The 110,861-nt window shown below is 67.8% G+C and carries 107 protein-coding genes, 1 tRNA gene and 1 pseudogene (2 of these 109 cut by a window edge); 62 read left to right on the top strand and 47 right to left on the bottom strand.

The features are described 5' to 3' along the window. The 5 genes from ACQY46_RS02120 to ACQY46_RS02100 all read left to right on the top strand — a co-directional run. Window positions 1-336, top strand: the 3' end of a protein-coding gene (locus ACQY46_RS02120; protein ID WP_428698673.1) for a rhomboid family intramembrane serine protease. It extends 357 nt beyond the left edge of the window; the window shows 336 of its 693 coding nt (coding positions 358-693); its start codon lies beyond the left edge, outside the window; the stop codon is at window positions 334-336. Window positions 337-537: 201 nt separating this feature from the next. Then, the gene (locus tag ACQY46_RS02115; RefSeq protein ID WP_428698672.1) at window positions 538-1,287 is read left to right on the top strand and encodes an electron transfer flavoprotein subunit beta/FixA family protein; all 750 of its coding nucleotides are present in this window, start codon (window positions 538-540) and stop codon (window positions 1,285-1,287) included. Between the two features lie 25 nt (window positions 1,288-1,312). After that, window positions 1,313-2,254 carry an electron transfer flavoprotein subunit alpha/FixB family protein gene (locus ACQY46_RS02110; protein WP_428698671.1) on the top strand — a complete coding sequence of 314 codons (942 nt, stop codon included), beginning with the start codon at window positions 1,313-1,315 and terminating at the stop codon, window positions 2,252-2,254. 215 nt (window positions 2,255-2,469) lie between these two features. Then, window positions 2,470-3,351, top strand: coding sequence for a 3-hydroxybutyryl-CoA dehydrogenase (locus tag ACQY46_RS02105; RefSeq protein ID WP_428698670.1), 882 nt, complete (start codon window positions 2,470-2,472; stop codon window positions 3,349-3,351). A 94-nt stretch (window positions 3,352-3,445) separates the two neighbouring features. Continuing rightward, on the top strand, window positions 3,446-3,643 hold the full coding sequence (locus ACQY46_RS02100) for a hypothetical protein (RefSeq protein ID WP_428698669.1): 198 nt from the start codon (window positions 3,446-3,448) through the stop codon (window positions 3,641-3,643). A gap of 66 nt (window positions 3,644-3,709) precedes the next feature. Here the strand turns inward: ACQY46_RS02100 and tlpA are convergent, their stop codons facing one another. Beyond that, on the bottom strand, window positions 3,710-4,390 hold the full coding sequence (tlpA, locus tag ACQY46_RS02095; protein WP_428698668.1) for a thiol:disulfide interchange protein TlpA: 681 nt from the start codon (window positions 4,388-4,390) through the stop codon (window positions 3,710-3,712). 43 nt (window positions 4,391-4,433) lie between these two features. On the opposite strand from tlpA, the gene argH reads away from it, so the two are divergent. The 4 genes from argH to ACQY46_RS02075 all read left to right on the top strand — a co-directional run bounded on the left by argH (window position 4,434) and on the right by ACQY46_RS02075 (window position 10,344). Then, window positions 4,434-5,831, top strand: coding sequence for an argininosuccinate lyase (gene argH, locus ACQY46_RS02090; protein ID WP_428698667.1), 1,398 nt, complete (start codon window positions 4,434-4,436; stop codon window positions 5,829-5,831). Between the two features lie 164 nt (window positions 5,832-5,995). Continuing rightward, a complete protein-coding gene (gene lptM / locus ACQY46_RS02085; protein WP_428698666.1) occupies window positions 5,996-6,208 on the top strand; it encodes an LPS translocon maturation chaperone LptM in 213 nt (70 codons plus the stop codon). A gap of 143 nt (window positions 6,209-6,351) precedes the next feature. Then, a complete protein-coding gene (gene lysA, locus ACQY46_RS02080) occupies window positions 6,352-7,626 on the top strand; it encodes a diaminopimelate decarboxylase (RefSeq protein ID WP_428698665.1) in 1,275 nt (424 codons plus the stop codon). A 105-nt stretch (window positions 7,627-7,731) separates the two neighbouring features. Next, window positions 7,732-10,344 (top strand): TIGR02302 family protein, encoded by a 2,613-nt coding sequence (locus tag ACQY46_RS02075; RefSeq protein ID WP_428698664.1) that lies wholly within the window; start codon window positions 7,732-7,734, stop codon window positions 10,342-10,344. Between the two features lie 182 nt (window positions 10,345-10,526). On the opposite strand, the gene ACQY46_RS02070 is transcribed toward ACQY46_RS02075, so the two are convergent. Genes ACQY46_RS02070 through ACQY46_RS02060 form a run of 3 tightly spaced genes read right to left on the bottom strand, consistent with a single transcriptional unit; the run spans window position 10,527 to window position 12,476 of the window. Then, entirely contained in the window at window positions 10,527-10,925 is a 399-nt protein-coding gene (locus tag ACQY46_RS02070; protein ID WP_428698663.1) for a response regulator, read from the bottom strand. 14 nt (window positions 10,926-10,939) lie between these two features. Beyond that, window positions 10,940-11,494 (bottom strand): hypoxanthine phosphoribosyltransferase, encoded by a 555-nt coding sequence (hpt, locus tag ACQY46_RS02065; RefSeq protein ID WP_428698662.1) that lies wholly within the window; start codon window positions 11,492-11,494, stop codon window positions 10,940-10,942. Further along, window positions 11,487-12,476 (bottom strand): MJ0042-type zinc finger domain-containing protein, encoded by a 990-nt coding sequence (locus ACQY46_RS02060; RefSeq protein WP_428698661.1) that lies wholly within the window; start codon window positions 12,474-12,476, stop codon window positions 11,487-11,489. Before ACQY46_RS02060 ends, hpt begins: the two co-directional genes overlap by 8 nt. Before the next feature lie 246 nt (window positions 12,477-12,722). Between ACQY46_RS02060 and ftsE the strand changes: the two genes are divergently transcribed. Both ftsE and ACQY46_RS02050 read left to right on the top strand, forming a co-directional pair. After that, window positions 12,723-13,382: a cell division ATP-binding protein FtsE gene (gene ftsE, locus ACQY46_RS02055; RefSeq protein ID WP_428698660.1), complete on the top strand. Its 660-nt coding sequence runs from the start codon at window positions 12,723-12,725 to the stop codon at window positions 13,380-13,382. Further along, window positions 13,375-14,469, top strand: a complete 1,095-nt coding sequence (locus tag ACQY46_RS02050) for a cell division protein FtsX (protein WP_428698659.1) — start codon at window positions 13,375-13,377, stop codon at window positions 14,467-14,469. The genes ftsE and ACQY46_RS02050 overlap by 8 nt, the downstream gene beginning before the upstream one ends. A gap of 151 nt (window positions 14,470-14,620) precedes the next feature. On the opposite strand, the gene rplS is transcribed toward ACQY46_RS02050, so the two are convergent. Together rplS and trmD are read right to left on the bottom strand one after the other, a co-directional pair. Continuing rightward, window positions 14,621-15,094 carry a 50S ribosomal protein L19 gene (gene rplS / locus ACQY46_RS02045; protein ID WP_428698658.1) on the bottom strand — a complete coding sequence of 158 codons (474 nt, stop codon included), beginning with the start codon at window positions 15,092-15,094 and terminating at the stop codon, window positions 14,621-14,623. A gap of 300 nt (window positions 15,095-15,394) precedes the next feature. Then, complete coding sequence (gene trmD, locus ACQY46_RS02040) at window positions 15,395-16,102, bottom strand: tRNA (guanosine(37)-N1)-methyltransferase TrmD (RefSeq protein WP_428698657.1); 708 nt, start codon at window positions 16,100-16,102, stop codon at window positions 15,395-15,397. An 88-nt stretch (window positions 16,103-16,190) separates the two neighbouring features. On the opposite strand from trmD, the gene ACQY46_RS02035 reads away from it, so the two are divergent. Next, complete coding sequence (locus ACQY46_RS02035) at window positions 16,191-16,742, top strand: hypothetical protein (RefSeq protein ID WP_428698656.1); 552 nt, start codon at window positions 16,191-16,193, stop codon at window positions 16,740-16,742. Here ACQY46_RS02035 and rimM read toward each other — a convergent pair. The 4 genes from rimM to ffh all read right to left on the bottom strand — a co-directional run bounded on the left by rimM (window position 16,706) and on the right by ffh (window position 19,673). Next, window positions 16,706-17,239: a ribosome maturation factor RimM gene (rimM, locus tag ACQY46_RS02030; RefSeq protein WP_428698655.1), complete on the bottom strand. Its 534-nt coding sequence runs from the start codon at window positions 17,237-17,239 to the stop codon at window positions 16,706-16,708. The two genes, ACQY46_RS02035 and rimM, sit on opposite strands and share 37 nt — an antisense overlap. 140 nt (window positions 17,240-17,379) lie before the next feature. Next, window positions 17,380-17,790, bottom strand: coding sequence for a 30S ribosomal protein S16 (gene rpsP, locus ACQY46_RS02025; RefSeq protein ID WP_428698654.1), 411 nt, complete (start codon window positions 17,788-17,790; stop codon window positions 17,380-17,382). A gap of 30 nt (window positions 17,791-17,820) precedes the next feature. Beyond that, window positions 17,821-18,093 (bottom strand): chorismate mutase, encoded by a 273-nt coding sequence (locus ACQY46_RS02020; RefSeq protein ID WP_428700387.1) that lies wholly within the window; start codon window positions 18,091-18,093, stop codon window positions 17,821-17,823. Window positions 18,094-18,134: 41 nt separating this feature from the next. Further along, window positions 18,135-19,673 (bottom strand): signal recognition particle protein, encoded by a 1,539-nt coding sequence (gene ffh, locus ACQY46_RS02015; RefSeq protein WP_428698653.1) that lies wholly within the window; start codon window positions 19,671-19,673, stop codon window positions 18,135-18,137. A 434-nt stretch (window positions 19,674-20,107) separates the two neighbouring features. Here ffh and ACQY46_RS02010 point away from each other — a divergent pair, with 434 nt between their 5' ends. Beyond that, the gene (locus tag ACQY46_RS02010; RefSeq protein WP_428698652.1) at window positions 20,108-21,550 is read left to right on the top strand and encodes a TrkH family potassium uptake protein; all 1,443 of its coding nucleotides are present in this window, start codon (window positions 20,108-20,110) and stop codon (window positions 21,548-21,550) included. Window positions 21,551-21,564: 14 nt separating this feature from the next. Here the strand turns inward: ACQY46_RS02010 and ACQY46_RS02005 are convergent, their stop codons facing one another. After that, entirely contained in the window at window positions 21,565-22,278 is a 714-nt protein-coding gene (locus tag ACQY46_RS02005) for a YggS family pyridoxal phosphate-dependent enzyme (protein ID WP_428698651.1), read from the bottom strand. A 196-nt stretch (window positions 22,279-22,474) separates the two neighbouring features. On the opposite strand from ACQY46_RS02005, the gene leuS reads away from it, so the two are divergent. The 3 genes from leuS to holA are packed head-to-tail and all read left to right on the top strand — an operon-like array spanning window position 22,475 to window position 26,702. Continuing rightward, window positions 22,475-25,096 (top strand): leucine--tRNA ligase, encoded by a 2,622-nt coding sequence (gene leuS / locus ACQY46_RS02000; protein WP_428698650.1) that lies wholly within the window; start codon window positions 22,475-22,477, stop codon window positions 25,094-25,096. Further along, window positions 25,083-25,655 (top strand): LPS assembly lipoprotein LptE, encoded by a 573-nt coding sequence (gene lptE / locus ACQY46_RS01995; RefSeq protein WP_428698649.1) that lies wholly within the window; start codon window positions 25,083-25,085, stop codon window positions 25,653-25,655. Before leuS ends, lptE begins: the two co-directional genes overlap by 14 nt. 3 nt (window positions 25,656-25,658) lie before the next feature. Beyond that, window positions 25,659-26,702: a DNA polymerase III subunit delta gene (holA, locus tag ACQY46_RS01990; protein ID WP_428698648.1), complete on the top strand. Its 1,044-nt coding sequence runs from the start codon at window positions 25,659-25,661 to the stop codon at window positions 26,700-26,702. A gap of 26 nt (window positions 26,703-26,728) precedes the next feature. Here holA and ACQY46_RS01985 read toward each other — a convergent pair whose 3' ends face one another. Continuing rightward, entirely contained in the window at window positions 26,729-27,280 is a 552-nt protein-coding gene (locus ACQY46_RS01985) for an RNA methyltransferase (protein ID WP_428698647.1), read from the bottom strand. 150 nt (window positions 27,281-27,430) lie between these two features. Between ACQY46_RS01985 and ACQY46_RS01980 the strand changes: the two genes are divergently transcribed. Further along, entirely contained in the window at window positions 27,431-28,405 is a 975-nt protein-coding gene (locus ACQY46_RS01980; protein WP_428698646.1) for an NADPH:quinone oxidoreductase family protein, read from the top strand. Between the two features lie 41 nt (window positions 28,406-28,446). Here ACQY46_RS01980 and ACQY46_RS01975 read toward each other — a convergent pair whose 3' ends face one another. Then, entirely contained in the window at window positions 28,447-29,250 is an 804-nt protein-coding gene (locus ACQY46_RS01975; RefSeq protein WP_428698645.1) for an exodeoxyribonuclease III, read from the bottom strand. 279 nt (window positions 29,251-29,529) lie between these two features. Here ACQY46_RS01975 and lysM point away from each other — a divergent pair, with 279 nt between their 5' ends. Continuing rightward, window positions 29,530-29,967, top strand: a complete 438-nt coding sequence (gene lysM / locus ACQY46_RS01970) for a peptidoglycan-binding protein LysM (protein WP_428698644.1) — start codon at window positions 29,530-29,532, stop codon at window positions 29,965-29,967. Window positions 29,968-30,124: 157 nt separating this feature from the next. Next, a complete protein-coding gene (locus ACQY46_RS01965) occupies window positions 30,125-30,847 on the top strand; it encodes a glycoside hydrolase family 25 protein (protein ID WP_428698643.1) in 723 nt (240 codons plus the stop codon). Between the two features lie 504 nt (window positions 30,848-31,351). Here ACQY46_RS01965 and ACQY46_RS01960 read toward each other — a convergent pair. Continuing rightward, the gene (locus ACQY46_RS01960) at window positions 31,352-33,397 is read right to left on the bottom strand and encodes a methylmalonyl-CoA mutase family protein (protein WP_428698642.1); all 2,046 of its coding nucleotides are present in this window, start codon (window positions 33,395-33,397) and stop codon (window positions 31,352-31,354) included. Between the two features lie 370 nt (window positions 33,398-33,767). Between ACQY46_RS01960 and ccrA the strand changes: the two genes are divergently transcribed. From ccrA to ACQY46_RS01945, 3 genes are all read left to right on the top strand, one after another. Then, a complete protein-coding gene (gene ccrA, locus ACQY46_RS01955) occupies window positions 33,768-35,063 on the top strand; it encodes a crotonyl-CoA carboxylase/reductase (RefSeq protein ID WP_428698641.1) in 1,296 nt (431 codons plus the stop codon). Between the two features lie 219 nt (window positions 35,064-35,282). Continuing rightward, window positions 35,283-35,801, top strand: a complete 519-nt coding sequence (locus ACQY46_RS01950) for a CAP domain-containing protein (protein ID WP_428698640.1) — start codon at window positions 35,283-35,285, stop codon at window positions 35,799-35,801. Window positions 35,802-35,812: 11 nt separating this feature from the next. Beyond that, on the top strand, window positions 35,813-37,441 hold the full coding sequence (locus ACQY46_RS01945; RefSeq protein WP_428698639.1) for an acyl-CoA synthetase: 1,629 nt from the start codon (window positions 35,813-35,815) through the stop codon (window positions 37,439-37,441). Here ACQY46_RS01945 and uraH read toward each other — a convergent pair. Then, entirely contained in the window at window positions 37,438-37,845 is a 408-nt protein-coding gene (uraH, locus tag ACQY46_RS01940; protein ID WP_428698638.1) for a hydroxyisourate hydrolase, read from the bottom strand. The genes ACQY46_RS01945 and uraH overlap by 4 nt on opposite strands. 213 nt (window positions 37,846-38,058) lie before the next feature. Between uraH and uraD the strand changes: the two are divergent. The 3 genes and pseudogenes from uraD to ACQY46_RS01925 all read left to right on the top strand — a co-directional run. Further along, window positions 38,059-38,559 (top strand): annotated as a pseudogene (uraD, locus tag ACQY46_RS01935) (2-oxo-4-hydroxy-4-carboxy-5-ureidoimidazoline decarboxylase); the annotation flags it as partial. Between the two features lie 60 nt (window positions 38,560-38,619). Beyond that, complete coding sequence (gene alc / locus ACQY46_RS01930; RefSeq protein WP_428698637.1) at window positions 38,620-39,633, top strand: allantoicase; 1,014 nt, start codon at window positions 38,620-38,622, stop codon at window positions 39,631-39,633. A gap of 151 nt (window positions 39,634-39,784) precedes the next feature. Beyond that, window positions 39,785-41,182 carry a uracil-xanthine permease family protein gene (locus tag ACQY46_RS01925; protein WP_428698636.1) on the top strand — a complete coding sequence of 466 codons (1,398 nt, stop codon included), beginning with the start codon at window positions 39,785-39,787 and terminating at the stop codon, window positions 41,180-41,182. 722 nt (window positions 41,183-41,904) lie between these two features. On the opposite strand, the gene asnB is transcribed toward ACQY46_RS01925, so the two are convergent. The 3 genes from asnB to ACQY46_RS01910 form a co-directional block, all read right to left on the bottom strand. After that, window positions 41,905-43,863 carry an asparagine synthase (glutamine-hydrolyzing) gene (gene asnB / locus ACQY46_RS01920; RefSeq protein WP_428698635.1) on the bottom strand — a complete coding sequence of 653 codons (1,959 nt, stop codon included), beginning with the start codon at window positions 43,861-43,863 and terminating at the stop codon, window positions 41,905-41,907. A 176-nt stretch (window positions 43,864-44,039) separates the two neighbouring features. Continuing rightward, on the bottom strand, window positions 44,040-44,789 hold the full coding sequence (locus ACQY46_RS01915; protein ID WP_428698634.1) for a glutamine amidotransferase: 750 nt from the start codon (window positions 44,787-44,789) through the stop codon (window positions 44,040-44,042). Window positions 44,790-44,838: 49 nt separating this feature from the next. Further along, window positions 44,839-45,330: a TerB family tellurite resistance protein gene (locus ACQY46_RS01910; protein WP_428698633.1), complete on the bottom strand. Its 492-nt coding sequence runs from the start codon at window positions 45,328-45,330 to the stop codon at window positions 44,839-44,841. Between the two features lie 150 nt (window positions 45,331-45,480). On the opposite strand from ACQY46_RS01910, the gene ACQY46_RS01905 reads away from it, so the two are divergent. After that, window positions 45,481-48,492, top strand: a complete 3,012-nt coding sequence (locus ACQY46_RS01905) for an AsmA family protein (RefSeq protein WP_428698632.1) — start codon at window positions 45,481-45,483, stop codon at window positions 48,490-48,492. A gap of 112 nt (window positions 48,493-48,604) precedes the next feature. Here the strand turns inward: ACQY46_RS01905 and ACQY46_RS01900 are convergent, their stop codons facing one another. Next, entirely contained in the window at window positions 48,605-49,492 is an 888-nt protein-coding gene (locus ACQY46_RS01900) for an alpha/beta fold hydrolase (protein ID WP_428698631.1), read from the bottom strand. A 162-nt stretch (window positions 49,493-49,654) separates the two neighbouring features. Here ACQY46_RS01900 and ACQY46_RS01895 point away from each other — a divergent pair, with 162 nt between their 5' ends. Then, window positions 49,655-50,026: a winged helix-turn-helix transcriptional regulator gene (locus ACQY46_RS01895; RefSeq protein WP_428698630.1), complete on the top strand. Its 372-nt coding sequence runs from the start codon at window positions 49,655-49,657 to the stop codon at window positions 50,024-50,026. Window positions 50,027-50,050: 24 nt separating this feature from the next. Here ACQY46_RS01895 and ACQY46_RS01890 read toward each other — a convergent pair whose 3' ends face one another. Both ACQY46_RS01890 and ACQY46_RS01885 read right to left on the bottom strand, forming a co-directional pair. Further along, on the bottom strand, window positions 50,051-51,673 hold the full coding sequence (locus ACQY46_RS01890) for a CHAD domain-containing protein (protein ID WP_428698629.1): 1,623 nt from the start codon (window positions 51,671-51,673) through the stop codon (window positions 50,051-50,053). Between the two features lie 81 nt (window positions 51,674-51,754). After that, window positions 51,755-52,255, bottom strand: coding sequence for a hypothetical protein (locus ACQY46_RS01885; RefSeq protein ID WP_428698627.1), 501 nt, complete (start codon window positions 52,253-52,255; stop codon window positions 51,755-51,757). A 175-nt stretch (window positions 52,256-52,430) separates the two neighbouring features. Between ACQY46_RS01885 and ACQY46_RS01880 the strand changes: the two genes are divergently transcribed. Next, complete coding sequence (locus tag ACQY46_RS01880) at window positions 52,431-52,940, top strand: hypothetical protein (RefSeq protein WP_428698626.1); 510 nt, start codon at window positions 52,431-52,433, stop codon at window positions 52,938-52,940. 24 nt (window positions 52,941-52,964) lie between these two features. On the opposite strand, the gene ACQY46_RS01875 is transcribed toward ACQY46_RS01880, so the two are convergent. Next, complete coding sequence (locus ACQY46_RS01875; protein WP_428698625.1) at window positions 52,965-53,696, bottom strand: class II aldolase/adducin family protein; 732 nt, start codon at window positions 53,694-53,696, stop codon at window positions 52,965-52,967. 80 nt (window positions 53,697-53,776) lie between these two features. Next, a tRNA-Leu gene (locus ACQY46_RS01870) sits at window positions 53,777-53,863 on the bottom strand. A 139-nt stretch (window positions 53,864-54,002) separates the two neighbouring features. Here ACQY46_RS01870 and ACQY46_RS01865 point away from each other — a divergent pair. The 4 genes from ACQY46_RS01865 to ACQY46_RS01850 are packed head-to-tail and all read left to right on the top strand — an operon-like array spanning window position 54,003 to window position 55,906. Beyond that, window positions 54,003-54,581, top strand: a complete 579-nt coding sequence (locus ACQY46_RS01865; protein ID WP_417769324.1) for a YqaA family protein — start codon at window positions 54,003-54,005, stop codon at window positions 54,579-54,581. Window positions 54,582-54,594: 13 nt separating this feature from the next. Further along, window positions 54,595-55,158 (top strand): disulfide bond formation protein B, encoded by a 564-nt coding sequence (locus ACQY46_RS01860; RefSeq protein WP_428698624.1) that lies wholly within the window; start codon window positions 54,595-54,597, stop codon window positions 55,156-55,158. Further along, window positions 55,155-55,436 (top strand): hypothetical protein, encoded by a 282-nt coding sequence (locus ACQY46_RS01855; protein WP_428698623.1) that lies wholly within the window; start codon window positions 55,155-55,157, stop codon window positions 55,434-55,436. The genes ACQY46_RS01860 and ACQY46_RS01855 overlap by 4 nt, the downstream gene beginning before the upstream one ends. Window positions 55,437-55,453: 17 nt before the next feature. Continuing rightward, on the top strand, window positions 55,454-55,906 hold the full coding sequence (locus ACQY46_RS01850; protein WP_428698622.1) for a metallopeptidase family protein: 453 nt from the start codon (window positions 55,454-55,456) through the stop codon (window positions 55,904-55,906). An 81-nt stretch (window positions 55,907-55,987) separates the two neighbouring features. On the opposite strand, the gene ACQY46_RS01845 is transcribed toward ACQY46_RS01850, so the two are convergent. Together ACQY46_RS01845 and ACQY46_RS01840 are read right to left on the bottom strand one after the other, a co-directional pair. Continuing rightward, a complete protein-coding gene (locus ACQY46_RS01845) occupies window positions 55,988-57,175 on the bottom strand; it encodes an NAD(P)/FAD-dependent oxidoreductase (RefSeq protein ID WP_428698621.1) in 1,188 nt (395 codons plus the stop codon). Between the two features lie 185 nt (window positions 57,176-57,360). Beyond that, window positions 57,361-59,295, bottom strand: coding sequence for a methyl-accepting chemotaxis protein (locus tag ACQY46_RS01840; protein WP_428698620.1), 1,935 nt, complete (start codon window positions 59,293-59,295; stop codon window positions 57,361-57,363). Window positions 59,296-59,530: 235 nt separating this feature from the next. Here ACQY46_RS01840 and ACQY46_RS01835 point away from each other — a divergent pair, with 235 nt between their 5' ends. Beyond that, a complete protein-coding gene (locus ACQY46_RS01835) occupies window positions 59,531-60,424 on the top strand; it encodes a DMT family transporter (RefSeq protein ID WP_428698619.1) in 894 nt (297 codons plus the stop codon). Window positions 60,425-60,447: 23 nt separating this feature from the next. Here ACQY46_RS01835 and ACQY46_RS01830 read toward each other — a convergent pair whose 3' ends face one another. Continuing rightward, window positions 60,448-61,308 (bottom strand): YihY/virulence factor BrkB family protein, encoded by an 861-nt coding sequence (locus tag ACQY46_RS01830; protein ID WP_428698618.1) that lies wholly within the window; start codon window positions 61,306-61,308, stop codon window positions 60,448-60,450. A 225-nt stretch (window positions 61,309-61,533) separates the two neighbouring features. On the opposite strand from ACQY46_RS01830, the gene ACQY46_RS01825 reads away from it, so the two are divergent. After that, window positions 61,534-63,219, top strand: coding sequence for an acyl-CoA dehydrogenase family protein (locus ACQY46_RS01825; RefSeq protein ID WP_428698617.1), 1,686 nt, complete (start codon window positions 61,534-61,536; stop codon window positions 63,217-63,219). 4 nt (window positions 63,220-63,223) lie between these two features. Here ACQY46_RS01825 and ACQY46_RS01820 read toward each other — a convergent pair whose 3' ends face one another. From ACQY46_RS01820 to ACQY46_RS01795, 6 genes are all read right to left on the bottom strand, one after another. Beyond that, window positions 63,224-63,649, bottom strand: a complete 426-nt coding sequence (locus ACQY46_RS01820; RefSeq protein ID WP_428698616.1) for a type II toxin-antitoxin system MqsA family antitoxin — start codon at window positions 63,647-63,649, stop codon at window positions 63,224-63,226. Window position 63,650: 1 nt separating this feature from the next. Next, window positions 63,651-63,956: a type II toxin-antitoxin system MqsR family toxin gene (locus ACQY46_RS01815; RefSeq protein WP_428698615.1), complete on the bottom strand. Its 306-nt coding sequence runs from the start codon at window positions 63,954-63,956 to the stop codon at window positions 63,651-63,653. 132 nt (window positions 63,957-64,088) lie between these two features. After that, window positions 64,089-65,408 (bottom strand): TRAP transporter large permease, encoded by a 1,320-nt coding sequence (locus ACQY46_RS01810; protein WP_428698614.1) that lies wholly within the window; start codon window positions 65,406-65,408, stop codon window positions 64,089-64,091. Between the two features lie 15 nt (window positions 65,409-65,423). Then, window positions 65,424-65,885, bottom strand: a complete 462-nt coding sequence (locus ACQY46_RS01805) for a TRAP transporter small permease (protein WP_428698612.1) — start codon at window positions 65,883-65,885, stop codon at window positions 65,424-65,426. A gap of 52 nt (window positions 65,886-65,937) precedes the next feature. After that, window positions 65,938-66,972: a TRAP transporter substrate-binding protein gene (locus tag ACQY46_RS01800; RefSeq protein ID WP_428698611.1), complete on the bottom strand. Its 1,035-nt coding sequence runs from the start codon at window positions 66,970-66,972 to the stop codon at window positions 65,938-65,940. Between the two features lie 161 nt (window positions 66,973-67,133). Further along, the gene (locus ACQY46_RS01795; protein WP_428698610.1) at window positions 67,134-67,763 is read right to left on the bottom strand and encodes a TetR/AcrR family transcriptional regulator; all 630 of its coding nucleotides are present in this window, start codon (window positions 67,761-67,763) and stop codon (window positions 67,134-67,136) included. Between the two features lie 127 nt (window positions 67,764-67,890). On the opposite strand from ACQY46_RS01795, the gene ACQY46_RS01790 reads away from it, so the two are divergent. After that, entirely contained in the window at window positions 67,891-68,469 is a 579-nt protein-coding gene (locus ACQY46_RS01790; protein ID WP_428698609.1) for an NAD(P)H-dependent oxidoreductase, read from the top strand. Between the two features lie 3 nt (window positions 68,470-68,472). On the opposite strand, the gene ACQY46_RS01785 is transcribed toward ACQY46_RS01790, so the two are convergent. After that, entirely contained in the window at window positions 68,473-68,994 is a 522-nt protein-coding gene (locus ACQY46_RS01785) for an N-acetyltransferase family protein (RefSeq protein WP_428698608.1), read from the bottom strand. Window positions 68,995-69,592: 598 nt separating this feature from the next. Here ACQY46_RS01785 and ACQY46_RS01780 point away from each other — a divergent pair. Then, a complete protein-coding gene (locus ACQY46_RS01780; protein WP_428698607.1) occupies window positions 69,593-69,991 on the top strand; it encodes a DUF2794 domain-containing protein in 399 nt (132 codons plus the stop codon). 162 nt (window positions 69,992-70,153) lie between these two features. Here ACQY46_RS01780 and ACQY46_RS01775 read toward each other — a convergent pair whose 3' ends face one another. The 4 genes from ACQY46_RS01775 to ACQY46_RS01760 form a co-directional block, all read right to left on the bottom strand. Continuing rightward, a complete protein-coding gene (locus tag ACQY46_RS01775) occupies window positions 70,154-70,939 on the bottom strand; it encodes a Bax inhibitor-1/YccA family protein (protein WP_428698606.1) in 786 nt (261 codons plus the stop codon). A 246-nt stretch (window positions 70,940-71,185) separates the two neighbouring features. Next, complete coding sequence (locus ACQY46_RS01770; protein ID WP_428698605.1) at window positions 71,186-71,965, bottom strand: hypothetical protein; 780 nt, start codon at window positions 71,963-71,965, stop codon at window positions 71,186-71,188. Between the two features lie 193 nt (window positions 71,966-72,158). Then, window positions 72,159-74,741: an ABC transporter permease gene (locus ACQY46_RS01765; protein WP_428698604.1), complete on the bottom strand. Its 2,583-nt coding sequence runs from the start codon at window positions 74,739-74,741 to the stop codon at window positions 72,159-72,161. A 2-nt stretch (window positions 74,742-74,743) separates the two neighbouring features. Next, the gene (locus ACQY46_RS01760) at window positions 74,744-75,472 is read right to left on the bottom strand and encodes an ABC transporter ATP-binding protein (protein ID WP_428698603.1); all 729 of its coding nucleotides are present in this window, start codon (window positions 75,470-75,472) and stop codon (window positions 74,744-74,746) included. Between the two features lie 81 nt (window positions 75,473-75,553). Between ACQY46_RS01760 and ACQY46_RS01755 the strand changes: the two genes are divergently transcribed. The 4 genes from ACQY46_RS01755 to ppa all read left to right on the top strand — a co-directional run bounded on the left by ACQY46_RS01755 (window position 75,554) and on the right by ppa (window position 78,904). Next, complete coding sequence (locus ACQY46_RS01755) at window positions 75,554-76,228, top strand: arylesterase (protein ID WP_428698602.1); 675 nt, start codon at window positions 75,554-75,556, stop codon at window positions 76,226-76,228. 153 nt (window positions 76,229-76,381) lie between these two features. Beyond that, window positions 76,382-77,434 (top strand): aldo/keto reductase, encoded by a 1,053-nt coding sequence (locus tag ACQY46_RS01750; RefSeq protein ID WP_428698601.1) that lies wholly within the window; start codon window positions 76,382-76,384, stop codon window positions 77,432-77,434. A 181-nt stretch (window positions 77,435-77,615) separates the two neighbouring features. Then, window positions 77,616-78,209: an RNA 2',3'-cyclic phosphodiesterase gene (thpR, locus tag ACQY46_RS01745; RefSeq protein WP_428698600.1), complete on the top strand. Its 594-nt coding sequence runs from the start codon at window positions 77,616-77,618 to the stop codon at window positions 78,207-78,209. Between the two features lie 158 nt (window positions 78,210-78,367). Further along, the gene (gene ppa, locus ACQY46_RS01740; protein ID WP_428698599.1) at window positions 78,368-78,904 is read left to right on the top strand and encodes an inorganic diphosphatase; all 537 of its coding nucleotides are present in this window, start codon (window positions 78,368-78,370) and stop codon (window positions 78,902-78,904) included. Window positions 78,905-78,984: 80 nt separating this feature from the next. On the opposite strand, the gene ACQY46_RS01735 is transcribed toward ppa, so the two are convergent. After that, entirely contained in the window at window positions 78,985-79,758 is a 774-nt protein-coding gene (locus tag ACQY46_RS01735) for an alpha/beta fold hydrolase (protein ID WP_428698598.1), read from the bottom strand. Between the two features lie 242 nt (window positions 79,759-80,000). Here ACQY46_RS01735 and ACQY46_RS01730 point away from each other — a divergent pair, with 242 nt between their 5' ends. Further along, complete coding sequence (locus tag ACQY46_RS01730; RefSeq protein ID WP_428698597.1) at window positions 80,001-80,948, top strand: sugar kinase; 948 nt, start codon at window positions 80,001-80,003, stop codon at window positions 80,946-80,948. A 78-nt stretch (window positions 80,949-81,026) separates the two neighbouring features. Next, window positions 81,027-81,644, top strand: coding sequence for a L,D-transpeptidase (locus ACQY46_RS01725; protein WP_428698596.1), 618 nt, complete (start codon window positions 81,027-81,029; stop codon window positions 81,642-81,644). 120 nt (window positions 81,645-81,764) lie between these two features. Here the strand turns inward: ACQY46_RS01725 and ACQY46_RS01720 are convergent, their stop codons facing one another. Further along, window positions 81,765-82,949 carry an adenylate/guanylate cyclase domain-containing protein gene (locus tag ACQY46_RS01720; protein ID WP_428698595.1) on the bottom strand — a complete coding sequence of 395 codons (1,185 nt, stop codon included), beginning with the start codon at window positions 82,947-82,949 and terminating at the stop codon, window positions 81,765-81,767. Window positions 82,950-83,055: 106 nt separating this feature from the next. After that, window positions 83,056-85,836: a preprotein translocase subunit SecA gene (secA, locus tag ACQY46_RS01715; RefSeq protein WP_428698594.1), complete on the bottom strand. Its 2,781-nt coding sequence runs from the start codon at window positions 85,834-85,836 to the stop codon at window positions 83,056-83,058. 326 nt (window positions 85,837-86,162) lie between these two features. Here secA and ACQY46_RS01710 point away from each other — a divergent pair, with 326 nt between their 5' ends. Beyond that, window positions 86,163-87,071 carry a peptidylprolyl isomerase gene (locus ACQY46_RS01710; protein ID WP_428698593.1) on the top strand — a complete coding sequence of 303 codons (909 nt, stop codon included), beginning with the start codon at window positions 86,163-86,165 and terminating at the stop codon, window positions 87,069-87,071. A gap of 15 nt (window positions 87,072-87,086) precedes the next feature. Here ACQY46_RS01710 and ACQY46_RS01705 read toward each other — a convergent pair whose 3' ends face one another. Beyond that, window positions 87,087-87,719, bottom strand: coding sequence for a TetR/AcrR family transcriptional regulator (locus ACQY46_RS01705; protein WP_428698592.1), 633 nt, complete (start codon window positions 87,717-87,719; stop codon window positions 87,087-87,089). A 238-nt stretch (window positions 87,720-87,957) separates the two neighbouring features. Between ACQY46_RS01705 and ACQY46_RS01700 the strand changes: the two genes are divergently transcribed. The 5 genes from ACQY46_RS01700 to ACQY46_RS01680 all read left to right on the top strand — a co-directional run bounded on the left by ACQY46_RS01700 (window position 87,958) and on the right by ACQY46_RS01680 (window position 91,216). Continuing rightward, window positions 87,958-88,260: a hypothetical protein gene (locus ACQY46_RS01700; RefSeq protein ID WP_428698591.1), complete on the top strand. Its 303-nt coding sequence runs from the start codon at window positions 87,958-87,960 to the stop codon at window positions 88,258-88,260. 74 nt (window positions 88,261-88,334) lie between these two features. Then, window positions 88,335-89,567, top strand: coding sequence for a bifunctional glutamate N-acetyltransferase/amino-acid acetyltransferase ArgJ (gene argJ, locus ACQY46_RS01695; RefSeq protein WP_428698590.1), 1,233 nt, complete (start codon window positions 88,335-88,337; stop codon window positions 89,565-89,567). 56 nt (window positions 89,568-89,623) lie between these two features. Beyond that, the gene (locus ACQY46_RS01690; RefSeq protein ID WP_428698589.1) at window positions 89,624-90,475 is read left to right on the top strand and encodes a GNAT family N-acetyltransferase; all 852 of its coding nucleotides are present in this window, start codon (window positions 89,624-89,626) and stop codon (window positions 90,473-90,475) included. A gap of 72 nt (window positions 90,476-90,547) precedes the next feature. Continuing rightward, window positions 90,548-90,946, top strand: coding sequence for an 8-oxo-dGTP diphosphatase MutT (mutT, locus tag ACQY46_RS01685; protein ID WP_306030956.1), 399 nt, complete (start codon window positions 90,548-90,550; stop codon window positions 90,944-90,946). 75 nt (window positions 90,947-91,021) lie between these two features. Then, on the top strand, window positions 91,022-91,216 hold the full coding sequence (locus ACQY46_RS01680; protein ID WP_428698588.1) for a Flp family type IVb pilin: 195 nt from the start codon (window positions 91,022-91,024) through the stop codon (window positions 91,214-91,216). A gap of 22 nt (window positions 91,217-91,238) precedes the next feature. Here ACQY46_RS01680 and ACQY46_RS01675 read toward each other — a convergent pair whose 3' ends face one another. Both ACQY46_RS01675 and ACQY46_RS01670 read right to left on the bottom strand, forming a co-directional pair. Continuing rightward, a complete protein-coding gene (locus tag ACQY46_RS01675; protein WP_428698587.1) occupies window positions 91,239-92,168 on the bottom strand; it encodes a class I SAM-dependent methyltransferase in 930 nt (309 codons plus the stop codon). Between the two features lie 99 nt (window positions 92,169-92,267). Beyond that, window positions 92,268-92,900: a glutathione S-transferase family protein gene (locus ACQY46_RS01670; protein WP_428698586.1), complete on the bottom strand. Its 633-nt coding sequence runs from the start codon at window positions 92,898-92,900 to the stop codon at window positions 92,268-92,270. A gap of 223 nt (window positions 92,901-93,123) precedes the next feature. Here ACQY46_RS01670 and ACQY46_RS01665 point away from each other — a divergent pair, with 223 nt between their 5' ends. From ACQY46_RS01665 to ACQY46_RS01645, 5 genes are all read left to right on the top strand, one after another. Then, window positions 93,124-93,786: a winged helix-turn-helix transcriptional regulator gene (locus ACQY46_RS01665; protein ID WP_428698585.1), complete on the top strand. Its 663-nt coding sequence runs from the start codon at window positions 93,124-93,126 to the stop codon at window positions 93,784-93,786. 108 nt (window positions 93,787-93,894) lie between these two features. Next, complete coding sequence (locus ACQY46_RS01660; protein WP_428698584.1) at window positions 93,895-94,734, top strand: ComF family protein; 840 nt, start codon at window positions 93,895-93,897, stop codon at window positions 94,732-94,734. Between the two features lie 122 nt (window positions 94,735-94,856). Next, window positions 94,857-95,123, top strand: a complete 267-nt coding sequence (gene grxC / locus ACQY46_RS01655; protein ID WP_428698583.1) for a glutaredoxin 3 — start codon at window positions 94,857-94,859, stop codon at window positions 95,121-95,123. A gap of 33 nt (window positions 95,124-95,156) precedes the next feature. Next, window positions 95,157-96,011, top strand: coding sequence for a carbon-nitrogen hydrolase family protein (locus ACQY46_RS01650; RefSeq protein ID WP_428698582.1), 855 nt, complete (start codon window positions 95,157-95,159; stop codon window positions 96,009-96,011). Continuing rightward, window positions 96,008-96,556 carry a DUF1178 family protein gene (locus tag ACQY46_RS01645; RefSeq protein ID WP_428698581.1) on the top strand — a complete coding sequence of 183 codons (549 nt, stop codon included), beginning with the start codon at window positions 96,008-96,010 and terminating at the stop codon, window positions 96,554-96,556. The genes ACQY46_RS01650 and ACQY46_RS01645 overlap by 4 nt, the downstream gene beginning before the upstream one ends. Here the strand turns inward: ACQY46_RS01645 and ACQY46_RS01640 are convergent. Further along, window positions 96,519-97,025, bottom strand: a complete 507-nt coding sequence (locus ACQY46_RS01640) for a MarR family winged helix-turn-helix transcriptional regulator (protein ID WP_428698580.1) — start codon at window positions 97,023-97,025, stop codon at window positions 96,519-96,521. The two genes, ACQY46_RS01645 and ACQY46_RS01640, sit on opposite strands and share 38 nt — an antisense overlap. Window positions 97,026-97,128: 103 nt before the next feature. Between ACQY46_RS01640 and ACQY46_RS01635 the strand changes: the two genes are divergently transcribed. The 3 genes from ACQY46_RS01635 (at window position 97,129) to ACQY46_RS01625 (ending at window position 98,504) form a co-directional block, all read left to right on the top strand. Then, window positions 97,129-97,554 carry a VOC family protein gene (locus tag ACQY46_RS01635; protein WP_428698579.1) on the top strand — a complete coding sequence of 142 codons (426 nt, stop codon included), beginning with the start codon at window positions 97,129-97,131 and terminating at the stop codon, window positions 97,552-97,554. A 41-nt stretch (window positions 97,555-97,595) separates the two neighbouring features. After that, on the top strand, window positions 97,596-97,958 hold the full coding sequence (locus ACQY46_RS01630; protein ID WP_428698578.1) for a DUF1428 domain-containing protein: 363 nt from the start codon (window positions 97,596-97,598) through the stop codon (window positions 97,956-97,958). Window positions 97,959-98,030: 72 nt separating this feature from the next. Beyond that, window positions 98,031-98,504, top strand: coding sequence for a VOC family protein (locus tag ACQY46_RS01625; protein WP_428698577.1), 474 nt, complete (start codon window positions 98,031-98,033; stop codon window positions 98,502-98,504). On the opposite strand, the gene ACQY46_RS01620 is transcribed toward ACQY46_RS01625, so the two are convergent. Together ACQY46_RS01620 and ubiG are read right to left on the bottom strand one after the other, a co-directional pair. Further along, window positions 98,501-99,196 (bottom strand): alpha/beta fold hydrolase, encoded by a 696-nt coding sequence (locus ACQY46_RS01620; protein ID WP_428698576.1) that lies wholly within the window; start codon window positions 99,194-99,196, stop codon window positions 98,501-98,503. The two genes, ACQY46_RS01625 and ACQY46_RS01620, sit on opposite strands and share 4 nt — an antisense overlap. Window positions 99,197-99,210: 14 nt before the next feature. Beyond that, the gene (gene ubiG, locus ACQY46_RS01615) at window positions 99,211-99,903 is read right to left on the bottom strand and encodes a bifunctional 2-polyprenyl-6-hydroxyphenol methylase/3-demethylubiquinol 3-O-methyltransferase UbiG (RefSeq protein ID WP_428700386.1); all 693 of its coding nucleotides are present in this window, start codon (window positions 99,901-99,903) and stop codon (window positions 99,211-99,213) included. 241 nt (window positions 99,904-100,144) lie between these two features. Here ubiG and ACQY46_RS01610 point away from each other — a divergent pair, with 241 nt between their 5' ends. From ACQY46_RS01610 to clpB, 6 genes are all read left to right on the top strand, one after another. Further along, on the top strand, window positions 100,145-101,395 hold the full coding sequence (locus tag ACQY46_RS01610) for an aspartate kinase (RefSeq protein ID WP_428698575.1): 1,251 nt from the start codon (window positions 100,145-100,147) through the stop codon (window positions 101,393-101,395). A 91-nt stretch (window positions 101,396-101,486) separates the two neighbouring features. Next, window positions 101,487-103,754, top strand: a complete 2,268-nt coding sequence (gene ptsP, locus ACQY46_RS01605; protein ID WP_428698574.1) for a phosphoenolpyruvate--protein phosphotransferase — start codon at window positions 101,487-101,489, stop codon at window positions 103,752-103,754. Between the two features lie 98 nt (window positions 103,755-103,852). Further along, window positions 103,853-104,926, top strand: coding sequence for a peptide chain release factor 1 (prfA, locus tag ACQY46_RS01600; protein WP_428698573.1), 1,074 nt, complete (start codon window positions 103,853-103,855; stop codon window positions 104,924-104,926). Window positions 104,927-104,943: 17 nt separating this feature from the next. Beyond that, a complete protein-coding gene (gene prmC, locus ACQY46_RS01595) occupies window positions 104,944-105,816 on the top strand; it encodes a peptide chain release factor N(5)-glutamine methyltransferase (RefSeq protein ID WP_428698572.1) in 873 nt (290 codons plus the stop codon). 409 nt (window positions 105,817-106,225) lie between these two features. Then, entirely contained in the window at window positions 106,226-107,065 is an 840-nt protein-coding gene (locus tag ACQY46_RS01590) for a DUF4167 domain-containing protein (RefSeq protein WP_428698571.1), read from the top strand. Between the two features lie 319 nt (window positions 107,066-107,384). Continuing rightward, window positions 107,385-109,985 (top strand): ATP-dependent chaperone ClpB, encoded by a 2,601-nt coding sequence (clpB, locus tag ACQY46_RS01585; RefSeq protein WP_428698570.1) that lies wholly within the window; start codon window positions 107,385-107,387, stop codon window positions 109,983-109,985. A gap of 113 nt (window positions 109,986-110,098) precedes the next feature. On the opposite strand, the gene ACQY46_RS01580 is transcribed toward clpB, so the two are convergent. Next, a protein-coding gene (locus tag ACQY46_RS01580; protein ID WP_428698569.1) for a M23 family metallopeptidase crosses the window boundary here: on the bottom strand, window positions 110,099-110,861 show its 3' end. Its footprint extends 1,304 nt past the window's final position; the window shows 763 of its 2,067 coding nt (coding positions 1,305-2,067); the start codon falls outside the window, past its right edge; it ends in the stop codon at window positions 110,099-110,101.

The following is a 110,861-nucleotide window of genomic DNA, read 5'->3' as shown; positions in this document are numbered from 1 at the left end:
TGCGCCGCCGCCGCGGGCTACGGACATGCCTTGACCGAGCCTGTATCGACGGCGCCGCTGATCGGCGCGTCGGGGGCGGTGGCCGGCGTGATCGGTGCCTATCTGGTGCTGCACCCGAAGGTGCGGGTGTGGGTTCTGGCCTTCGGCCGGCTGCCGTTGCGCCTTCCAGCCGCCTGGGTTCTCAGCGCCTGGATCGCCTTCCAGCTGGCGATGGCCTTCGGTTTCGGCGACACGCAGGTTGCCTGGTGGGCGCATGTCGCCGGTGCGCTCGCCGGCGCGTTGCTGGTCGTGCCGATGCGGCGGCGCGGCGTGCCGCTGTTCGACCGGGGGGTATAGGGCAAGCCCCTACGTGCCGGTTTCGCGACGCCCGGGTGACCTTACGTGGCGTTGACAGTCCCGGAGTGCATCAGTACGGTCCCGGCCCGACGAACGAAACCGGCGGATTTCAGCGGTTATCGGGTGTCCTGACACGATGCGGATACACAAGACGACCGGCGGCGCACAACGTGGCTGCTTGAGCGGGAGGTTGAAAAACCCATGAAGATCCTTGTCCCCGTGAAGCGGGTGATCGACTACAACGTCAAGGTGCGCGTCAAGGCGGACGGGTCGGGCGTTGACCTTGCCAACGTCAAGATGTCGATGAACCCGTTCGACGAGATTGCCGTCGAGGAGGCGATCCGTCTGCGCGAGGCCGGCAAGGCGGAAGAAATCATCGTCGTCTCGGTCGGCCCGCAGCAGGCGCAGGAGACGCTGCGCACGGGCCTTGCCATGGGCGCCGACCGCGGCATCCTGATCAAGACCGATGCGACCACCGAGCCTCTCGCCGTCGCCAAGATCCTGAAGAAGATCGTCGAGGAAGAGGCCCCCGGCCTCGTCATCCTCGGCAAGCAGGCGATCGACGACGACTGCAACCAGACCGGCCAGATGCTCGCCGCGCTGCTCGGCTGGGCCCAGGGCACCTTCGCCTCCAATGTCGATCTCGGCGAGGGGACGGTTGACGTCACCCGCGAGGTCGATGGCGGATTGCAGACGATCAAGCTGAAGATGCCGGCGGTGGTGACCACGGACCTGCGCCTCAACGAGCCGCGCTACGCGTCGCTTCCCAACATCATGAAGGCGAAGAAGAAGCCGATCGACGAGAAGTCGCCCGAGGATTACGGCGTCGACGTCGCGCCGCGCCTCGAGGTGCTCAAGACGGTGGAGCCGCCGGCACGCCAGGCCGGTGTCAAGGTGGCCGATGTCGCCGAACTGATCGCCAAGCTCAAGAACGAAGCCGGCGTCCTTTGATCGGACCGACAGGGAGAACGACACGATGACCATCCTTCTTGTTGCCGAACACAGCAACGACGCGATCAGTGATGCAACCCACAAGGCAATGACCGCGGCTGTCGCCATGGGCGGCGATGTCCATGTGCTGGTGGCCGGCAACGGCTGCCGCGCGGCGGCCGAACAGGCGGCGAAGATTTCCGGCGCGGCCAAGGTGCTTCTGGCCGAGGGCGAGGGCCTTGCCCAGCAGCTTGCCGAGCCGATGGCGGATCTCGTCCTGTCGCTCGCCGAGGGCTATGACGCGATCGTCGCGCCGGCCACGGCGAACGGCAAGAACATCCTGCCGCGCGTTGCGGCCCTGCTCGACGTGATGCAGCTTTCCGACGTGACCGCCGTCATCGACGGGTCGACCTTCGAGCGGCCGATCTATGCCGGCAACGCGATGCAGACGGTGAAGTCGAACGACGCCAAGAAGGTCGTGACGGTGCGCACGTCGACCTTCGCGGCCGCCGAGGAGGGCGGCTCCGCCCCGATCGAGGACGTCGCCGCCACCACGTCCGACCTGTCCAGCTTCGTCGGCCAGGAACTGTCCAAGTCGGACCGTCCGGAGCTGACCTCGGCCAAGGTGATCATCTCCGGCGGCCGGGCCCTCGGCTCCAAGGAGAAGTTCGAGGAGGTGATGCTGCCGGTCGCCGATGCGCTCGGCGCCGCCGTCGGCGCCTCGCGCGCCGCCGTCGACGCGGGTTATGCCCCGAACGACTGGCAGGTCGGCCAGACCGGCAAGGTGGTCGCTCCCGATCTCTACATCGCCTGCGGCATTTCCGGCGCGATCCAGCATCTCGCCGGCATGAAGGACAGCAAGGTGATCGTGGCGATCAACAAGGACGAGGAAGCACCGATCTTCCAGGTCGCCGACTACGGGCTGGTGGCGGATCTCTTCGAGGTCCTGCCGGAGTTCAAGGCAGCCGTCGAGGCGGCCAAGGGCTGAGCCTTCCGGTCCCCGGCGGACCGGGTGTGAAACTCCGGGAGGGCCTGCCCTGTGGCGGGCCCTCCTGCGTTGGGCGCGGCGCCTGGCGCCCCGCGACCGCGGACGGCCGAAAAAGCGTCCGCGGGTTCTTGCGGTAGGCCCGCGAAGTTGCGATGAATAGCCCCTCACTTCCCCATGGCGCGCACCGGCGCGCCGTAACGAAATCGGAACGGACGATGGTGGTCGATATCAAGAAGGTCGGTGTGATCGGCTCGGGCCAGATGGGCAGCGGGATCGCTCATGTCTGTGCGGTTGCCGGCTTCGACGTCGCGCTCAGCGACATCTCCCGCGACCGGATCCAGTCGGGCCTCGCCTCGATCAACGGCAACATGGCCCGCCAGGTCCTGAAGGGCCAGATCACCGAGGAAGAGCGCGCCACGGCGCTCAGTCGCATCGTCGCCGCCGACAGCATGGACGAGCTCGCAGATGTCGATCTGGTGATCGAGTCCGCGGTCGAGAACGAGCAGATCAAGCGCAAGATCTTCGCCCAGCTCTGCCCGCTGCTGAAGCCGGAGGCGATCCTCGCCACCAACACTTCGTCGATCTCGATCACGCGCCTTGCGGCGACGACCGATCGTCCCGAGCGGTTCATCGGCATTCATTTCATGAACCCGGTGCCGCTGATGGAGCTGGTCGAACTGGTGCGCGGCATCGCCACCGAGGACGAGACCTTCGAGGCGGCCAAGAAGTTCACGCGCACGCTCGGCAAGACCATCGCGGTTGCCGAGGACTTCCCCGCCTTCATGGTCAACCGCATCCTGCTGCCGATGATCAACGAGGCGATCTACACGCTCTACGAGGGCGTCGGTTCGGTCGAGGCGATCGACACGGCGATGAAGCTCGGCGCCAACCACCCGATGGGGCCGCTGCAGCTGGCCGATTTCATCGGCCTCGACACCTGCCTGTCGATCATGCAGGTGCTCTACGAAGGCCTTGCCGACACCAAGTACCGGCCGTGCCCGCTGCTGGTGAAATATGTCGAGGCGGGCTGGCTGGGTCGCAAGACGCAGCGCGGCTTCTACGACTATCGCGGCGAGGTTCCGGTCCCCACCCGCTGAGCGGGTGGCGCGCAAGGAAGGCTTAACCCTGTCTTAACGTTGCCGGTGGCAAGGTCCGGGTCCTGATGCCCCTGACCAGCCACCGGAGCCGTTCATGTCCAGTGTCGCCGCCGCAATGGTCGGTTTTGCCCAAAGCCAGACCCAGACATCCCTCGCCACGACGTTCATGAAGCAGAACGCCAGCGCGGAAGCAGGCATCGCCGCCCTTCTGGAAGAGAACGCGCAAAGCGCGACGGCCGCCGCAAAGGCGCCGCCCGCCGGTCTCGGCGGGGCTGTCGACATCACGGTCTGAGCGGCCGGCGCGGTTTCCTGCGTCGACCCTGACTTCGACTCAGACTTCGCTCCGGCCCCGGCCTGTCTATTTCTTTCCGTCTTCCATTGCGGCACGCCCCTTTTCCATCGCAGCGCGAATGAGCGCCAGCGCATCGGGCGAATCCCATTCGGCCGGTCCCATCAGCGCGCCGATCTCGCAGCCCTCGCCGTCGACCAGTAGCGTGGTCGGCAGGCCCGGCGCGCGGCCGTAGGACCGCACCTTGTGGAAGATGCCCATCGTCGGGTCGGAATAGAAGGCAAGGCTCGCCACGCCGATCTCCGAAAGGAAGGCCTTCGGCTTGTCCGGGCTGCCCTGGTCGACGCTGACCGTAACCACCTCGAAATCCTCGTCGCCGAGTTCCGCCTGCAGCCGGTCGAGCGCCGGCATCTCCTTGCGGCAGGGCGCGCACCACGTGGCCCACAGGTTGAGCAGCACCGTGCGCCCGCGGAAATCGGCAAGCGTCATCTGGCTGCCGTCGGGCGCCAGAAAGGCGAGATCCGAGAGGGATTGCGCCTTGGTCGCCGGCAGGAAGGCGGCGACCTCGCCTTGTGCGGCGGCGCCGATCGAGGCGGCACGCGCAAGCGCGCCCGAGCAGGCGCCGGCCTCCTGCCGGTTGCCATCTGCCCCGCCGATCACGTATATCCCGGCCAGTCCCGCCAGAAGGGCCGCGGCGGCCAGCCCGAAAAGCACCGGGCCGCGTCGACGTGGCTGCGTTTCGTTGGTCATAGATCCATCATCCGTCCGTTGAGGGCGCCAGAAAGGCACGTTCATGAGCAATCGCATGTGGGGAGGCCGGTTTGCCGAAGGGCCGGACGCCATCATGGAGGAGATCAACGCCTCCATCGATTACGATCGCAAGCTCTACCGGCAGGATATAGAGGGTTCCAAGGCTCATGTCCGCATGCTGGCGGCGCGCGAAATTGTCGCCGCCGACGATGCCGAGAAGATCGCTCACGGTCTAGACACGATCCGGTCAGAGATCGAGGCGGGCGAGTTCACGTTCTCCCGGGCGCTCGAGGACATCCACATGAACGTGGAATCGCGCCTGGCCGAGCTGATCGGGCCGACCGCCGGCCGGCTGCACACCGCGCGGTCGCGCAATGATCAGGTGGCGACCGATTTCCGCATCTGGGTGCGCGACACGCTGGACACGCTCGAGGCCCAGTTCACCGACCTGATCCGGGCGCTCGCCGAGCGGGCCGAGGAGCATGCCGGTGACGTGATGCCCGGCTTCACCCACCTGCAATCGGCCCAGCCGGTGACCTTCGGCCATCACCTGATGGCCTATGTCGAGATGTTCGCCCGCGACCGCTCGCGCATGCGCGATGCCCGCAAGCGGATGAACGAATGCCCGCTCGGCTCGGCGGCGCTTGCCGGCACCTCCTTCCCGATCGACCGCGAGATGACGGCGGCGGCGCTCGGCTTCGACCGGCCGACGGCGAATTCGCTCGATGCCGTGTCCGACCGCGATTTCATCATCGAGGCGCTCGGTGCGGCCTCCATCGCGTCGATGCACCTGTCGCGGCTGGCCGAGGAGATCGTCATCTGGTGCTCCGCCCAGTTCGGCTTCGTTACCCTGTCGGACAAGTTCTCGACCGGCTCCTCTATCATGCCGCAGAAGAAGAACCCGGACGCGGCCGAGCTTGTCCGCGCCAAGACGGGCCGCATCTACGGCTCGCTGACGGCACTTCTGGTGATGATGAAGGGCCTGCCGCTCGCCTATTCCAAGGACATGCAGGAAGACAAGGAGCAGGCGTTCGACGGGTTGCCGAGCCTCTCGCTGGCGCTTGCCGCGATGACCGGCATGGTGCGCGACCTGACGCCCAACACCAAGGCGATGAAGGCGGCGGCCGGGTCGGGCTACTCCACCGCGACGGACCTTGCCGACTGGCTGGTGCGGGTGCTCGGCATGCCGTTCCGCGAGGCGCATCACGTCACCGGACGGGCGGTCGCCGTTGCGGTCGAGAAGGGCGTCGTATTGCACAAGCTGCCGCTTGCCGAGCTGCAGGCGATCGAGCCGCGCATCACGCAGGACATCTTCACGGTGCTTTCGGTCGACAAGTCGGTGCGCTCGCGCACCAGCTATGGCGGAACGTCGCCGGTCAATGTGCGCAAGCAGGCGCGGCGCTGGCTGAAGGCACTCGAGCGCGAGGCCGCGCGCGACTGACGATAGGCAAATGGCGATACGCGACTGACGATGCGTGCCGTGCCGCCGCGCCGAAAGGGTTGCGGCGGGCCTCGCCGCATGCGAGGAAACGGCAAGGGGCCGCGTGGGCAATCGCGCGTGCCCGGGCTGGCGAGACCGGACTGGCGAGAGGAGTTCCGCTGAACATGGCGAAGGGTGTCATCTCCCCGTTTCTGCGCGGCGGCGTGCTTGTGGCTGTCGTGCTGGCGCTTGCTGTCGGCGCCTGCGGCCGGCGCGGGGCGCTCGACCGGCCCGATGCCGTCGATCCGGCGGTCAAGGGCGGCAGCTATCGCACGCCGGATGCGGAGCCCGCGCCGGCGAAACCGGATCGCCCCTTCGTTCTCGACGCCATCATCTGACATCGGCCACCATCTGACATCTGACATCGGGCACGGGCCGGTGGCGCGGCGTATCGCGCGAACCGGTCCATTCGTTCCTCCCCGGTTCCGGCAACGCCCCCCGCGGCGCAGCGCCGGCCGGGCTCCTAGCCGGGACCACGACCTTGCATCACTTTCATTATGTCGACGACCGGCTGAGGGCCGAGGATGTACCGGTTGAACGGATCGCGGCCGAGGTCGGAACGCCGTTCTACTGCTATTCGACGGCGACGCTCGAGCGGCACTACCGGGTGTTCAAGGAGGCGTTCGCGGGCATCCCGACGCTGGTCTGCTACGCGATGAAGGCCAATTCCAACCAGGCGGTGCTGGCAACGCTGGCGCGGCTCGGCGCGGGCATGGACGTCGTCTCGGAGGGCGAGCTGCGCCGCGCCCGGGCAGCTGGCGTTCCCGGCGAGCGGATCATGTTCTCCGGCGTCGGCAAGACGGCGGGAGAGCAGGCCTTCGCCCTCGACCAGGATATTTTGTGCTTCAACGTGGAAAGCGAACCGGAACTTGTGCAGCTTTCGCAGGTGGCAAGCGGCAAGGGGCGGACCGCCCGGGTCTCGGTGCGCATCAACCCGGATGTCGATGCCCGCACCCACGCGAAGATCGCGACAGGCAAGGCGGAGAACAAGTTCGGCATTCCCTGGGAGCGCGCCCGCGAGGTCTACGCGCTGGCCGCCAGCCTGCCGGGCATCGAGGTCTCCGGCATCGACATGCATATCGGCTCGCAGATCACCGAGCTTGAGCCGTTCGACGCCGCCTTCTCGCGTCTTGGCGGGCTGATCGCCGCTTTGCGCGGTGACGGCCATGCGATCGACCATGTCGATCTCGGCGGCGGGCTCGGCATTCCCTACCAGGACAACAACGAGCCGCCCCCGCATCCCGACGCCTATGCGCAGGTGGTTCGCAAGCATGTCGAGAACCTTGATTGCACGGTGATTTTCGAACCGGGGCGGATGATCGCCGGCAATGCGGGCATTCTTGTCACGCAGGTCCTCTACGTGAAGGAAGGCGCCGCCAAGACCTTCGTCGTCGTCGATGCCGCGATGAACGACCTGATCCGGCCGACGCTTTACGATGCCTATCACGAGATCCGACCGGTGCTGCGTCCGGGTCCGGAGCATCCGCGCATGCATGCCGATATCGTCGGGCCGGTCTGCGAAACGGGCGACTATCTCGGCCAGGACCGGGACATCCCGGCGGTCGCCGCCGGCGACCTGCTCGCCGTGCATTCCGCCGGCGCCTATGGAGCGGTGCAGGCCGGCAGCTACAACAGCCGCCTTCTGGTGCCGGAGGTGCTGGTCAATGGCGACCGCTATGCCGTGGTCCGGCCGCGTCCGAGCTACGAGGACCTGATTTCCGCCGACCGCCTGCCGGACTGGCTCACCGACGAGTGAGCCTCCGGCGAACGGCGTCTGCCCTTGCCAAAGTGGTCGAAACGCCCCACCCTACCTGTTCGGGGGCAGTTTGACCGGACGGGCCGGGCCGCGGAGGCAGGACAGGTGAACGACGCGACGACACCGGAGGGTGCGGGCCGCTCCCCCGGCAGCGCTCCCCATGAGGCGCGAGAGGACGAGGCGCGGGCGCAGCATGCGACCTTGCCGCAGGGCTCCTATCGCCGGCTCGAACGCGCGGTGGTGGAAACCCGCCTCGCCATTCTCTGGGAGCGGATCTGGCCGCCGCTGCACAATGTCCTGATCGTCGTGGCGCTCTATGTCGGCCTGTCCTGGGCCGGCCTGTGGACGCTGCTGCCGGTCTTGCTTTCCTCCCTTGTCGCGCTCGCCTTCCTGGCTGTCGCCTGCCGCCTTTGCTGGCCGCTCGTGGCGGTGCGGTTGCCCTCGCGCGCTGCGGCGCTGGCGCGCATCGAACGGGTGTCCGGACTGAGCCATCGGCCGCTCGCAGCCCTCGACGACGCGCTCTTCGACGCTGGCGACACACCGGCAACCCGCGCCTTGTGGGAGCTGCACCGGCGCCGGGCGCGTACGGCGCTTGCATCGGTGAGAACCGATGCACCGAGCCCGCAGGCCTTCCGCCGCGATCCCTTCGCGCTGCGCGTCCTGGCGGCGATGCTCCTGCTTGTCGGATATTTCGTTGCCGACGGCGTGCACCTGCAGCGCCTGTCGCCGATGTCCGGCGCGGGCGGCGAGGCGGTCGCCGCGCCGCTGCGGATCGATGCCTGGATCACGCCCCCCGTCTATACCGGCCGCGCGCCGCTGTTCCTGACGGGCGAGGCGGCGGAGCTGCGCGATCCCGCCCAGGCGCTGAGCGTGCCGGAGGGCAGCGAATTGATCGTGCGGGCGCAAGGGGTTCCCGATCTCGGCGTGCAGCTTGTCAGCGACGGCGCGGCGACCGACCTTGTTGCCGAGGCGGGCACGGCGGACAGTTCGGGGAACCTGCGCAGCCGGCTGGAGACATCGGCGACGCTTGAGATCCGCAATGGCGAGGATCTGGTCAACAGCTGGCGGATCGCGATCGAAGCCGATGATGCGCCGACGATCCGCCTGCTGAACGACCCGGAGGAGCAGCTCAGCGGCGCGGTGAAATTCACCTATCTGGTGGAGGACGATCACGGGGTGGTCTCGGCCAAGGCGGATATCAGCCCCGTCCAGGTGAAGGGGCTCGACAGCAACCGGGCGGCGCGCCCTCTGGTCGAGGCGCCGGGCTTTCCCCTGTCGCTGGCCGGCGGCGAGCGCAAGACCGGGGCGGGCGAGACCATCCGCGACCTGACCAGTCATCCCTGGGCCGGTTCCAAGGTCGACCTTGTGCTCAGCGCCGGCGACCATGCAGGGCAGACCGGCCGTTCCGAGCCGCACCGCTTCACGTTGCCCCAGCGGCGCTTTGCCAAGCCCCTTGCCCGGGCCATCGTCGAGCAGCGCCGCGACCTGGCGCTTGATGCCAATGCGCAGGTGCGGGTGCTCGACGCGTTCGACGCGCTGATGCTGGCGCCCGAAACCTTCATCGACAATGCCCGGACCTATCTCGGCATGCATTTCGCGCGTGGCCAGCTGGTCGCGGCGCAGGACGACGAGCAGCTGCGTGCGGTGGTCGATCTCCTGTGGGAGCTGGCGCTGAACATCGAGGATGGCGACCTCTCGATGGCGGAGCGGGCCCTGCGCGATGCGCAGGAGGCGCTGCGCAAGGCGCTTGAGGAGGGGGCTTCCGACGAGGAGATCGCCCGGCTGACGGAGGAGCTTCGCAAGGCGCTGGGCGACTACATGCAGGCGCTGGCAGAGCAGATGCGGCAGAACCCGCAGGCGATGCAGCCGATGGACCCCAACGCGCAGAATCTGCGGCCCCAGGACCTCGACGAAATGCTCTCGCGCATCGAGGAGCTGGCGAAGAACGGTTCGCGGGATGCCGCGCGCGAGCTTCTGGCGCAGATGCAGCGGATGCTGGAGAACCTGCAGGCCGGCCGGCCGCAGCAGATGCCGGATGGCATGACCCAGGAGATGATGCAGGCGCTGAACGAGCTCGGCCAGATGATCCAGCGGCAGCAGGAGCTGATGGACCAGACCAACCGGCTCGACCAGCAGCGCAACGGAGAGCAGGGAGAGCAGGGCGAGCAAGGCGAGCCGGGCGGCTCGCAGGGCCGGCAGCAGCAGGGCGGGCAGATGACGCCCGAGCAGCTGGCCGAGGCCCTGCGCCAGCTGCAGGAAGGGCAGGGCGAACTCGGACAGCGGCTGCAGGAGCTGATGGACCAGCTGGCGCGCAACGGCGTTCCGCAAAACGACCAGCTCGGCCGCGCGGGCGAGGAGATGGGCAATGCCCGCGACAGTCTTGGCCAGGGCCAGTCGGGAGAGGCCGTCGGCCAGCAGGGCAATGCGCTCGACGCGCTCAGGCAGGGGGCGCAGGGGCTTGCCGAGCAGATGCTCGGGCAGGGGCAGGGCGAAGGGCCGGGCATGGCCGGACGCCAGGGCAATCCCATGGACGAGGACCCGCTCGGACGTCCGCGCCGCACGGAAGGCCCCGACTTCGGCGAGCGGGTGCGCGTGCCGGACGAGATCGACGTGCAGCGGGCCCGCCGCATTCTCGAGGAGCTGCGCCGCCGCTTCTCCGACCCGAGCCGGCCGATGATCGAGCTGGATTATCTGGAGCGGCTTCTGCGTCGCTACTGATGCGGGGTGCGCGCGGGCCGCGCAGCGGCCGGGCACGGAAAAGCAAAACCCGGCCTGTGCGAAGGCCGGGTTTTGACGACAGATGCAAAGATCAGCCGGAAGACCGCCGCGCCGGGTCCTGACAGCTCACACCCCGTGCCCTCGCGCCGGTATCGGGCCGGCGGGGAACAGGGCGGTGGCCGTCAGGCGTAGCGGCGTCGGGTTTCCTCGCGGCAGATGCCGAGCAGCGCATCGCTGACGGCCCTGCGGATCTCGGCCAGCGAGAAGGGCTTGGTGACGACATCGTGGATCAGCGCGTCGAGCCCGTTGGCGCGCTCGCGCTGGTCGGCAAAGCCCGTCATCAGCAGGATCGGCACTTTCGGATAGTCCCGCGCGGCGATCAGGGCGAAGGCGATGCCGTCCATGACGGGCATCTTGATATCCGACAGGATGAGGTCGAAGGCCCCCTTTTCCCGGACGAGCGTTTCCGCGGCCGCGGCGCCATCCTCCTGGGCGACCACCGTGTGGCCGTCCAGTTCCAGGGCGCGCTTGACGAAGCTGCGAACCGCCTCATCGTCCTCGGCAATCAGAATATGGGCCATGTCCCACTCCGTTTTCAAACGTTCGCCGGTTCCGGCGCATCCTGGACGACGTAGCCGATATACGGGAGCTGGCGCCATTTGTGGCCCATGTCCATCCCGTATCCGACCACGAACTTGTCCGGACAGTCGAATCCGACATAGTCCGCCGAAATGGCGGATTTGCGGCGCATCGGCTTGTCGAGCAAGGCCGCGATGCGCACCGATCCTGCGCCGCGCTCAGTGAGTCGGTCTCGTGCGAAAGCTAACGTTCTGCCACTTTCCAGTATGTCATCCACGAGAATCACATCCCGTCCCGCGACATCGCTCTCCACATCGCGCAGGACCCGGATTTCCCTTGACTCCGTGCCGGAGCCGTAGCTGGACAGATGGATGAACTCCATCTCCGGGCGCAGGCCGACCCTGTGCATGGCGCGCACCAGGTCGGCGGCGAACATGAAGCTGCCCTTCAGCACCGCGACGACAAGCAGGCGCTGCGGGCTCGACCCAGCGATTTCGCGGGCGATCTCCCCGACCCTTGCGGCAATCGCCTCTTCGTCGATCAGGGTGCGGATTTCGGCGTCGTCACTCATTCACTCTGGCCTGCTGTTCTCCGCGCTCGACAAAGCGCACCTGGATGTCGGCCGCCGGGTCGGGCGGGGCCGACAGGCGGGTTCGGAACCGTGTCGTGCCACCGACATCGAGCCGGCGCAAGCGCGGCTCCATGATCCAGGCATAGATTTCCTGGGCGTCCTCGCTGCGCAGTGCCAGCCTGACCGCCGGTACATGCATCGGCTGACGGCTGATATTCTCGATCGTGCCCTCGATCACGAGAACGATGGTGCCGTCCTCGATCTCGCGGAAGGTGCGCAGGTCGCGGAATTCCAGGCCGCGCAGGTTCACGTCGAGCCCGGCCAGCGTGAAAAGGCCGGCGAGGTCGGGCATCCGCGCCACGATCGGCGTGCGGAACGTCACCGCGAAGGCGCAAAGCGCGATTGCGCCGAAAAACATCATCGCGCCAACGACCCGTTGCGGACGGACGCGTCGCGCCCGCTGGCCGACCTGGTCGACGATCCGCCTCAGCACCGGCTCGGGCGGCTTGGTCTTCACCTGGATCTTGGGTTTGCGGGCCAGGCTTTCAATGTCGACAGGGGTTTTCTTGGTCTCGGCCTCGCGCTCGTCCGCCGCCGCGTCGAAGGGCATCAGGTCCTGGCCGAAAGTCTCGTCGGCGTCCTGCGTGTCGGTGTCTTCCGCGTCGCCGCCCGCGCCTGCATCCGCGTCCTCGCCGCCATCCTCATCCATTGCCTCGTCGCCGGCAAAACCGTCAAGGTCGTCGTCGCCGGCGGTCGCCATGGCGCCAACGGCCTGGGTGGCGAGAACCTCGACCTCCGCCTCGGCTTCGGTTTCGACTTCAGCTTCGTCGGGGACTTCGGTCTCGATGGACGTTGTGTCCGGCTCGGCGCTGGCGTGCCAGCGCGTGCCGCAGCGGGCGCATTTCACGCTACGCCCGTCCGGCCCCAGCGCGGCGGCGCTGACCCGGTAGGCAGTCGAACAGTCCGGGCAGGTTATCATCATTGTGGAAGAGGCCTCGTCTTGCCCACAAAACCTCCGGCTTGGCGTGGCATGCTTGCCGCCATGGATACCGGACCGGGAAAGGGTCAAGTATTGGCCATGGTCCGTAAACATGCTGCAAACGGCGGCGCGTTTCCCGCGTCGCCGACCGCACACGGATCGTCACGACCTCATCACGCCCCGATATCGTTAATGAAGCGTTAATGGCGAGGCGATAGTGTCGGGACAATGTGTTAACGAGAGGTTGCCGTGATCCGATTCGAAAATGTCGGTCTGCGCTACGGCATGGGCCCGGAGGTCCTGCGCGACCTGACCTTCGAGATCAGGCCGCAGTCCTTCCAGTTCCTGACCGGCCCGTCGGGCGCGGGCAAGACCAGCCTGATGCGTCTTCTGTTCCTGTCGCTGGCGCCGACGCGCGGGCTCATCCGCGCCTTCGGCAAGGACACGTCGGCCCTGAAGAAGAGCCAGATCCCAGCCTTGCGCCGGCGGATCGGCATCGTCTTCCAGGATTTCCGCCTGCTGGACCACCTGACCACCTACGAGAATGTCGCGCTGCCGCTCAGGGTCGTCGGCCAGGAGGAAAGCCAGTATCGTTCCGACGTGGTGGAACTGCTCAAGTGGGTGGGCCTTGGCGAGCGCATGCATGTGCTGCCGCCGGTTCTGTCGGGCGGCGAGAAACAGCGCGCGGCCATCGCCCGGGCGCTGATCACCCGGCCCGAAATGCTGCTTGCCGACGAGCCGACGGGCAATGTCGATCCGCCGCTGGCGCGCCGGCTGCTGCGGCTGTTCATCGAGCTCAACCGGCTGGGGACCTCGGTGGTCATCGCGACGCATGATCTTGCCCTGATGGACCAGGTCGACGCGCGGCGCATGGAACTCGGCGAAGGACGGTTGCATATCCATGACTGACGGCAGGAGCGGCAAGGATCGCCCGGCGCGGCCGAGCGGAGGCGCGAAGCAGGGTCCGCGCCCGCAGCGCGAGGGGCGTGGCGGCAGGCCGGGAGCCGGCGCCGGAAGCGGCAAGGCGGGCGGTGCCGGCAGCGCCATGCGGGCACGGCTGCGCGGCAAGGCGAAGGCGCGCGGCGGGATGTCGGGCCTGCGCTCGCCGGCGCCGATCGTGCCCTCGCAGGCGGTCGCCGGGCGCGCGCTGACATTTGTCGTCGCGATCATGAGCTTCCTTGCCTGCCTCACCGTCGGCGGCGTCGCCATCATCCACGAGGCGGCGAACGCCTGGTCGAACGACCTGCAGCGCGAGGTGACGATCCAGATCCGCCCGGCCGAGGGCGTCGACATGCTGCGCGAGATCGAGAAGGCGATCGCGGCGGCGCGGGAGCAGCCGGGGATCGGTGCCGTGCGGGCGCTGTCGGACGAGGAAACCCGCGGCCTGCTTCAGCCCTGGCTGGGCGAGGGACTGGATCTTGCGACCCTGCCCGTGCCGCGCCTGATCCAGGTCGAGATCGACGAGCCGTCGCGGTTCGAACTCGGCGACCTGCGCGCGGCGGTTTCCGCCGTGGTGCGCGGCGCCAGCATCGACGATCACGGATCGTGGACGGACCGGCTCGCGGCGATGGCCGGCGCCGTTGTCTTCGGCGGCCTGGCGATCCTGTCGCTGGTGCTGGGGTCGATGGTGCTGTCGGTGGTCTTCGCCACCCGCGCCGCGATGGCGGGCAACCGGGACGTCGTGGAGGTGCTGCATTTCGTCGGCGCCGAGGACAGTTTCGTCGCCCGCGAATTCCAGCGACACTTCCTGCTGCTCGGCCTGCAGGGCGGCCTTGCCGGAGGGGTGGGCGCCTGCCTCGTCTTCGTCGTGCTCGGCTTTCTCGCCGACGACCGCACCGGCCTGCAGGGGCTTGCCCGGGCGATGGACATGTTCGGCGGCGTGTCGGTCGGCGTTGCCGGCTATCTCGGCGTGCTGGCGGTGATCTTCCTGGTCACGGTGCTGACCGCGGCAACCTCGCGCCTTGCCGTGCGCGCCCATCTGCGCCGGATCGAATAGGCGCCGGCCGGTTGGCTCCTGGCCGCAACTCCTGCCATGAAACAGAAAACAGGCAGCTTCGAAACGAAAACGGCCCCGGACGCGATGTCCGGGGCCGTTTTCGTTGATCCTGATACCTTCCGGCGCTGCCGTGCGGCCGCGCCTGCAAGGCTTATTCGGCGGAGGACGCCTCGGCGGCGGCCTTGGCCTCGGCGCGCTCGGCTTCCTTGGCTGCCTTGACGGCCGCCAGGTCCGACTTGATCTCGTCGTTCAGGCGACGGGCGCGAACATTGGTGGCCTCGACGATACGGGCCGACTTGCCGCGACGCGTGCGCAGATAGTAGAGCTTGGCGCGACGGACCTTGCCGCGGCGGATCACGTCGACGCCTTCCAGCATCGGCGAGTAGACCGGGAACACACGCTCCACGCCTTCGCCATAGGAGATCTTGCGGACGGTGAAGCTCTCGTTGATGCCGCCGCCGGCGCGGGCGATGCACACGCCTTCATAGGCCTGCGTACGGGTCCGGTTGCCTTCCGTCACGCGCACGTTGACGCGGATCGTGTCGCCGGGAGAGAAGCTCGGCAGCTTGCGCGCGGCTTCGATCTTCGCCATTTCTTCGGCGTTCAGCTGTTCGATGATGTTCATGGCACTGCCTTTTTGGTTCGTGTCGGTCAGAGCGTCCGCTAACGGTCGAGCCGCAGGGGCGAATTCACCGCGTTTTTGGCCAGTCCGGAACTTGCGTCCGGTGGTGGAAATCCGGTTCGCGCACCGGTGTCGCCCGTCCGTTTTCCCGCTCCGCCCGGAAGGGCATGTGGCACGTTTGTGCAAAGGAAAAACGGCACGCGGCGCCAGTTCGGCACCCGAGTGGCCGCTGCATAGCGCAAGCGGCCAGGTTTGTCATGCCCTTTTCGCGTCGAAACGCCCGATTTTGCGCGTATCCGGCGCTCAGGCGTCGTCCTCCCCGGCGAGGTGGCGCTGCCACAGGTCGGGGCGCCGTTCCCTTGTCAGCTCCTCGGCCTCTTCGCGGCGCCAGCGGTCGATGCGGGCATGGTCGCCGGAGGTCAGGATCCCGGGGATCGACAACCCCTCGAATTCCCGCGGGCGGGTGTAGTGCGGATGTTCCAGGAGACCGGTCTCGAAGCTTTCGAACGCGCCGCTTTCGGCATTGCCCATGACGCCGGGCAGCAGCCGCACGACGGCATCGAGCAGCACCATGGCGGCGAGCTCGCCGCCGGACAGGACATAGTCGCCGACCGACACCTCTTCCAGGTTCCGCGTCTCGATCACCCGCTGGTCGACGCCTTCGAAGCGGCCGCAGACGATGACGGCGCCGGGCCCGCCGGCAAGCTCGCGCACGCGGGCCTGGTCGAGCGGGCGTCCGCGCGGGCTCATCAGAAGTCGCGGGCGCGTGTCGCCCTCGGGCGTGGCCGCGTCGATGGCGCTTGCCAGGATGTCGGCGCGCAGCACCATGCCTGCGCCGCCGCCGGCGGGCGTGTCGTCGACCGAGCGATGCCTGTCCGTGGCGTGGTCGCGGATCTGGCGGGTCTCGAGCGACCAGTCGCCGCGCTCCAGCGCCCGTCCGGCGAGCGAGGCGCCGAGCGGCCCGGGGAACATGTCCGGATAGAGGCTGAGAATGGTGGCGGCAAAGCTCATGGCAGGTCCGGTCCTGGATGGCGGCGGGGCGCGCGGCTCGGCGTTCGCCGCAATCCTTGATTAACGGTTTGCCTTCTAGAAAGGACGTATGTCACCGAAACCCTCCATGCCCGGCCCCCTGTCGCGAGTGGCCGAAGCGCTGCGCCAGACCGTGGAGCGGCACTATCTCGACCTGTCTTTCAGCCGGGTCGCGCCGCTGGCCCTGCTGCTTGCCTATGGCATTGCCGTCGGCCTGGTGTTCAACACGGGCATCGATCACCCCTGGGACAAGCTGCAGCATCTGGTGTTCTTCGGGCTGCTGACCCTGGCGATCCATGCGTTCTTCTGCTGCCGGCTGCGTATTTCCGCCGGCGTCGCCAGCCTTGCCGGCATCGGCGGGGAGGCGGTCCAGGCCCTGACGCCGCATCATCATGCCTCGCTCGGCGATGTTGCCGCCAACACGATCGGTGTCGCGCTGGTCGTCGCCGCCATCGTGCTGATCCGATCCGAAACGCGCGCGGCGCTTGCCGAGCGAGCGATCGAGGGCGACGACTTCCTGTCCTCGCCCCAGTCTTTGCCCCAGTCTTCGCCCTTGTCCGTCCCTGTTTCCGTCTCCGGGCGGGATCAGGCCCCGGCCTCGCCAGGCTCCTCGTCGGCGTGATCCTCCGGCGGCACGATCGTGACCTCGCCTGAGGCGAGGTCGATCCGGGGCACGGCCTCGCGGGTGAAGGGCACATAAAAGGACGACGCTCCGGCGGGGCGGATCTCGACCAAGGTGCCGGCGCCGAAATCGGGCACTGCCACGATCGTTCCCAGCAGCGCGCCGTCGCTTGCCACAGCCTTCAGGCCGAGCAGGTCGGCGTGGTAAAACTCGTCCTCGTCGTCGAGTTCGGGAAGCGCCGCGCGGGCGACATAAAGGTCCGTTCCGTTCAGCGCCTCGGCAGCGTTGCGGTCGTTCACGCCCTCGAACTTCGTCACCACCATCGACTTCTGCAGCCTGGCGGAGGCAACGGTCAGTTCGCGCTTGCCGTCCGCCGTCTGCAGCGGGCCGTAATCGGCGAAGGACAGGGGATCGTCGCCGAAGGGCTTGACCCGGACCTCGCCGCGAATGCCGTGGGCGGCGCCGATACGGGCGATGAGGATGCGATCTGTCGTCACGCGCGACCTCCTGGCGTTTTGCCTTGCCCGCCCCCGCAGTATCGGCGGCTGCAAAGCAATGCGGGACCCGCGCGGTTCGCGCGGGTCCCTGTCAGTCACTCAACCCGGGCGTCGCCCGGAGGCATTCCACCGATGCCGGCTTACTCGGCCGAAGCTTCCTCGGCGGGAGCCTCGGCACCGGCGGAAGCTGCCTCGGCGGCAGCGGCGGCGGCGTCCTCGGCAGCCTGCTTCTTCTCGGCGAGACGCTCCTTGGCCTTCTGGCCCGGCTCGGCCTTGTTCGGGTTGCTGCGGGCTTCGCGGGTCATCAGGCCGGCGGCGTCGAGGAAGCGCAGGACGCGGTCGCTCGGCTTGGCGCCGTGGCCGAGCCAATGCTGGATGCGCTCGGCATCGAGCACGACGCGGTCGGCATTGTCCTTCGGCAGCATCGGGTTATAGCTGCCGACCTTCTCGACGAAGCGGCCGTCGCGCGGCGAGCGCACGTCGGCAACGACGATCCGGTAGAACGGACGCTTCTTGGCGCCGCCGCGGGCAAGACGAATTTTCAAGGCCATGTCTAAGGTCTCCTGTAGTGCGCGCCGCGTTCAGCGGCGAATGGCTTCATGGTGGCGGATCACTTCCCTGACGATGAAGTTCAGGAACTTTTCCGCGAAATCGGGATCAAGGTTTGCGTCCCTGGCAAGTGCGCGCAGGCGCGCGATCTGCCGTTCCTCGCGCGCCGGATCGGCGGGCGGAAGATCGTGTTGGGCCTTCAGCACACCGACTTTCTGGGTGCACTTGAACCGTTCGGCGAGCATGTGGACCAGCGCCGCGTCGATATTGTCGATGGAGCCGCGCAGGCGGACGAGTTCGTCCATCGCGGCCGAGGCCGGGTCGAGGATCTGGTCGGCGCTGTCGGTCACTTCTTTTTCCCCCGTCCCATGCCCGGCATGCCGCCGAGACCCGGAAGGCGGGGGCCGCCCAGTCCGCCCAGGCCGCCCGGCAGGCCCGGCATCTGGCCCGGAAGGCCCCCCGGGAGGTTGCCGGGCAACTGACCCGACTGGGCCATGCGCTCGAGTTCCTTCGGGTCGATGTTCGGCATGCCGCCACCGGCGCCGGGCATGCCGAGGCCGCCCATCATCTTGCCGAGCATGCCCTTGCCCTTGCCCATCTGCTTCATCATGTCGGCCATCTGCCGGTGCATCTTGAGCAGCTTGTTGACGTCGGCGACATCGACGCCGGATCCGCCGGCGATGCGCTTCTTGCGGCTGGCCTTGAGCAGGTCGGGCTTGCGCCGTTCCTGGGGGGTCATCGACTGGATGATGGCGACCTGGCGCTTGATCACCCTGTCGTCGATATTGGCGCCGTCGAGCTGCTTCTTGAGCTTGCCGACGCCGGGCATCATGCCCATGATTCCGGACATGCCGCCGAGCTTTTCCATCTGGCGGAGCTGTTCGGCCAGATCCTCTAGGTCGAAATTGCCCTTCTGCATGCGGGCGGCCATCCTGGCCGCCTTCTCCTGGTCGATCTCGCGGGCGGCCTTCTCGACCAGCGAGACGATGTCGCCCATGCCGAGAATGCGGTCGGCGATGCGCGAGGGATGGAATTCCTCGAGCGCGTCCGCCTTTTCGCCGGTGCCCACCAGCTTGACCGGCTTGCCGGTGACCGCGCGCATCGACAGGGCGGCGCCGCCGCGCCCGTCGCCGTCCATGCGGGTCAGCACGATGCCGGTGATGCCGACGCGCTCGTCGAAGGAGGTGGCGAGGTTGACCGCGTCCTGGCCGGTGAGACTGTCGGCGACGAGCAGGATCTCGTGCGGCGTCGCCGCCGCCCTGATCTCGGCCATCTCGATCATCAGGGGCTCGTCGATATGGGTGCGGCCGGCGGTGTCGAGCATCACCACGTCGTAGCCGCCGAGCCGTGCCGCGGTCATCGCGCGGCCGGCGATCTGCACCGGCGTCTGGCCGGCGACGATCGGCAGCGTGTCGATGCCGGTCTGCTCGCCGAGCACCTTGAGCTGTTCCTGGGCGGCCGGGCGACGGGTGTCGAGCGAGGCCATCAGGACCTTGCGCTTGTCGTTCTTCGTCAGGCGCAGGGCGATCTTGCCGGTCGATGTCGTCTTGCCCGAGCCCTGCAGGCCGACCATCATGATGGCGACCGGGGCGGGGGCGTTGAGGTCGATCGGTTCCGCTTCGCTGCCGAGCATCTCGACGAGCTGGTCGTGAACGATCTTGACGACCTGCTGGCCGGGGGTGACCGACTTCAGCACTTCCTGGCCGACGGCGCGGTTGCGCACCTTGTCGGTGAAGGACTTGACGACGGGAAGCGCCACGTCGGCCTCGATCAGGGCCCGGCGCACCTCGCGCAGCGCTTCGGAGACGTCAGCCTCCGACAGCGCGCCGCGCCGCGTCAGCTTGTCGAGAATGCCGCTGAGGCGATCTGACAGACTTTCGAACATGCCGTGGTCCCTTGATCCCTGGACACCGCCGCCATGGCGATGCCGTTTCCCCTGAAATGGTGCCGAAACACGATCGCGCAAAGCGGTTTTGCACCCGAGGGCGCAACGCGCTGTCGGGTGTGAACCTCCGGGATCTCTTTACACCTTTACGGGTCCCGGTCGGCGGATGGTCGTCTCGTAACTCTTTCGGAGTTGCCAGCGGCATAGTCGAAAACGGTGCACAAAGTCAAGGATCGCCCGCCGGCTTTCGCCGGATGCGCGCGGCGGGAAACCCTGTCCGGCATATCCGGCTCTTGAAATCGACGGCAAAAGGGAGAAGATGCGGCCTCCGGCAAGCCGGCCGCGCCCTTGCGAAGGCCCGTGGCGGCGCGGGCGTCCTCCGCCCCCTTCCCGACAAGGGACATTCCAACACGCCGGTACCAGGACGCCGTGACATGGACCTTCGAGCCGTTGCGCTGCCGATCGGCCGCCTGCTGATCCTGATCTCGCTGTTCATGACCATTCCCGCCGCCGCCGACCTGATGGCCGGCAATCCGGACTGGATCGTCTTTCTCGCCTCGGCCCTTGTCACGGGATGCATCGGCTGTGTCGCGACCGCCGCTTTCCTGCGCTCCGCCAACCGGTTCAACACGCGCGAGACGCTTGTCTTCGTCAATGCCGCCTGGATCGTCTTCGGGCTGGCCGGCGCGTTGCCGCTATGGCTGAGCGGGTTGAAGATCTCCTTCGTCGATGCCGTGTTCGAGGCGATCTCGGGCCTGACGACGACCGGTGCGACGGTGCTGACCGGGCTCGACGCGATGCCGCCCGGCATCCTGCTGTGGCGCTCGCTGCTGCAATGGATCGGCGGCATCGGCATCGTCGTCCTCGGCATCTGGCTGCTGCCGGGCCTGAGGACCGGCGGCTCGCAGCTCTTCTCGATCGAATCCTCGGAGACCTCGTCCAAGCCCTATGGCCGCTTCGAACCCTTCATGGTGCGGCTGCTGCTGCTTTACGGGGTGCTGACCTGTGCCAGCACGTTGCTCTACTATCTTGCCGGGATGACCTTCTTCCAGGCGGTGAACCACTCCCTCACCACGGTCTCGACCGGCGGTTTCTCGACCTCCGACGGTTCGCTCGGGCAGTTCGACGATCTTGCGATCTACTGGATCGCCATCGTCTTCATGCTGCTGTCGAGCCTGCCCTTCCTGTTTCTCATCACCCTGGTCGAACGCCGGGTCTGGCGCGATGCCCAGCAGGTCTTCTTCTTCCTGCGCCTCGTCATCGCCTTCAGCCTGTGCGCCTTTGTCGCGCTGCACCTGCACGACACGGGCATGCCCTTCCGCCACCTCACCCTTTCGGTGTTCCACGTCGTCTCGGTGGTGACGACGACCGGCTATGCGGCCGATGACTACCTGCAATGGGGCAACCTGGCGATCGTCCTGTTCTTCCTGCTGACGTTCCTGGGCGGTTGCAGCGGCTCGACCTCCGGCGGCTTCAAGGCCTTCCGGATGCTGCTGCTGATCTCCTATATCCGCGTGCTCTTGAAGGGCATGGTGCGGCCGCACCGGGTGGCGGAGGCACGCTATGGCGGTACGGCGGTGAGCGCCTCGGTGATCGAGGGCGTGCTGATCTTCGCCCTGCTCTACACGATGACCTTCGTCGTCTTCGCGCTCGTCTATGCGCTCGCCGGTCTCGACATCGAGACGGCGCTGAGTGCCTCGATCACCGCGCTTGCCAATGTCGGCCCCGGCGTCGGCGACATCATCGGCCCGTCCGGCACGTTCCAGTCGCTGCCCGAGCTGGTGAAGGCGCTGCTTTCCGTGCAGATGGTGCTTGGCCGGCTGGAGATCCTGGCGGGGATCATCCTGCTGACCCCGGACTTCTGGAGCGAGCGCTAGGATCAGGAGCAGGTTCAGGGACGCGGTCGGGAGCCGAAGATCGCCGAGCCGACGCGCACATGGGTGGCGCCGAGGCGGATGGCGCTTTCGAAATCCGCGGACATGCCCATCGACAGACCGGCAAGACCGTTGCGCGCGGCAATCTTCGCCAGCAGCGCGAAATGCGGGGCGGGCGTGTCCTCGGCCGGGGGAATGCACATCAGGCCGGCAACGTCGAGGCCGAGCTCGCCCCGGCAGAAGGCGATGAAATCGTCGGCCTCGCCCGGCGCGATGCCGGCCTTTTGCGGCTCCTCGCCGGTGTTCACCTGGACGAAGAAGCGCAGCGCGCGATCCTGGGCCTGGCATTCGCTCGCCAGCGCCCGGGCGATCTTCTCCCGGTCGAGCGTGTGGATAACGTCGAACAGCGCCACCGCGTCCTTCGCCTTGTTGGATTGCAGCGGCCCGATCAGGTGCAGTTCGACATCGGGGAACGCGGCGCGCAGCTCCGGCCACTTGCCCTGCGCCTCCTGCACGCGGTTCTCGCCGAAGACACGCTGGCCGGCATCGAGCACGGGGCGGATCTCGCCGGCGTCGAAGGTCTTGGAGACAGCGACAAGGGTGGTCGCGCCGACAGGCCGGCCGGCGGCCTTCCCGGTCCGGGCCATCGTCTCGCGGATATCGGCAAGGCGCGCGGCGGCATCGCTTTGGTTCGCCGCCGCCGGGGAGGGGGCGTTGTCGGTCGCGGACATGGGGTTCCTCGGGGGCTTCTGCTGCGGTCCTTCCCGATAGCCTTTTCCCGGGCGCGGGGGCAAGGGGGCCATGAGGTCCCCCGGTCGGTGGCAATGGGGCGGGCGGGATGCCTTGCAGGTTGACCGCAAGGCGGATTTCTGGTGACAGTCGCGCCACGTTATTCCTGCAATGGTCACGAGAAAAGCAATCACAATCATGGCGACGGAGCGCTACAACGCCCGCGAGGCGGAAAGCCGCTGGCAGAAGGTCTGGGACGAGACGGACGTCTTTGCGACACGCAACGAGGACCCGCGTCCGAAATACTATGTGCTCGAGATGTTTCCCTATCCTTCGGGCCGCATCCACATGGGCCACGTGCGCAACTACGCGATGGGCGACGTCGTCGCGCGCTACAAGCGTGCCCGTGGCTTCAACGTGCTGCACCCGATGGGCTGGGACGCCTTCGGCATGCCGGCGGAAAACGCGGCCATGCAGAACAAGGTGCATCCGCGCGACTGGACCTACCAGAACATCGCGACGATGCGCGGCCAGCTGAAGATCATGGGCCTGTCGCTCGACTGGGCGCGCGAGTTCGCGACCTGCGACGTCGAGTATTACACCCAGCAGCAGCACCTGTTCCTCGACTTCCTGCAGGCGGGCCTCGCCTACCGCAAGAACTCCAAGGTCAACTGGGATCCGGTCGACATGACCGTGCTCGCCAACGAGCAGGTCATCGACGGTCGCGGCTGGCGCTCCGGCGCGCCGGTCGAGCAGCGCGAGCTGACCCAGTGGTTCTTCAAGATCTCCGACTGGTCGGAGGAGCTGCTCACCGCCATCGACACGCTCGACCGCTGGCCGGACAAGGTCCGGCTGATGCAGAAGAACTGGATCGGCCGGTCCGAGGGCCTGCGCGTGCGCTTTGCCTTCTCCACCCCGGCACCGACCGGCGACACGGCGCTGGAGATCTTCACGACGCGGCCCGACACGCTGTTCGGCGCCTCCTTCATGGGCTTGTCGCCGGATCACCCGATCTCGCTGAAGCTGGCCGAGAGCAATCCGAAGCTTGCCGCCTTCATCGAGGAGTGCCGGCGCAAGGGCACCTCGGCGGAAGCCATCGAGACGGCCGAAAAGGTCGGCGTCGACACCGGCCTGACCGTGACGCATCCGCTCGATCCCTCGATCACGCTGCCGGTCTACGTCGCGAACTTCATCCTGATGGACTACGGCACGGGCGCGATCTTCGCCTGTCCGGCCCATGACCAGCGCGATCTCGACTTCGCCCGCAAGTACCATCTGCCGGTGCGCCCGGTGGTGCTGCCGGCGGGTGCCGATCCGGAGACGTTCGAGATCCGCGACGAGGCCTACACGGACGACGGCACGATCTACAATTCTGACTTCATGAACGGATTGCCGATCGCGGACGCCAAGGAAGCGGTCGCGGCGCGGCTCGAGGCGGCGATGCTCGACGGCCGTCCGCAGGCCGAGCGGCAGGTCAACTACCGCCTGCGCGACTGGGGCATCTCGCGCCAGCGCTACTGGGGCTGCCCGATCCCGGTCATTCATTGCGAGGATTGCGGCGTGGTGCCGGTGCCGGTTGCCGACCTGCCCGTGCAGTTGCCCGACGACATCGATTTCGACAAGCCGGGCAATCCGCTCGACCGTCATCCGACCTGGCGCAACGTCGCCTGCCCGGCTTGCGGGAAACCGGCGCGGCGCGAGACCGACACGATGGACACGTTCGTCGATTCGTCCTGGTATTTCGCCCGCTTCACCGACCCGAAGGCAGCGACGCCGACCGACAAGGCCGTGGCCGATGCCTGGCTGCCGGTCGACCAGTATATCGGCGGCATCGAGCACGCGATCCTGCACCTGCTCTATTCGCGCTTCTTCGCAAGGGCGATGAACGTCACCGGCCATCTGGGCGTCAAGGAGCCGTTCCGGGGCCTGTTCACGCAAGGCATGGTGACGCACGAGACCTACAAGGCGCCGGGCGGCGGCTGGGCGTCGCCGGCGGAAGTGCGCATCGAGGGCGACGGCGAGACGCGCAAGGCCTTCCTGCTGGAGGGCGGCGCGGAGGTCGCGATCGGCTCGATCGAGAAGATGTCGAAGTCGAAGAAGAACACGGTCGACCCGACCGATATCATCGAGACCTACGGCGCCGACACGGCGCGCTGGTTCATGCTCTCCGACAGCCCGCCGGAGCGCGACGTGCAGTGGACCGAGGACGGCGTGCAGGGCGCCTGGCGCTTCATGCAGCGCGTCTGGCGGCTTGTCGGGGACATCGCCGACGGCGTGCCGGAGACGGCCCGGCCGAACGCGTTCGGCGATCAGGCGACGGCGCTGCGCCGGGCAACGCACAAGGCCTGCGCGACCGTCTCCGCCGACATCGAGGGGCTTTCCTTCAACCGCGCGGTGGCCCGCATCTACGAGCTGGTCAACACGCTCTCCAAGGCGCAGCAGGCCGATTTGCAGGCCGGCGCCGAGGGCGAGGACATGCGCTTCGCCCTGCGCGAGGGCATCGGCTACCTGGTGCAGATGATGGCGCCGATGGCACCGCATCTGGCCGAGGAATGCTGGACGGTGCTTGGCCGCGAGGGCCTGCTTGCCACCGCGCCCTGGCCGGAGGTCGAGGAAGACCTTCTGGTCGAGGCGACCGTGACCCTGCCGGTGCAGGTCAACGGCAAGAAGCGGGCCGACCTGACGATCGCACGCGAGGCTTCCAAAGAAGAGGTGGAAGCGGCTACGCTCCAGCTCGAGGCCGTGCTGCGCGCGCTGGACGGCAAGCCTGCCCGCAAGATCATCGTTGTGCCGCAAAGGATCGTGAATGTCGTCGCCTGATCATCCGACATCGCAGCCCGCCACGCGGCGCGCGCTTCTCGTTCTCGCGCTCGGCGCGGCGCTTGCCGCCGGCGCCTGCCAGGTCCGCCCGCTCTACGGCTCGCTCGGCGGGCCGGCCGGCACGTCTCCCGTCGCGGAGCAATTCGCGGCGATCGACATCGACACGGTCGAGGCCTCCTCGACGGAGACTCTCGAGCGTGTCGGCCAGGTGCTGCGCAACGAACTGATCTTCGGATTCCGGCGGGGCCGCGAGGCGGCGCCGCCGCGCTACCGGCTGAAGATCATCATCGACCGGCCCTTGAACGAGGTCGGCGTCGAACGGCTCGCGGATGTCCCCTCCGCCTATTCGGTGACGGTCAATGCGAGCTATGTGCTCAGCGAGATCGGCACCGGACGGACGGTGACCACCGGTCGCGCCTTCGGTTCGGCCTCCTTCGACTTCTCCAGCCAGCGCTTCGCCAACCTGCGCGCCGAGCGCGATGCCGAGGATCGGGCGGCGAAGGTCGTGGCCGGCAACATCCAGACGCGCCTGGCCGGCTTCTTCGCCTCGCAAGGCTGAGCCATGGTCGCGCTGAAGGCCGGCGAGGTCGACCGTTTCATCGCCGAACCGCCGGCCGGCGTGGCCTTGGTGCTGGTTTTCGGACCGGATACCGGCCTTGTGTCGGAGCGGGCCCGCATGCTGGTCGACAAGGCGTCGGGCGGCGTCGACGATCCCTTCTCGCTTGTGCGCCTCGATGCCGCCGATGTGGTTTCAGATCCGGCCCGGCTGATCGACGAGGCCTCGACGGTGCCGCTGTTCGGCGGCCGCCGCGTTGTCTGGCTGCGCGACGGGGCGGGCAAGAACCTTTCGCCGGCCGTCGATCCCCTGTTCGGCGAGGTCCGGGCCGAAAACGCGCTGGTGGTGATCGAGGCGGGCGACCTGAAGAAGGGCGTCGGCCTGCGCAAGAAGTTCGAGAACGACCGCTCGGCGGTTGCCATCGCCTGCTATGCGGACGAGGCGCGCGACCTGGAGCGGGTCATCGACGCGGAGCTGCGCGAGGCGGAGCTGAGCATCACGCGCGAGGCCCGGCAGGTGCTGATGGGGCTGCTCGGCGCCGACCGGCTGGCGAGCCGCGGCGAGGTGCGCAAGCTCTGCCTTTACGCGCTCGGGCGGGAGCGGATCGAGGCGGCCGATGTCGAGGCGGTGATCGGCGATGCCTCCGCCTTTGCCGTCGACGAACTGATCGATGCCGCCGCGCTCGGCGACCTGGCAACGCTCGATCACGGGCTGGAGCGGCTCGAGGCCGGCGGCCAGCGCGCCGACATGATCGCTTCCGCCGCCCTGCGCCACTTCCAGTTCCTTGCCCGGGCAAGGGCGGAGGCCGATCGCGGCCTGTCGGCGGCGCGGGTGATCGAGCAGGCCCGACCGCCGGTCTTCTACAAGCGCCGCGACGCGGTCATCCGCCAGGTGTCGCTGTGGTCGGGCGAGGATCTCGCCAGGGCCGGGGAGCGGCTCGGCGGCGCGGTCGCCTCGGCGCGCAAGTCGCCGGCGCTGGCCACCGCCCTTGTCGGCGACGTGCTGCTGACGCTGGGGCGCGTCGCGCGTTCCCGCCAGCAGCGCCGCTGACCGGACGGTCCCCCTCAGCCGCCGTTTCAGTTCTCGTTTCCGGGAACCTTGCGTCCCGTGCGCATGATCGGGCCGCCATGCTTGTGCGCCGGGCGCGGCGTTTTCGGGCCGCCGGCGGTGAGCGGGCGCTCGGCATACTGGCCGTGCACCCGGTGCCGGTCGTAGAGCACGATGGCGCCGGCGACCGCGATGTTCAGGCAGAACTTGGTCGGGATCTTGATGATATGGGCGCAGGCCGCCTGCATCTCCGCCGAGAGCGAGCCGCGCTCGGGGCCGAGCACATAGGCCGCCTGCAGCGGATGCATGAAGCTCGACAGGTCGACGGCATCGTCGGTCAGCTCGACGCCGACCAGCTGGCAGCCCTGCGGCAGGTCCATTTCCGGGATGGCGCCCCAGTGAAACAGCGGCAGGTGGCCGGTGCTCTTGGAGGTGTCGGAGGGCGGCGCCTTGCGGATGCGGCTGTCGGCGTCGACGGTGAAGAAGAAGCTGGCGCCGAAGGCGTGGGCGGAACGCATCAGGTTGCCGAGGTTCATCGGCTTGGAAATGCCTTCCGCGCCAACGGCGAAGTAACCGCGCATATGGGTGTCCTTGTGATCGGTCCCGGTCCGTCCGGGTGTCCGGACATAGCGGCCCCCGCTGCACCTGACAAGATTGCAACCCCTGTTCGTCTTTCACGCAGGTCCCGGCCGTGCTAACCGGAAGACGGGGAAAAGTGGGGGAACGAATACGTGAAAGCCGTCTTGTGCGAACGTCTCGGTGGGCCCGAGAGCCTTGTCCTGCGCGATATCGAGATGCCAGGGCCCGGACCGGGCGAGGTGCTTGTCCGGGTCGCGGCGGCGGCGCTCAATTTCTTCGACACGCTGATCATTGAGGGCAAGTACCAGTTCCGCCCCGAGCTGCCGTTCTCTCCGGGGGCGGAGTTCGCCGGCCAGGTGATGTCCGTCGGCGAGGGGGTGGAGCTGTTCGAGCCGGGCGACCGGGTGATGGGCTATGTCCGCTGGGGCGCGGTGCGCGAGGCGGTGATCGCCACCGAGGACGATCTCGTGCTCCTGCCGGACGGGGTGTCGGAGGATGTGGCGGCCGGGCTGACCGTTACCTACGGAACGGCGCTGCATGCGTTTCGCGACCGGGCGCGACTTGAAGGCGGCGAGAGCGTTGCCGTGCTCGGCGCCTCGGGCGGCGTCGGGCTTGCGGCCGTCGAGGTCGCCAGGGCCATGGGTGCGCGGGTCATCGCCTGTGCCTCCAGCGCCGAGAAGCTGGAACTGGCCCGCGCCCACGGCGCCGACGAACTGGTCAACTACACCGAAGAGGACCTCAAGACCCGGTTGAAGGCGCTCACCGACGGCTGCGGCGTCGACGTGGTCTACGATCCGGTCGGCGGGGCCTACGCGGAGGCGGCCCTGCGCGCCACCGGCTGGCGCGGGCGTTACCTCGTCGTCGGTTTTGCCGCCGGCGAGATTCCGAGACTGCCGCTCAACCTCGTCATGCTGAAGGGGTGCGACGTGCTCGGCGTGTTCTGGGGCGATGCCATCATCCGCGAGCCGGAAAACCACCGGGACAACATGGCGCAGCTGCTTGCCTGGGTGGCGGAGGGGCGCATCGTGCCGCATGTACACGCGCTCTACCCGATCGCCGAGACGGCGCGGGCCTTGCGCGAACTCTCCGACCGCAGGGCGAAGGGCAAGGTCATCATCCGCCCGTAAGGGCGAATGACGGCCCGTTCCTCGCTTCCGGTTTCCCGGGCTCAGGCTTCCAGGCGGATCATCACCGGCGCGTGGTCGGACGGCTGCGTCCAGCCGCGGGCATCGCGCAGCACCTGCATCGAGACGGTCTGGCCGGCGAGCGCCGGGCTCGTCCACACATGGTCGAGACGGCGGCCCTTGTCGGCGGCCGACCAGTCCTTGGCCCGGTAACTCCACCAGGTGTAGAGCTTTTCCTCCGCCGGCACGAACTGGCGCATCACGTCTGTCAGGCCGGCGGCGCCGCGCACCGCTTCCAGCTTCTCGCATTCGATCGGCGTGTGGCTGACGATCTTCAGGAGCTGCTTGTGCGACCACACGTCGTGCTCGTAGGGCGCGACATTGAGGTCGCCGACAATGATGCTGTCGCCGGAAAGCGCCGAGAACCGCTCGCCCATCTCGTCGAGAAAGGCGAGCTTGTGAGCGAACTTGTCGTTGATCTCCGGGTCCGGCTCGTCGCCGCCGGCCGGTACATAGAAATTCTGCAGCGTGAAGCGGCCGCCGCCGAAGGCGATGCCGGTCGAAAGGTGGCGGCTGTCGCCCTTGGCGCAATAGTCGATCCGCTCCTCGTCGAGGAAGGGGCGGCGGGAGATCGTCGCGACCCCGTGATAGCCCTTCTGGCCCTTGATCGCGATGTGCTCGTAGCCGAGCTTGCGGAAGGCGGCGAGCGGGAAATTGCCGTCGGCGCACTTGGTTTCCTGCAGGCAGATGACGTCCGGCGCGTGGTCGAGGATCAGCTTCTCGACGATCGGCAGGCGCAGGCGCACCGAGTTGATGTTCCAGGTGGCGATCGTCAGGCGGTCGGTCATGGGCAGGTCCCGGAAAGAGGCGCGAGAAGGAAACGGTTGCCGTCTGATTGCCAGTTGCGCGGCCCGCTTGCAAGGCCGGCGGCGGCCCATGCGTGGCCCGTGCGCCCGTCTTGCGAGCGTTGCGGCGGATATCTGTGTTCCCCGTCACATGATTTGGCGCTTGCGGGCTGTATTGACTGCGGTCGACACTGGTTGTCGAACGGCGCGGGAGATTCCGCGCTTGACGGTTGAAGGCGCGGGGTCCCCCGCGCCATGGCAGGACAGAAGGGGAATCGTCAGATGGGCTTTTTTGATTTCGTGAAGGATGCGGGCAAGTCGCTTTGGGGCAGTGACGAGCCGGAGGCGGATGCCGCCGCCGCGATCGAGAAGGAAGTGGCGGCACTCGGCCTCGACGGCGACGTCAAGGTCCAGGTCTCCGGCGACACGGTGAAGATCGCCGGCGCCGCGCCGACGCAGGAAGCGCGCGAGAAACTCATCCTGGCCGCCGGCAACGTGCTCGGCATCGCCAAGGTCGAGGAGGAGATCGCGGTCTCCGAGGCAGCTCCCGAAGCCGGCTTCCACACGGTGGCAAAGGGCGACACGCTTTGGGCGGTCTCCAAGAAGGCCTATGGCGACGGCTCCAAGTACATGGCGATCTTCGAGGCCAACAAGCCGATGCTGTCGGACCCGGACAAGATCTATCCGGGCCAGGTGCTGCGCATCCCGGCGCTCGGCTGAGGCGTTTAGCCTGTTCCGATCACGATTTCGTGAGGCCGCGTCGAAAGACGCGGCCTCATCCCATTTCCGCTGCCCTCGATTGGTAAGCGATTCCTTAATTCTTTGGCCATAAGGTCCGACCCCGGTTGGAAGGGGGCTTTGGACCGAAGAGAGAGCGATGTTTGCGCGCGTGTTGTCCGCTATCTGCATGATGTTCGTCGCCGCCTGCGCGGCTTTCGATTTTCCGGATCCGACGCCGGAGGATTTCGCCATCCATGGCATCGATATTTCCCGCTACCAGGGGGACATCGACTGGAACCGGGTGAAGCGGGCGGGCACGGAATTCGCCTGGATCAAGGCGACCGAGGGCGGCGACTATGTCGACCCGAAATTCATGGACAACTGGCTCTTGGCCAAGGCTGCCGGCGTGCCGCGCGGCGCCTATCACTTCTATTATTTCTGCCGGCCGGTGGAAGAGCAGATCTCCTGGTTCATCCAGAACGTGCCGGTCGACCCGCAGGCGCTGCCGCCGGTGCTCGACATGGAGTGGAACGCCCACTCCAGGACCTGCCGCGAGCGGCCGCCGCGCAACCAGGTGATCGCCGACATGCGCAAGTTCCTGGAAGCGGTCGAGGCGCATTACGGCAAGCGGCCGGTGATCTATTCCTCCGTCGATTTCCACCGCGACCGGCTGGTCGATGCCAAGCACCGCTACGATTTCTGGCTGCGCTCGGTGGCAAGCCACCCGGACCGGAAATACGAGAAGCGCAAGAACTGGGTGTTCTGGCAGTACACGGCGACGGGCCGCGTCGACGGGGTCGAGGGCAATATCGACCGCAACGTCTTCTTCGGCACCCGCTCGCAGTGGCGCCAGTGGCTCAGGGGCGATCTGACGAAGTAGGTCTGGGCGGACTTGATCGCTGGACTATCATGGATATTTCCATGCAACTCTTGAAATGATTCGTAGACGATCCCACGTCATAAGTTGCAGGCTAGGCGTCTGCATGCGTTTGCGTTTCCGCCGGATAATACGGCTAGGTGTTATTTGTGATGGGAGACTAATGAGATGGATCCACCTTAGATCGTAAATTGCGCGTATGTCGATGTGCATATATAACCTAGGAGGTTATTATGATGGATCGTCGACGTGCTGCTTTTTTATTTTACCCATATGGGTTAGTAAAAAGCAGCGCTGAGAGACACGCTCCGGATGCTGCTTTCTATCAAGCAGCATCCGGAGGAAGGCAGAATGAAAAACAGATACAGGTTTTGGGATTACTTGAGGATAGTGCATGTTGTCCTCGTAATCGGACGCTTATTGTACAATGCAGTGCGATCTATAAGTAATTACTAGAAAATAAGGCGGTCAATCTTGAGATTGATCGCCTTATTTGCTGTTTCATCCTCACGCGGCCGCTGCCGCCCGCGCGCCGACGATCTCCACCACTTCCGTCATGATGTCGGTGAGCTGGAAGTTCTTCGGCGTGTAGACGGCGGCTACCCCCATCGCCCGCAAACTGGCGGCGTCTTCTTCCGGGATGATGCCGCCGACGACCAGCGGGATGTCGTCGATGCCGGACGCGCGCAGCCGGTCCATCACGTCGCGCACCAGGGCAAGGTGCGAGCCGGACAGGATCGACAGGCCGATGACGTGGACGTCCTCCTCCAGCGCGGCGTTGACGATCTGTGCCGGGGTCAGGCGGATGCCCTCGTAGACCACTTCCATGCCGCAGTCGCGGGCGCGCACGGCGATCTGCTCGGCGCCGTTGGAATGGCCGTCGAGGCCTGGCTTGCCGACAAGGAATTTCAGCCGCCGGCCGAGTTTCGCCGACACGCTTTCCACCGCCGCGCGCACCGGGGCAAGGTCCTGCGCATCGGCGAGCGCCGCCTTGCCGACGCCGGTCGGCGCCCGGTATTCGCCGAACACCTCGCGCAGCGCCGCGCCCCACTCGCCGGTGGTGACGCCGGCCCTGGCCGCCGCAATCGAGGGCTCCATGATGTTGGTGCCCTCGCTCGCCGCCCGCTTCAGCGCGGCGATGGCCTCCGTCACGGCGCCCTCGTCGCGCGCCTCGCGCCAGGCCTTGAGCGCCGCGACCGCCTCCGCCTCGACATGTTCGGGCACGGTGAGGATGCCGCCATCCTCGCCGCCGGCGAGCGGCGAGGGCTCGCTCTCGGTGAAGCGGTTGACGCCGACCACCACCTGCTCGCCCGCCTCGATGGCGGCAAGGCGGGCGGCGTTCGAGGCGACCAGCGCCTGTTTCATGTAGCTCGATTCCACCGCCGCGATCGCCCCGCCCATCTCCTCGATGCGGGCAAGCTCGGCGCGGGCCTCGTCCTTGAGCGCCTCGACCTTCTCGCCGATCACCGAGGAGCCGTCGAAAATGTCGCCGAATTCGAGCAGGTCGGTCTCATAGGCGAGGATCTGCTGGACGCGCAGCGACCATTGCTGGTCGAAGGGGCGCGGCAGGCCGAGCGCCTCGTTCCAGGCGGGAAGCTGCACCGCCCTTGCGCGGGCGTTCTTCGACAGCACCACGGCCAGCGCCTCGATGAGGATGCGGTAGACGTTGTTTTCCGGCTGCTGCTCGGTCAGCCCGAGCGAGTTGACCTGCACGCCGTAGCGGAAGCGGCGGTAGCGCTCGTCTTCGACCCCGTAGCGGGAAAGGCAGATCTCGTCCCACAGCTCGGCGAAGGCGCGCATCTTGCAGATCTCGGTGATGAAGCGCATGCCGGCATTGACGAAGAAGGAGATGCGGCCGACCGCCTGGGGGAAGTCGTCGGCGGGAATGGCGCCGGAAGCCTTGACCTCGTCGAGGATGGCGATGGCGGTGGCGAGCGCGAAGGACAGTTCCTGCACCGGCGTCGCGCCGGCCTCCTGCAGGTGGTAGGAGCAGACGTTCATCGGGTTCCATTTCGGCATGGCGCCGTAGGTCCAGGCGATGACGTCGCGGGTGAGGCGCAGCGAGGGCGCGGGCGGGAACACATAGGTGCCGCGCGACAGGTATTCCTTGACGATGTCGTTCTGCGTCGTGCCGGAAAGCAGCGTCCGGTCGGCGCCCTGCTCGTCGGCGGCGGCCACATAGAGCGCCAGCAGCCAGGGGGCGGTGGCGTTGATCGTCATCGAGGTGTTCATCTTCTCCAGCGGGATCTCGGCAAACAGCGCCCGCATGTCGCCGAGATGGGCGATCGGCACGCCAACCTTGCCGACCTCGCCACGCGCCAGCGCGTGGTCCGGGTCGTAGCCGGTCTGGGTCGGCAGGTCGAAGGCGACCGAAAGGCCGGTCTGGCCCTTGGCGAGATTGTTCCGGTAGAGGCGGTTTGAATCGCGCGCGCTCGAGTGGCCGGCATAGGTGCGGAAGATCCACGGCTTGTCGCGCCGGATCGTGCCTGCAGCCGGTGCCGTTTCGGCTTCCGGGGTGATCTTCGTGGGGGTGGGGGTGGTTTTTTCGCCCATGGAACACTCCTCGCGCCGTCGTGCCCGTTGCGGCGGCCTCAAGGCGCCGCAGGGCCGGGCATCTTGCTGATTTTTCTCGGCTCCCCGTTTCCCGCCGGTGAGCCGTCCTCCCGAAAATACGCCGCCTGGGGCGCTCGCATACGCACTATTTCTTGGTGCAATGCAAAAACACTCTTGGGCAAATGCGCCAATTAAGCAATAGTCCAATAGCGTAACGCCTGTTTTTCGCACGATAGTTTCGTGAGCGGGCGCATCGGACGGCTTTGGCATGATGCGTTGCAGCATGAAGAGTGACGAGAGACGGCGTTGCGAACGGGATGCGCGGTCACCGCATCCGGGACGGTTTCATAAAACGGGAGGACATGCTGGAATGGGCAATGCTCAGCAGGCAAACGACAATCGCGAGGCGGAGGATCGTCCGGTGAAGGACCTTTACGAGATCGGCGAGATCCCGCCGCTCGGCCATGTGCCGAAGTCCATGTATGCCTGGACCATCCGGGCCGACCGGCACGGGCCGCCGGAAGAGGCGATGAAGCTCGAGGTGGTGCCCACCTGGGAGCTCGACAGCAACGAGGTGCTGGTGCTGGTGATGGCCGCCGGCGTCAACTACAACGGCATCTGGGCCGGCCTCGGCGAGCCGATCTCCGTGTTCAAGGTGCACGACACGCCCTATCACATCGCCGGATCGGATGCCTCGGGCATCGTCTGGGCGGTGGGCTCCAAAGTGAAGCGCTGGAAGGTCGGCGACGAGGTCGTCATCCATTGCAACCAGGACGATGGCGACGACGAGGAGTGCAATGGCGGCGATCCGATGTTCTCCTCGTCCCAGCGGATCTGGGGCTACGAGACGCCGGACGGGTCGTTCTCGCAGTTCTGCCGGGTGCAGTCGCAGCAGCTGATGCCGCGTCCGCAGCACCTGACATGGGAAGAAAGCGCCTGCTACACGCTGACGCTGGCGACCGCCTACCGGATGCTGTTCGGCCATTCGCCGCACCAGCTGCGCCCGGGCCAGAACGTGCTCGTGTGGGGCGCGTCCGGCGGTCTCGGCGTGTTCGGCATCCAGCTGGCGGCAGCGGCCGGGGCCAACGCCATCGGCGTTATCTCCGACGAGGACAAGCGCGACTACGTGCTCTCGCTCGGCGCCAGGGGGGTGATCAACCGCAAGGACTTCAACTGCTGGGGCCAGATGCCGACGGTCAACTCGCCCGAGTATAACGACTGGCTGAAGGAGGCACGGCGCTTCGGCAAGGCGGTCTGGGAGATCACCGGCAAGGGCAACGATGTCGACATGGTGTTCGAGCATCCGGGCGAGGCGACCTTCCCGGTCTCCTGCCTGGTGGTCAAGCGCGGCGGCATGGTGGTGTTCTGCGCCGGCACGACCGGTTTCAACCTGACCTTCGACGCCCGCTATGTCTGGATGCGGCAGAAGCGCATCCAGGGCTCGCATTTCGCCCATCTGAAGCAGGCGTCCGAGGCCAACAAGGCGGTGATGGACCGGCGCATCGACCCGTGCATGAGCGAGGTCTTTCCCTGGGAGGACATTCCGCGCGCCCATACCAAGATGTGGAAGAACCAGCATGCGCCGGGCAACATGGCGGTGCTGGTCAACGCACCGTCGACGGGCCTCAGGACCTTCGAGGACGTGCTGGCGGCGGGCGCGAAGTAGCGCCCCCTCGCAAAACGCCCCGCAACAGGCTTCGCCCGGCCGCGTCGGCCGCCGGGCGAAAGCTTGCCGTCAACGCTTTTTCAATCGCGACGGCTTAAGGGATAGGGCGCGCGGCCGCGACGCGGGCCGCGCGCCGGATACCCGGCCGGAAGATGCCGGTGCGCGGTCCGGCCTCCCTTTTTCCTCGCCCCGCGGCGTGCGGGGCATTATGAGGGCATCATGACCTCTCGTTTCCCTCTTGCCTGTCTCGCCCTGACCGGGCTGCTCGTGGCCGCCTGCATGCCCGAGAGCACTGTCGTGCCGCCCTACTACAAGGACATGGCGCGGGTCGACGCCGCCGTTGACGCGCCCTCCGCGCAGCAGATGATTTCCAGCTATCGCCAGTCGAACGGCGCAGGGCCGCTGACCGTCGATCCGGCCTTGATGCGCGCGGCGCAGGCGCAGGCCGACGCCATGGCCCGGGCCGGCGACGTCAAGGCGTCGCTTTCCACCGGAAACCGTCTCGCCACCCGTCTGGGCGCGGTCGGCGAGACCAACACCTATGCGGTGGAGAATGTCAGCGCCGGCTACCGGACGCTGGCCGAGGCCTTTTCCGGCTGGCGCGATTCGCCCAAGCACAACGCCGTCATGCTCGACGGCAAGGCGACCCGGATGGGCATCGCCACGGCCTATGCCTCGGGCTCCAGGCACAAGGTGTTCTGGTCGCTGGTGCTGGCCGCCCCGCCCACGGCCCGCTGAGGGCCGGCGACGTGCTTCAGCCTGCGGCGTCCTTTTCCGAGCTGACCGACCGCTTCCGCTGGCAGGTGCCTGACACCTGCAACATTGCGGAGATCGCCTGCGGCCGTTTCGCCGCGCGCGAGCCGGAGCGGATCGCCTTGCTGCACCGGCGCGAGGACGGCGAGACGGAGCGCTGGAGCTACGGCGCGCTGCAGGCCGCCTCCGGCCGCTTCGCCAACGCGCTGGCGGCAAGGGGCGTTGCCCGGGGCGAGCGGGTGGCGCTGCTCTTGCCGCAGGCGCCCGAAACGCTGATCGCGCATCTTGCCATCTACCGGCTGGGCGCCATCGCCGTGCCGCTCGCCAGCCTCTTCGGCGCCGAGGCGCTGCGCTACCGGCTGGAGCATTCGGGTGCGGCGGCGATCGTCACCGACGCGGCCGGGCTTGCCAAGATCGAGGCGCTGGGCGATGCGCTTCCGGAGCTGCGCCTGCGCATCGTCACGGGCGCTGTGTCGGGCGTGCTGCCCGAAGGCACGTTCGGCTTTGACGCGCTCCTTGCCGCGGCCCGCGAGGAGTTCGAGACGCTGGCGACCGGCCCCGACGATCCGGCGCTGATGATCTACACCTCCGGCACCACCGGCCAGCCGAAGGGCGCGCTGCATGGCCACCGGGTGCTGCCCGGCCACATGCCCGGCATCCAGATGTCGCAGGATTTCATGTCGCAGCCGGGCGACATCCTGTGGACGCCGGCCGACTGGGCCTGGGCGGGCGGGCTGCTCAACGCGCTGTTTCCCGCTCTCAGCCTCGGCGTGCCGGTGGTCTCCCACCGCTTCGAGAAGTTCGATCCCGAGCAGGCCTTCGCCCTGATGCGGGACCACGGCGTGCGCAACGCCTTCATCCCGCCGACGGCGCTGAAGATGATGCGCGCGGTGGCGCGGCCGCGCGAGCGCTTCGCGCTTGTGCTGCGCAGCCTCGGTTCGGCCGGCGAGGCGCTCGGCCGCGAGGCCTATGACTGGACGCGGGACGAACTGGGGATCACGGTCAACGAGTTCTATGGCCAGACCGAGTGCAACGCCGTCATCGGCTCCTGCGCCGCCATCGGCGTCAGCCGGGCGGGGGCCATCGGCAAAGTCGTTCCGGGCCACGATGTGGCGGTGATCGCCGATGACGGCGCGGTGCTTGCCGCCGGCGAACAGGGCCAGATCGCCGTGCGCCGTCCCGACCCGGTGATGTTCCTCGGCTACTGGAACGATCCTGCCGCGAGCGAGGCGAAGTTCATCGGCGACTGGATGACGACGGGCGACCAGGGCGTCATCGACGAGGACGGCTATGTCCATTTCATCGGCCGCGACGACGACATCATCACTTCGGCGGGCTACCGGATCGGGCCGAGCGAGATCGAGGACTGCCTGCTTGCCCATCCGGCGGTGCGGCTGGCTGCCGCCGTCGGCAAGCCGGACGCGCTTCGCACCGAGATCGTCAAGGCGTTCATCGTGCCGGCCGACGGCGTCACGCCGGACGAGGCGCTGGCCGGCGAGATCCGCGACCATGTGCGGACCCGGCTTTCGGCGCATGAATATCCGCGCGAGATCGCCTTTGTCGACGCGCTGCCGATGACGACGACCGGCAAGGTCATCCGCCGGCTGTTGCGCGAAGAGGGCTAGCTGCCGCGATAGGTGGAGTAGCCGAAGGGCGACAGAAGCAGCGGCACATGCAGGTGCGACTTGTCCCCGTTTGCCCCGGAAAATGCGAAACGGACCGGAATTTCGCGCAAAAAAAAGTCCATTTCTGCGTCATTCACGCAGTTTTTTGCACAAACTTGTAAATACTCCGCGCAATCGAAGACAATTTCGTAGCAACCGGGGACAAGTTCGCCTTCCGAAAGGAGCGGTGCGTCGGTGCGCCCGTCTTCGTTGGTGACGGCCTTCGCCACACGGGTGCGGGTCCCGTCGGGCGTCAGCCGGTCGACCGTGACCGGGATGCCCCGGGCGGGGATACCGCGTGCCGTGTCGAGCACATGGGTGGTCAGATATCCTCCTTCCGCCGGTGCCGTGTTTCGTCCTGCCATCGCATCGATCTCCTGCCGCCGGTTCGTCGGCGGCGATCCTGACCGGACCGGCCGTTGCGGCCAAGCCGGAGGGCGGCGGATATATCTTTCAAGAAAATTTTGAAAGAGGCGGCGATTGTTTTGCATTACCAATAGACGAACGCTGTTCCTGCGGCCCCGAAACGGGAGAACCCGGTGACCCCGAGCACGCATCCGCCGTCTTCCGCGCTGCCGCCGTCGCGCCTCGACCGCGACGCCTTCGTTGCCCGGTTCGGCGGCGTCTTCGAACATTCGCCGTGGATCGCCGAGCGGGCGCACGCGGCCGGGCTCGGCGCGGAGGCCGACAGCGCGGACGGGCTGCATGCGCGCCTCGCCGCGCAGTTCCGCGCGGCCAGCGAGACGGAGCGGCTCGGCGTGCTGAACGCCCACCCGGATCTCGCCGGCAAGCTCGCGGCGGCGAAGCGGCTGACGGCCGAATCCACCGGCGAGCAGGCCTCGGCCGGGCTCGATGCGCTGACCGACGGCGAACGCGCCCGCTTCACCGAACTGAACGAGCGTTACACGACCCGCTTCGGCTTCCCCTTCATCCTGGCGGTGAAGGGGCGCGGCAAGGCCGAGATCCTGGAAAATTTCGAGATGCGGATCGGCAATGACCGCGAGAGCGAATTCGCCACCGCCTGCAAAGAGGTGGAGCGGATCGCGCTGCTGCGGCTCAAGGACATGCTTCCCGGCTGAGGCCGGCCCCCACTCCGGCGCGCGCCTTCGCCGCGCCTGTTTTACGAAGGACCTGCGACCATGACGTCTCACCAGCCGGACGACCGTCCGGGTTTCGCCCGCAAGGACATCAACCTCGCCTCCGCCGGTCTCGGCGCCGTGGCGGTCTCGGTGACCGACGATTTCTTCGCCGAGGTTTCCCGAATGCTCGCCGACGACGCGGCGGTGTTTTATCCGGACCGCTATGACGACAACGGCAAGTGGATGGACGGCTGGGAATCGCGCCGCCGCCGCGGACCGGGTCACGACATGGCGGTGGTCAGGCTTGCCGCGCGCGGCCGGATCACGGGCTTTGACGTCGACACGGCGCATTTCACCGGCAACTATCCGCCGGCCTGCCGCATCGAGGCGGCCTCCTGCGCCGGCGATCCGGACAGTACGACGCAGTGGACCGAGCTTCTGCCGATGTCGCCGCTCGGCCCCAGCGCCCATCACTATTTCGCCTGCGCGGACAAGGGCGTGTGGACCCATGTGCGCCTGCACATCCATCCCGATGGCGGCGTCGGCCGTTTCCGCGTCTACGGTCGGCCCGAGCTCGACCGGGCGGCCGCCGGCGGCGCGGAGCTCGATCTCGCCTCGGCGCTCAACGGGGCGCGGATCGTCGGCTTTTCCGATGCCCATTACGGCGCCTATCACAGGATGCTGGCGCCGGGGCGCGGCCTCAACATGGGCGATGGGTGGGAGACGCGGCGGCGGCGCGAGCCGGGTCACGACTGGATCATCGTGGAACTGGGCGCGCGCGGCAGCATTGAGCGCGCAAGCGTCGACACCGCCTTCTACAAGGGCAATTTCCCGGAAAGCTGCTCGATGCAGGCGGCCGATCTCGGCGCCATGACCGGCGATCTCGACCAGGCCATCGTTACCTCCTCGATGTTCTGGGAGGAACTGGTCGGGCGCACGACACTCACCGCCGACGCGATCCACGAGATCGGCGCGGCGGACGTGAAACCGCTTGGCCCGGTGACGCATGTCCGCCTCAACATCCATCCCGATGGCGGCATCAGCCGCCTGCGGCTTTTCGGCAAGCTCGCCTGAGGGCGGGCGGGACCAACCATCACATGGTTTGAAACCGACCGGAGAACCGGCGTCCGTATGAGGAAGCGGACAAAAAGCCGGCTCCGGTCATTCGCAGGAGACAACGAGAACAGCGCGAAAACGCGCGACCTTCCAGAAGGAGACTGAGGGAATGGCCGTCGATCAATCGATCGGAACCCCGGAGCAATTGCGCGATCCGGACTATACACCGCCGCTTGCCAAGGCGGTGCCACTGGGCATCCAGCACGTGCTGGCGATGTTCGTCAGCAACATCACGCCGGCGATCATCGTGGCCGGCGCGGCCGGCTTCGGCTTTGGCACGCCCGGCGTCGTCGATCTCATCTACATGATCCAGATGTCGCTGCTCTTTGCCGGCATCGCCACCCTGTTCCAGACCATCGGCATGGGCCCGGTCGGCGCCCGCCTGCCGGTGGTGCAGGGAACGAGCTTCGCCTTCCTGCCGATCATGATCCCGCTGGTGGCGGGCAAGGGCGTCGACGCGATGGCGGCCCTGATGGGCGGCGTCATCATCGGCGGACTGTTCCACGCGACGCTTGGCACGGTGATCGGCCGCATCCGCTTCGCCCTGCCGCCGCTGGTGACCGGGCTGGTGGTGCTGATGATCGGCCTGGCGCTGGTCAAGGTCGGCATCCAGTATGCCGCCGGCGGGGTGCCGGCGATCGGCACGCCGGACTATGGCAGCCTGCAGAACTGGGGCGTGGCGCTGGTCGTCGTCATCGTGACGCTGGGGCTGAAATTCTTCACAAGGGGCATGTGGTCGGTCGCGGCCGTGCTTGCCGGGCTGATCGTTGGCTACGCGGTTGCCTTCGCGCTCGGCATGGTGAGCTTCGCCAATGTCGGGCGGGCCGGCTGGTTTTCGCTGCCCGATCCGTTCCATTTCGGTTTCGCCTTCGACTGGGCGGCGGTGATCGGCTTCGGTCTGATGGGCATCGTCTCGGCCATCGAGACGGTGGGCGACGTGTCGGGCATCGCCAAGGGCGGCGCCGGGCGCGAGGCGAGCGACAAGGAGATCGCCGGGGCCACCTATGCCGACGGTCTCGGCACGGCGGCCGCCGGCATTTTCGGCGGCTTGCCGAACACGTCGTTCAGCCAGAATGTCGGCCTGATCGCCATGACCGGCGTGATGAGCCGGCATGTGGTGACAATCGGGGCGATCTTCCTGATCGTCTGCGGCCTGGTGCCGAAGGTCGGGGCGATCATCTCGACGGTGCCGATCGAGGTGCTGGGCGGCGGCGTCATCGTCATGTTCGGCATGGTCGCGGCGGCCGGCGTGAGCATGCTCGCCGACGTCAACTGGAACCGCCGCAACATGGTGATCTTCGCCGTGTCGCTGTCGGTCGGGCTCGGATTGCAGCTTGAGCCGGGCGCCCTGCAGCACCTTCCCGACACGGTGAAGGTGCTGCTGACCTCCGGCCTGCTGCCGGCGGCGGGGCTTGCCATCGTGCTCAACCTGGTGCTGCCGGACGAGATCGCGGCCGAGCAGACCGAGGAGATTTCCGGCGGCATGCGGGGGCAGAAGACGAACTGAGGCGGGGCGGCCGGGGGGGCGTTGCCCCGGCCGTCATTCCGGGGGCGGCGTGCCTGCGTATGGAACGATCCGCCGCCCTTGCGGCTCACGCAGGCCGTCACCCCCGGCTTGACCGGGGGCCCAATCGTTCCCAGAGAGCGTGCGGTGGCCGCGAGCCGGTCCTGCCGCGAACCGGCGGTGCGGTCTCTGCTTTCGTCATTCCGGACAGGCCTGCGGCGTTGCCGCATGGCCGGATCCGGAATCCAGCGCATCAGTCGCGCCTTGGGCGCGCATCCTTTGTTCCTCGAAGATTGGAAGCGCGGGCCAAAGCCCGCGAACGACGTCTGGATGCCGGATCTCGCGACGGCGCTGCCGCGCCTCGCGGTCCGGCATGACGGGAGTGGGAGGCGGCCCTTCTGCTCCGACTTCTGCTTGAGTCTTCCCGGACGAGGCGAAGCCGTGACATGCAGGCCTTGGGGGCCCATTGGTTTCCAGAGCGGGAATGATGGGTTGCGGGGGGCCGCGTTCCGGACCGGTCCGCAAGTGGCGGCAACCCCACTGATGGCGCAGGGCTCCGTGACTGCCGCGACCGCCGGGAGCCGTCACGCCGGCCGGGGTTGCCATTGGGTCCCCGCTCGGAGGCGGGGATGACGGCCGAGAGTGGGGGCAGGCCGTGCTGCCTTTTGGACAAGCCGTTTTCGTCGCGCGGGATGACGCGGGGAGGATGGCGAGGACCCGCTCTCTCAGCCGTCCTTCTGGCGTGAGAGGTAGAGCTGCACCACGAACATCGCCCAGACGATGTTGGCGCGGCGACGGTCGCCGGCCAGGAAATCGTCCCAGAAGAGGCGCACGAGACCCTCGTCGAGAATGCCGATGCGGGCGATCTCGGCGGAGGAGAACATGTCCTCCGCAAGCGGTCGCAGCGGTCCCTTCAGCCAGTCGGCGCAGGGAATGCCGAAGCCGCGTTTCGGCCGATCCCAGAGAGGGCGCGGCACGTAGCGGCCAAGCACGGCGCGCAGGATGCCCTTGCGCTCGCCGCCCATGGTGCGGAGGCGGTCGGGCAGGGCGAGCGCGAAGCGGACGATCGCCGGGTCGAGGAAGGGCACGCGGGTCTCGAGCCCGTGCGCCATCGCCGCGCGGTCGACCTTCACCAGGATGTCGTCGGGCAGGTAGTGGACGAGGTCGAGCAGGCTCGCCTGTTCCAGCACGCTCCAGTCGCGCTCGGCGGCAACCGTCTCCAGCAGCGGGTGGACCTCGCGCCGGCTCCCCTCGACCAGCCGGTGGGCGGTGTCGAGCAGGGTGAACTTGCGCTCATAGGCGGCAAGGGCCGAGTCGGCCGACAGTCCGGCGAGCTTTTCCTCGAGGCGGAAGCGCAGCCCGGCCGGGCTTCTCGAGCCGATGCGGCTCCAGCCGAAACGCTCCGCCGGGGCGACGAGGCCGGCAAGCTGGGCCGAGACATAGGCGCGCCGGGCCAGCCGGCCGATCCGCGCGCCGGGCGATCCGCTCCACTGGCGGGCGACGGAATGATAGCGTCCGTAGCCGGCAAACAACTCGTCCGCCGCGTCGCCTGACAGGCTGACGGTGACGCGGGTGCGGGCGAAACGGGCGACCATGTAGGTGGGCAGTTGCGACTGGTCGGTGAACGGCTCGTCATAGACGTCCGGCATGGCGACGACGAGATCGCGGGCCTCCTCGCCGGAAAGGTAGATCTCGTTGTGCCGGGTGCCGAGATGACCGGCGACGGAGCGGGCGAACTCCGCTTCGTTGGTCGACCTGTCGTGGAAGCCGAGCGAGAAGGTCTCGACCGGCGTCGCGCTCAGCGACTGCATCATCGCGGCGATGGTCGAGGAATCGATGCCGCCGGAGAGGAAGGCGCCGAGCGGCACGTCGGAGATCATCTGGCGGGCGACGGATTCGCGCAGCAGCGAATCGAGCTGGTCGACGGCCTCCGTCTCGCTGCCGGAAAAGCGGTTGGCGCGCGCCGTGCGGGCTTCCCCGAGCGTGTCCCAGAAGCGGGTCTCGCGCCAGGTCCCGGGGGTCATGCGGCCGGGCGAGAGCTCGACACAGGCGCCCGGCGCGATCTTGACGACATCCTCGAAGGCGGTGCGCGGCGCGGGGATGTAGCCATGGCGCAGGCACTGGGCGATTGCCTGCCGGTCGACCCGGCCGTGCCAGCCCGGATGGGCCTTCAGCGCCTTGATCTCCGAGGCGAAGGCGATCTCGCCGCCGAACAGGCCGACATGCAGCGGCTTTTCGCCGAAGCGGTCGCGGGCGAGCGTCAGGGTGCGTTTCTCGCGGTCCCAAAGCGCGATGGCGAACATGCCGGTGGCGCGCTTCAGGGTTTCGGCGAGACCCCAGGCGACGACCCCGGCAAGCAGCACCTCGGTGTCGGAATGGCCGCGCCAGGCGGGGGCGGCGCCGGCCTCCTCGAGCTCGCGGCGCAGGTCGAGATAATTGTAGATCTCGCCATTATAGGTGATGACGAAGCGGCCGCAGGGCGAGTGCATCGGCTGGGCGCCGGCAGGCGTGAGGTCGAGGATCGCGAGGCGCCGGTGGACGAAGGCGATGCCGGCCGCCTCGTCGCGCCAGAGGTCGCCGGCATCGGGGCCGCGATGGCGGATCGCCTGGTCCATGGCAGCCAGCACGGCTGGATCGCGCGGGCTGGCCGCGTCGGGTCCGAAGATGCCGGCAATTCCGCACATGGGGCGCTCCCGCGTCGCTGTGATCCGGCGCAGTCCCGCGGCGTCAGGCCGCGGGCGCGCTTGCTTGGGCGTTCAATTAAATCATTCGGGAGAAAACGGCACTTTGTTTCTTGCCGGCGGGGGACGCGGCGGGGTTCTTGGCGGGCGGGAAAGCGCCGGCGTGCCCGACGAATGCCCTATTCGGCCGCCTCCGCCGCGAGGGCGGGGGCGTCGGCACGCCCGATCCAGCGGTCGAGGAAGTCGTCGAGCCAGGTCTTCACCGCCGGATCGAAGGCGAAGCGGCCGGCGAAATGGTCGCGCCGCTGGCGGGCGCCGGGCAGCGCCATGCGCGGGGCGGCGCGCGTCGTCCAGCGCACCATCATCTGATAGGTGAGCTCGGGGTGGAACTGGATGCCGTAGGCGGCCGGGCCGACGCGGATCGCCTGGTTGGGATAGGTGTCGCCCCTGGCCAGCAGCTCGGCGCCGGCGGGCATGTCGAAACCCTCGCGGTGCCACTGGTAGACCTTGCCCGGCCAGGACATCATCCGGCTGCCGGCATCGGTGGGATGCAGGTCGTAATAGCCGATCTCGACAAGCTCCTCGTCATGGCCGCGCACCCTTGCGCCAAGGTTGCGGGCGAGCATCTGGGCGCCGAGGCAAATGCCGAGGAACGGTTTCTCCTCGCGCAGCGGGACGTCGATCCAGTCGATCTCGCGGGCGATGAACGCGTCGGTGTCGTTGGCGCTCATCGGGCCGCCGAAGATCACCGAACCGACATGGCCGGCGAGCGTCTCCGGCAACCGGTCGCCGAAGCGGGGGCGGCGGATGTCGAGGGCGAAACCGCGCTTGACCAGCTCCTGGCCGACACGGCCCGGCGTCGAGGTCTCCTGATGCAGGACGATGAGGACCTTGGGGCGGCCCTCAAGTTGCTTGGGGTCGAGGATCATCGGTCCAGTCTATCGTGCATTGCAAGGATGCGTCGAGGGGCCAAAGGGCTCAGGCCTCTCCCTCGTCGCCGGAACCTGCCGGAGAGGGCGCCTCGCCGGCCACCTTGCGGCGCAGGGCAAGCCGGTCGCGCGAGGAGATGCCGAGCAGCTCGGCGACCCGCCAGACCGTGTTGTCCTCGAACTCGTGCACGGTGCCGTCGGCATAGACGAGCTCCCACATCATCTCCAGCACCTTGAGACGCTCCCCGATCTCGAGGCTGCGCTTCAGCACGGAGGTGAAGCCGTAGAGGTCGACCGCCTCGTTGTCGCGGCGCGTGGCGGCCTGGATCAGTTCGGCGGTCATGTCCGGGGTGAGCTGGTAGTTGCGCTTCAGAACCTCGTTCAGGGCGGTGCGCTCGGCCTCGTCGACGACGCCGTCGACCGAGACGATATGGACCAGAAGGGCAGCGGCGGCGAGCCGGTGGTCGTCCTCCGCGAAGACGATATTGCCGTCTTCGCCGGTGACCGCATTTCGCAAAAAGCGCTTCAACGCAGAAAACATGTGCCCTCCAGAGCCGTACACCCGCCGCGCAGCATCGGCAATTGGCGGACGAATGTCCATGCCGTCCTTGGTTTCCCGCACGGTTCGGCCATGCTGTCGACACGCTTTGGCGTAGACTGCCGGTGATTCGCGCTTTTCCGGAGACATGCCTTGAAACGCCTGCTGGTCGGCCTTCTGTGCCTGCTTTTCCTGCTTCTGGCGGCCGCCTTCGTGGTGCCGCTGCTGCTGCCCAAGGACGCGATCCGCGCCGAGCTGATCGCCCAGATCGAACAGCGCACCGGCTGGCGGCTGCGCCTCGACGGGCCGGTCGGGCTGTCGCTGGTGCCCGGCTTCCGTCTGACGGCGGAGGATGTCGGCATCTCGGTCGGCGGTGCGGGGGAATTCGCCCGGGCGGGCGAGGTCGATTTCGGTCTCGCCTGGGGCGGGCTGTTCGGCGGCGAGGTACAGCTCACCCATGTGGTTCTCGATCGGCCGGCGATTTCGCTGGAAATCGGCGAGGACGGCCAGCCGAACTGGGGCCTGGCGGGGGCCGGCGCGACGACGACAGCGGCACCGGCCGGCGGGACCGGCTTTCCCGCCGATCGCTGGAGCGCGGCGACACAGGCGATTTCCGAAAGCAATGGCGAGGGTGGGGGCGAGAGCGGGGGCGAGGGCGCCCTGGCGCTGCGCCAGAGCGCCGCGGAAGCCTCGGGCGGCGATGCGCCGCAAGGGACGGAGGTCGTCGACGGGCTCGGGCTGGCGCGCATCGGCGTCGACCGGCTGACCATCGAGGACGGCTCCTTCACCTATCTCGACCGGCGCAGCGGCGCGCGGCAGACGGCGGAGGCGATCAACGTGACGCTGCGCCTGCCGGCGCTGTCGGGACCGCTCGACATCGAGGGCGAACTGACCGTCGGCGGCGTCGGGGGCGACGGCGTCGTGCTGGAGGTGGCCGGCGCGGTGGCCGCCCCGCTCAGGCTCGCCAATGGCAGTTCGAGCGGCATCGACCTGACCGTCAACGGCGCGGGCGCGCTCGCGACGGTGACCGGAGACGTGGCGCTCGGCGAGCCCAGCCGGCTGCGCATCACGGTGGAGGGCGAGGCGCTGGGCGAGACGCTCGCCGCCCTGGGCAGCGCCGTGCCGCGCGATCCGGGTGCCTACCGGGTGAATGCGGACATCGCGGGCGACGCGGCGCGGATCGACATCGCCAGCCTGACCGCCAACGTCGCCGGCGCGGAGCTGCGGGTCGCCGGCAATGTGGCGCTTGCCGGCGAGGCGCCGGTGATCAACGCCCGGATCGAGATGGCAGAGGCCAACCTGGCGACGCTGCTGACGCTTGCCGGACGCACGGAGGAGGCGCGCGGCACGATCGGCGGCTCGCTGCGCCTGTCGGCCAGCGGCAATGACATGGCGATGCTGCTGGGAACGCTGGATGCGTCGGGCCGGCTGTCGCTTTCCGGCGGTGGCATCGACAACCTGCCGGTTCCCGGCGCCCTCGGCGAGGACGCGGCGGCGCGGCGGATCGACGACCTGGCGCTGGCGCTCGATTTCGCCGGGCTCGATGCCCCGGTGTCGCTCACCGGCGGGCTGACCTGGCGCGGCGAGGCGTTCAGCGTCGAGGGCACCGCCACCCCGGCGCTGATGATGGCCGGCATGCCGGCTCCGACGCGGCTGCGCGTCAGCGGCTCGCATCTCAAGGTCGGTTATGACGGGGCATTGTCGCCGGCCGGCGAGATCGACGGCGATGTCGTGCTGGAGACGGCCAACCTGCGGGCGCTGACCGCCTGGCTCGGCACCCCGCTTGCCCCGGGTGGCGGGCTCGGTCCCTTCAGTTTCTCCGGCCGTCTGGAGGCGAGCGGCGAGGCGATGCGCTTCTCCGGCGCGAAGATCCGCCTCGATGACACGAACGGGCAGGGCGAAGGCGAGCTGCGCCTTGGCGCGCGGCCGAAACTGACGGCAAGGCTCGACCTGGAGCGGCTCGGCCTCGATCCCTACCTGGGCAGCGCCTCCGGCGATGCGGCGCCCCCGGGAGAGGCGCGCGTGCCGGGCGCGGAAGGCAGCTCCTGGAGCCGCGCGCCGATCGATTTCAGCGGGTTGCAGGCGGTCGACGCCGACCTGACGATCAGCGCCGGGACCATCATCAGGGAGCGGCTTGAGATCGGCCGCAGCCAGCTCAAGGTCAAGCTCGACGCCGGCCGGCTGTCGGCGGAGCTGACCGAAATGGCTCTTTATGGCGGCCAGGGGCAGGGCGTGGTGGTGCTCGACGGGACCGGCGGCATTCCCGAACTTGCGGCGCGCTTCAAGCTGAGCGACCTCAATGCCGGACCGTTCCTGTCGGCGGCCGCCGGTTTCGACTGGATCGAGGGCCGGGTGGGCTCCGAGCTTGACGTGACGGCGCGGGGCGTCAGCGAATACGAACTCGTCGCCGATCTCAACGGCACCGCAAGGTTCGACTTTGCCGACGGCGCGATCCGGGGGCTCAACATCCCGCGCATGGTGCGGGGGCTGACGGTCGACACGCTGCTCGGCTGGGCCGAGAACCCGAAGCAGAAGACCGATTTCTCGGCGCTCGGGGCAAGCTTCCAGATCACCCGGGGCATCGCCGCCTCGGAGGACCTGGCCCTGATCGGCCCGCTGATCAGGATGAGCGGCGCGGGCCGCGTCGACATGCCGGAACGCAGCCTCGACTGGCGGCTGGAGCCGCGCGTCGTCGCCAGCCTCGACGGCGGCGCGCCGGTGCCGCGCGGGAAGGGCGAGGCGCGCGACCTGGAAGGGCTCGGCGTGCCGGTCGTGGTGCGCGGTTCCTGGGACCGGCCGCAGATCTATCCGGACATCAAGGGCATCCTGGAGGACCCGCAGGCGGCGCTGAAGCAGCTGGAAAGCCTCGGCGGGGGACTTTTCAAGTCGCTGGGCGGGGGGAAGGCGCCGGAAGGCTCGCTCACCGACGCGGCCACCAATGCCGCCAACGAGGCGCTTCAGAGGGCGACCGGCGGCAATACCAGCATCGACGTGCAGAAGGTGATCGAAGGCGATGTCGATGACGGGGAGGTGCTGGAGGCGGTGGAACAGGGCTTCGGCCTGCCATCCGGCTTCCTCGGCTCCTTCGGCCTTGGCAACAAGCGGCAACAGCCGCAGCAACAGGCCCCCGAAAACGGCGAGGTCAACGACAAGCCGTCGCCGTGAGCGGCGGCGGCTCCGCTGGTGCGTTGCCGCCGACGGTTTCCGGGCTTCCCGAGGTGGACCTGAAGTCCGTTCATTGGCCGCCGTCAGGTGAAATGAACGTCAGGTTCCGACCCTAGAGCGCATCGATCCATGCCGTGATCGCGGCGTTCACGTCATCCCTGCGGTCCTGCATGATCCAGTGACCGGCATCGGACCAGACATCGACCTTCGATTTCGGGTGCGTGAACCACGGCCGCATGCGCCCGGCCTGAGCGGGATCGCGGCAGAGGTGATACAAGGGCACCTCCAGTCGCTTGCAGAATTCCGCGCTGGCCTCTCCGGTGCCGACCTGGCCGGCGCCGAAGAAGAGCGGACCGAACGATTCACGCACGACATGTGCCGGCATCCCCTGGACGCGGCGCGCATGCCAGCGCTTGAACGCCGGATCGGTCGCAGGGTCGTAAACGGCCTGGAAGAGGGCCGGCACCACGGTGCCAGGATCGCCGGCGGACAGGTCATCCGTCACCTTGGCGAGGAAACCCGCCGCATCGGAGCCAAAACCGAGTGCGCCGTCGACGGACACGACCGCGCTGACGAGATCAGGCCTCTTTGCGGCGAGACGGGCGGCAATCTGCCCGCCCATCGAGTGCCCAACGATGATGAACTTCTCACCCGGATAGCTCTTCGAGATCAACGCCTCGATGTCCGCCGCATAGTCAGCCGGGGCGTAGGCGCCCGATGGCATGACCTCGGACCTGCCATGCCCGCGCAGGTCGGGGGCGGCGACACGGTATCTGCTCTCGAACAGCGGCAATTGTCCGATCCAGTCGTTGGAATCGCATGTCCAGCCATGCAGGAGCATGACATTCCCGCCCGTGCCGACATCCGTGCGGAAGAGCCTGGCTACCGGCGTCTCTGATGCCATTGCCGCCGCGCCGCCGCGGGTCGCGACGACCGCCGCCGCCGCGCCGGCGAGTTTCAACAGGCTGCGCCGGGAAAAATCGTGCTGGTTGGAGTTCATTTGCATCCTCTGTGATCTGCCGGGCTCGACGCCCGCTCCCCGCAATGGCGAGGATCGGGGCGGCCGTCCCGATTGCTTCGGGTGTTGCAGACTAGATATCGAATGTATATCTAGGATCAAGAATGCACTTTCGGGTGCGCAGGTATACGCGAGGATATCGAGATGTCATGCCAGGTTGATGCGGTGTTCTTTTCTGACTGCGCCGCGCGCTCCTTCTTCGACCAGGTCGCCAACAAATGGTCGGTGATGATACTCACCGTCCTGCTGGAGAAGCCGACGCGCTTCAACGAGTTGAGGAGGAGGCTGGAAGGCGTGACGCACAAGGCGCTGACACAGGCGCTCCGACGCCTGGAGCGCAACGGGCTGATCGTTCGGCGGGTGTTCGCCACATCGCCGGTCGCGGTCGAGTATTCCATCACGGAGCTCGGGCGTACCCTTCAAGTCCCGCTCGGCGCGGCGTTCGACTGGGCGATCAACCATCTGCACGAGATCGAGCAGGCACAGGAGGCCTATGACCTGAGGGACGAGAGGTAGGGTCCTGACCCGGCACTTGCATCCCTAGCGGTCGCGCCAGAACTTGCGCACGCGGCGGGTCTCGTCCCAGAGCGCGCGGGCGCTTTCCCAGGCGTGCTCGGCGCGCGCCTCGTGCCAGCCCATGACAAAGCCGGCGGCAAGCAGCGTGGCGGCGGGCTGCTTCCCTTGTCCCGACGTGGCGATATCGGCGAGGCGGCCGGCCATGACCACGTCGTTGAGATAGCCGAAGACGTCCTGCAGGGTTTTCAGCCGGGAGAGGAAGGGTTTTACCTTCCTGGCGGCAAAGGCGGGACGGAAGAACTCCACCGCATAGCGCAGCTTCTTCAGCTCCTTGCGCAGGTCGTGGCGCTCCTCCAGTGTCAGCTCCTCGATGCGGGCCGCCAGCCTTGCGGCCGCCTTCCAGCGCTTGTCGAGAGCCGCCGAGGCGAATTCGGCCAGCGGCGTGTCGCCGGCGGAAACGGCGCCGGCCCGCGGGGCGGCGGCCGGGGAGACTGCGTCGCCGGGGGCGGCCGCCTCGTTGCCCGTCCCGGGCAGCTTGCGGCCATCGCCTTCGGCAAGCGCGCCGATGCGGAAAAGCAGCGCGTTGACGGACGGGTCGAGCAAAGCCGCGCGCAGGGCGACGCGGGCCTTCTCCCGGCCGGACAGGACAAGCCCGGCAAGCCGGTCGGCGGCAAGGGCTTGCGGGGCGAACCCGGCCGCCGGGGCAACGATCTCCCCGGCAAGCACGTCGAGGTCGCGCAGGTCGCCGACCCGGTTGGCAAGGTCGCGGGCAGCAGTGTCGAGATCGGCGCGAACGTCCCTCTCGAGCAGGGCGTGATGAACCTTGAGCGCGCTGCGCAACCGGCGCAACCCGACGCGCAGCTGGTGCGGGCCTTCCGGGGCATCGCTGTCGAGCGTCACGTCGCGATTGGCGGCGATCTGGTCCATGCAGGAGACGAGAATGGCGCGGAAGGCGGTTTCGGCCGTATCGGTCGCCGGATCGAGATCGACATCGGTGGCGGTCCTGGCCTTGACCGCCGGTGCCTCGCCGCTGGCAAGCGCATAGCCGCGCCCGGCCTTTGTGAGGGCGGAAAAGCGCGCAATGGCGGTGCCGGACAGGGCGCCGGCGAGACGGAAGAGGTCCGCCGGGCGGCCTTGCTTCAGCTCCAGTTCGGCCTCGAAGAGCGGCGCCACCCGTTCGCCGGCGCGGATCTCGCCGGCATCGAGCGCCATCTCGATGACCGAGCCGTCCTCCGTCTCGAAGATGCGCGTGGTGCGCTTCATCACCGTCTCGAAGACCGGCTCAAGCGGCAGGCCGGCGACGAGGCGCCACAGGCCCTCGCGCAGGCCGGGATCGGCGATGCGGGTGAGATCGGGGGCGGGGCCGGCGACCGGGGCCTCCTCCTCGCGCGGCTTCGACATGCCGCCCTTGACGCCGGTGCCGGCCTTGACCGTCTGGATCCAGGCGCGGCCGACCTTGCGCACGCGCAGCGACCATTTCGCCTTGCGCAGCGCCCGGTCGGCATTGTCGAAATAGATCGAGCGGAGCGTGCGCGTGGCGGCGCGGCCGACGGCAAACCCTTGCGGCGCCGGCTCCGTGCGCAGGCGCTGCATGGCGGGACGGGCCAGCTCCAGCTTCAACTCGATTTCGCGTTGCGTAACAGTCATGAAGACCGCTCTAGCCGGTTTTTCCGGGGCTGTCCACAAAAGCGCACTGAGCGCGCTTTCGTTTGCCGGCTAGCAACGCCGTCAGTCGATCACGATCTGGTGGGAGAGAGTGTCTCCGTCGGAGACCGTGACCTGGGTGAAACCCATCAGCTTGCAGAAGTCGAGGAAGGTCAGCTCGTGCGGCGCCTCGCTCTGCTGGAACAGCGGCGTGGTGCGGGCCTGCGAGGTGAGGGCGGCAAGCAATGCGCGCATCCGGTAGAGCGTGTCGTAGCGGCCCGGGCCGGTGGCGACGACGATCATCTTCTCGAACTCGTTGCCCTTGACGAAGAGATGGAAGTCGGGGGCGTTGCCGCGGGCGATCTGCTGTTGTTCGAAACCGACCGCGAAGGCGGCGCGCGAGCGTTTCGACGCATCGGCGGCGACCGGAACGCGGGCAACATAGACCTCGCGCGAGCGCGGCACCGGATAGTAGTAGCCGGCATGCAGGTCGGAGGCAGCGGCCGGCGCGAGGAACCCCGGGGGGCCGGCAAGTCCGCAGGCAAGCAAGGCAAGCAGCAGCGCTCGCGCCGAAAAACGTATCATCTGGCGAAATCTCCCCCCGGTCCGTCGGCGGCTGGCCACCGGCGACCGGCGAAGTGAAGCATCTCGCGCCGCGTCCCGCCACAGGCTTCTTGCGGTTTCCCGGAGAGAAGGCTTGAGCCGTATCGCAATCCGGTGTGATCTGCGTGGGTCCGGAGGGGGGCAGGAGGTTGACGCCATGGCCGTGATGGAATTCGAGAAGACCCGGGGCTTTCGCATCGCGGCCGTTGTTACCGGCCTTGTTCTGGCGCTGATCGCCACCGTGATCGTCATCCACAACAGGCAGCAGCAGGCGGCGATGACCCATGTGAGGATCGCCGGCGGCGGTTTCCTCTTCTACTACCGGCTGGGCGAGGTCCGCGCCGGCATCACGGCGATCGTGCAGAAGCCGACGCCCTCGCAATCGCGGCTGGTGGCGGAGTTCGAGAACCCGGCGGGAGGCGCGCCGATCTCCGTGGAGACGCGCATCCGCCATGGCGAGATGCGCTACGGGCTGGAAACGCCGCCGCTGTCGGGCGTCGTCAAGGGACGCGCCTACGCGGTGACGGCGAAGCTTTACGAGTATGGCGGAACCAGGCCGCTGGAAACGCACGAGACGGTGCTGACCAGCGAACTCGACCAGGACGCCTCGCCGCAGGGGCCACTGACGATCGGGCCCGGTTATCACCGCCCGCCGCCCGCCGAGTGAGCGGGCCGGCCGGCGTGCGGGACGTCACGTCCGGCGCCGGGGAGCCTCGACGGCCGCAACGCCGGTGCCGTCAAGCTCGCCCGGCTGCTTTCCATAAGTGGCGAAGCGGGCGATCACCTCGTTCATTTCCGCATCCGACAGGATGACGGGTTCGCCGACCTTTCGGGCGATCGCATATTGCCGGCACAGTGCCTCGATCTCGCCGGCAAGCCAGAGCGCCTTGTCGAGGCGGGGCGCGAAGCAGATCATTCCGTGATTGGCGAGCAGGCAGGCGGTGCGGCTCTCCAGCGCGGCGAGCATCGCGTGCGACAGCTCCGCCGTGCCGAAGGTGGCGTAGGCGGCGGTGCGCAGCGTCTTACCCCCGGCAACGGCAATCATGTAGTGGAAGGGCGGGATCTCGATCCTGAGGCAGGAGAGCGCGGTTGCGTGCGGCGAATGGGTATGGATCACGGCGCCGGCCTCGGGCCGCGAGGCGTAAATGTCGAAATGCATCCGCCATTCCGACGAGGGCAGCCAGTCGCCGGAATAGCTGCCGTCGAGATGGACCGGCACGACCTGCTCCGGGACCATCGCATCGTAGTCGATGCCCGAGGGGGTGATCAGGAACCCCTCGCCATGGCGCAGCGAGACGTTGCCGGATGTGCCCTGGTTGATGCCGAGGGCGTTCATGCGCCGGCAGGTCTCGATGACGGCAAGGCGCGCGGCGCGGTCTTCCTCAGGGGACGGGGAGGCGGGAGAGGGGGAAACGGATGACATGGGCGGGCCTTCCGGCGGCCGGTTTCCGACGGGGAGGGGTCCGGAGATGTCGCTTTCCGGAGGGCCTGCGTTCCGGCCGATGGTGCCCCCGGTCCGACTCGAACGGACACTCCGGTTAGGGAAACGGATTTTGAGTCCGTCGCGTCTACCAATTCCGCCACGGGGGCCCGCAGGAAACGGCGCGATCATAGCCATCGCGCCGATGCCGTCAATTGAAACCTCCGGCCCGGACCGCCCGTACCCACAGGCTCAATGGCCGCACCGGAATATGGTGACAAGGGGCGCGCTTCCGGCTAATTACGCGCCATGTTGCGCCGCCTCTACGACTGGACCATGTCGCTCGCCTCCGGCCCCCGCGCGCCGGTGGCCCTTGGCGCCGTTTCGTTCGCCGAAAGCTCGTTCTTTCCGATCCCGCCGGACATCCTGCTGATCCCGATGGTGATCGCGCGGCGGGCGCGGGCGTTCTCCTACGCGCTCCTGTGCACGGTGACGTCGGTGCTTGGCGGGGCGCTGGGCTATGCCATCGGCGCCCTGCTCTTCGTCCAGCTGGCGCGGCCGATCCTGGGCTTTTACGGCTATCTCGACAAGTTCGAGGCGTTCAGCGCCAATTTCAACGAATATGGTGCCTGGATCGTCTTCATCGCCGGCATCACGCCGTTCCCCTACAAGGTGATCACCATCGCCAGCGGGGCGACGGACCTGAACCTTCTGGTCTTCATGGTGGCGAGCGTGCTGGCAAGGGGCCTGCGCTTTTTCGCCGTCGCCGGCCTGCTCTACCTGTTCGGCCCGCCGATCCGGCATTTCATCGAGCAGCGGCTGGGGCTCGTCTTCACGGTGTTCGTGGTCGGGCTGGTCGGCGGCTTCATCGCCATCCGATATCTGTGACGAGGTTGACAGCATGAGCCCTGCAGGGTCCCCGGACAGCCGCATCTCCTCCGACAGCCGCGCGGCGCGCGCCCTGCGCGTGACGGCGCTGGTGATCGCCGGGGGGCTGGCCTCGATCCTGACAGCCTGGGGCTTTCAGCTGATCGGCGGGTATGTGCCCTGCAAGCTCTGCCTGGAGCAGCGCGTTCCCTACTATGTCGGCCTGCCGCTGGCCGTGCTGGCCCTGGCGCTGATGGCCGCCCCGGCGGCGGGTGCATCGCGGCGCATGGCGGCTGGCTTGCTGCTTCTGGCGGTGGCGGCGGTGTTTGCCTACGGGGCGGCGCTCGGCGTCTACCAGGCCGGCGCCGAATGGGGGTTCTGGACGGGGCCGAGCGATTGCGGCGGCGGCACCGCGGCGCCCGATTCGGCCGCCAACATGCTCAACGCGCTGCGCGCCACCCGGGTGGTGAGCTGCACCGAGGCGAGCTGGCGGATGTTCGGCCTGTCCTTCGCCGGCTGGAACGCCGTGATCTCGGCCGGGCTGGCGCTGCTGGGGCTCGTCGCCGCGGCGATGCTGCGCCGGGGGACGTCGTCGTGAGCGGCGACGGGGACAAAGGCGCGGGCAAGGAAACCGGCAAGGTCGGCGGCGGCAAGGCGCGCGACGAGGCCCGCCAGCGGGAGGCGCAAGCGACGCTGGCGCGGGCCGAGCGCGAAAGCGAGACGGTGCTGCGGACGACGTTCGAGGGCGCCTCGCGCGGCGGTGGCGCGGCCGGTGACGACGATCCGATCGAACGGCTCGGCCGCAGGATCGGCCGCTCGGCCGGGGCGGTCTTCGCGCTCGGCCTCGTCGCCTACCTGATCTGGACCTATCTCTGAGCCTCGGGGAGAACGCCATGGGACGACGCGCGGACGGCGGGGAGGGTGTCGGTGCCGGCTTGCCGAGGGATTGGCAGGAGGTCGCCGCTCCGTCGCTGGACGATTTCCAGGGGCTTGCCGAAAAGGCGCTGGAGGAACTCCCCGAGACATTCCGCGACCTGTGCGGGGCCATCGAGATCCGTGTCGCTGATTTCGCCGATGACGAGGCGCTGGACGGGCTCGGCATCGAGGACCCGTTCGAGCTGCTCGGCCTGTTCGAGGGCGTCGGCCTGGCGCAGGGCGGGGCCGAGAGCTGGAGCGGGCGGATGCCGAACCGGGTCTGGCTCTACCGGCGGGCAATCCTCGACTACTGGTGCGCCCACGAGGAGACGCTTGGCGGCATCGTCACCCATGTGCTGGTGCACGAGATCGGCCATCATTTCGGCCTGTCCGACGACGACATGGAAGCGCTGGAGGCGGAGGCGGACTGAGCGCCCGCCCCGATATCCCGCTTCGTGCTCCCCGGTCCGCGTTGCGAAACCGGCTTCAGCCGTATCGGCCGGGCCCGCCTCTCACCCCACCGGCGGCAGCAGGCCTTCCTCGAAGGTCTTGCCGATGGCGCGGCGCGCCATCATGTGCGAGCGCGGATGGTTGATGCTGTCCACGGCGACGAGCTTTCCCTCCAGCAGATAGGCGACGTAGAAGCTGCCCGAGGCGGGATCGCCGAAAGTGCGGGCCTCGTCATGGCCCTGCGACAGGCCGGCGATCTGCAGCTTGGTGGCGTACTGGTCGGACCAGAACCACGGCACCGGGTCGTAGTCGGCATCGGCGCCGAGAATGGCGCCGGCCACCGCCTTGGCCTGGTCGATGGCGTTCTGCACGCTTTCCAGCCGGATCGAGCGGCCATAGAGGGCCGAGAAGAAGCGGGTGCAGTCGCCGGCGGCATGGATCGAGGGATCGGAGGTCTCGCCGCTGCCATCGACGAGGATGCCGTCATCGACATCGATGCCGGCGGCGGCCGCCACTTCGTCATTGGGCACGGCTCCGACGGCGACGAGGGCCATGTCGCAGGCAAGGCTGCCGCCGTCGGCGAGCTGCACTGCCTCGACACGGTCCGTGCCGGAAAAGCCGGTGATGCCGGTGTTCAGCATCAAGGCGACGCCGCGCTCGCTGTGCAGGGCCTCGAAATAGGCGGAGACGGAGGGCGAGACGACGCGCTTCATCACCCGGTCCTGGGCCTCGACGACGGTGACCTCGTGGCCCATGGCGCGGGCGACGGCGGCGACCTCCAGCCCGATATAGCCGCCGCCGACAATGGCGATGCGGCCGGGCGCCTTCAGCAGCGGGCGCATCGCCTCGACATCCGAAATCTTGCGCAGGGTGACGACCCCGGCAAGCTCCGCGCCGGGGATCGGCAGGGCGCGGGGCCGCGTGCCGGTGGCCAGCACGAGCCGCTCATAGGGGATGCGCTCGCCGTCGGCGAGGATCACGGCGCGGGCCTCCCGGTCGATGGCCTCGACGGCGACACCGAAGCGGCAGTCGATCGTGTTCTGCTCGTAGAAGCTCGGCGGGCGCAGATGCAGCGCCTCGTCGCCGATCTCGCCGGCGAGATGCTTCTTCGACAGGGGCGGACGCTGATAGGGGGGATGCGGTTCCTCGCCGAGCAGGGTGATGCGGCCGCCATGGCCTCCCGCCCGGAGCGATTGCGCGGCCTGGGCGCCGGCCTGGCCCGCTCCGACGATGACGATGCTGTCCTGCATTCACGATCCTCCGCTTGCGCACTGTGGCGACGTATCACGGAGGGGCCGCGCCCGCCAAGTCCCGTGGCCGCAGACAGGAAGACGCGCGGCGAGGTGCCGCGCGTCGGGGAGATGGCATGACCGGTCGATGATGACACGGGCGGGGCGGCGAAACGCGGTTGGCGGATGCGATGAACCCGAAGGGTTCAGGCGGCGCGAACGCTTTCCAGGAAGGTGCCGATTTCCTTGCGCAGCCGCCGTGCCTGGTCGCCGAGCGTGTCGGAAAGATCGCCGACAAGGGTGCCGGTGCCCCTTGCGTGCTCGGTGGCGCCGCTGACGCGGCCCATGGCCTCGGCGCCGGTGCCGGAGCGCTCCGAGGCGCGGGCGACGTTTTCGGTGATCTCGCGCAGCGCGATGCTCTGCTGGCCGACGGCATCGGCAACGGAGCCGGCAATGTCGTTCATCTGCACGATGATCTGCTCGACATCGCCGATCGCCATGACGGCGTTGGCGGAGGCTTGCTGGATGGCCTCGACCTGCTGGGCGATGTCCTCGGTCGCCTTCGCGGTCTGTCCGGCAAGGTCCTTGACCTCTGCGGCGACGACGGCGAAGCCCCGGCCGTGCTCGCCGGCACGGGCCGCCTCGATCGTCGCGTTGAGGGCCAGGAGGTTGGTCTGGTTGGCGATTTCGCGAATGAGCCCCATTACCTCGCCGATGCGGTCGGCGGTGCGCGACAGCTCGCCCATGCTGGAGCCGGTGTCGCGGGCGCTGGCCACGGCCTTTTCGGCGACCTTGGTGGAGCGGTTGGCCTGGTCGGCGATCTCGGCGATGGAGACGTTGAGCTCCTCCGAGGCGGAGGCCGCGGAGGTGACGTTGTCGGCGGCGACCCGCACGGCATCGCCGGCAAGGGTTGCCTCGTCGGCCGCACGCCCGGCGGCCTCGTCGAGATTGTCGGACGCGCCGGCGAGCTCTTCCGCGGCCTGGTCGAGATGCGACAGCGCATCGCCGACGGTTGCCTCGAAGCCGGCGATGAGCGTGTCGAGATGGCGCATGCGGGCGTCGCGGGCCGTGTTTTCGGCGCGCTGGTCGCCGGCCAGCTTCTCGCGGTCGATGGCGTTGTCGCGGAAGACGACGACGCTGGCGGCCATCGCGTCAAGCTCGGTGCGGCCGTTGACCGGAGGCAGGGCGACGTCGGTCTCGCCGGCGGCGAGGCGGTCCATTGCCTGGCGCAGGGCGGCGAGCGGGGCGGAGATCGAGGCGCCGATGACAATGCCGGCGACGAGCAGGACGGCAACGATCACGGCCATGATGGTCATCATCATCACGGCGGCGATGTCGCGGCCGCTGGCAAGCGCCCGGGCAGCCCCGGCCTGTCCGCCATCGGCGGCCTGCTTGAGCTGCGCAAGGTAGGGCGGCAACACGTCGAAAAAGGCTTCCAGTTTCTCCACATGCGCGGTGCGCTCGGCACCGGCTGCGGTGTAGGCATCGAAGGCCGCGCGGTAGGCGGTCAGCGTCTCGCCGAGCTCGGCGGCCGTCGCGGCTTCCAGCTTGGCCTTGGCCAGCGTGCGTTCGATGCGGGCGGCCGCGACCTCGAAATTGCCGAGATTGACGTCGCTTCGGGCAAGCAGATAGGTTTTTTCGGTGCGTTGCAGGTCCGAGCCGGCGGCGGCGAGTTTCTCCGTTTCCGGGGACCGCTTGAACCGGGCTTCCTTCTGCACGCGGGAGACGAGCGCATCGCCGTTCTCGGTGAGGGCACCGAGCGCCCCGCCGGTGACCCCGGTGCCGTCGACAAGGCCGACTTTCTGCTGGGTGGCGTGAAGGTCGCGGAAGGTGGCCTCGATATCGCCGAGCGCGGTCTTCACCTGGGCGATCTCGGCGGCATAGGGAGCGGCGGCCGTCAGCTCCTCGATGCGCGAGACCTGTTCGCGCGCGGTGACGACCTGGGCCGTGAACCGGTCGTATCCGGCAGCGGATGGCGCGCTCAGATAGGTCTTTTCGGTGACGCGCATGGCGCTGGCGGAGGTGGCAAGGTCGGCGACGCCGCTGGCGAGGCCGGAATAGCTCTCGGCCCGCTTGAAGGCCTGCTCGACGCTCGCCTGGCTCCACCAGAAGACGCCGCCGATGGCGGCCAGCCCGGTCATGGTGATCGCGATGAGAAGAAAAATCCTGATGCGAACGGACAGCCGTCCGACTATGTTCGAGACCGACGCGAAACCCTGAAAACGCGACACTGGCGTACCTCGACTGCGATCCGTTGCCCGTGCCAGAATTCCTCATGAAGGTTAAAATTCCACTGAAGATATCTCATTTGTGACCTTGCGGCAGATTGCCTCACGGCAAGGTCATCGCGATTCTTCCAAAGAACCGGATTGTCCCTTGCGCTCTCTTCTCGACAAGATTGCCCCCGGCATCTTCGTACTGCTCTGGTCGACGGGCTTCATCGGCTCGAAGCTCGGCGCGCCCTATATCGATCCCTTCGCCTTCCTGAGCATCCGCTTCGCGCTGGTCGTGCCGCCGCTGCTGGTGCTGGCCCTGATGCTTGGCGCGGCATGGCCGCGGCGGGCGCGCGAATGGGGCCACTGCTTCCTTGCCGGAGCGCTGATCCATGGCGTCTATCTCGGCGGCATCTTCTACGCGATCGACAACGGCATGCCGGCCGGCATTTCGGCGCTGGTGCTGGGGCTGCAGCCGCTGCTCACCGCGCTGCTCGCCGGGCCGATCCTCGGCGAGACGGTGGCGCGCAGGCACTGGGCGGGGCTGGCCGTCGGCGCGCTCGGGCTGATGCTGGTGGTTGGCCCGCGCATCGGCGTCGACGCCAGCGGGCTGACGGCGGAGAACGCGCTTGTCTGCCTGGTGGCGGTGGCGGGCATCGCCTTCGGCACGGTCTACCAGAAGCGTTTCGCCGGGGGCATCGACCTGGTGCCTGGCACCCTGGTGCAGTATTTCGGGGCGCTGGCGGTGGTGGTGCCGCTGTCGCTTGCGGAAAGCTGGCGGATCACCTGGTCGGGAGAGCTGGTGTTCGCGCTTGCCTGGCTGGTGCTGGTGCTGTCGATCGGCGCCATCCTGCTCCTGATGGTGCTGATCAAGCGCGGCAGCGCGGCGCGCGTTGCGAGCCTGTTCTATCTCGTGCCGGTGGCAACCGCGATCGAGAGCTACTTCCTGTTCGGAGAGACGCTGGGACCGGTGCAGATCGCCGGTGCGGCGCTGGTCGTGGGGGCGTTGCTGATGATCCGCGAAAGGCGGATCGGCACGCGGCGCACGCCTGCCTGAGCTTGCGTGCCTGAGCTTGCGTGTCAGGCGGGGCGCGCGGCGCGCCTTGCCCTGCGGCGCAGGATGGCGGCGTTGAGCTCGCCGCCGAAGACGAAGCAGATGGAGATGAGATAGAGGAAGACCAGCGCCGTCATGACGCCGGCCAGTCCCGCATAGGTGGAGACGTAGTTGGCGAAACCGGCGAGCCAGGCGCCGAAGGCGGCGCCGGACACCAGCCACAGCACCAGTGTCGCGGCGACGCCCGGCAGCATGTCGAGGATGCGGCGGCGGCCGGCCGGAAGCAGCGCGTGGGCGGCGAAGAGGCCGCCGAATGTCAGCAGCGAGGCGATGACGTAGCGCGACAGGTTGAGGCGGGCGGTAAAGGGCTCCAGCAGCGGCGCATGGGCGATCGCCGCCTGCCAGACCAGCGGCGCGACGATGATGAGCAGGGCGAAGCTGATCAGCACGAAGGTGCCGAACAGCACGAGCAGCAGCGCCTGCAAGCGCAGGAAGAGGTAACCGCGCGTCTCGGCAACGCCATAGGCGCGGTTGAGCGCCACCCGCAGCGCCTCGACGCCGTTGGAGGCGAACCACAGCGCGGCGACGATGCCGAAGGTGAGGATGTCGCCGCGCGGCTGGGTCAGCACCACCTCGATCTCGCGGGCGATGGGGCGGGCGACCTGCTCGGGCCAGGCGTCGAAGAGCAGCATGGCGATGCGGTCGGCCAGGTCCGACATGCCGAGAAAGCCGGTGAGCGCGGCAACGAAGATCAGAAACGGAAACAGCGCCAGCAGCGAGGACAGCGCCACATGGCTGGCAAGCGCGAAGCCGTCATCGCCGGTCATGTGCATGACGGCGTCGTAGATCGTCGCGAAAAGGGCGCGGATTGCATGCAGGACACTCATGCCTCGCTTGTGGGCGAGGCATCGGCGCGGGTCAAGTGACGGGGCTCCGGTTCATGCTGCGTCGCGAGACGGGTGTAATAAAATTACTTTTCACATCGATCAAAAGAAGCATTGCTTCGCGGCGATCCCGCGATATGGTTTGCACTGCAACATGAGGGCAGGCGCGGAACGCCTCGCCCGAAGGCGCCGGGACAGGCGCCGGGACAACAAGAGCGGAGAGGATGCATGTCACTAGCGAGCGAGTTCGGCGGTGACGCCGCCGGGGAGGCTCCGGTCACGCTGACGGGCGCGGCCGTCGCAGCCCTGGACGGGCTTCTGGACGCGGCCGCGGCCAAGGTTCGCGAGCGCGTCAGCGAAGACGGGCGGATCTCGCCGGCGCTGATGGAGAGCGAGCAGCGGGCGACGCACGGGCTTGCCTGGCTTGCCACCTATGTGGCGGCGCTGAAGCAGCTCGACGCCTATGCGCGCCGGCTCGGCGAGGCCGGCGGGTTCGGCGAGACGGAAGAGCTGATCGTGCGTGTCGTCTTCGCCGAATACCTGGCGCAGGTCTTCGGCGGCATCCCGATGAACCAGGGCGAGTTCGTGCGGCCGGCGGACATGGGGATTTCGGCCGGGGAGGCCGCCTCCTTCCGCGCTCCGGCGATCGAGACGCTGATCGGGGAGGGCAACCGGCCGGCGCTCCGGGCCCGGCTGGTCGAGCTGATCCGCCAGCAGGAGGGCAACTCGATCTTCGGCGCCTCGGGGCTGGACGAGACCTACGAGCAGGTGCGCAGCGAGATGCGCCGCTTCGCCGCCGACAAGGTCTCCCCGCATGCGCATGAGTGGCACCTCAAGAACGACTACATCCCGCTGGAAGTGATCGGCCAGATGGCCGAGCTCGGCGTCTTCGGCCTGACCATCCCGGAGGAATTCGGCGGGCTCGGCCTTGGCAAGGAGAGCATGTGCGTCGTCTCCGAGGAGCTGAGCCGGGCCTATATCGGCGTCGGCTCGCTCGGCACCCGTTCGGAGATCGCGGCGGAGCTGATCCTGTGCGGGGGAACGGACGCGCAGAAAGCGAAATGGCTGCCGCAGATCGCCTCGGGCGAGGTGCTACCGACGGCGGTCTTCACCGAGCCCAACACCGGCTCGGACCTCGCCTCGCTGAAGACGCGGGCGGTGCGCGAGGGCGATGTCTGGAAGATCTACGGCAACAAGACCTGGATCACCCATCCGGTCAGGGCCGACGTGATGACCCTGCTGGCGCGCACCGACCCGAATGAGCCCGGCTACAGGGGGCTCTCCATGTTCCTGGCGGAAAAGCCGCGCGGCACGGACGGCGATCCGTTCCCGGCGGCGGGCATGTCGGGCGGCGAGATCGAGGTGCTCGGCTATCGCGGCATGAAGGAATACGAGATCGCCTTCGACGGGTTCGAGGTGGCGCATGAAAACCTGCTCGGCGGCGTGCCGGGCCAGGGCTTCAAGCAGCTGATGCAGACCTTCGAGGGGGCGCGCATCCAGACGGCGGCGCGGGCGCTCGGCGTCGCGCAGGCGGCGCTCGACCTCGGACTTCGCTACGCGCAGGAGCGCATCCAGTTCGGCAAGCCGCTGATCGCTTTCCCGCGGGTCTCCGACAAGCTGGCGATGATGGCGGGCGAGCTGATGGCGGCGCGCCAGCTCACCTATTTCTCGGCATGGGAGAAGGATTCCGGCCGGCGCTGCGACCTGGAAGCCGGCATGGCCAAACTGCTCGGCGCGCGCGTCGCGTGGGCCGCGGCCGACAATGCGCTGCAGATCCATGGCGGCAACGGCTTCGCGCTGGAATACGCGATCAGCCGCGTCCTGTGCGACGCGCGCATCCTCAACATCTTCGAGGGCGCGGCGGAAATCCAGGCGCAGGTGATCGCCCGCCGGGTGCTCGACGAGCGCGGTTGAGGCGTCAGACCGAGGGACAGACGCCGGCGATCGCCGCTCGCAGGGCGTCTACGTCCTCCGGATGTCGATCGAGCAGCCTCAGGGCCGAGGCGATGCCGCGGCTGACGAGCACTTCGCCGGACTCGTATTTCTGGAAGGCTCTCGGCCCGCCGCCGATGACGAGGCCTGCATCGCGCTGGGAGAGGCGCAGCTTGCGGCGGATCGCGCGGACCTGATCCGGGGTCAGCAGCTTGTCAGCCTCGGCCTTCAGCCGGTTCAACTCGCGGTCCGACACTTTCATGTCCTCGCCGGAATGGATGCCCTCCTCGACACCGTCCGCATACCAGCCGGGCATCTCGAAGGTCCGGGAGCGGCCCTTGTAAGAGAGCGTCACGGGGCGCAGGCCGCGCACCATCGGCTTTCCGGTTTCCGGACAGGTGAGGGTCTCCATCTCACTTCTCCTTGAACGACAGCAGCAGGAACCGCGTCACGACGCCGGCGGTGAACTTCACATAGACCGGCCCCGCAGCGCTTCGGCCGTGATAGACGTCCTGCCAGAGCGTGTGGTCGTGAAAGGACGTCATCGACTTGTGGAAGTCGGCTGGCCGCAGATCCTGGATGACATCGACGATCTCCTGTCGGCCCATGCCCAAGGCCGCCGCGCCCTTCAGGGCCGTTGTCGTCGTCACCAGCCGGTCCGGCCGGTTGAAGGTCGTCCTGATCACGGCAAGGTCGTAGGCCGGTTTCCGCTTCTCCATTAGAGATGACACCATAATGGTGTATTATCAAGTGGCATTTTGTCTCCTCCCCCGCCGCCGGCATTATGTCGGCGGGGGAAGTGTTGCGCCTGCGAATAACAACTTCAAGCTGCAATCGGTTGCGCTTGCGCCTCAGCGCATCGCCGTGACCAGCCAGAGCGAGATCCAGGGGACGGCGATCAGCAGCCCCAGGCGGAAGATGTCGGCGATCCAGAACGGCGTGACACCCTTGAAGATCGTCGTCAGGCTGACGTCCTCCAGCACGCTCCTGAGGACGAAAACATTGAGGCCGACGGGCGGCGTGATCAGGCTGATCTCGGTGACCACGACGACGACGATGGCAAACCAGATCAGCACCAGCTCCGGATCGGCGAGCATCCCTGAGCCGAAGTCGAGATTGCTGACCAGCGGATAGAAGACCGGCACGGTGAGCAGGATCATCGACAGGCTTTCCAGCACGCAGCCGAGCAGGATGTAGACCGCGACGATCGCCAGGATCACCAGCCAGGGGCTGAGGTCCAGGCCGGTGACCGCGTCGGACAGGGCGTCCGGCAGGCCGGCGAAATTGACAAAGTTCGTGAAGATGTCGGCGCCGATGATCAGGGCGAAGATCATCGCGGTCGCCCGCGCGCTCTCGCCGATCGCCTCAAGCAGCGCCGACAGTTTCAGCCGGCCGAACAGGGCCGAGATGGGGATCGCCGTGCCGGCGCCGATGCCGGCCGCCTCGGTGGGCGTGAAGAAGCCGCCATAGATGCCGACCATGATGATGGCGAAAAGCAGGGCGAGGGCGGCAACGCCAAGCCCGTCGCGCCGGGTCAGCGGTTCCAGCTCCGTTGCCGGCGGTGCGAGGTCCGGGTTGCGCCAGACGGCGACTTGCACGGCGAGGAGATAGAAGACGAGGCCGACAAGACCCGGCACGATACCTGCGATGAACAGCTTGCCGATGTCGGATTCGGTCAGGAGCCCGTAGATGATCAGGATGACGGAAGGCGGAATGAGGATGCCGAGCGTGCCGCCGGCGGCGATCGAGCCGGCGGCGAGGCTGTCGGCATAGCCGTAGCGGCGCATCGAGGGCATGGCCACCTTGGACATGGTGGCGGCGGTGGCAAGGGAAGAGCCGCAGACGGCGGAAAAGCCGCCGCAGGCGATCACCGAGGCCATGGCGAGACCACCGCGCATGCGCGCCGTCGCGTGGTTGGCCACCGCATAAAGGCCGTGGCTGACGCCGGAGCGGGCGAGCACGTTGCCCATGAAGATGAACAGCGGCACCACCGAGAGCGAATAGGCGAGGCCGGCGTCGAAGACCAGCGTGCCGGTCATGGCAAGGCTGGCGTCGAGCCCGCGCATCAGGGCGAAACCGGCGATGCCGACCAGCGCCATGGCGAAGGCAACCGGCATCTTCAGGAAGATCAGGACGAGCAGGACGGCGAAGCCGATGAGCGATTCCGTCATGGGGGGATGATCCGGTCAGGCAGTGGCGGCGGGGCGCAGCGCGCGCGCGGCGGCAAGCAGGCTTGCAAGGCCGCAGCCAATGGCGGCAAGGAAGGCGACGGGCGCGATCGGCAGCGCCAGGCTGTCGCTGATCGCGCCGTCGCCGGCAAGGCGCAGCGCATGTTCCCACAATCGCCAGGCGAAGAGCGCGAGCACGCCGGCCGTCAGCAGGCCGGTGACGGGACGGGCCATGCGGGAAATGGCGCCGCCCGCGACCGCGTCGATCAGGTCGACCTCGACATGCTCGCCGCGCGCGGTGGTGATCGGCAGGGCGAGGAAGACAAGGGCGGCGAGAAACAGCTCCGTCAGTTCATAGGCGCCCGACAGGGGCGCGTTGAACCAGTAGCGGGCGACGACGTCGATACAGGTGATGAATGTCAGGGCGAGAAGCAGCGCGCCGGCTCCCGCCGACAACGCCGTCTCGATCGTGCCCCACACGGTCCGGCGCCGCGGCCGGACCGGTGCTTTCGGTTGCTCGGGCATCAGGGCGTCAGAAGGAGACGCCGGTCGCCGAGCGGAGCGTGGCGAGCGCCGCGGCCCCGTCGAAGCCCTGCGCCTTGACCGCCTCGGCCCATTCCGCCTCGTATTTCGCGGCCCGTTCCTTGATCGCGGCGAGCACCGCAGGATTGGCCTCGTGCACCTCGATCTTGGTCTCGGCGACGAGTGCCGCGCCACCGGCATCGGCAGCATCCCACACGGCACCGGCGCGCTCGGCGAAGGCGCCGCCCGACAGCGCCTCGATGGCGGCCTTGTCGGCGTCGGAAATGGCGTCCCACTTGGCCTGGTTGACGACCAGGAACCAGGAGGTGTTGTAGATGCCGCCGGGAAGGGTCATCGAATGGGTCAGGTGATCGGCGAGACGGAAGGCCTTGAGCGCTTCCATCGGGAAGGTGACGCCGTCGATGACGCCGCGCGACAGTTTCTCGTAGACCTCGCCCGGACCCATGAACTGGGTGGTGACGCCGAGATCCTGCATCAGGTCGGCGATGTATCCGCCGGGCGTGCGCAGCTTCAGGCCGGAAAAGTCCTCCGGGGTCTCGATCTTGCGCTGGTTGTTGTGAACCATGCCGGGGCCATGAGCGAAGAGCGAGAGCAGCTTGACGCCCTCATGCTCGCCGGCGGCGTCGAGCGAGCCGGCATAGACGTCCCAATAGGCCTTCGACACCGCCACGGCATTGTCGCCGAGGAAGGAGAACTGGCCGATGCGCGAGCGCAGGAAACGGTCGTCGCGGGTAAAGGAATGCAGGCCGTAGGTGATGTCGGCAACGCCGTCCCGCGCCATGTCGAAATGGGCCGGGGGAGCGCCAAGCGGCTTGGCCAGCACGCGCACCTTGACGCGGCCCTCGGTTGCCTTCTCGACATCGTCGGCCCAGGGCTTCATGGCGTTCTCGACAAGCGGGTGCTTGGGCGGCAGCCAGGACGACATGACGAGCGTCGTCTCGGCGCGGGCCTCGATGAGCCCGGCGGCAACGAACAGCCCGAGGGCGGCAACCCCGAGCCCGATGGAACTGGTCCTGAAGCGCATTCCTGTCCTCCCTGAAATCCGGACGTCCTGACGCCTCGATCCCCGGGCGCCGGCATCCGTTCCTGTCTTTCGCACGCGCCGGCGACGTCCTCCCCGGAAAGCCCTCCTGGAGGTGACGGCAAGCGGCCGAAGCGGTCAATATTAGTTTCACTTGCAACTTTTCAGGAAACGCCAGTTCCGTCAAGAGGGCGCGCGGTCGACAACCAGCGGGCAACGAGCCGGTCGAAGATGGCGGCCTGCTCCTCGGCCTGCGCAATGGCGCCGATGCTGAAGCCGACGATCATGTGGTAGAAAAAGGCCAGTATCCCCTGGGCCAGAAGCACGGGCTCGGCGTCGGCGGCAAGGCCGCCCGAGCGCTGCAGCAGGGCGACCGCCTCGATCACGGCCTCCTCCAGCCGGTAGCAGATGTCGAGGAACTGGCGGGTCCAGGGCGCGTCCTTGAGCGTCGACTGGGCGAGATACAGGCGGGCGAATTCCGGGTCGTTGCGATAGAGCGACAGCCAGGGATGCAACAGGCCGGCGAGGAAATCGGCCGGATCGCCGGACGGTCCCTTGTCGATCGTCGCGCGCATCGCCTCGGCAAGCGTGTCGAGGCTGCCAATCCGCACCGCGATCAGCAAATTGGTCTTGTCGTTGAAATGGGCGAAGACGGTTGCCTTGGCGACCCCGGCGCGCTCGGCCACCGCATCGACGCTGGTGTCCTCGAAGCCGCGTGCGTCGAAGAGTTCGCGCGCCGCGGCGAGGATCCTGTCGCGCGTTTCACGCGTTCGTTTCTGCGGACGTCCAACCATTCCTGCCCTTCGTTCTCCTGCTGCGGCGTCGTGCCAGACACGCGCGATTTAATTATTGACCATGGTCAAAAAATGGGTCATCAAAAAAATGACCGCGGTCAATTATACACGAAATCGGAGAGAGACAATGCCGAAACGCATTCTGGTTCTGGACGGACATCCGGGCCCCGACAGCCTGTGCGGGGCGCTGGCCGCCGCCTATGCGGAAGGAGCCTGGCAGGCCGGCCACGACGTGAAACTGCTGCGCCTGTGCGAGATGAGCTTCGATCCAGACATGGGCGCGGGCTTTGACGCCGACAAGCCGCTGGAGCCTTGCCTTGCCGAGGTACAGGAGAAGATCGGCTGGTGCGAGCACATGGTGATCGTCCATCCGATGTGGTGGGGCCTGATGCCGGCGAAGCTGAAGGGGATGATCGACCGGGTGCTGCTGCCGGGCTTTGCGTTCCGGTACAAGTCGGGCCAGAAGCTGCCCGAGAAGCTGCTTGCGGGGCGTACGGCAGAGGTGCTGGTGACGGCGGACACGCCCCGCTGGTATCTCTACCTGATCGAGCGTGCGTCGGGTTACCGGGCGATGAAATCGCAGATCCTCGGACTTTGCGGCTTCAAGGGGATCCGCTTCCGCACCTTCTCGCCGGTACAGGGTTCGACCCTGGAGACGCGAAAGGGCTGGATCGCGCGGGTGGGCAGGCTCGGCACTGCGGCGTGAAGCTCAGCCGATGTCGTCGGCGAACCAGCCGAAGACGGTCAGTTCCAGCGAAGTCTGGGCGATGCGTTCGCGGCTGGTCATCAGCACCTGACCGCCGCGCCTGAGATAGAAGCCGACGGCGGCGTCGTTGTCCTTGAGCACGCGGATGGCGAGGCCGGAAAGGCGGGAGCGGTCGAGCGCGGCGCGCGCGGCGTCGAAGAGTTCCGCGCCGAAGCCGAGACCCTGGTGGTCGGGGCGGATATAGAGTTCGTAGATCTCGCCCTCGAAGGGCAGTTCGCGCATCCGGCTGCGCCCGTAGGTGGCGTAGCCGGCGGCCACGCCGGCGACTTCCAGGATCTGGATGCGGACGCCGCGCGACAGGGCGGTGCGCCACCATTTCGGCCCGCGCCGGGAGATCATCCGCTCCAGCTCGAGACCGTCGATCACACCCCGATAGGTCGACCGCCAGGCATCCTCGTGGATGATGGCGAGCGCTTCGGCATCGTCATGGCGCGCGGGGCGCAGGGCAGTCAGGCCGAGACTCATGTTCCCATGATAGCGCCGATCGGCAAGTGACAAAAGCCAGCGAGACAGACGTGTCCCCGCCAGATGCGTGCGACGGGGAAAAATTATCGCCTGGAAGGGGAGGAGACGGAGAACGGGACCCCTGAAACGGGAAAAGGGCCGGCATATAGCCGGCCCTTCCGGTTGCAGTGCCGATCCGCGAGGCGGATCCGGGAACTCTTGCGGCAAAACCCCGGGGGGCTGGGGGGCTGTTGCGTACCGAAGCCTTGCCGACAATCCCTGATGCAACGATGCCAATTTCGCGGTCCAAGATGGCGTCGTCGGGGCTGCATTGGGGCAAAACTATGAAATCGACAAGGAACCGGACAGAGGCCTGAAAAAGAAGGCGAAGACGGCCCGGCGGGGCAGCTTCGACGGGGCCCCGGACGCGCGCGTCCGGCCGGCCGGGCGCGCATGGGCGCGGCACGGCGACGGCGGGAGACGGGACTGGGGCGGGACTGGGGCCTTGCCAAAGGCGGACCGCGGAGACCATCATGACGGATGGATGACGGCCGCAGGCCGTGACGACGGGGCCAGAGGGTCCGGATCCAGATCCGGGCTCACCACGGCGGGAGGCGCAATGAGCGAGTTCGACGAAGAGGGATCCCGCTTCGGGGCCGGGCCGCAGGCCGTTGCCGACCCTGCCCCGCGAAGCTCCGCCGCACCGGCCCCCGCCAGTGCGATCGTCGCGTTTCACAGGCGCGAGCTCGACCAGATCCTGCGGGTCTACGGCCACCGGGTGGCGGCGGGCGAATGGCGCGATTACGCCATCGATCATCTCAAGGACAGGGCTGTCTTCTCGATCTTCCGGCGCAGTTCGGAAATGCCGCTGTTCCGCATCGAGAAGGTGCCGAAAAACGCCCGCCGCCAGGGCGCCTATGCGGTGCTGGGCACCGGCGGTATCATCCTGAAGCGCGGCGGCGACCTTGCCCAGGTGCTCAAGGTCTTCGAAAAGAAGCGTCACCTGAGCCTGGTGTGAGCGATATCGCCTGCCCCCTCGCGAGGGCGCGGCGAAAACGCACCGGAAGCGGAAACGCACCGGAAGCGGAAACGCGGGGGAAGCGAAAACGAAAAAGGGCGCGGGGTGATTTCCCCGCGCCCTTTTTCCGTTGGTGTCTGGCCGGCTGTCAGGCCGCGATGATTACTCGCGGTTGCCGAACAGCTGCAGCAGCATCAGGAAGAGGTTGATGAAGTCCAGATAGAGGCGCAGGGCGCCCATGATCGACTTCTTCGCGGCGACCTCGGAACTGTCGCCGGCATGGTACATCTGCTTGATCTGCTGGGTGTCGTAGGCGGTCAGGCCGGCGAAGACCAGCACGCCGATCACCGAGATGGCGAACTGCAGCGCCGAGGAGGCGAGGAACAGGTTCACCAGCGAAGCGATGACGATGCCGATCAGGCCCATGAACAGGAACGAACCCCAGCCCGACAGGTCCTTCTTCGTGGTGTAGCCGTAAAGGCTCAGCGCGCCGAAGGATGCAGCCGTGATGAAGAACACCCGTGCGATCGAGCCGCCCGTATAGACGAGGAAGATCGAGGAGAGCGACAGGCCCATCAGCGCCGCAAACGCCCAGAAGGTGATCTGCGCCGTGGAGGCGCTCATCGACTGGACCTTGAAGCTGAGGAAGAACACCATGGCGAGGGGGGCGAGCATCACCACCCACTTCAGCGGGCTGCCATAGAGCGCGTAGCCGAGCTGGGTCAGCATCGTGCCGTTGCCGAGCGTCGCCACGGCCTGGGCAGAATCCTGCGTGGTGGCGAAATAGGCGGTTGCCAGCGCGAGCACGCCGGTGATGGCAAGGCCGAACGCCATGTAGTTGTAGACGCCCAGCATGTAGGCGCGCAGGCCCTCGTCATAGACGCCGGCCTGTGCTTGCGCGCCGGCCGCAGCGTACCTGGTGTTGGAATTGCGGTCGAAGGTCGACATCGAAATCCTCTCTATGTTTGAAACGTGAGCCCTTGCGGGCGGTCCCCCGGCCATCGGATGCAGGCGATCGACGCGCGATCGATGGTCTCCGAGACCCTTCGCGTGCCGCGCAAACGGCGCTTTCCGGCCAGCTTGCGCACACATCCCTCCGAATATGGGCGCAAGCCATGCCCGGAACAAGATGCAATCGGCTCCGGGAACATTACCGTTCTGTCATTTTCTCGCGGAGGTTAATCCGCCCGGCGCCTATTTCATCGCCTTCAGGCGCGAGGCGATCTGCCGGTCGCAGGTGCCGCCCGGCCAGCGGACGATTTCCTCGCGGGCGAAGTCGAGGATTTCCTTCTTCGGGTCGCCCATCGTGGCGACGTCGACGCCGGGCTTGAACCACTGCACGACCGCGTAGTCGCCGCCGGCATCCGTGAGGAAGGCGATCGGCTGGCCGTTCTCGACAATGCCGAGACGGCCGACGCGCACCGGGGACACATCGACGGTGCGGGTCTGGCCGTCAATGGTGAGCTTGGTCTTCGACAGGCGCAGGCGCTTGAAGGAGGCCGCCGTCGTGCCGGTCCAGGAGCCGAAGAGGCGCTCGCCCTTGTTCTCCACCGACAGGCAGGAGTTCTTGTAGTTGGGGATCGAGAGGCGGTTGGACGTGTGCTCCACCGGCTCCTTGCCCTTCTCGAACGTGGTGAACTTCATCTCGTGGTCGCCGGTGCGATAGACGCGGACCTGGACCGGGGCATAGGCGTTTTCGCCCATGTTGCGGACGAGGAAGTCGAACTGGTTCTGGTCGTTGGTGCCGGCGCGGCGGTAGAGCCAGCGCTTCGGCAGCCCGTCCTCGAAGATCAGCCAGTCGCTGACCACGAGGCCGCGCGCGCCGGCCGGCTCGTTGACCTGCCAGACGCCGGTGTGGAAGGGCGATTCCGCCTGTGCGGCCGTCGTGCCAAGCGCCAGCGCGGCGGCAATCAGGGCGGCGCAGGCGGTGCGCAGCCGTGTCTTCGGCGCGCGGTGGAATGCGGGTGTGGTCATGCTGGTGTCCCCCGAAATGGCACTGCCACCCCGGAACGCAGGGCGGCCAAACGCCGGCGAGACTAGCGTGATATGCGCGTATTGAAACCCCCGGGCCGACATGGCTGGGGAGAAACACGCAGCTGCCGGGGCGCGATGGCGGGTTCCGCAGCGGCGCCGCCGGGGCAGCGTCAGGGTTTTCGCGCGCCGCCGGTCACAGGTTGCGCAGCACGGGCGCCGGTTTGCGGCCGAGAACCTGCCAGGTGCCGATCAGCCCGAAACCGACGGTGAGCACCAGCGCGGCGAGCGCCGCGCCGATGGCGGTTGCCGGCAGGAAGGTGAAGCTCGCGTCCATGATCTCGACCAGCACGAAGGAGGCGGCGAGCGTGCCTGCAATCACGGCGAAGGTGGCCGTGACGAGGCCGAGCATCGCGTATTCCAGGGCGAAGCTCTTGATCAGCCGGGCCCGGGTCGCCCCCAGCGTCTTGAGGATCACCGCGTCATAGACCCGGTGGCGATGGCCGGCGGCAAGCGCGCCGCCGAGCACCAGCACCGAGGCAATGAGCGTCACCGAGGCGGCGGCGCGGATCGCCCAGGCCAGCTGTTCGACCAGGCTGTTGACCTGCTCGATGGCGTCCTTGACGCGGACCGCCGTCACAGTCGGGAACTGCGCGGAAAGGGTTTTCAGCAGGGCGAATTCCCGCGCGTCGCCGCCTCCGTCGGCATATGTGAGGGTGCGCAGATGGGTGTGCGGCGCGCCGGCGAAGGTGTTGGGCGAGAACACCATGACGAAGTTGATGGCGAGCGATTCCCATTCCACGCGGCGGAAATTGGCGATCGTCGCGGTCAGCTCGCGGCCGAGCACGTTGACGGTGATCGTATCGCCGAGCTTGAGGCCGAGGTCGCCGGCCGCATCGGCCTCGAAGGAGACGAGCGGCGTGCCGGAATGGTCCTCGTCCCACCACGTGCCTTCGGTCAGCACCGCGTTGTCCGGCTTGGTCGCCGCATAGGTGATGCCGCGATCGCCGCGCAGGACCCAGGCGCCGCCCTCCGAGGCGACGATCTGGTCGCTGGGCACGCCGTTGACGGCACTGATCCGGCCGCGCAGCATCGGCGCTCCGTCGATCTTCGCGCCGGGCGCCTCGCGGGCAAGCAGGGCATCGAAGGCCTCGCGCTCGCCCTGCTGCACGTCGAGGAAGAAGAAGCTCGGCGCTTCCGCCGTGATCGTGGTGGCAAGCTCGCGGCGCAGGTTGCCGTCGATCAGGGCGAGGGCGACAAGCAGCGACAGGCCGAGGCCGAGCGACAGCACGACGGAAGGGGTCAGTGCGCCCGGCCGATGGATGTTGGCGAGCGCCAGCCGCAGTTCCGCGCCGCGCGGGGCCGGCAGCCGCCGGGCGACAAGCATGATGAGACGGGCGATCAGCATCAGGAGCAGGAAGACGAGGATCGTGGCGCCGACATAGGTGAGCGAGATCCTGAGATCGCCGGACAGCACCACGGCGAGGCCGGCAAGGGCCGAGACGGCGACCAGGGTCGCCAGCACGTAGCGCAGGCGCGGCATGCGCCTTGCGGCGGAAACATCGTCGCGAAACAGCAGGCTGGGCGCGACGTCATGGGCGCGTCCCAGCGGCCAGAGCGCGAAGGCGAGCGCGGTGAGCCCGCCATAGACGACGCCAAGACCCAGTTCTGCCGGGTAGATCGCGGCAACGGCGTTGACCGGTATCACGGCGGCGAGGAAGCTCGCGGCGGCGAAGGGGATCGCCATGCCAAGGACAAGGCCGGCGGCGATGCCCAGACCCGCAAGGCAGAGGATCTGGAACAGATAGACGCGGAAGACGAAGTCGCCATCCGCGCCAAGGCAGCGGAAGGTGGCGATCACCGGGCGCTTGGCATCGAGATAGGCACGGACCGCGTTGGCGACGCCGACGCCGCCGACGACCAGCGCGGTGAGGCCGACCAGCGTCAGGAACTGGGCGAGCCGGCCGATGTTGCGTTGCAGCCCGGGGGCGGCATTGGCGCGCGACTGGACCCGCCAACCGGCCAGCGGAAAGCGCTCGTTGGCCTGTGCCTCGATCCGCTCGATGTCCGTGGCGGTGGTGCCGGCGGGCAGTCGCAGGCGGTAGATCCAGCGCACGAGGCTGCCCGGCTGCACCAGTTCGGTCTCGGCGAGGCCGGCATCGGAGACGATCATCCGCGGGCCGAAATTGATGCCGTCGCTCAGGCGGTCGGGTTCGGCGGCGATGGTGCCGGCGATGCGGATGGTGGCGCGGCCGAGGCTGATCGTGTCGCCCTTTTCCAGGCCGAGGCGCACCAGAAGCTCAGGCTCGACGACGGCGCCGTGGATGCCGTCCCTCGGGGCGAGGGCGGTTTCCAGGGCCTCGCCATCGGCAAGGCGCATCTCCCCGTAGAGCGGGAAGGCGCCGTCGACGGCCTTCAGCTCGACAAGCGTCTGCTCGCCGCCTGCCGCCACCCGTGCCATGGCGCGCAGGGTGGCGATGCGCGACACCTCGCCGGTCTCGCGAAGCCAGGCCAGTTCGGCGTCATCGGCGGTGCGGTGGATGAGGCGGAAGGACATGTCGCCGCCGAGGATGGTCGTGCCCTCGGCGGAAATGCCCTCGACCAGCGCCCGCGAGACCGAGGCGACACCGGAAATCGCGGCGACGCCGAGCGCAATGCAGGCGATGAAGATGTAGAAGCCCTTCAGCCCGCCGCGCATCTCGCGCAGCGCGAAACGCAGGGCAAGGGAAAGCGGGGGCTGCGGGCCGCCGGCGGCGGGCACCGGGTGGACGCCGTGCATGGTCACGCCTCCCCGAGGGCGGGGGCGGAGGCGGGGGCTGCTTCCATCTCCTCGATCCGGCCGGAGCGGACGCGGATCGTTTCGTCGCAGCGCCGCGCAAGGGCGGCGTCATGGGTGACCATGACCAGCGTCATGCCCCGCTCGCGGGTGGCGGAGAACATCAGCTCGACGATCTGCGCGCCGGTGGTCTCGTCGAGATTGCCGGTCGGCTCGTCGGCAAGCAGCACCGGCGGTTTGGTCACCAGCGCCCGGGCGATGGCGACGCGCTGCTGCTCGCCGCCCGACATCTGCGCCGGATAGTGGTCGGTGCGGTCGGCCAGCCCGACGGCGGCGAGCTCCTCGCGGGCCGCCTCGAAGGCTCCCGGCACGCCGGCAAGCTCCAGCGGCACGGCGACATTTTCCAGCGCGGTCATGTTCGGGATCAGGTGGAAGGACTGGAAGACGATGCCGATGGAGCGGCCGCGAAAGCGGGCGAGCGCATCCTCTGACATGCCGGTGAGTTCTGCACCGCCGACCGTGACGCTGCCCTTGTCGGCGCGCTCCAGCCCGGCCATGACCATCAGCAGCGTCGACTTGCCGGACCCGGACGGGCCGATGATGCCGACGGTGCGGCCGGCGGAGATCCCAAGGTCGACGCCTTTCAGGATGTGCACGCGTCCCGCGTCGCGGCCGAGACTGAGATGGACGCCGGAGAGGGAAATCAGGGGCGCCAAGGCTGTTCGGTCGGTCATGCGGTGCCTATATGAACGGGTCGATAACGAAGAAAATCGGTCATTTTGCAGCCTTGCAGGCCAAAGGCGATATGGGAAGTCATGCAGACCGCGTCCAGAGGATCAGCAGTGGTGATACGTTTGGTTACAGTTTTTCTCGCTTTCGCGGCCGCGACATCGCTGGCGCCGACATCCCCTGCGGCTGCCGAGCCCTTGCGCATCGTGGCGCTGGGCGACAGCCTGAGCGCGGGCTACCAGCTGCCGGCGGAGGCCGCCTTTCCCGTGCAGCTCGAGGCGGCCCTGAAGGCGCGCGGTCATGAGGTCGAGGTCGTCAATGCGGGGGTTTCCGGCGACACCACGTCGGGCGGTCTTGCGCGTCTCGACTGGTCGGTCGGCGAGGACGCGGACGCGGTGATCGTCGAACTGGGCGCCAACGACGCGCTGCGCGGGTTGCCTGTCGCCTCGGCGCGGAGCAACCTGGAGGCCATCGTTTCCCGCCTGCGCGCACGCGGGCTGCCGGTGCTGGTGGCGGGGATGCGTGCGCCGCGCAATCTCGGTCCCGACTATGTCGAGGCCTTCGATGCCATGTTCGGCGAGATCGCCGAGGCCCATGGCGCGCTGCTCTACCCCTATTTCCTGGACGGCATTCCGATGTCGGGCGAGACGGTGCTGCCCGACGGCATCCATCCGACCGCCAAGGGCGTTGCCATCATCGTCGAGGGCATCCTGCCGAGGGTCGAGGACCTGATCGCCCGGGTCCGCGCCGCGAAAGGCTGAGCCGGGCCGAGGACCGGTTTCGCGCCACATGCCTGTCTTTTCGTCACTTGCGGCGGGGAACCGGCGTGGTGGTTGACGGGCGCGCCGGTTGCCGCCAAGTTCGCCACCACCTCCATATTTCTGACAGTCCAGAACCAGCAAGAAAGATCCGCCATGGAACAGCGCCGTCTCGGACGCACGGATATCTTTGTCTCAAGCCTCTCGCTTGGCACCATGACCTTCGGCGAGCAGAACACCGAGGCCGAGGGGCATGCCCAGCTCGACCTCGCGCTCGAGCGGGGCATCAACCTCTTCGACGCCGCCGAGCTTTACCCGATCCCGCCCAAGGCGGAGACGCAGGGGCGCACCGAGGAGATCATCGGCACCTGGATGAAGGCGCGCGGCAACCGCGACAAGATCGTGCTGGCGACGAAGGTCGTCGGCCGCTCGGAGAACACCTGGTTCCGCGATGGCGGGGTCACCGCGAAGCTGACGCGCGCCCATGTCGAGGAGGCGGTGAACAAGAACCTGAAGCGGCTCGGCACCGACTATATCGACCTCTACCAGCTGCACTGGCCGGACCGGAACGTCTCCGGCTTCGGCTCCAATCCGACGATCTGGACAGACCCTGCCCCTTGCGACGACGAGACGCCGATCGAGGAGACGCTGGCGGCGCTGGGCGACCTGGTCAAGGCCGGCAAGATCCGCCAGGTGGGCCTGTCCAACGAGAGCGCCTGGGGCACGATGCGGTTTCTTGCCGTCGCCGAGAAGATGGGCCTGCCGCGCGTCGTCTCGATCCAGAACGCCTACAGCCTCGTCAACCGGACCTTCGAGACGGCGCTCGCCGAGATCGCCCACCGGGAACAGGTCGGCCTGCTCGCCTATTCGGCGCTGGCGCAAGGGTACCTCACCGGAAAGTACCGCAATGGCGCGCTTCCCGCCGGTGCCCGCAAGACGCTGTTCGACCGGCTGCAGCGCTACGAGAAGCCGGGCGCGGAACCGGCGATCAACGCCTATCTGGATCTCGCCGCCGAGCTCGGCCTTGCGCCGTCGCAACTGGCGCTCGCCTTCGCGCTGTCGCGTCCGTTCATGACTTCGGTGATCCTCGGGGCAACCTCGCTTGCCCAGCTCGAGCATGACCTCGGGGCACTCGACGTGACCATCACGGCGGAGATCGAGGGGCGTATCAACACGCTCTTCCAGCATCACGGCAGCCCCTGCCCGTAAGGGCGGGACCTGCCGAATCAGTCGCGCGGCGCCCGTGCCGGCCAGACCGGGCCGGGAGCCGCCCGCCAATGACGACGACATCGCGGAACGCGCTGGGAAACCAGCGCGTTTCGTTTTCGCTTGCAGTGCAGCGGAAAAGGCTTCCTGATGCTGGATATCGGCGACAGCGGAGGGTTCAACCATGCCTCGACTGTTCACCGGGCTTGAGATACCGGCCCAGACCGGTCTCATGCTCTCCTTCCTACGCGGCGGCCTGCGCGGTGCCCGCTGGATCGATACCGAGAATTATCACATCACCTTGCGCTTTATCGGGGATATCGACGACCGCATGGCCGACGAGGTGGCCGACGCGCTCGACCGCATCCGCCGCGATCCGGTCGAGATCCGGCTGAACGGGCTCGGCTCCTTCGGCAATGGCAAGCCGCACGCGGTCTGGGCCAGGGTCGAGCCCAACCCGGCGCTGATGGAGCTGCAGGCCGAGCAGGAACGCATCCTGCAGCGGCTGCGCCTGCCGGCGGAACGGCGCAAGTACATGCCCCATGTGACACTGGCGCGGTGCCGCTCCTCGTCCAACCAGGACGTGGCGCGCTGGCTCGCCGAACGCGGCGACTTCCAGGCCCAGCCCTTCACGGCGGCCCGCTTCGTGCTGTTCTCATCGAGGGCAAGCATCGGCGGCGGCCCCTATCTGGTCGAGGAGGCCTATCCGCTCGGGCGCCATGGGGGCGGGATGGACATTGCCGACGACATGACGCGCCACGCGGAGTTCTACCGCTGAGGCCGGGACGTCCCGAACCCCGAGCGGCGGGCTCTCGCGCGGCCGATCCCTGATCCGCGCGATGCCTCGGCATTAAGTTGCACTGCACAAATTCCGGCTTGCCTTTGGCTCTGGTGCTTGCGATACAGCCGCCAACGACCAATCGAGGAGCCTATTTCATGCGTATCGACGCCGTTCCGATCGGGAAGAACCCGCCTGAAGACATCAATGTGATCGTCGAGGTCTCCGTTGGCGGCGAGCCGATCAAGTACGAGATGGATAAGGACGCGGGGGCGATGTATGTCGACCGCTTCCTTTACACGCCGATGCGCTATCCCGGGAACTACGGCTTCGTGCCGCATACCCTGTGCGGCGACGGCGATCCGGTCGACGTCATCGTCGCCAACCAGCGGCCGATCGTGCCGGGTGCGATCATGAACTGCCGGCCGATCGGCGTGCTGTTCATGGAAGACGAGGCGGGCATGGACGAGAAGCTGATCGCGGTGCCGTCCGCGAAGCTGACGCGCCGCTACGAGAACGTTGCCCATTACGAGGACCTGCCGGACATCACGATCCAGCAGATCAAGCACTTCTTCGAGCACTACAAGGACCTGGAGCCTGGCAAGTGGGTGAAGATCACCGGCTTCGGCGGGCCGGACGAGGCCAAGCGGATCATCCTGGAATCGATCGAGCGGGCCAAGGGCGCAAAGGGCTGAGCCCGGCGCAGGCATGAGAGTGAATGACGGGGCCGCATCCTGAAGAGGGATGCGGCCTTTTTCGTGCCGGGACGGGAGCGTCAGGCGCCGGCCTGCTCGCGCAGGATGCGGGCAATCGCGCCGGGAGCCTCCAGATGCGGCATGTGGCCGACCCCCTCCAGCAGGTGCAGGGCGAAGGCGCCGGGCAGGCCCTGCGTCTGCGAAACCGGCAGGACGCGGTCCTGGCGCCCCCAGACGAGGCGCACCGGCAGGCCGAGTGCGGCGATCTCCTCAAGCGGCAGGGTCTGCTGGCGGGGGCCGTCGAGCAGGCTTTCGACGATCTCCACCAGGGTCTCGCAGACGCCGGGCCGGGCACGCGCTTCCGCCGACTGCCGGATCACGAGGCGCGGCAGCGAGAAGGAAAAGCCGAAGAACTGCTCCAGCAGGGGCTCCAGCGCCTCGGCGTCGCGCGCGGCCGCATAGCGGCGCAGGAGCTTGTGGTTGATCTCGGGGCCGAAGCCGCCAGGCGCGAGCAGGGTCAGGCTGGCGAGCTGCTCGGGCTGTTTCAGCGCCATGATCGCGGCCGCGGCCCCGCCCATGGAATGACCCACCAGATGCACGCGCTCCAGTTCCAGTGCTTCCAGCGAAGCGGCGACGGCGCGCGCGGCAACGCCCGCGCCCCCGATGCGCGGCCAGTCGAGCGCCCGGCCATGGCCGGGAAGGTCGAAGGAAAGGACGCGGCGGCTTGCGGCAAGGTCGTCCTGGAGACGGGCGAAGCCGCGCGCGTCGCCGCCGAAACCGTGCAGCAGGACGAAGGGCGGGGCATCGCCCGTGCCGCTTTCGGTGAAGGGCAGGATCTGGGCAGGGGCGGACATGGTTCTGGCTCCGGTCTGGTTCCGGTGTGAGGTCGCCCTTTCTGGCACGGGCGGGCGCGACAGGCGAGACCGAGCGATGCCGAAAATCGCGTCCTCCCGCGTTGTTCGCCAGGAGCTGCCGTCGCATCCTGGCCGATGCGGGGCCGGCCGCTTCGGTGCCGTCGGCTTGACAAGCGCCGTGCCGGCGTCGCATGAGATTTAAATCGATTGAAATCGACAATTCCCCCGCCAGCGGGACGACAATGACGGAGCGTTTGGAAGAGATGGACATCCTGTGCCTTGGCGAGCCGATGATCGAGTTCAACCAGTCGGCGCCGGGGGGAGCCTATCTGCAGGGCTTTGGCGGAGACACGTCGAACGCGGCGGTGGCTGCCGCGCGCCAGGGTGCGGCGGCCGGCTATGCCGGGGCAACGGGCGCGGATGTGTTCGGCGACCTTTTCCATGACCTGTGGGCGCGCGAGGGGGTCGACGATGCCGGCGTGCTGCGCATGGCGCAGGCCCCGACCGGGATCTATTTCGTCACGCACGGGCCCAAGGGGCATGTCTTTTCCTACCGCCGCAGCGGTTCGGCGGCGAGCCTGATGCGCCCCGACGACCTGCCGTTCGAGTTGCTGCGCGAGACCCGCGTCCTGCATGTCTCGGCGATCAGCCAGGCGATCTCGGCAAGCGCCTGCGACACGGTCTTCGCGGCGATCGAGGAGGTGCGCGAGGCGGGCGGGCTGATCTCCTACGACACCAACCTGCGGCTGGCGCTGTGGCCCCTGCCGCGTGCTCGCGCCGTGGTCGAGGCGACCGCAGCGATGGCGGATATCCTGCTGCCGGGGCTCGACGACGCGCGGCTGCTCACCGGGCTGGAGACGGCGGAGGAGATCGCCGCTCACTATCACGCGCTCGGTGCGACGCGGGTGGCGCTGACGCTGGGCGCCGATGGGGTGTTCTATTCGGGGCCGGAGGGCCGCGAGCGGATTGCCCCGCACCAGGTGGAGGCGGTCGATGCAACGGGGGCGGGCGATGCCTTCGACGGGGCGTTCCTGGCGGAGTTCCTGAAGAGCGGCGACGGGCTGGCCGCTGCGCGCCACGCCAACGCGGCGGCGGCGCTGGCGGTGTGCGGCTACGGGGCTGTTGCGCCGCTGCCACATCGCGCCGACGTCCTTGCGTTTCTCGCCAAACAGGAGCGGCGCGGCGCGTGAGCTGCGTGTAAGAGTTTCCGAACAGACCCTGAGGTCGCCGCCGGTTGTTGCGGTCGCGATCGGCGACGAGGAGACATCATGCGGATATTTGCGGGAATGGCCGGCCTTGCGCTGGCGGGGATGCTGGCGGTGGCCTCGATGGCCGGCGCGGCGCAGGCCCAGACCGAGCGCTATTACGATCCGGTCACCCGGAGCTGGCAGACCTACCGGATCACGCCGGAGGCGGCCGGCAAGATCGTGCGCGAGAAGTACAAGCGCACCGAGGTGCGCTACCGCACCGACAGGAAGCCGGGCTCGATCGTCGTCGATACGGGCGACCGCTACCTCTATTACGTGCTGCCGGGCGGCCGCGCGGTGCGCTACGGCATCGGCGTCGGCCGCGAGGGCTTTTCCTGGGCGGGCACCGAGAAAGTGACGCGCAAGGCCAAGTGGCCGGGCTGGACGCCGCCGAAGGAAATGATCGTGCGCGAGCGCAAGAACGGCCGCAACCTGCCGTCCTACATGCCGGGCGGGCCGAAGAACCCGATGGGCGCGCGGGCGCTCTATCTGGGTCACACGGAATACCGCATCCACGGCACCAACGAGGACTGGTCGATCGGCCGGGCGGTGTCCTCGGGCTGCATCCGCATGCTCAACGAGGATGTCGAGGATCTCTACAACCGGGTCACGATCGGCGCGCAGGTGACGGTGCTCTGACGAGGGCCTGATGACGAGGGTCTGACGAGGGTTTGGCGGGGGGCAGGCTTCCCGTCACGGATATTGTCGACAAGGGCGCGCGCGGCACCGCGACGCGCCCTTTTCGTGCGCCGCGCGCCGTCAGCCAAAGGGGGCGTGCAGTTCCACGTCCTCGCCGAAGCCGGCGAGATGAAAGCGGCCGATGCTGGCAAAGCCGCGCGGCGCTGCGGCGGCGATCTCGGCGGTGACGAGAAGCGGCCGACCGAGCTGCTTGGTCATCGCCTCGATGCGGGCGGCGGCGTTGACCGTGCGGCCGATGACGGAAAAGGTCAGCCGCGCGGGCACGCCGATATTGCCGAACATGACCTGGCCGGAGGACAGCGCGATGCCGCAATTGAGCGGATGCGCGGTGGTCTGCTGCGCATCGCGCAAGCGCAGGAGAACGGCGTCGGCGGCGTCCAGTGCCCGGCATGCGGCCGGACCGATCCCGTCCGGACCGATCGGGAAGACGGCGAGCACCGCGTCGCCGATGAAGTCGAGCACCTCGCCGCCGCTTGCCATCACGGCGCCGGCGGTCGCCTCGAAATAGGCGTTCAGATGCGCCATGTAGGCGTCCGGCTCGAGCCGATCGGCAAGTGCCGTGGAGCCGCGCAGGTCGGAGTAGAAAATGACCGCGTCGAGTTTTTCCCCGTCGCCGTGGCGGATGCGCCCCGACAGCACCTGGCTCCCGGCGCGCGCGCCCAGATAGGTCTCGGCCAGGGTGCGGGCGATGCGGGTCTGGATCGTCGCCCGGCAGGCCAGCGCCAGGCGCAGCTGCAGGTAGTCAAGACCTTCAACCGTTTCGTTGGAAAAGCCGCCCGGCTCCCGGGTCGCCCAGGAGACAAGCATGCCGGAGCGGCCGAAATCCGTGACGGTCGGCAGGTCGAACGGGGTGGAGAGGATCAGGTAGTCGGTGTAGCCCTCGTCCTTGAGGCTTGCCAGAAGCGGGTACTCGAAAACGGCGTTTCCACCCGACAGGCGGCGACGCAGACGCGGCTCCTTCGCCTCCAGGACGGCGCGGATCGGGCTCTGCAGCCAGTCCTCGGTCTCCTCCTCGTCGTGACGGTACTGGGACAGCTCGATGTCGCGGCCGGCGAGCCAGAAGGCGGATTCGGCCTCGACCAGCGGATGCAGGGTCGCCCAGGTGAGCATGGCGCGCTCGACCGGCATTCCGGCCGCGACCAGGCGCTCGCAGAAGCCTGCGAACATCTCGCCGATATCCGGCTGGCCGAGCGCCTCGCGGATCAGCCAGTCCTCGATTTCCTCAAGGGCTGCGGTGGTCTTCACGCGTCACCTCCGGGCGGGTCGCCGACCGCCATTCCTGGAAAGCGAAACGGCGGACTTCGAAAAGCCCGCCGCCCGGTCGATCTTCCTGCCACGGGCCGGTCCGCCCTCAGGCAAGCGCGCCATGGCAGTGCTTGTACTTCTTGCCGGAGCCGCAGGGGCAGGCCTCGTTGCGGCCGATCTTGCCCCAGGTGGAGGGCGTTTCCGGGTCGCGCGGGGCGCCGGGCTGCGGTGCCCGGGCGGCCGTGTCGAACTCGTTCTCGCCGGTCATCGGATCGAGATGCTGGGCATGCATGGGCGGCAGCTCGTCGTCGCCCGGCAGGCTGGGCGGCTGTTCCTGGACAAGCTCGACGCGCATCAACTGGGCGGTCGTTGCCTGGCGCAGGTTGGCGAGCATGCTCTCGAACAGGGTGAAGGCCTCGGTCTTGTATTCCTGCAGCGGATCGCGCTGGGCATAGCCGCGGAAGCCGATCACCGAACGCAGGTGGTCGAGATTGGCGAGATGCTCGCGCCACAGGTGGTCGAGCGTCTGCAGCAGAACGGCCTTCTCGACCTGGCGCATGATGTCGGGCGTGTACTGGCCGACCTTGCGCGCCATGGCCTCGTCGGCGGCCGTCTTCAGCCGCTCGACGACCTCCTCGTCGGCGATGCCTTCCTCCGCGGCCCATTCGACGACGGGCACGTCGAGATTGAGAAGCCGGCGAACCTCCGTCTGGAGCCCCTCGGTGTCCCACTGCTCGGGATAGGCCTTTTCGGGAATATGGCGGGCGACGAGATCCTCGATCACGTCATGGCGCATGTCGGTGACGGTCTCGGCCACAGCCTCGCCGTCCATCAGGTCGATGCGCTGGTCGAAGACGACCTTGCGCTGGTCGTTCATGACGTCGTCGAACTTGAGCAGGTTCTTGCGGATGTCGAAGTTGCGCGCCTCGACCTTCTGCTGTGCCTTGGCGAGGGCCCGGTTGATCCACGGATGGACGATCGCCTCGCCCTCCTTGAGGCCGAGCTTCTGCAGCATGCCGTCCATGCGGTCGGAGCCGAAGATACGCATCAGGTCGTCCTGCAGGGACAGGAAGAACTTGGAATGGCCGGGGTCGCCCTGGCGGCCCGAACGGCCGCGCAGCTGGTTGTCGATGCGCCGGCTCTCGTGACGCTCGGTGCCGATCACGTAAAGGCCGCCGGCGGCGAGCGCCAGCTGCTTGCGTTCCTCGACCTCGGCGCGGATCGCCGCCTCGCGGGCGCTGCGCTCCTCGCCCTCGGCCATGTCGGCGAGTTCGTGGTCGATGCGCATGTCGGCATTGCCGCCGAGCTGGATGTCGGTGCCGCGGCCGGCCATGTTGGTGGCGATGGTGACGGCGCCGGGCAGGCCGGCCTGCGAGATGATCGAGGCTTCCTGCTCGTGGTAGCGGGCGTTGAGCACCGCGAAGATCTTTTCCTTCTTCGTGCCCTTGGCGGTGAACAGCGGCATGAAGGCATCGGGGTCGGAGACATCGACCTGCCGGTAGCCGGCCTTTTTCAGGCTGGCGGCGAGCAGTTCGGATTTCTCGATCGAGGTGGTGCCGACCAGGACCGGCTGGCCGCGCTCGAAACAGTCGCCGATCAGCTCGATGATGGCGTTGTATTTCTCCTCGACGGTCCGGTAGACCTCGTCGTCGTCATCGACGCGGCGCACGGAGACATTGGTCGGGATCTCGACGACCTCGAGGCCGTAGATGTTGCCGAACTCCTCGGCCTCGGTCTGGGCGGTGCCGGTCATGCCGGCAAGCTTCGAATAGAGGCGGAAATAGTTCTGGAAGGTGATCGAGGCCAGCGTCTGGTTCTCGGGCTGGATCGCGACCTTCTCCTTGGCCTCGAGCGCCTGGTGCAGGCCTTCCGAATAGCGGCGGCCCGGCATCATGCGGCCGGTGAACTCGTCGATGATCACGACTTCCCGGTTGCGGACGATGTAGTCCTTGTCGCGCTGGAACAGCTTGTGCGCCTTCAGCGCCTGCTGCAGGTGATGGACGACCGCAACGTTCTCCACGTCGTAGAGATTGTCGCCCTTGAGCAGTTCCGCCTCGCGCAGCAGGGTTTCCAGCTTCTCGTTGCCGGCCTCGGTGAAAGTCGCCGAGCGCTGCTTCTCGTCGAGATCGAAGTCCTCGTCCGAAAGGGCGGGGATGAAGGCGTCGACGGTGTTGTAGAACTCGCTGCGGTCCTCCAGCGGGCCGGAGATGATCAGCGGTGTGCGCGCCTCGTCGACGAGAATGGAGTCCACCTCGTCGACAATCGCGAAATTGTGCCCGCGCTGCACCATCGAGCCGCGCTCGTATTTCATGTTGTCGCGCAGGTAGTCGAAGCCGAACTCGTTGTTGGTGCCGTAGGTCACGTCGGCGGCGTAGGCGGCCTTGCGTTCCTCGTCGGTGAGACCGTGGACGATGACGCCGACGGTGAGGCCGAGGAAGCGGTAGATGCGGCCCATCCATTCGGCATCGCGCGAGGCCAGGTAGTCGTTGACCGTCACGACATGGACGCCCTTGCCGGCGAGCGCGTTGAGATAGACCGGCAGGGTGGCGACCAGCGTCTTGCCCTCACCGGTGCGCATCTCCGAAATCTGCCCGGCATTGAGCACCATGCCGCCGATCAGCTGGACGTCGTAGTGACGCTGGCCGAGGACGCGGCGGGCCGCCTCGCGGACGGTGGCGAAGGCCGGTTCCAGCAGGCTGTCGAGCTTGGCGCCGTCGGCGAGCTGCTTGCGGAACATGTCGGTGCGGGCGCAAAGGTCCGCATCGCTCAGGGCGCGAAGCTCGTCCTCAAGCGCGTTGATGGCCACGACGCGGCCCCGCAACTGCTTGATGAGGCGGTCGTTGGCGGAACCGAAGAGCTTCTTGGCGAGTGCGCCGAGGCCGGCCATGTGGCGGTCCTTATTCTTGATACAGGCCGCGCCGGCGCTTGGTCGCCGGCTGCAACCCGGGGATCGGATTGACGGTACAGACATGCGCGAGCCTCAGAACCGCCGCATTGGGGGGCGAGACGAACGCATGCTCGACTGGGGTTGTCCGGCCTTTCAAGGAGGACGTTCGACAGATAAGAGGGGGTCCGGAGGTTGTCAACGCCGCGCGACTGGCACACATCCCGGCTGCCGCCCCGTTATCGGGCCTGTTGCCGCAAGCGAGGACGGAGCAGCGGGCGCGGGAGAGACGCCCGGCCGAGGCAAACACAAGATCACAAGGAAAGAGCATGACACGCAATTTTGCCGCGACGGTGCGTCGCGCAGCGCTTGCCGCGACGATCGCCGGCAGCTTCGCCGGGACGGCCGCGCTTGCCCAGGAGCAGGCAACGGATCCGGCCGGCGTCGTCGCAAAGGTCGGCGAGGACACGGTGACGGAGGCGGACATCGCCTTTGCCTCGCAGGATTTTTCCGAGCAGCTGTCGCAGGTGCCGCCGACGCAGTGGCGCAAGGTGCTCACCGACGTCGTCGTCGACATGAAGGTGCTGGCCAATGCGGCCGAGGCCGCCGGTATCGCCGATGAGGACGCGTTCAAGCGCCAGGTCGAGTTCCTTACCATGCGGGCGCTGCGCAATGCCTATCTTGCCCGGGAAATCGAAGGCAAGGTGAGCGAAGAAGCCGTGCAGGCCGCCTATGACAAGGAATTCGCCGACTATGCCGGCGAGGAGGAGCGCAAGGCGAGCCATATCCTGCTGAAGAGCAAGGAAGAGGCGGAGGCCGTGATCGCCGAGCTCGACGGCGGCCGCGACTTCGCCGAACTGGCCAAGGAGAAGTCGACCGGGCCTTCCGGCCCCAATGGCGGGGACCTCGGCTATTTCACCCGTGGCCGCATGGTTCCGGAATTCGAGAAGGCGGCCTTCGAGCTCGAGGTCGGCAAGCACTCCGCCGAGCCGGTCGAGACCCAGTTCGGCTGGCACGTGATCAGGATTGAGGACGCCCGCAAGCAGCCCGCCCCGGACCTTGCCGACGTGCGCGACCGGCTGCGCCAGCAGCTGCTGCGCGCCCGCTATGCCGAGGTGCTGGAGGAGCTGAAGGCGAAGACGACGATCGAGGTGACGGCAAGCGAGACGCCGGCCGCGGCAGGTGAAACGCCGGCCACCGGCGACGAGGCATCCGGCGAGGCGCCGAAGGCCGACTGATCCGGCTTTCGCCGCTCAGGCAGGCGCTGCCGCCCCGGCAGGGAGCGGTCGCCAGCCATTGACGAACAATCCGACGGCCGCCCTCAGGGCGGCCGTTTCCATGTCGAGCCGGCCGGTCAGGAGCCGGCACCAGGCGAAGCTCACCAGCATGTCGATGGCAAGCAGCGGATCGACATGGGCGCCGACCTCGCCGCGCTCCCTGGCGCGGCGGACCATGCGGGCGGAGTGCTCGAGCCGGTCTTCCAGATAGGTGCGCAGGGCATCGGCGGCGGTCTCGTCGCTCTGGGCCTCGGCCACCACGGACCGGAACACGGCACCCGTCGGCGTGTCCCGCCAATGCCGGAACAGCGCGTCCAGGAAAATCGTCAGGTCCTCGGCGAGCAGGCCCGTGTCGGGCTCCGGCATGCCCTGTTTCTGGCGGTGATAGACATCGAGCAGCAAGGCGGCCTTGCTCGGCCACCAGCGATAGATGGTCGGCTTGCCGGCATGGGCGCGGCGGGCGACGGCCTCGATGGAAAATCCGGCATGGCCCTTCTCGGCCAGAATCTCGGCCGCCGCCCGGCGAATGGCATCGGCGCTTTCCGGGTTGCGCTTCGCCCCGATCGACTTGCGCGGATGCCGGCGCGACGCCGGGCCTTTGCCGTCCATGATGTGTCCCTTGCCGGTTTCAGGGGCCGCTCGCGCGAGGCCGTCCCACAGGTAGCATGGAGCTTGACTGAACGAAACGGGGCGTTTAGATAATGATGAAACGAAACGATCCGTTTCATATATGACAATTCGGCGACACCCGGGGGGCGGGGGCGAACCGCCTGCCGCTTCGACGGTCGGTTTCCTGTCCGTCTCCCTCGCGCTCGCCGGCCTCGTCCGATCCTTCCAGGAGCCTTCCATGACCGCATCAACCGCCGCCTCAACCGCCGCTTCCCCGGCGACCCCGCCTGCCGTCGTTCCCGATACGAAGCGCGTGCTGTCGCGCCCGCGTTTCGCCTTGCTGGTCTTCGCCGGTGTCTATCCTCTCGTGACCCTGTTGCTTTATGCCATCGCGCCGATGACGGCGGGCTGGGCGCTCTGGCAACAGACGCTGGTGCTCGTTCCGATGATCGTCGTCGTCATGGTGTGGGGGCTCATTCCCTTCCTGCATCGCCGGTTCGCCGGCTTCCTGCACCCGGCGCCGGACCACGCCGGACGATAGGGCTTGCACCCCGGGCATCGATCGGGCAAGGCTCGCGACAGTCTCTTTGTGCCCGCATTTCAAGGGAGTGCCCGATGTCCACGGCCGTCTCGCCGCTCGCCCCGAAGTCCTATCCCGAGTTGCCGCAGGTTGGCGGCGTGCACTTTGCCACCGCCTCGGCCGGCATCAAGTACAAGGGGCGCACGGACGTGTTTCTGGCGCTCATGGACGGGGGTGCGGAAGTTGCCGGCGTCTTCACCCGCTCGCGCTGCCCCTCGGCGGCCGTCGACTGGTGCCGGGCCAACCTCGCGGGGGGCACGGCGCGGGCGCTGCTCGTCAATTCCGGAAATGCCAATGCCTTCACCGGCCGCAAGGGCCGGGAGGCGACCGAGCTTTCGGCGCGCTACGTGTCCGAGGCGCTCGGCTGCGCGCCGGGCGAGGTGTTCCTTGCCTCGACCGGAGTGATCGGCGAGCCGCTGAAGGCGGAAAAATTCGGCGGCGTGGTCGACGATCTGGCGCGGGATGCGGTTGCCGGCGACTGGCAGGCGGCGGCGAAGGCGATCATGACCACCGACACCTTCCCCAAGGCGGTGTCGCGGAGCGTCGACCTGGGCGGCACGCCGGTGGTTCTGAACGGCATCGCCAAGGGCGCGGGCATGATCGCGCCCGATATGGCGACGATGCTGTCCTTCCTGTTCACCGATGCGCCGATCGCGGCGTCCGTCCTGCAGGAGCTTCTCTCGGCGACGGTGGGCGACACGTTCAACGCGATCACCATCGACGGCGACACGTCGACCTCCGACACGGTGCTGCTGTTTGCGACCGGCAAGGCGGGCGGCGCGCGCATCGAGAGGGCCGACGACCCGCGCCTGGAACCGTTCCGTGCGGCGCTTGCAGAAGTGATGCGGGATCTTGCCCACTGGATCGTCAAGGACGGCGAGGGTGCGCGCAAGTTCGTCGGCATCACCGTCACGGGCGCGGAAAGCGATGCCTCGGCGCGGCGGATCGCGTTCTCGATCGCCAATTCGCCGCTGGTGAAGACGGCGGTCGCGGGCGAGGACGCCAACTGGGGCCGTATCGTCATGGCGGTGGGCAAGGCCGGCGAGCCGGCCGACCGCGACCGGCTGGCGATCTGGTTCGGGGATGTGCGGGTGGCGGTCGATGGCGAGCGCGATCCCGGGTATTCGGAGGACGCGGCCTCGGCGGTGATGAAACAGGAGGAAATTGCGATCCGCGTCGATCTCGGCCTGGGGCAGGGCCGCTCGACCGTGTGGACCTGCGACCTGACCAAGGAATATGTGGCCATCAACGGCGATTACCGGTCCTGACGATCCGGCCGGAGACAAGGCCGGCCGCGACATCCGGCCGGCGGGGAAAGCACGACATGAACCGGATTGACGGGGATCCGGCGGCCGACCCGGCCGCCGGTGCGGGCCTGGACCTGGCACGGATCAGGGCCATCGAGGACGCCAATCTCAACGGGTTTCCGAGCGACCGGCTTGTCATGGACGGGAGCTGGCTCGCCCGGATCTCGCCGGGCAATCCGGCGCGGCGGGTCAATTCGCTGAACGTGATGGATCCGCTCGACGATGCCGATGCGCGCGCGCGGCTCGACGCGATGCTTGCCGTCTTTGCTGAAAATGACGTTGTCTTCCACCTGCGCCGCACGCCGCTGACGCCGCCGGCGCTGGTTGCGATCGCCGATGCCGGAGGCTGGGGCCGCACGGGCGAGACGGATGTCTGGGTCCGGCCGATCGGGGCGGCCGCCGATGCGCAGGAGCCGGATCAGGCGGCGGGTGCCGCACGCCTGCGACCCTGCACGCTCGAGCAGTTCCTGTCGGCCTTCGCCGCCATTGGCGGTACCCGCCCCGAGGCGGTGACGCCGCTGGCCGTGGCGCGGCTCGGGAGTGCGCTTGAGCGGATCGCGGTCCGCCGGGTGACGCTGGTTGCCGAGGACGACGGCGGTCGTCCGCTCGGCGTGGTGCTTGGTGTTGCCGACCGGGAGATGTTCGGCATCTACGATCTTGCGGTGGCACCAATGGCGCGGCGGGCCGGTCTTGGCGCGCGGCTGGTGCGCGCCGCGATGGCGCGCGGAGCCGCTTCCGGTTGCCGCCATGCCTGGCTGCAGGTGACCGCGGAGAACGCTCCGGCGCGCGCTCTCTACCGGCGTCTGGGATTTCGCGACGGCTATGCCTACCACTACCGCCTGCCGCCCGAGAGGCCGCATGGGTCTTGATCTGTCAGCGTATTTTCCCGGCATGGTGAGCAAAACCTTGCCGGCGCGTCCCGAAACGGAACGGAGCTTTCCATGAAGTTGCTGCTGGTCGCCGCCTGCGCCCTGCTCGATGCCGACAACCGCGTGCTGATCGCACAGCGCCCGGACGGCAAGGCAATGGCGGGCTTGTGGGAGTTTCCCGGCGGCAAGTTCGAGCCGGGCGAGCGGCCGGAGGATGCGCTCATTCGCGAATTGGCAGAAGAGCTCGGCATCACGGTTAAGAAAGAGTGCCTCGCCCCGCTGACTTTCGCGAGCCACGCTTACGAGGAATTTCACTTACTCATGCCACTTTTCGTATGCCGACGATGGTCGGGCACGGTTGCAGGCCGCGAGGGCCAGGCGATCAAGTGGGTGAGACCGGTGCGGCTCAGGGACTACCCGATGCCGCCTGCCGACGAGCCCCTGATCCCGCATCTGATCGATCTCGCCTGAGAAGGGGGACGATCCCTCCGTCCCGGCGTCAAGAGACAGACAGGGGCACGGCAGATGCAGTCACATCTCGAGAGAATGCGCGACCGTAGCGACCAGTTCATCGATCTGGCGGGCACCCTGCGCCGGGACGAAGCCGGCGCGACGATGATCGAGTACGGCATCATCATGGGCCTCGTGTCCTTTGCCATCATCGCGGCACTGCTGAGTATCCAGAACATGATTGGCAACGACGTCTTCACCGTCGTCGCCAGCGCCCTGTCGAGTATCTGATCCCCTTGCCTTGAAGACGCGTTCAGGAGGACCTCTCGCCAGGGTCCTTTTTTTTGTGCCCGATGTCGGCCAGGGCGTCGGCGAGGCTGGCGCGCGCGCTGCCGGGCTTGAGCGGCTTCTGCTGGCTCTCGTGCGGAGCCCAGCCGGACAGCGAGACGATGTCGAACGTGGCGCGGATGCGTCCGTCCGGATCGGCGTGGCGTTCGGCATAGATCCCGGACGCGCGGGCGAGAACGGCGCGCGACAGCGGCGTGCGGGCCCGCTCGGCAAGCATGTTGGCCGCGCCCATGGCGCGCAGGTCGTCGACCAGGCCTCCCATCGTGTCGTAGCGCACGGTCAGCCGGTCGACATCGGCAACGGGCAGGGCAAAGCCCGCACGCTGCAGCAGCGCGCCAAGGGCACGGGTGTCGGCAAAGGGCGCGACGCGCGGCGCGGCGCCGCCAGACAGCTCCATCTCGGCGCGCATCAGCGCATCCTTCAGCTCGAACAGCGTGTCGCCGCCCAGAAGCGCGGCCAGGAACAGGCCGTCCGGCTTCAGCGCCTTGCGGATCTGGACGAGGGCGCCGGGGAGATCGTTGACCAGATGCAGCGACAGGGCGGAGCAGACGAGATCGAGCGAGGCGCCGGCGAAGGGCGGCAGTTCATCATCGATGACGAGATCGCAGCCGGGCGTCGCCGCGTCGGCGAGGAAAAGATCGGCGCGCAGCACATGGCCGGCACGCCCCGAGGCGGCGATGGCTTGCGCCAGATGGCCCCGGTGTCCGCCGAGATCGACGGCGACGGGAAACTGGCGGCTGACCGCCACCAGTCGCTCGCCGAGATCGGCGGCCGCGTGGGCGAGCAGGAAGTCGATGCCGGGGGCTTTATCGGCGCGGGAAAGCGCGCGGGCCCGCCGACGGGCAAGCAGCGCCCGGTCGAAAAGCGCCGGACGGCTGGTGTCGGATGCAGACATGGCGCGGCGGCTCCCGGTCGTTCCCGGCCTCCTGCCGGACTGCCGTAGGTAGCGCCCGTGCGACAGGCAATCAAGCCCGTCTGGCGGGCGCTGCGCCGATCAGCCGCCGATGAAGCCCCCGGTCGGGTCGGCGAAAGGCGATCGCCACGCGGGCAGCTCCATCAGACGGTCGTGCCAGCGCCTGACGGCGGGAAACGCGTCGAGCGGTATTCCCGCCTCGTCGGCGTAGGGCAGCGTCGTGGCGACGGCGAAGTCGGCGAGCGTCAGCGTGTCACCGAGGAGGAAGCGGCGGTCCGAGAGGTGGCTTTCCAGGACACTGGCATAGCGCCGGACATAGCCGAGCGCCTCTTCGACCGCTTTCCCGTCCGGATCGCCGAGGCCGAATCTTCGGCGGATGACATGCTCGAAAAAGAGCTCGCCGGCGAAGCGGGAGAAATGGTTGGAACTCCAGTCGAACCAGCGGATCACCTCGACCTGGGCGTGGTCGCGCGGCCACAGGGGCGAACCTGCCTTGAGCGCCATGTGGCACATGATGGCGTTCGATTCCCACAGCCGGAGGTCGCCGTCGACCAGTGCGGGCGCCTTGCCGTTCGGGTTGACGGCGAGGAATTCCGGCGCGCGCTGCTCCCCCTTCATGAGATCGAGGCGATGAAACTCGATGTCGAGTTGCAGATGGCGGGCCACGGCGCAGGTCTTCCACGACATGGTGGTTTCGGCGAAATAGAGCTTCACGGCGTGTCTTCCCTTGTCCGGTGAATGGGTGCGCGGTTGCGAATGAACAGGGCGGGGCGAGTGATGGCCATCGCGAGCCATTGACGCTTGCCCGCGCTCTCTCGCGTTGTCCTTCACGACATCCTCGATCGACCGGCCGCTTGATCGCGGCGAGCGGGCGTGGGATCAATATATGAGGACTTTATAGTCCTAAAAAACAACTAACAAGTCCTGAAAGAGGATTATGAAGGGTCGAAGCTACGATGACGGCTGCGCCATGTCGCATGCCCTTGACCTGATCGGCGAGCGCTGGGCGCTTCTGGTCGTACGGGAACTGATGTTCGGGCCCAAGCGGTTCACGGACCTGCGCGCGGAGCTGCGCTCGATCAGCCCCAACGTGCTTACCCAGCGGCTCGAAGGCCTCGAGGCCTCGGCCATCCTGCGTCGCCGCAAGCTGCCGCCGCCGGCCGCCTCCTGGATCTACGAACTGACCGACTGGGGGCGCGAGCTGGAGGAACCGATCCTGTCGCTGGGCAAGTGGGCGGCGCGCTCTCCCTTCCTCAGGCCGGATCTGCCGATGACCCGTGCGGGGCTGCTTCTTGCCCTGCGCGCCATGTATCGACCGCGCAGGGGGGGCGGCTTCCGGATCCTGCTCGACATGCCCCGGGGAGGGGCCGTGGTCGCCGGAACGCATGAGGGCCTGGACATCCTCCAGGACATCTCCGTCGCGGGAGCGCATGACGCGTCGATCACGGCGTCGTCGGACATTGTCGACGGCATCGTCTTCGGCAGCACGACGCTGCTCGAGGCGGTCGCGGCCGGCGATGCGCAGGTGGCGGGCGATCCGGGCGCGCTGCAACGCTTCGTCAAGGCGTTTCCGCTGCCGGAGACGGCCGCGGCCGGCTGAGCCTTTCCGGCGGCACGCGGTCTCGCCTCAGGGTTGTGTTTTGCTTGCACCGCAGGTTCAATGGCCTTCCTGCCATCTGCGGGCAGCTCGACAGGGGTCAGGTGCGACATGGACAGAACCGGCAGCCCGGCCAGCGGCAACGTGTTGCGGCGCCTGTTCGCGGCACCGGACGCGATTGCGGAAACGATTGCGGAAAGGGTGGCGCGGAACACGTCCGGCCTGCTGCGCCTGCTGTTGCCGCCGACCTGCCTTGCCTGCGACCGGCTGGTCGCCAGTGACGGGTCGGTCTGTGCCGCGTGCTGGGCCCGCATGCCGTTCCTCTCGCCGCCCTGGTGCCAGCGGCTCGGCGTGCCGTTCGCCTACGAACTGGGGCCGGGCGCCCTGTCGCCGCAGGCAATCGCCCACCCCCCGGTCTTCGACCGCCTCAGGGCCGTTGCCGCCTATGACGGACCGGCACGGGCGCTGGTGGCGCGGCTCAAGTATCATGACCGTCCGTCGCTGGCGCCGGCGATGGGCGGCTGGATGGCCCGGGCCGGTGCGGAACTGCTGGCCTTTCCGCCGGACGAGGCCGCTCCGGTGCTCGTGCCCGTGCCGCTTCATGGCCTGCGCCGCTGGAGCCGGCGCTACAACCAGGCCGGCCTGCTGGCGCGATCGGTCGGAGACAGAAGCGGTCTCGAGGTCGCCGCGCAGGCGCTCCTGCGCAAGCGGGCGACGAAACAGCAGGTGGGCCTGGATGCGGCGGCCCGCGCGCGCAATGTGCGCGGGGCCTTTGCGGTGACGGAAGAGGGCGAGATGCAGCTCTCCGGCCGGCGGGCGGTGCTGGTCGACGATGTCTACACGACCGGCGCGACGGTGCAGGCCGCGGCGCGCGCCCTGCTGCGGGCCGGGGCGCGGTCGGTGGACGTGCTGGTCTTCGCGCATGCGGGGGCGGAGACGCCGCTTGGCTGAATGGCCGCCCTTGGTGGCGATGGCGGGGCAAGGGCTTGCGGCCAGCCGGCAAAGCTCAATATATGCTTGTCAAAGAGGAGCGGGGCCGGACGGCTTCGTGGTCAATGCGGGAACGGGGTGCGATGTCGGTCGAGATCTATACGCGTCAGATGTGCGGTTATTGCGCGATGGCGAAGAAGCTCTTGCAGCAAAAGGACGTGTCGTTCCGGGAAATGGATGCGACCTTCGATCCGGGGCTGCGCAAGGAAATGATCCAGCGGGCCAGTACGGGGCACGGCGGTACGACCTTCCCGCAGATCTTCATCGGCGAGACCCATGTGGGCGGCTGCGACGAGCTGATGGCGCTGGAGCGCGCCGGCAAGCTGGACGCGCTGCTCGCGAGCGCCTGAGGACACTGTCGATACAAGCCGGGGACGAGGGACATGAGCGAGTTTGTCGCGGCGGTCATCCAGATGCGCAGCGGGCGCGACACGGGCGCCAATATCGCGGCGGCGGCCTCCCTGATCCGGGAGGCGGCCTCTGCCGGCGCCACCTATGTGCAGACGCCGGAAATGACCAACCTTCTGGAAAAGAGCCGGGCGGACCTTTTCGCCAAGATCGCGCCCGAGGGCGAGGATACGGGCGTTGCCGCCTTTTCGGAGCTTGCCAAGGAACTGGGTATCTTCCTGCATGTCGGGTCGATGGCGATCCGCACGAGCGAGGCGAAAGCGGCGAATCGCGGCTTCCTGTTCGCGCCCGACGGCAGCCTGCTGGCCCGCTACGACAAGATCCACATGTTCGACGTCGATCTGCCCAATGGCGAGAGCTGGCGCGAATCCGCCACCTATGGCCCCGGCGAGGCGGCGGTGGTCGTCGGCCTGCCGCAGGCGCTGCTCGGCATGGGCATCTGCTATGACATCCGCTTTCCGGCACTGTTTCGCGCCCAGGCGGGAGCGGGGGCCGAAATCCTGACGGCGCCGGCCGCCTTCACCAGGCAGACGGGCGAGGCGCACTGGCATGTGCTGCAGCGCGCGAGGGCTATCGAGAACGGTGCCTTCGTGATCTCCGCTGCGCAGGGCGGGCGCCACGAGGACGGCCGGGAGACCTATGGCCACAGCCTGATCGTCGCGCCCTGGGGCGAGGTGCTCGCCGAGATCGATCACGACGAGCCGGGGTTTGCCCTGGCCACACTCGACCTGTCCCAGGTGGCCGAGGCGCGCCGCCGCATTCCGGCGATTGCCAACCAGCGCGAGTTCTCGATCCGCCAGACGGGGCGCGAGACGGAGGCAGCCGAGTGATCCGCTACGCGCTTGGCTGCGGCAACGGGCACGAATTCGAGGCCTGGTTTCGCGGTTTCGAGGATTTCGAACGCCAGCGGGACGCCGGCCTTGTCGCCTGTCCGGCTTGCGGGACGGTTCATGTCGAAAAGAAGCTGATGGCGCCGGCCGTGGCGACGTCGCGGGCCCGCGAGGCGCGGGCCGGACACCAGGTCGTGGCGGCGGCTGAAGCGGGCGGCGCGGGCTCCGGTTCTGCCGGGGCCGCCGCCACCGGATCGCCGCCCCAGGCGCGACCCCAACCCCGACCCCAGCCCGAGCCCGTGACGACGGCGCTGACGCCGGCACAGGCGGACCTGGTTGCCAGACTGCGGGAGTTGCGGGCGCAGGTGACGGCGAATGCCGTCGATGTCGGGGAGGCCTTTCCCGAGGAAGCGCGCAAGATCCATTATGGCGAGAAGGAAGCGCGCGGCATCTATGGCGCGGCCTCCAGGGAGGAGGTCCGCGAGCTTCTCGATGAAGGCGTCGCGGTCATGCCGCTTCCGGTCCTTCCCGAGGACCGGAACTGACGCGTTCCATCCCTGTCCCGCCCAGCGCGACCAGCATGGCCTGCACATCGCCCTGACGGACCTCCGGCAGGTCCTCCTGCATCTCGGCATCGACGGCGGCATGTGTCGCCCGCCAGATGGGCAGGGCGGCGAGAAGCGCCTCATGCCCTTTTTCCGTCAATCGCAGGAGCCGGCTGCGCCGGTCCTTCGGGTCCGGTTCCGTGGCGACGAGATCCCGCCGTTCGAGCGGCTTCAGGGCGGCTGTCAGCGTCGTGCGATCCATCGCCAGAAGACGTGCCACCGGCGCGACCGACGGCGGATGCGGGCGGTTCAGCGACATCAGCAGGGAAAACTGTCCGTTGGTGAGGCCGACCGGGCGCAGTGCCTCGTCGAAACGGCGCGCCAGTGCCCGCGCCGCGCGCTGCGCATGCAGGCACAGGCAGGTGTCGCGCACATGGATCGTCGTCTCGAAGGGAACTTTTTTTGACATAGCATTATTATGTTGATATCAACCTAAAAGTCAACACGCGCATGTCGTGTGAAACGCATGTTTCACACCTTTTTCGGGCGCGGACCGAGTACGGAGACGAAGTATGCCGAAGATGTTTTTCCTGAACCTGCCGGTCGAGGATATCGCCAGGGCGAGACGCTTCCACGAGACGATGGGCGCGACCGCCGATGCCCGCTTCTGCGACGAGCGAACCGCGGCGATGGTCTATTCCGACGCGGTCGTGGTGATGCTGCTGGACCGGTCGCGGTTCGCCGATTTCACCACCAAGGAGATTGTCGACGCAAAGCGTCAGGTGCAGGGGCTTTTCTGCTTCTCGGCCGAAAGCCGCGCGGAGGTCGACAAGATGGTCGGCCGGGTCGCTGAGTCCGGCGGACGGGCGGACCCGTGCCCTCTCCAGGACCACGGGTTCATGTATGGCCGCAGCTACGAGGACCCGGACGGCCATATCTTCGAACTGGTCTGGATGGACCAGGCGGCACTTGCCGGCATGCAGGCGGCAACGGCGTAAGCCGGGTCCGCGGCAAACAACAGCAAACGGGAGACGTGCAAATGAGCAAGACGGGATATGTCGAGGGTTTCGTCGCGGCGGTGCCGGCGGCGAACAAGGAACTCTATCGCAAGCACGCCGCGGAGGCAGCCCCCCTGTTTCGCGAGTTCGGCGCTACACGCATCGTGGAATGCTGGGGCGACGACGTGCCGGAGGGCAAGGTCACCGACTTTCGCGGGGCGGTGAAGGCAACGGATGACGAGGTCGTCGTCTTTTCCTGGATCGAGTTCCCGTCCAAGGAGGTCCGTGACGCGGCCTTCGAGAAGATGATGAACGATCCGCGGATGAAGGAGATCGGCGACCGGATGCCGTTCGACGGCAAGCGGATGATCTTCGGCGGCTTCGCGCCGATCCTCGACACGTAAACAAGCTGGTGCGTGCCGCCCGCGTGCGTTCGCGGGCGGGCATGCTCCAGACTACAGTACCGGGAGGAGACGATGGCAACCGTTATCCAGCATCTGTGGTTCCGGGCCGACATGGCCGGAGCGCTTGAAACCTATGTCCGGCTGATCCCAGGATCGGCGGTCGAGTGGACGTCGGCGCTGCCGGCGGAGTCTTCCTCGGGACCGGCCGGCAGCGTCAAGATCGCCGCCTTCCGGCTCGGCGACCAGCGCTATCGCGCCATCGAGACGGAGGCGCCCTGGAGCTTCAACCACACGTTTTCGGTGATGGTGGAATGCGAGGACCAGACGGAGGTCGACCGCCTGTGGGAGGGGCTCTCGGATGGGGGCGAGATCCAGCAATGCGGCTGGCTGCGTGATCGTTGGGGTCTTTATTGGCAGATCACGCCGCGCCGCCTCACGGAACTGATGGGCGATCCGGATCCGGCGGTGGCCAAGCGCGTCGCCGAAGCCATGCTCACCATGGTGAAGCTGGACATTGCCGCGCTGGAAGCGGCGGCGGCCGGCTAGCGCGCCAGCCAGTCGCGCATCAGCGCGGTCACCGCATCCGGGGCTTCCAGCGTCGGCAGGTGGCCGGCGCCGACGACGGTCTCCAGCCGGGCGCCCGGGATCAGTTCGCTCATCTCCAGGGCCCTGTCGGGCGGCGTCAAACGGTCGCCGGCACCCACGACGACTGTCGTGGGACAGGAAAACGACGGCAGGTCGGGCCGCGAGTCGGGTCTCGCCAGGATCGCCTGCTGCTGGCGGATGAAGGCCCGCGCGCCGGTTGCCTCGGCCATCTGCAGGACGATGTTGCGCAGCGCCGCATCCTCCAGCCGGCTTTCATGGACAAACAGCGGATAAAGGGCAGGCGCCACCTGGTCGAACTTTCCGGCCTCAGCCAGATCCATCTGGCGGCGACGGTTTTCGATCTGCTCGGGCAGGTCGGGGCGCGCGGTGGTGTCGAGCAGCATCAGCCGCGACACGCGTTCCGGCGCCCGGCGCATCACCTCCATCGCGACATAGCCGCCCATCGACAGGCCGGCCAGGGCGAAACGCGCGGGCGCTTCGGCAAGCAGGCGCGTGGCGATGGCGGCGACCGTGTCGTCGCTGCGGTGGTCGGCGACGCCGACCGAGATGCCATCGGCCGCAAGCGCTGCGATCTGCGGCGTGAAAAGGGCCTCGGTGCACAGCAGGCCGGGAACGAGAACGAGCGGATCCATGGAGCTTCTGTCTTTCATCGGGCCGGGCGCGAGAACAGCATCATGTAGTTGACGTCCATGTCGGACGAGCGCCGCCAGCTGTCTGCCAGAGGGTTGTAGCTGACGCCGCTGCGGTCGATCACTTCCAGCCCGGCAGCGGAAAGCGGGCCTTCCAGCTCGTCCGGCCGCACCAGCTTGTCGAAATTGTGGGTGCCGCGCGGCAGCCAGCGCAGCACGTATTCCGCACCGACGATGGCCAGCGCATAGGCCTTCAGCGTGCGGTTGATGGTGGCCATGAACATCAGCCCGCCGGGTTTCACCAGCCGCGCGCAGGCGTCGAGATAGAGCGGCACGTCGGCGACATGCTCGACCACTTCCATGTTGAGCACGACGTCGTAGAGCTCGCCGGCCTCCGCCAGCGCCTCCGCCGTCGTCGCCCGGTAGTCGATGGCAAGGCCCGACGCTTCCGCATGGACCCGGGCAACCTCGATATTGGTCGCCGACGCATCGGCACCGGTCACGGCCGCGCCGAGGCGCGCCATGGGCTCGCACAGCAGGCCGCCGCCGCAGCCGATATCGAGGATGCGCAGGCCGGCGAAGGCGTCGGGAGCCTTCGCATCGCGGCCGAAACGGGCCGAGACCTGCTCCTTGATATAGGCGAGGCGCACGGGGTTGAACTTGTGCAGCGGCCGGAACTTGCCGGCCGGATCCCACCATTCGGCGGCCATGGCCGAAAAGCGCGCCACCTCGGCGTCGTCGACCGTCCCTTTCGAAGCGTGCCCGAAATCGTCTGCCGCGCTCATGGCTGCGTCCCCCTGGTTGGCTCCCGGTTTGGTCGGCGCTCCGGGCGGCTTTGTCAAGCGCGGCGGTTGCGGTCGCGCGTCGCAGTCTGTATGGATGTGCGCCGATCCGGACGGCCCGCGAAGGGCCGTTCGCCCCAACACCGTTTCGAGACATTCCACGCATCCCATGGCCCGTCTGGTTCTCAAGTTCGGCGGCACGTCCGTCGCCAATCTCGAACGCATCCGCAACGTGGCGCGACATGTGAAACGGGAAGTCGACGCCGGCCATCAGGTCGCTGTCGTCGTCTCCGCCATGGCCGGCGAGACCAACAAGCTGGTCGGCCTGTGCCGCGAGGCATCGCTGTTGCATGACGCGCGCGAGTACGATGCAATCGTCTCCTCCGGCGAACAGGTGACGAGCGGGCTGCTCGCCATCGTGCTGCAGGACATGGGCGTCGAGGCCCGGTCCTGGCAGGGCTGGCAGATCGCGCTGAAGACCGATTCCCAGCATGGCGCCGCGCGGATCACCGAGATCGACGGCAGCCGTCTGATCGAGCGCCTCGAGAAGGGCCAGGTGGCGGTGGTCGCGGGTTTCCAGGGCGTGGCGCCGGACAACCGCATCGCGACGCTCGGGCGCGGCGGCTCGGACACCAGCGCCGTGGCGCTCGCCGCCGCGATCCGCGCCGACCGCTGCGACATCTACACGGATGTCGACGGCGTCTACACGACCGACCCGCGGATCGTGCCGCGGGCCCGCCGGCTGGAGCGCATCGCCTTCGAGGAGATGCTGGAAATGGCCTCGCTGGGCGCCAAGGTGCTGCAGGTCCGCTCGGTCGAGATGGCCATGGTTCACGGGGTGCGCACCTTCGTGCGCTCCAGTTTCGACGACCCGGATGCGCCGCAGGTCGGCGCTGGCGGCCTGCCGCCGGGCACACTCATCTGCGACGAGGACGAGATCGTGGAACAGCAAGTTGTCACCGGCATTGCCTTCGCCAAGGACGAGGCGCAGGTCTCCATCCGCAACGTGGCCGACAAGCCGGGCGTGGCCAGCGCCGTGTTCGGTTCGCTGGCGGACGCGAACATCAATGTCGACATGATCGTCCAGAACATTTCGCCGGACGGGCGCACCACCGACATCACCTTCACGGTGCCCGAAAGCGACTATGACCGGGCCTTCACCGTCCTGCGCGAGAAGAAGGACCTGATCGGCTACCAGGCGATCGAGGGCGCGCGCGACGTGGTCAAGGTGTCGGTGATCGGCATCGGCATGCGGTCTCATGCGGGCATCGCGGCGCGCTGTTTCCAGGGGCTGGCGGACAAGGGCATCAACATCCGCGCGATCACCACGTCGGAGATCAAGATCTCCGTTCTGATCGATTCCGCCTATACCGAGCTTGCGGTGCGGACTCTCCATTCGCTATACGATCTGGACGGGTGAGCGTCCGGCAACCGCCGGCAACGCTTCGCGCGGGGTGCGGCGTGCCGCGTCCCGGACCCGTGCAGGCAGTGCGGAAGGGGCTTGACGGGTGATGCGGAGCACTCTCGCCGGGCCGCGCGTGTTGTTGCGGCGCCTCCGCGAGGTCATGGCGGAGCCGATCAACGCGCAGGAGCGGCTCGACAAGATCGTTGTCCTGATCGCGGCCAATGTGGTGGCCGAGGTGTGCTCGGTCTATATCCTGCGCGCCGACGGCGTGCTGGAGCTCTATGCCACCGAGGGCCTCAATCGCGATGCGGTCCACAAGACCAGCCTGAAGGTTGGCGAGGGCCTTGTCGGCCTGATCGCGGCGGACGCGCGCCCGCTCAATCTTCCCAACGCCCAGGCGCACCCCGCCTTCGCCTATCGCCCGGAAACGGGCGAGGAGGCCTACAATTCCTTCCTCGGCGTGCCGATCCTGCGTGCCGGGCGCACGCTGGGCGTGCTCGTCGTCCAGAACCAGTCCCACCGGACCTATTTCGAGGACGAGGTCGAGGCGCTGCAGACCACGGCGATGGTCATCGCCGAGATGGTCGCCGCCGGCGAGCTGGAGGCAATCGTCCAGCAGGGCACCAAGCTCGACCTGTCGCGGCCGATGCATTTCCAGGGCGTGGCGCTGTCGGACGGCGTCGGGCTCGGGCATGTGGTGCTGCACGAGCCGCGCGTCGTCGTCACCAACCTGATCGCGGAGGACGCTGCGGCCGAGCTGGAGCGGCTGGAGCGGTCGATCAACCGGCTCAGGATCTCGCTCGACGACCTGCTCAATTCCGGCGATTTCGCCCAGCATGGCGAGCACCGCGAGGTGCTCGAGGCCTATCGCATGTTCGCCCACGATCGCGGCTGGATCCGGAAGATCGAGGAGGCGATCAACAACGGACTGACGGCGGAAGCGGCGGTGGAGAAGGTCCAGTCGGACACCCGCGCGCGGATGATGCGCCAGACCGATCCCTATCTGCGCGAGCGGCTGCACGATCTCGACGACCTTGCACACCGGCTGATCCGCGAGCTGATGGGGCGCCAGCACGGGCCGGTCTCCGAGAGCCTGCCGCAGGACGCGGTGATCGTCGCCCGCAACATGGGCGCGGCGGAGCTGCTCGACTACGGCCGCGACCGCATCCGCGCGATCGCGCTGGAGGAAGGCGGGCCGACCAGCCACGTGACCATCGTCGCCCGGGCGCTGGGCATTGCCGCGGTCGGGCTTGCGGAAAACCTCGTCAGCCTGGCGGAGTCCGGCGATGCGGTGATCGTCGACGGCGAAAGCGGCCAGATCCACCTGCGTCCGGCTTCCGACATCGAGAACGCCTACGCGGAGAAGGTGCGGTTCCGCGCCCGCCGCCAGGCCCAGTACCGCCGGTTGCGCAACAAGCCGTCGATCACCCGCGACGGCATCGAGGTCTCGCTGCAGCTCAATGCCGGCCTGCTGGTCGATCTTCCGGCGGTCTCGGAGTCCGGGGCGAGCGGTGTCGGCCTGTTCCGCACCGAGCTTCAGTTCATGGTTGCCTCCGCCTTCCCCAGGATGAGCGAGCAGAAGGACTATTACCGGCAGGTGCTGGATGCGGCCGGAGGCCGGCCGGTGACTTTCCGCACGCTCGATATCGGCGGCGACAAGGTGCTTCCCTACCTGCGCGCCATCCAGGAGGAGAACCCGGCGATGGGCTGGCGGGCGATCCGCTTCGGCCTTGACCGGCCGGGCATCCTGCGCACCCAGATCCGGGCCCTGCTGCATGCCGCCGCCGGCCGTGATCTGAAGATCATGTTCCCGATGGTCACGGACGTTTCCGAGTTCCATCAGGCGAAAGCCGTTCTGGAGCGCGAGATCAGGCATTTGCGCCGGCACGGACACCAGGTGCCGGAGCGGATGCAGCTCGGCGTGATGATCGAGGTGCCCTCGCTTCTCTACCAGCTCGACGAGCTGTTCCAGGCGGTGGATTTCGCCTCTGTCGGTTCCAACGACCTGTTCCAGTTCTTCGCCGCCGTCGACCGCGGCAACACCCGGGTCGCCGGCCGCTTCGACACGATGAGCCCGGCCTTCCTGAGGGCGCTTAAGCATATTGTCGACAAGGCCGACAGCTACCGCACGCCGGTGACGCTGTGCGGCGAGATCGCAGGCCGTCCGCTGGAGGCGATGGCGCTCGCCGCCCTCGGCTATCGGAGCCTGTCGATGTCGGCCTCCGCACTGGGGCCGGTCAAGGCGATGGTGCGCTCGCTCGATCTCGCCCGCCTGTCGGCCCGCTTCCTGCCGCGTCTCGACCAGCCGGGCGGCACTGGCCAGCTGCGCGAGTTCCTGCGCGGGTTCGCGCAGGACAACGATACGGCATTGTAGCGAGGCGCTGTCCCGCCGACCCGGCCCTGGCGGATTGTCCGGGCCTTTGCCTTTGCCTTCGCCCTCGTCCCGCTTTCAATCAAGGATGTTCACACGCCATGATCTCGGCGGAAAAACTCGACGGTCTCCTGTCCCGGTTCGCCGAAATCGAATACCGGATGACGCAGAACCCGGACCCGACCACCTATGTGAAGCTGTCGCGCGACTATGCCGAGCTGGCGCCGCTGGTCGCGCGGGTGCTGGCACTGCGCAAGGCGGAGGAGGAGCTTGCCGGCGTCGAGGCGATGCTGATGGATCCGGCCGCCGATGCCGAGATGCGGGCGCTTGCCGAACTGGAGCAAGCGGAGCTCGAGGACAATGTCGAGGCGCTGCAACAGCAGGTACGCATCGGCTTCCTGCCGCGCGATACCGCCGATGATCGCAACGTCATCCTGGAGGTGCGCGCCGGCACGGGCGGCGATGAGGCGGCACTTTTCGCAGGCGACCTCTTCCGCATGTACCAGCGCCACGCGCAGCTGAAGGGCTGGAAGGTGGAGGTCCTGTCGGCGAGCGAGGGCGAGGTCGGCGGTTTCAAGGAAGTGATCGCGTCCGTTTCCGGCGACCAGATCTTCGCGCGATTGAAGTTCGAGTCCGGCGTCCACCGCGTCCAGCGGGTGCCGGAGACGGAATCGGGCGGGCGTATCCACACCTCGGCGGCGACCGTTGCAGTGCTGCCGCAGGCCGAGGATGTCGATGTCGCGATCAATGACGGAGACCTGCGCATCGACACGTTCCGCGCCTCGGGCGCCGGCGGACAGCACGTCAACACCACCGATTCCGCCGTGCGCATCACGCATATTCCGACCGGTATCGTCGTCGCCGTCCAGGACGAGCGCTCGCAGCACAAGAACAAGGCCAAGGCGCTGCAGCTCCTGCGCGCCCGCATCTTCGACGAGGAGCGGGCGAGGCTTGCCAGCGAACGCACCGAGGCACGCCGCCTGCAGGTCGGCTCCGGCGACCGTTCCGAGCGCATACGCACCTATAATTTCCCGCAAGGGCGGGTGACCGACCACCGGATCGGCCTGACGCTCTACAAACTGCCGGAAATCATCTCGGGCGAGGCGCTGGACGAGGTGATCGACACGCTGGCCATGGAACACCAGGCGACGCTGCTTGCAGCGGAAGGCCTGTGACAGAGGAACGGGACGACATGCAGCCGCCGGTCACGCTCGGCCGGCTTGTCCGGCAGGCGCGGGACAGGCTGGCAGCCGGGGGCATCGACACGGCCGCGCTTGATGCCCGGCTGCTGGTGACCGCGGCGGCCGGGCTCGATCCCTCACGGGCGGTGCTGGAGCCGGATCTGGCGATAGAGGCGGGGGCCGTCGCCAACGCAACGGGGTTCATCGGGCGCCGGCTTGGCGGGGAACCCGTCGGCCGCATCCTGGGCCGGCGCGAGTTCTGGGGGCTGGAGCTGGCGCTTTCTCGGGAAACGCTCGAGCCGCGCGCCGACACCGAACGGCTGGTCGAGGCCGTGCTGGCGTGGTGCGACGAGACGGGCGGACGCCAGCGGGCGCTTCGCTTCGCCGATATCGGAACGGGGAGCGGGGCCATCGCCATCGCGCTGCTCAGCGAATTGCCGCAAGCGCTCGCGCTTGCTGTCGACATCGCGCCGGGCGCGCTGGCGACGGCACGCGGCAATGCCCTGCGCTGCGGGGTCGGGGAGCGGTTCCTGGCGGCGCGGGCGGATCTTGCGGCGGCGATTGCGCCGGGATGCGATTTCCTTGTCTCGAACCCGCCCTATATATCGACGCGAGAGGCCGCGGGGCTCAGCACCGAAGTGGCAGGTCACGACCCCGCCCTGGCGCTTTTCGCCGGTCCGGAAGGCCTTGACGCCTACGCGGCAATGCTGCCTCAGGGACGTCGCGTCCTTGGCCGATTCGCACCGTTTTTCATGGAGATAGGAGCTGCTCAGGCCGAGGCGGTGAGTCGGTTGGCGCGCGATGTTGGTTTCGAGGATATCGAGGTATTTCAAGACCTTGGCGGGCGTGATCGGGTCGTGCGAGCGCGATGTGTTGCAAAATAGCGGCAGAATCGGCGCTTGTGAAAAAGACGCTTGGAAAAGCGGGCGGAACCGGCTAGTTTCACCTCGCCGAGGCCCGACGGGGGTGGCGTAGAAAGCCACGGGTAGGCAGATCGGAAGTTTCGAGGCTTTTCGTTCCGGCCACAACTCGTATCGCATGGCGGAGTACACCGCCGGCAAGACTGCTCCGGCGACCCTGAGGTCGGGGGCACTCGGCAATGGCCTGATCAAGATGAACCCTTAAAGTCTTGCGGGGACATTCGGCATTTGCCGGAGGTCGTCCATACGAAGGTCTCTTGTTCGGATCACGCAACACCGACTTCGTGTTGTTGCGATTCATGGAGCCGACCCTGTTGGGGTCGGACTGTTGACCGGGTTCAACCGGTCGCCGTTCGTGAGAGAAAACGGCAGAATGAGACCAGGAAATCAGAACAACAAACGTATACGTGGCCGGGGCCGCAAGGGACCGAATCCGCTTTCGCGGGCGTATGAGTCGAACGGCCCCGATGTGAAGATCCGCGGAACCGCGCATCACGTCGCCGAGAAGTACCAGCAGCTGGCGCGTGACGCAGCCGCCGCGGGCGACCGGGTGATGTCGGAAAACTATTTCCAGCACGCAGAGCATTATCTCCGGATCATCGCGGCCGCGCAGCAGAGCATGCATCAGCCCGTGGTGTTGCCGCGTGGCGATGACGGCGACGAGGAGAGCGACGAGGCGGAGGAGCGGAACGAGCGTGCGGAGCGCAGCGAGCGCAATGACCGCCGCGACCGCGATGACCGGCGCGACCGTGACGACCGGCGCGACCGCGATGACCGCCGTGACCGCGATGCTTCGCCGCCCGCTTCCGGCAAGCCCGTGATGCCGCTCGATGCGCCGCAGCCTTTCGTCGAGAACATGCCGGTGCTGAACAGCAAGGCGGCAGGTGCTGGACAATCGGCCGGAGCCTCGCAGCCGGATGGCGGCGAGGACGAGGGGTCCGACGACAACGGTGACGGCGACGACCGCAGCCGGCGCAGGGTGCGCGGCGCACGGGGTCGCGGCATGCGCCGCGCCCGCTCGGGCGGTGGCGAGGATGCGGGATCCGAGACCGCAGCGAGTTCGGAGGCTGTCAGCGACGATGCCGCGCCGGCCGCCGAGGCCGCTCCGGCACCGGCCGGGGACGCACCCGAAAAGAAGCCGAGAGCCCGCCGGGCGCCGCGCACGCGCAGCGCCAAGCCGACGGAAGCGGAACCCGCCTCCAGCGACGCGTGAGGCCGGTGTCCGATGGTGCCGGCTCGCCGGGAAGCGGCGCTGCGGGAACATCGTCTGGCAGAAGAACTGGCAGAAGAAAACGAAAGGGCCGCGGTTTCACCGCGGCCTTTTTCTTTGCCGGTTCTCCCGCTGCCGCGGGGCGTGGCCGGCGCTGCGGCTTGTGAAAAATCGAAACGCCTAAGGGCTTCCCCTCTTTTGTGTTCGAAATGCAACACTATATCCTGTGAGCGGCTGCAGGACGGCCGCGCGGATGCCGTGAAGGGTCCGCAGTCCGAAAAGGCCGTCTCGCTTCGGGGGAAGGCCGGATCTGGAGGTAATCATGGATTTCGAGAAATACACCGAGAGGGCACGCGGCTTCGTTCAGTCGGCGCAGTCCCATGCCATCGGGCAATCGCATCAGCAATTCGCGCCGGAGCACATCCTCAAGGTTCTGCTCGACGACCCGGAAGGGCTCGCAGCGGGCCTGATCGAGCGCGCCGGCGGGCGGGTCAAGGACGCGCTTGCCGCGACCGAGAAGGCGCTTGCCGGCCTGCCGAAGGTTTCGGGCGGCGGCGGCCAGCTCTATCTGGCGCCCGCCCTTGCGCAGGTTTTCGACCAGGCGGAGAAGATCGCCCAGAAGGCCGGCGATTCCTACGTTACCGTCGAGCGCCTGTTGCTGGCGCTGGCGATGGCCAAGGAGACCGGGGCGGGCAAGGCGCTGGCGGCGGCGGATGTCACGCCGGCACGGCTCAACGAGGCGATCAACGACCTGCGCAAGGGGCGCACGGCCGACAGCGCCTCGGCGGAAAACCAGTATGACGCGCTGAAGAAATATGCCCGCGACCTGACCCAGGTGGCGCGCGACGGCAAGCTCGATCCGGTGATCGGCCGTGACGACGAGATCCGCCGCACCATGCAGGTGCTGTCGCGGCGAACGAAGAACAATCCGGTGCTGATCGGCGATCCGGGTGTGGGCAAGACCGCCATCGCGGAAGGCCTGGCGCTGAGGATCGTCAATGGCGACGTGCCGGAAAGCCTGAAGGACAAGAAGCTCCTGGCGCTCGATCTCGGCGCGCTGATCGCCGGTGCGAAATATCGCGGCGAGTTCGAGGAGCGGCTGAAGGCGGTGCTGTCGGAAGTGCAGTCCGCGGCCGGCGGCATCATCCTGTTCATCGACGAGATGCACACGCTGGTCGGTGCCGGCAAGGCGGATGGCGCGATGGATGCGTCCAACCTGCTGAAGCCGGCGCTGGCGCGCGGCGAATTGCATTGCGTCGGCGCGACGACCCTGGACGAATATCGCAAGCATGTCGAAAAGGACGCGGCGCTGGCCAGGCGTTTCCAGCCGGTCTTCGTGTCGGAGCCGACGGTCGAGGACACGGTCTCGATCCTGCGCGGCATCAAGGAGAAATACGAGCTGCATCACGGCGTGCGGATCACCGATTCCGCGGTCGTCGCGGCGGCGACGCTGTCCAATCGCTACATCACAGACCGGTTCCTGCCCGACAAGGCGATCGACCTGATCGACGAGGCGGCCAGCCGCCTGCGCATGCAGGTGGACAGCAAGCCGGAGGAACTCGACGAGCTCGACCGGCGGATCATCCAGCTGAAGATCGAGCGCGAGGCGCTGAAGAAGGAGACGGACGACGCGACCATGGACCGGCTCGACCGGCTCGAGGGCGAGCTTGCCGACCTGGAAGAGGAATCCGCCGCGCTGACGGCCCGCTGGCAGGGCGAGAAGGAGAAGCTTTCCTCCGAGCAGAAGCTCAAGGAGCAGCTGGACCTTGCCCGCATCGACCTGGAAAAGGCGCAGCGCCAGGGCGACCTGGCGAAAGCCGGGGAGATCGCCTATGGCGTGATCCCGAACCTGGAGAAGGCTTTGGCCGACGCGGAGGCCAAGGAAGACGTGGCCGGAGCGATGGTCGAGGAGGCGGTGACCACCGACCATGTCGCCCATATCGTGTCCCGCTGGACCGGCATTCCGGTCGACAGGATGCTGGAGGGCGAGCGCGAAAAGCTTCTGCGGATGGAAGACGAACTGGCGCTGCGGGTGATCGGCCAGCAGGAAGCGGTGCATGCCGTGTCGACGGCGGTGCGGCGCGCGCGTGCCGGGTTGCAGGATCCGAACCGGCCGATCGGCTCGTTCCTGTTCCTGGGTCCGACGGGCGTGGGCAAGACCGAACTGACCAAGGCGCTGGCCGAATTCCTGTTCGACGACGAGACCGCGATGGTGCGCCTCGACATGTCGGAATACATGGAGAAGCACTCCGTCGCCCGGCTGATCGGCGCGCCTCCCGGCTATGTCGGCTACGAGGAAGGCGGGGCGCTCACCGAAGCGGTGCGCCGGCGGCCCTATCAGGTGATCCTGTTCGACGAGATCGAGAAGGCCCACTCGGACGTGTTCAACGTGTTGCTGCAGGTGCTCGACGACGGCCGCCTGACCGACGGGCAGGGGCGGACGGTCGACTTCCGCAACACGCTGATCGTGCTGACCTCGAATCTCGGCTCCGAATATCTCGTGGGGCAGCCGGACGGGGAGGATTCTTCCGCCGTGCGCGACCAGGTGATGGCGGTGGTGCGCTCGGCCTTCCGCCCCGAGTTCCTCAACCGGCTGGACGACCAGATCCTGTTCCACCGGTTGCAGCGCTCGCAGATGGCGGCCATCGTCGACATCCAGCTCGTCCGGCTGGAGGGGCTGTTGGCGGACCGCAAGATCCGGCTGGTGCTGGACGAGGGTGCGCGCGGCTGGCTGGCCGAAAAAGGCTACGATCCGGCCTATGGCGCAAGGCCGCTGAAGCGGGTGATCCAGCGCGAGGTGCAGGATCCGCTCGCCGAGCTGATCCTCGCCGGCAAGATCGCCGATGGCCAGTCGGTCGAGGCATCGGCCGGGTCCGACCGGCTGCTGTTCAAGGTGGCGGAGCGCGAGGCGGCGGCCGCCTGAGGAAGCCGGTCGGGACGGTTTCAGACCAAACGGAAGAAGGCCCCGGGCGGCAACGCCCGGGGCCTTCTGTCATGTCTTGCGGAGACCCCGTCTTGCCGAGAACCCGGCGGCGGTCAGTCGGTGACGGCGGCCGAGGCGATGCGCGAGGGGCCGGCAGCCCGGTCGATCAACGCGTCGATACGCTCGCGCTCGCGGTTGAAGGCGGCAAGCAGGTCTCCGTCCAGAACCCGGCCGCGCGGCAACCGGATGCGCATCGGGTTGACGAAGCGGCCGTTCACCTTGACTTCATAGTGCAGGTGGGGACCCGTCGACAGACCGGTCGATCCGACATAACCGATCACCTGCCCCTGTCGCACCCGTACGCCTTCCTGGACGCCGTCGGCGAAGCTCGTCTGGTGGCTGTAGGTCGTCTCGTAGCCGTTGGCGTGGCTGATCTCGATGCGCCGGCCGTAACCGGAAACCCAGCGGGCCTTCGACACGACGCCATTGCCGGCGGCCATGATCGGCGTGCCGCGCTGGGCCGACCAGTCGACGCCGTTATGCATGCGGGTGACACCGACGATCGGGTGGCGGCGCAGGCCGAAGCCCGAGCGATACTGCCCGCCGGACAGGGGTTTGCGCATGAGGAACTTCTTCGCGCTCTTGCCGCTCTCGTCATAGAAGTCGACGACGCCGTCATCGGGCGTACGGAAGCGGTAGAAGCGGCGGGTGGCACCACGCGTGGTCAGGGCGGTGTAGAGGATCTCGGCGGGGACGTCGTCGCCCCCCTGCTCCAGTCCGTAGAACACCTCGAAGGAATCGCCCGGCTTCACCCGAGACTTGAAATCGACATCGAAGGAGAAGATGCGCACCAGGTCGGCGATCAGGTCGCCTTCG

The organism is Stappia sp. (genome assembly GCF_965276915.1).
Lineage (GTDB): Bacteria > Pseudomonadota > Alphaproteobacteria > Rhizobiales > Stappiaceae > Stappia.
Note: the sequence above shows the minus strand (reverse complement) of the source record. Positions and strands in the feature narration are given on the sequence as shown.

Bases quoted from the DNA above. Each gene is read 5' to 3' on its own strand.
- ACQY46_RS02115 (WP_428698672.1), top strand. From the start codon at position 538: ATGAAGATCCTTGTCCCCGTGAAGCGGGTGATCGACTACAACGTCAAG.
- ACQY46_RS02110 (WP_428698671.1), top strand. From the start codon at position 1,313: ATGACCATCCTTCTTGTTGCCGAACACAGCAACGACGCGATCAGTGAT.
- ACQY46_RS02105 (WP_428698670.1), top strand. From the start codon at position 2,470: ATGGTGGTCGATATCAAGAAGGTCGGTGTGATCGGCTCGGGCCAGATG.
- ACQY46_RS02100 (WP_428698669.1), top strand. From the start codon at position 3,446: ATGTCCAGTGTCGCCGCCGCAATGGTCGGTTTTGCCCAAAGCCAGACC.
- tlpA (WP_428698668.1), bottom strand. From the start codon at position 4,390: ATGACCAACGAAACGCAGCCACGTCGACGCGGCCCGGTGCTTTTCGGG.
- argH (WP_428698667.1), top strand. From the start codon at position 4,434: ATGAGCAATCGCATGTGGGGAGGCCGGTTTGCCGAAGGGCCGGACGCC.
- lptM (WP_428698666.1), top strand. From the start codon at position 5,996: ATGGCGAAGGGTGTCATCTCCCCGTTTCTGCGCGGCGGCGTGCTTGTG.
- ACQY46_RS02070 (WP_428698663.1), bottom strand. From the start codon at position 10,925: ATGGCCCATATTCTGATTGCCGAGGACGATGAGGCGGTTCGCAGCTTC.
- hpt (WP_428698662.1), bottom strand. From the start codon at position 11,494: ATGAGTGACGACGCCGAAATCCGCACCCTGATCGACGAAGAGGCGATT.
- ACQY46_RS02060 (WP_428698661.1), bottom strand. From the start codon at position 12,476: ATGATGATAACCTGCCCGGACTGTTCGACTGCCTACCGGGTCAGCGCC.
- ACQY46_RS02050 (WP_428698659.1), top strand. From the start codon at position 13,375: ATGACTGACGGCAGGAGCGGCAAGGATCGCCCGGCGCGGCCGAGCGGA.
- rplS (WP_428698658.1), bottom strand. From the start codon at position 15,094: ATGAACATCATCGAACAGCTGAACGCCGAAGAAATGGCGAAGATCGAA.
- trmD (WP_428698657.1), bottom strand. From the start codon at position 16,102: ATGAGCTTTGCCGCCACCATTCTCAGCCTCTATCCGGACATGTTCCCC.
- ACQY46_RS02035 (WP_428698656.1), top strand. From the start codon at position 16,191: ATGTCACCGAAACCCTCCATGCCCGGCCCCCTGTCGCGAGTGGCCGAA.
- rpsP (WP_428698654.1), bottom strand. From the start codon at position 17,790: ATGGCCTTGAAAATTCGTCTTGCCCGCGGCGGCGCCAAGAAGCGTCCG.
- ACQY46_RS02020 (WP_428700387.1), bottom strand. From the start codon at position 18,093: ATGGACGAACTCGTCCGCCTGCGCGGCTCCATCGACAATATCGACGCG.
- ffh (WP_428698653.1), bottom strand. From the start codon at position 19,673: ATGTTCGAAAGTCTGTCAGATCGCCTCAGCGGCATTCTCGACAAGCTG.
- ACQY46_RS02010 (WP_428698652.1), top strand. From the start codon at position 20,108: ATGGACCTTCGAGCCGTTGCGCTGCCGATCGGCCGCCTGCTGATCCTG.
- ACQY46_RS02005 (WP_428698651.1), bottom strand. From the start codon at position 22,278: ATGTCCGCGACCGACAACGCCCCCTCCCCGGCGGCGGCGAACCAAAGC.
- leuS (WP_428698650.1), top strand. From the start codon at position 22,475: ATGGCGACGGAGCGCTACAACGCCCGCGAGGCGGAAAGCCGCTGGCAG.
- lptE (WP_428698649.1), top strand. From the start codon at position 25,083: ATGTCGTCGCCTGATCATCCGACATCGCAGCCCGCCACGCGGCGCGCG.
- holA (WP_428698648.1), top strand. From the start codon at position 25,659: ATGGTCGCGCTGAAGGCCGGCGAGGTCGACCGTTTCATCGCCGAACCG.
- ACQY46_RS01985 (WP_428698647.1), bottom strand. From the start codon at position 27,280: ATGCGCGGTTACTTCGCCGTTGGCGCGGAAGGCATTTCCAAGCCGATG.
- ACQY46_RS01975 (WP_428698645.1), bottom strand. From the start codon at position 29,250: ATGACCGACCGCCTGACGATCGCCACCTGGAACATCAACTCGGTGCGC.
- lysM (WP_428698644.1), top strand. From the start codon at position 29,530: ATGGGCTTTTTTGATTTCGTGAAGGATGCGGGCAAGTCGCTTTGGGGC.
- ACQY46_RS01965 (WP_428698643.1), top strand. From the start codon at position 30,125: ATGTTTGCGCGCGTGTTGTCCGCTATCTGCATGATGTTCGTCGCCGCC.
- ACQY46_RS01960 (WP_428698642.1), bottom strand. From the start codon at position 33,397: ATGGGCGAAAAAACCACCCCCACCCCCACGAAGATCACCCCGGAAGCC.
- ccrA (WP_428698641.1), top strand. From the start codon at position 33,768: ATGGGCAATGCTCAGCAGGCAAACGACAATCGCGAGGCGGAGGATCGT.
- ACQY46_RS01950 (WP_428698640.1), top strand. From the start codon at position 35,283: ATGACCTCTCGTTTCCCTCTTGCCTGTCTCGCCCTGACCGGGCTGCTC.
- uraH (WP_428698638.1), bottom strand. From the start codon at position 37,845: ATGGCAGGACGAAACACGGCACCGGCGGAAGGAGGATATCTGACCACC.
- alc (WP_428698637.1), top strand. From the start codon at position 38,620: ATGACGTCTCACCAGCCGGACGACCGTCCGGGTTTCGCCCGCAAGGAC.
- ACQY46_RS01925 (WP_428698636.1), top strand. From the start codon at position 39,785: ATGGCCGTCGATCAATCGATCGGAACCCCGGAGCAATTGCGCGATCCG.
- asnB (WP_428698635.1), bottom strand. From the start codon at position 43,863: ATGTGCGGAATTGCCGGCATCTTCGGACCCGACGCGGCCAGCCCGCGC.
- ACQY46_RS01915 (WP_428698634.1), bottom strand. From the start codon at position 44,789: ATGATCCTCGACCCCAAGCAACTTGAGGGCCGCCCCAAGGTCCTCATC.
- ACQY46_RS01910 (WP_428698633.1), bottom strand. From the start codon at position 45,330: ATGTTTTCTGCGTTGAAGCGCTTTTTGCGAAATGCGGTCACCGGCGAA.
- ACQY46_RS01900 (WP_428698631.1), bottom strand. From the start codon at position 49,492: ATGAACTCCAACCAGCACGATTTTTCCCGGCGCAGCCTGTTGAAACTC.
- ACQY46_RS01895 (WP_428698630.1), top strand. From the start codon at position 49,655: ATGTCATGCCAGGTTGATGCGGTGTTCTTTTCTGACTGCGCCGCGCGC.
- ACQY46_RS01890 (WP_428698629.1), bottom strand. From the start codon at position 51,673: ATGACTGTTACGCAACGCGAAATCGAGTTGAAGCTGGAGCTGGCCCGT.
- ACQY46_RS01885 (WP_428698627.1), bottom strand. From the start codon at position 52,255: ATGATACGTTTTTCGGCGCGAGCGCTGCTGCTTGCCTTGCTTGCCTGC.
- ACQY46_RS01880 (WP_428698626.1), top strand. From the start codon at position 52,431: ATGGCCGTGATGGAATTCGAGAAGACCCGGGGCTTTCGCATCGCGGCC.
- ACQY46_RS01875 (WP_428698625.1), bottom strand. From the start codon at position 53,696: ATGTCATCCGTTTCCCCCTCTCCCGCCTCCCCGTCCCCTGAGGAAGAC.
- ACQY46_RS01865 (WP_417769324.1), top strand. From the start codon at position 54,003: ATGTTGCGCCGCCTCTACGACTGGACCATGTCGCTCGCCTCCGGCCCC.
- ACQY46_RS01860 (WP_428698624.1), top strand. From the start codon at position 54,595: ATGAGCCCTGCAGGGTCCCCGGACAGCCGCATCTCCTCCGACAGCCGC.
- ACQY46_RS01850 (WP_428698622.1), top strand. From the start codon at position 55,454: ATGGGACGACGCGCGGACGGCGGGGAGGGTGTCGGTGCCGGCTTGCCG.
- ACQY46_RS01845 (WP_428698621.1), bottom strand. From the start codon at position 57,175: ATGCAGGACAGCATCGTCATCGTCGGAGCGGGCCAGGCCGGCGCCCAG.
- ACQY46_RS01840 (WP_428698620.1), bottom strand. From the start codon at position 59,295: ATGACCGGGCTGGCCGCCATCGGCGGCGTCTTCTGGTGGAGCCAGGCG.
- ACQY46_RS01830 (WP_428698618.1), bottom strand. From the start codon at position 61,308: ATGAGTGTCCTGCATGCAATCCGCGCCCTTTTCGCGACGATCTACGAC.
- ACQY46_RS01825 (WP_428698617.1), top strand. From the start codon at position 61,534: ATGTCACTAGCGAGCGAGTTCGGCGGTGACGCCGCCGGGGAGGCTCCG.
- ACQY46_RS01820 (WP_428698616.1), bottom strand. From the start codon at position 63,649: ATGGAGACCCTCACCTGTCCGGAAACCGGAAAGCCGATGGTGCGCGGC.
- ACQY46_RS01815 (WP_428698615.1), bottom strand. From the start codon at position 63,956: ATGGAGAAGCGGAAACCGGCCTACGACCTTGCCGTGATCAGGACGACC.
- ACQY46_RS01810 (WP_428698614.1), bottom strand. From the start codon at position 65,408: ATGACGGAATCGCTCATCGGCTTCGCCGTCCTGCTCGTCCTGATCTTC.
- ACQY46_RS01800 (WP_428698611.1), bottom strand. From the start codon at position 66,972: ATGCGCTTCAGGACCAGTTCCATCGGGCTCGGGGTTGCCGCCCTCGGG.
- ACQY46_RS01795 (WP_428698610.1), bottom strand. From the start codon at position 67,763: ATGGTTGGACGTCCGCAGAAACGAACGCGTGAAACGCGCGACAGGATC.
- ACQY46_RS01790 (WP_428698609.1), top strand. From the start codon at position 67,891: ATGCCGAAACGCATTCTGGTTCTGGACGGACATCCGGGCCCCGACAGC.
- ACQY46_RS01785 (WP_428698608.1), bottom strand. From the start codon at position 68,994: ATGAGTCTCGGCCTGACTGCCCTGCGCCCCGCGCGCCATGACGATGCC.
- ACQY46_RS01780 (WP_428698607.1), top strand. From the start codon at position 69,593: ATGAGCGAGTTCGACGAAGAGGGATCCCGCTTCGGGGCCGGGCCGCAG.
- ACQY46_RS01775 (WP_428698606.1), bottom strand. From the start codon at position 70,939: ATGTCGACCTTCGACCGCAATTCCAACACCAGGTACGCTGCGGCCGGC.
- ACQY46_RS01770 (WP_428698605.1), bottom strand. From the start codon at position 71,965: ATGACCACACCCGCATTCCACCGCGCGCCGAAGACACGGCTGCGCACC.
- ACQY46_RS01765 (WP_428698604.1), bottom strand. From the start codon at position 74,741: ATGCACGGCGTCCACCCGGTGCCCGCCGCCGGCGGCCCGCAGCCCCCG.
- ACQY46_RS01760 (WP_428698603.1), bottom strand. From the start codon at position 75,472: ATGACCGACCGAACAGCCTTGGCGCCCCTGATTTCCCTCTCCGGCGTC.
- ACQY46_RS01755 (WP_428698602.1), top strand. From the start codon at position 75,554: ATGCAGACCGCGTCCAGAGGATCAGCAGTGGTGATACGTTTGGTTACA.
- ACQY46_RS01750 (WP_428698601.1), top strand. From the start codon at position 76,382: ATGGAACAGCGCCGTCTCGGACGCACGGATATCTTTGTCTCAAGCCTC.
- thpR (WP_428698600.1), top strand. From the start codon at position 77,616: ATGCCTCGACTGTTCACCGGGCTTGAGATACCGGCCCAGACCGGTCTC.
- ppa (WP_428698599.1), top strand. From the start codon at position 78,368: ATGCGTATCGACGCCGTTCCGATCGGGAAGAACCCGCCTGAAGACATC.
- ACQY46_RS01735 (WP_428698598.1), bottom strand. From the start codon at position 79,758: ATGTCCGCCCCTGCCCAGATCCTGCCCTTCACCGAAAGCGGCACGGGC.
- ACQY46_RS01730 (WP_428698597.1), top strand. From the start codon at position 80,001: ATGACGGAGCGTTTGGAAGAGATGGACATCCTGTGCCTTGGCGAGCCG.
- ACQY46_RS01725 (WP_428698596.1), top strand. From the start codon at position 81,027: ATGCGGATATTTGCGGGAATGGCCGGCCTTGCGCTGGCGGGGATGCTG.
- secA (WP_428698594.1), bottom strand. From the start codon at position 85,836: ATGGCCGGCCTCGGCGCACTCGCCAAGAAGCTCTTCGGTTCCGCCAAC.
- ACQY46_RS01710 (WP_428698593.1), top strand. From the start codon at position 86,163: ATGACACGCAATTTTGCCGCGACGGTGCGTCGCGCAGCGCTTGCCGCG.
- ACQY46_RS01705 (WP_428698592.1), bottom strand. From the start codon at position 87,719: ATGGACGGCAAAGGCCCGGCGTCGCGCCGGCATCCGCGCAAGTCGATC.
- ACQY46_RS01700 (WP_428698591.1), top strand. From the start codon at position 87,958: ATGACCGCATCAACCGCCGCCTCAACCGCCGCTTCCCCGGCGACCCCG.
- argJ (WP_428698590.1), top strand. From the start codon at position 88,335: ATGTCCACGGCCGTCTCGCCGCTCGCCCCGAAGTCCTATCCCGAGTTG.
- ACQY46_RS01690 (WP_428698589.1), top strand. From the start codon at position 89,624: ATGAACCGGATTGACGGGGATCCGGCGGCCGACCCGGCCGCCGGTGCG.
- mutT (WP_306030956.1), top strand. From the start codon at position 90,548: ATGAAGTTGCTGCTGGTCGCCGCCTGCGCCCTGCTCGATGCCGACAAC.
- ACQY46_RS01680 (WP_428698588.1), top strand. From the start codon at position 91,022: ATGCGCGACCGTAGCGACCAGTTCATCGATCTGGCGGGCACCCTGCGC.
- ACQY46_RS01675 (WP_428698587.1), bottom strand. From the start codon at position 92,168: ATGTCTGCATCCGACACCAGCCGTCCGGCGCTTTTCGACCGGGCGCTG.
- ACQY46_RS01665 (WP_428698585.1), top strand. From the start codon at position 93,124: ATGAAGGGTCGAAGCTACGATGACGGCTGCGCCATGTCGCATGCCCTT.
- ACQY46_RS01660 (WP_428698584.1), top strand. From the start codon at position 93,895: ATGGACAGAACCGGCAGCCCGGCCAGCGGCAACGTGTTGCGGCGCCTG.
- grxC (WP_428698583.1), top strand. From the start codon at position 94,857: ATGTCGGTCGAGATCTATACGCGTCAGATGTGCGGTTATTGCGCGATG.
- ACQY46_RS01650 (WP_428698582.1), top strand. From the start codon at position 95,157: ATGAGCGAGTTTGTCGCGGCGGTCATCCAGATGCGCAGCGGGCGCGAC.
- ACQY46_RS01640 (WP_428698580.1), bottom strand. From the start codon at position 97,025: ATGTCAAAAAAAGTTCCCTTCGAGACGACGATCCATGTGCGCGACACC.
- ACQY46_RS01635 (WP_428698579.1), top strand. From the start codon at position 97,129: ATGCCGAAGATGTTTTTCCTGAACCTGCCGGTCGAGGATATCGCCAGG.
- ACQY46_RS01630 (WP_428698578.1), top strand. From the start codon at position 97,596: ATGAGCAAGACGGGATATGTCGAGGGTTTCGTCGCGGCGGTGCCGGCG.
- ACQY46_RS01625 (WP_428698577.1), top strand. From the start codon at position 98,031: ATGGCAACCGTTATCCAGCATCTGTGGTTCCGGGCCGACATGGCCGGA.
- ACQY46_RS01620 (WP_428698576.1), bottom strand. From the start codon at position 99,196: ATGGATCCGCTCGTTCTCGTTCCCGGCCTGCTGTGCACCGAGGCCCTT.
- ubiG (WP_428700386.1), bottom strand. From the start codon at position 99,903: ATGGCCGCCGAATGGTGGGATCCGGCCGGCAAGTTCCGGCCGCTGCAC.
- ACQY46_RS01610 (WP_428698575.1), top strand. From the start codon at position 100,145: ATGGCCCGTCTGGTTCTCAAGTTCGGCGGCACGTCCGTCGCCAATCTC.
- ptsP (WP_428698574.1), top strand. From the start codon at position 101,487: ATGCGGAGCACTCTCGCCGGGCCGCGCGTGTTGTTGCGGCGCCTCCGC.
- prfA (WP_428698573.1), top strand. From the start codon at position 103,853: ATGATCTCGGCGGAAAAACTCGACGGTCTCCTGTCCCGGTTCGCCGAA.
- prmC (WP_428698572.1), top strand. From the start codon at position 104,944: ATGCAGCCGCCGGTCACGCTCGGCCGGCTTGTCCGGCAGGCGCGGGAC.
- ACQY46_RS01590 (WP_428698571.1), top strand. From the start codon at position 106,226: ATGAGACCAGGAAATCAGAACAACAAACGTATACGTGGCCGGGGCCGC.
- clpB (WP_428698570.1), top strand. From the start codon at position 107,385: ATGGATTTCGAGAAATACACCGAGAGGGCACGCGGCTTCGTTCAGTCG.